This is a genomic window from Cohaesibacter intestini (genome assembly GCF_003324485.1).
GTDB lineage: Bacteria > Pseudomonadota > Alphaproteobacteria > Rhizobiales > Cohaesibacteraceae > Cohaesibacter > Cohaesibacter intestini.
The window spans coordinates 1-115,343 of record NZ_QODK01000007.1 but is presented as its reverse complement, the minus strand read 5'-3'; the positions used below and the strand labels follow the sequence as shown (position 1 = coordinate 115,343).

The window sequence follows — 115,343 nt, the reverse complement described above, 5'->3', positions numbered from 1 at the left end:
TGCCTTGGCTTCATCTGGATCTGCCTTGTCACCTTCGGGCAGGTCTCGCCAGGTGGTCGAGCGCCGGTTAAGCAGCACCTCCCAGCCAACGGCCCCGAGCCAGCGATCAAGGTCATCCTCTGAGAAACCATCAGCACGAAGGTCGACAAAGGTGACGGGCTTGCCCGCTGCTTCGAAGGATTTCAGCGCCTTGCGGCAGGTGTCACAGCTTTTGAGGCCATAGAGTTTCATGGAGCAACTCGCATTGGAAGGGATTCGGATGTGTGAGACAGGCTATCCGATCCCCCGAACCATGCAAAGCCGCACCTGACACAGAGCAGGGTGTATTTTACTTCATGATGCCTTTATGCGCCTTCTCACCCCATACCCGCTCGATGCGTTCATCACGGGCGACAAGATAGGCCTGCCCAAGGCAGAAAGCCTATCGACAGGAATAAGCTTGCGCCCGTCTGCGCTACTTCATGATGCCTTTGTGCGCCTGTTCGCCCCATACCCGCTCGATGCGTTCATCACGGGCGCAAGCATAGCGGTAATATTTGTAGCGGATTGGATTTTTCTTGTAATAATCCTGATGATAATCTTCCGCCGCAAAGAAAGGCATGGCCGGGGCGATTTCGGTCTGGATCGGGTCACTGAGGATCTTATCGGCTTCCAGTTTGGCTTTGGAGGCAGCCGCCAGCTTGGCCTGTTCGTCATTCAGCGTATAGATGGCGGTGGTGTAGCTGTGACCCCGATCACAGAATTGGCCGCCCCCATCGGTTGGATCGACCGAGCGCCAGAAAATATCGAGCAACTGATCATAGCTGACCTTGCTGCTGTCATAGGTGATTTTGACCACCTCGCGATGCTTGTCGGCGCTGTGATTTTTATAGGTGACATTTTCGTTCGTGTTGCCACCAGAATAGCCCGAAATGGTCTCGACCACGCCCTTCACATGGTCAAAATCCTTCTCGACGCACCAGAAACAGCCGCCAGCAAAGATGGCGGTTTTCAAATTGTCGTTGGCAGAGCTGGCATTGGCAGAAGCCGCAATGAGCGATGCTGCCATCAGGGCTGAGGCGAAAAAGTGAGACATATTTCTCTCCCGATTAGAAGTCATGTCTCATTTGTGGCCTTCCAATGTGGCAAAGTCTCGCCCAATCTGGCGCTCTCACGCGAGAGTGATGGGATGTGATGGTGACCGGTTCGCAATTTGGTCAATGCGCGGGGCCGGACTCACCCATAATCTTGCTCTCAGCGATCCCGGTCGAGGCGGTATCCGCCTCATACAGCGTCGATACACCTTGTGTGGTGGTGGCCTGCAGCACAGTACTCGCATTCTGTTGGGCGCTTGTCGCGTTATGCGCAGCGTTGCTGAGCGCTTGTGCGCTGGCCTGATAGAGATTGCCTGTCGCCACTGCCGGGGCATCGCCCAGCACCTTCACATTGGTCTGCGTAACCGCATCCGTGATTTGCGGATTAACAATGTCCGCAGCAAGCGCGCCGGTTGAAACTGCTGTGCCAACCAGAATGGTTGCGATGATCACTTTACAAGAATTGGTCATGTCTATCCCCTCTAATATGGGGAGGCAGTTTAGATGAGGCACTTAAAGGGGACGTGAAAAACACAATTACAATTGTAGGGAATGCCTGCCTCAGCCCATCCATTCTTCGATGACATCAATGAAGTGATCGGCAAATTTCTTCTGCTTTGAGCTGCCCACCCCGTGAATATGCAGAAAATCGGGGCGGGTGGTCGGTTTCTGGATCGCCATATCATGCAGGGTCTTGTCGGAAAAGACCACATAGGCGGGCACCTTGAGCTCGCGCGCCAACTCGGATCGGGCATTGCGCAATGCCTCGAACAAGTCCTTGTCCGCCGGGTCCAGATCGGGCAGGGCGCTTTTGGCGCGTTTCGGACGATAGAGATCGCTCGGCCCCATCACGTCGGTGCGATAGGCAAAGCGAATGTCGCCCGCGCGCAAGGCATCCGACTTGGCGGTCAGCTTCAGCGCCCCGTGATTTTGGATGTCGAGACGCAGGAAATTGCCCGCTACCATCTGCCTGAGGATCGCTCGCCAATCTTCCTTGGAGGTGGCCTTGCCCACCCCGTGGCACTCCAGCTTGTCATGGCGATATTTCTTGATCTTCTCATGGCTCATGCCGCGCAGAATGTCGATCAGATGCACCGTGCCGAAGGTTTCGCCCGTCGCCTCAACCACATCAATCAGACGTAGGGCTTCGACATTGCCGTCTTTCAGCTCCGGCGGATCAAGGCAAATATCGCAATTGCCGCAAGGCTTGATGTCCTCGCCGAAATAGCTGAGCAAGGCCTGACGGCGACAGGATGGTGCCTCGCAATAGGCCAATAACGCATCAAGGCGTTTATGCTCGCGGGCGAGATGATCCTCGTCGCCGCCCTCATTGTCGATGAAGCTGCGCCGCATGCGGATATCATCAAGGCCATAGAGCATCATGGCTTCTGATGGCGCGCCATCGCGGCCCGCACGGCCAATTTCCTGCGCATAGGCTTCCATATTGGCGGGCAGATTGGTGTGAAAGACATAGCGCACATCAGGCTTGTCGATCCCCATCCCGAACGCAATGGTCGCCACCATCACGGTGCCCGCTTCACGCATGAAAAGCGACTGATGGGCAGCCCGAATGCTGGCATCCATCCCCGCATGATAGGCAAAGGCTTTCACCCCATGCCCCTTGAGGAAATCGGCCACTTCTTCGGTCTTGCGGCGCGAAAGGCAATAGACAATGCCTGACTGGTCCCGCCGCGCATCGACAAAATCGAGCAGCTGCTTTTTCCAGTCGCGTCTTTGCGCAACAGTGAGGCGGATATTGGGACGGTCAAAGCCCGACACCATCACATTGCCAAGGCGTTTGCCAAACGCATCGCGCGGAAACAACTTGTCGGCAATATCCTGCCGGGTGGCTTCATCCGCCGTCGCTGTCAGTGCTGCCACCGGCGCATTGGGGAAGAAATCACTCAGCCGCGTCAGACCCTCATAATCGGGCCGGAAGCTCGGCCCCCAGCGCGAAATGCAATGCGCTTCGTCAATCGCGATCAGCCGCACCGGCAATTTGGCAAGCGCTGCCAGCATCCGTTCGGTCATCAGCCGTTCCGGCGCGATGTAAAGCAGCGAAATCTCTCCAGCTGCCACCCGGCGCCAGACCGCGACATTTTCCTCGCGCGAGCGGGAGCTGTTGAGCGTTTCTGCCGCCACACCGGCGAGCTTCAATGCCATCACCTGATCTTCCATCAGGGCCACCAAGGGCGAGACGACCAAAGTCAGGCCACCAAAGATCATCGAGGGGATCTGGAAGCAAATGCTCTTGCCCATGCCGGTCGGCATCACGGCAAGGGTGCTGTGGCCATTGAGCAGACTTTCAATCACCTCCGCCTGACTGCCACGAAACTGGTCATAGCCATAGACCCGTTTGAGGATCTGTAAGGCCTGCTCGGCAGGGGGTGAATCAGGATCAAAGGCCGTATCAATACGTCCCTCCTGCTCCAACACCGCATCGTCGATCTGGGCAGGCACGGCAGAAGGGTGGGCGACAGGCGTCATGAAACGGCATTCTCTCAAAGGGCGGGAATCTGCTGCGAGCCTATCTGATTTGCTCGATCAGCGTAAACCAACAAAAAGCACGGAGACCCATTTCTGTGAAGAGTGCAAAAGGCGGCGCGAGAAAGTCTCAAGCCGCCGCCTTCACAAAGTCGGCTTATGCACTCAACAGCCGGGCCATCCATGGCAGGGTCTGGTCCATCCGATAGTCGATCGAGGAATGATTGTCAGAGAACTCCTCATAGACATGGGGCACATCGGCGGCTTCCAGTTTCTTGTGCAGACGCCGGGCCCCATAGACCAGATTATATTGGTCGACATCACCACATTCGAGCCACAGGCCCTTGAGCGATTTCAGATTGTCAATCACTTCCGCCCGCTCGACCATCACCACCGGGTCCCATTTCAGCCAATTGGCCCAGCGTTCCTCGATCAGGCTGCAGGTCTCCAGATCCACCGGCAACCGCACCCCGCAAAAGGCATCCGGGTCCGGATCATAAGTCGCGGCCATCGCCAGTGACATCAGCACATGCATGTCCTTGCCGGAAAATTTCGGCCCCTTTTCAAAGTCGGTCAGGAAGGCCTCTATCGAATGGTCTTTGGCCGCCAACGCCCGCAAGGCGGTCGGCATGTCGGGCAAATAGCAAAGCTCAAACGCCATATCGCCGGAATGGCAGGCAGCCGCCGACCAGACATCCGCATGCAACATGGCATGGACCATTGAGCCATAGCCGCCCGATGACTTGCCAAAGACGCCGCGCTTGCCCACACCGCCACAGCCAAACTGGCCTTCAATCGCAGGCAGCATTTCCTTGATCAGGAAATCCTCCCACGCCCCGAGGGCGACCGAATTGATATATTGGTTGCCTCCCAGCCGGGTGAAGCAATCCGGAAAGGCAATGACCGCGGGGTCCATGTCGCCGGACGCAATCAGCCGGTCGACCCGCTCGGGGACATTCTCGCCAAAATTCTTCCAGTTGACATGCGCTGGCCCACCGGCGGTGAAGCCGACCAGATCCACCAGCAATGGCAAACCCTGTCCATCATGGCCATGGGGAACATAGACCACCACCTCTCGCTCGGTCGGATCACCCAGCAGGTTGGATTGGAGGCAATCGGATTGGATGGACAGGTTGTGCAACGTGCCCTTGGGGTGATCGTGACTGGAACGCATGAAAATCTCGCTGGTTGGTGTCGGCAATGCCATGGCCTCCCGTCATCGGGCAAAGACCAAACATGACGTTGATTATGCAGCGCTTGGCACCCCTTGTCAGCACCACAAGAGGTTTGGTGAAAAAAGTTTGAACCGATTGGTCGGGCACTGCGACAAATTGACATAGCAAGCAGCAAGAGAAAGCAGACAGCCAACCCAGACAGTTCACTCAGACACCCAATGGAGAGACACCATGTTCAAGACACCCACCAAATCCATCATGATCGCCCTGATCCTGTCCATCACCTCAGCGGCAACCACCGCGACAACCTCGGTCCATGCAGGTGAGTTCCGCCACCACCGGTCGCATGGCAATGATATGGGCAACGCTGCCGCCATCGGGGCTGCTGGTTTCCTGATTGGTAGCTTGATTGGCGCCACCCTGCACAAGCGGGACGGCGGTGAGGTGTCCAGCCATTATCCCCGTGTTGGCCCTCGCAACACCCACGTTTATGTCGAGCGAGATCGCCATGGTCGGGTTCTGAAGCGCAAAATCATTCGCAAGAAAAAGATCCGCTACAAAACCAAGCAGCGCCCGACCTTCGCCAGCTCCTACGATCCGCGCACCAATATCCGCACCACCGCCTACCGGGATGCCCGTGGTCAGCGCGTCGTGATCCGCACCCGTGGCCGTGGCCTGCCACCGCAAGTGCGCTAAACCACACCCAGCAAGTCTTGGGGCTATGCTTGATGCGCCAGTCTGACAAGGGGCCTGATTTTCAATCGGGTCCCTTTTCGCAGGTCAGAACGCCAAGCGGACTTGCGCTGTCCAGCGATGGTCGATCCAGTGACAGCCCATGCTCGGTCTTTTCCCAATGATGCGGGTTATCAAGCAGTTGAACCAGCGCGCGCCAGGCGGCCGGTGTCATCATCAGCCAATAGACCGGCATCGCCAATATTGTTGCCAGACCATAGCCATAGCGTTGCCGCGCCTTGCGATAACCCAAACTCATTGCGCCCCCATAACCCAGCAGCAGATTGACCGAATTGGCGATCACCAAACTCCAGAATAGCGAGGAAGCCTCGTTTGCCGGGATCTGCAGGGCCAGAAAGGTCAGCGCGAAGGACAGAATATAGACCGGATGGATGAGGGCGGAAATCAACATACCGCCAATGATGCTCTGAAAGGTGAGAAAGGACGCCGTCCCAAGGGAGCGCCACAAAGCCAGCGGATTGCGCATATGCACCAGCCATGTCTGCATCCAGCCCTTGAACCACCGTGTCCTCTGACGAACCCATTGAGGATAGCTTTCCGGCGCTTCCTCCCAGGTTTCGGTTTGCAGCACCTCGATGCGATAGCCCAGACGCGTCAGACGCAGGCCGAGATCGGCATCTTCCGTGACATTGTAAGGATCCCAGCCTCCAACAGCCTTCAGAATATCGGTGCGGAAATGGTTGGAAGTGCCACCAAGGGGCAGGGGCAGCCCCTTGTCCGCAAGATAGGGCAGGAAGCCGTCAAACAAGGCCGCATATTCCACGGCGAACTGACGACTGAGAAAGCGTGAATTGCCATTGTCGATGGCCAATCGTCCCTGCAGGCAGGCGAGGGTTTCACCGCCCGCTCGCATCCGCATCGCAGCTTCTTTCAATTGCAGCGGGTTGGGGCGGTCCTCGGCATCATAAATCACCACCAACTCTGACTTGACGAAGGCGAGTGCATAATTCAGCGCCTTGGGCTTGGTGCGCGGCCCATGAATAGGGACGGACACCACCGTGAAGGCGGGTGGCAGCTTCATCCCGGCCAGCGCCTGCCATGTCTCATGGTCGTCCGCCTCGACCAGCAACTGGATGCTCAATTTGTCACGCGGATAATCAAGCTGGGTGAGACAGCAAATCAGATCGCCCAGAATGGAGGCTTCTTTGTAGAGCGGCACCAGCACCGTGTAGCTGGGCCATTCCTCTTCGACAATCGGGCTGGCAAACAGTTGCTCAAAACAAAGTGCCTGCGCCTGCTCCAGACGCTTGGCAGCCAGTATGGCAGCAATTCGTAGCCCGGCAATGGACAGAAAGACCATGATTGACAGGATATTGAAGGCAATCGCTATGGGTGGAAACAGAAATGCCAATGCGATCGCAGCAAACACCAAAGACACAAGCACGAAGCGGTTGAAATGACCAATCCGTTTATGGGCAGACAAGTCTGGCTGCTTTTGCTTGAGCTGATAGACACGCGTGGTGAGCGCCCGCTCCTTCGCTGCGGCCCTCTGGGCAGCCTGCAGAACAGAGGGAACCGTCAGGCAAATGCGTTGCCGCAGATCGGGCATATCCTGCAATGAGTGTTCCAGCCGATCAAGCGCCTCACCCTTAGGGGCGCAGAGCAATTGGCTTCTCTGGTTTGCCTCCTGTCCGTCCGGTCCTTCAGGTGGCCACATCATCACCCAATCAAGATCATGGATGCCTTCGAGCAGCACCTCGTCGGGGAAGGGATGCAAAGCCGCAACGGGCACATGGCACAGAAACGGCACCCCCAGGCGGCGGGCGGCTTCGGCAAAATAGCGCATTTCGTCTATCTGACCGGACGCTAGGAGATCATGGGTTAGGGAGTTGTCAGACCTCAGTGCATAGGTGTCGATCAAATGCCACAGCCAGTCCGCCTTGTCTGCGATCACCGTCAGGACAGAGAGATGGAAGGGAAGAATGGGGCGGTCGTTCGTCGCCTCTTCTGCGTGAAAGAACGGAGGCGGAGGAGGAGATCCATCCTCCGTCTGAGCCAGCAGGGCCGAGGCAATCGGGCCCGGATCAGGCTTTTTCAATTCCTTGTTTAAAAAGGCCATGACAAGGCTCGGTAAATGCCGCTATACCAACACAGTAAATCAACAAGGGTCCGCGCGTGATGCGCTGAAATGTGCGGAGCAAATTCATTTTGGTGTCAGTGATCAAACGATTAAATTAAGGTCTAAAGTCAGCTTTGCTTGCTCTTGGCAGATGAATATTGGACAAGAGCAACACTACCTGAAAGAGTGGCATAGGGGTTTCGCAATTTCAATGAAGGATACGCAACTTCATACAACACAGGGTGGTATTATTCACGATATTCTTGCATTTTTCGAAGAATATCGTCAGAAGTTGCGGTCCCGACGCGCAATTTCGCGCTCAGGCGCCCGTGTCTCTCTTCTTTTTGTGCTCTGCCTCGCGACAGCAAGTCTGGGATCCATACAGGCAAATGCCCAGCAGGAGGAGCCGGAAGATCCGACTGTCAACGCGCTGGATGAAGAGCAGGACGAGGGGGGCAATGAAACCACCAACATTCTGAGCCGCCGTGGCCGCAATCAGCAGATTGATGGTCCCATTGGATCACACCAATGGGTCAATGCCGGCTTCACCAGCTTCATTGATGTGCGAGAGCGTCCGAAACAGCCTGATCAGGACCTGCTCGATCAGGGGTTGCGTTTGTTGACCACCGATGACTTCCCACCCTTCAATTATCGAGGGGAGGAGGATCTGCCTCAGGGCTATCATGTCGAGCTGGTGCGCGCACTCTGTGAGGAGCTGAACATTGCTTGCACCCTCAAGCTGGTCGCCTTCGAGGAAATCCCGACCCTGATTTCCGATGGTCGCGCCGACGCAGCGATTGCCGGCATCGCCAATCAGCAGGCGGTTCAGGACAAACTGGCTTTCACCAAGGTCTATCTCAAGCGACCGGGGCGCTTTGTTCGCAAAACCGGCACACTCTTGAAACTCGACAAGACAGGGATGGATGCTGTCCCGGTGGCCGTGCGCGGCGGGTCTGCCCATGAGGCTTACTTGCGCACCTACTTCCCCAAGGTCAATCGGGTGCCCGTTACCGATATGGCGGTCGCGCGTCAATTGCTGGAAGAGGGCAAGGTTCAGTCGATCTTCGGCGATGCGTTCCAGCTGTTGCCTCTCGTCACGGATGAACAAGACGGCATCGCTTTCGCTGGCAAGCCCTATTATGACGCCCACTTCTTCGGCGAAGGCATGTCGATTGCCTATGGCCGGGATCGGACCGGCATTCGTACCTTGCTGAATTATGGGCTGTTGCGCCTCGCCCAGAAGGGCCGGTTGGCAGAACTTTATGCCAGCCACTTCGCAGTCGATATCTACGCCGCCAAGGACTGAGCCTTGCCGTCTTTCCGGGTTACCGATTGCGGAAGGGCAACAGGATCGACCAGATGAACTGTCCCGGCTTGTCGCTCTGATAGGGATTGAGACCAATCACCATGGCATCATGCCCGGCTTGTGGCTGGGCAATATAGGTGCCGAACAGCCGATCCCAGATCGAGAGATTGAAACCGTAATTTGAGTTGGTCTCTTGCGGTACCACCGAATGATGCACCCGATGCATGTCCGGCGTCACCACCACCAGTCGCAACAGGCGATCCAGCCCGACAGGCAGCTTCACATTGGCATGATTGAACAAAGCGGCCGCATTCAGCACCGCTTCGAACAAAAACACGGCCAAAGCCGGAGCGCCCAGCAACAGCACCCAGCCAAATTTCCAGACCAGCGACAGCAGGATTTCAATCGGATGAAATCTCAGCGCCGTCGAGACGTCGATGTCCCGATCCGCATGATGCACCTGATGCAGCCGCCAGAAAATCGGCACCACATGGGAAATCAGATGCTGTAGCCAGATGGCGAAATCGAGCACAACAAAAGCAATCAGAATGCTGAGCCAGCCCGGAATGGTCAGCCAGTTGAGCAATCCCCACCCCTGTTCACCGGCATAAAGCGCCACCCCGATGGGCAGGATCGGCATCACCAGCCGCACCAAGACACTGTCGAGGATCACAATGCCCCAATTGGTTAGCCAGCGGCGCCCCGTCGGCAGAGCCTTGTCACGTTTTGGCAAAACCCACTCCAACAGCGCCATAACAAGGAAGGTGCCAAGGAAAATGGCCAGCCGCATCTGGTTGTCATCAAGACCGAAGGCGACGAACAAGGTATCCTGCATGGGAAAGGCTCACTTTTGACTGCCAAGGCAGTATTGATAAATTCAACTTTATGCATCTATAGGGACCCCAATCCCTTTGGGCAAATGGCATTTATGGGGCATTGCGTCACATTGTCGTGACACTGTCGACCCCTTCCTGCGCATATGAACGTGCAAAAGGCTTGGACTTTGCCTTTGAAACTGATAGGAAGGCGCCCACCCTACCGATCTCAAGCGAGCGCAATGCCATGACCGAGTCTGACCAGTCCACCGATGCACAGGCCTCCACTCCCCAGGCCTCCAATCCCCAGACCTCCAATCCAAGCCCCATCACTGCCGATAGCCCCTTTGATTTCCTGATCACCGAGCCGGAAGGAAAGCCAAAGGCCGTGCTGATGCTGGCCCATGGGTCAGGTGCTCCGATGGATTCTTCCTTCATGGAACGCATCGCCGCCATGCTCAATGACAATGGCATTGTCGTCGTTCGCTTCGAATTTTCCTATATGGCGCGCCGCCGTGTCGATGGCAAAAGGCGTCCTTCGGGCCGCGCCGAGCGCTGGACCCACCATTATTTCCGTGCCGTGGACGAGTTGCTTGAGGGCGAAAACTGGAACAAGGACTGGGATGAGCTGCCGCTGCTGATTGGTGGCAAGAGCATGGGTGGCCGGGTTGCCGCGATGTTGGCCAACGAAGAAGACCTCAATCTGGCGGTCAAGGGTGTTGTGGTGTTCGGCTATCCATTCCATCCGATTGGCAAGTCCGAGCCAGAGCATTGGCGTCTGGAGCCGCTGGAGAAAAGCCTGCTGCCGATCCTTATCTGTCAGGGTGAGCGCGATGATTTTGGCTGGTGGGACGAGATCGACGCCATCGATCTGCCGCAGCAGGTGACGCTGGAATGGATCACCAATGGCAGCCACGATCTGGGCCCGACCGGTAAATCCGAAGCCACCATGAAAAGCAACATGCTCCATGCGGCTGAGCTGGCCGCTGGCTTTGCTGCCAATCCACCGGTCCTGACTTTCGAGTTCGACAAGCCAGAAGATGACGAAGACGAGGATCTGGACGAGGCGTAAGCCTCGAGGGATCGGTTTGGCGCATCATGTTGTGATAAGGGATCAGTGGCCGGGAGCCAGTCCGTTTACGGGGGTCAGACCATAACGGTCCCAGTCGTCGCGTGGCACGATGACCCCGATCTGGAAGGCGAAATCGACGATGCTTTTGCCATCGTCGGACAATTCGCATTCAAACTTGACCCGATGCCATTTTTCGTTGCTAAAGAAGGCTGCACCATTGGCAATCATCCGCTTGCCTTCATAGACCACCGGGCGGATGGCAAAGGCATTCATCCAAAGTGGCACATGGCCTTTTCCCAGAGCCTTGATCTGTTCGAGCACTTCGAGATTGCAAAGCTGGTCGCGCTGTTCGCCGCCGGTCATGCTGTCATAGGCTGCCCGCCCTTCGGCATTTTCCGGCGCATCCAATAGCGAGCGAGACAATAGCTGCTCCGGCCTGATCATGCCATCGCCTGACTGGAAACGCCTTGCTGCGTCCGCCGCCGGATCGCGTGGCTGATCGAGAGGATCCAGCGGTGGAATGCCGCTCGGTTTGGGTAGGGCACTCGGCGGGATGATCTCCACCTCGATCTCGTCAATCGTCACCACATCTTCGAGCAGCTTTGGCATGATCGAAAGCAAAACCAGCCCTGCCAGCCCATGCAGTAGCAGCGAGACGCACAGGCTCAGATGGCCCGTCCTGAGATACCATATCTTCAGGCGAACCGTCTCCTGGCGGTCGATGGTCAAGGTCGGTCGGTTCAAAGGCTCGGGCCGCATGCAGCTCTGCCAACGCCGCTGCGTCAGCAATGGGGATCAGGGTTTCCAAATGTTATAGACGGATTGCGGCACAAACGGGATAGGGACAAGTCAAAGGACAGTGGGGATAATATGTCGCAGGGTGTGCCCTGCGAGGCCGTGTCATTCAGGGCGGGCAACATCTAGAGATTGAACTTGCCTTGTGGGTCGGAGCGGTCCTTGTCTCCCAGATCCTTCTCGGCCCAATGCTTGCGACAGAGCGAGACATAGGCCTCTTCGCCGCCGATCACCACCTGTTCGCCTTCTTCAATCACCTTGCCATTGCCGTCGATCCGCACCACCATCGAGGCCTTCTTGCCACACCAGCAGATGGTACGGGCCTCGCGCAGCTCATCGGCCAAAGCCAGCAAATGCTGCGAGCCGGGAAACAGCTTGCCCTGAAAATCCGTGCGCAGCCCATAACACATGACCGGAATTTTCAATTCGTCCGCCACCCGACACAGATGCCAGACTTGATCTTCTGTCAGAAATTGCGCTTCATCAAAAAACAGACAGTCGGGCTTTCCCTTGCCACTCTCAACGTCAAATTGCCCGGTAACATGGTCGAACAGGTTGGTTTCTTCGCCAAAGATGAAGGCTTCCGCCTTCAGGCCGATCCGCGAAGAGATTTCACCGACGCGCGTCCGGTTGTCCAAGGCTGCCGTGTAAAGCAGCGTCCGCATGCCCCGTTCCACATAGTTGTAGGATGCCTGCAACAGCAAGGTCGATTTGCCTGCATTCATCGCAGAATAGGTGAAATAGAGTTTGGCCATGACAGGCTCCAACAGACACAGGTCGAAGACGAAGTGATCTCTTGCTAAAGGCGCAAGGCAGATAAGGCAAGATGGAACCGCCGCCAGATGGCAAATCATCTGCCCGAATGTGGATGCCCGCAACGACACGCATGCCGGAAAGAGGCAGCGTCCGAGTGTCGGCAGGCATAAGGCAGGCAAAGAAAAAGGGCCCAGAGGGCCCCCAGCAATGTCAATCTGATTGGTTTACGCAAACGATAGAATATGGCCATAATTGTAGCCTATATTGTCTATTTTGACAAGGAATGCGCAACCAAAGCCTCTGACAGGGTTAATGTGCCAGAGATTGGCGATCGTTGATCATCTCTTACGGTAGCGAACCCGCGCGCTGTGTTCAATCGCCCCCACATGCAGGCGATCAAGCTCCAGCTCGTCGCGCAGCAGAAGCAGGAACTGCAACTCGTCCTGATCGACCTGAAAATCGGCGGCAGCCACTTCCACGGCAAGCGCGTAAGCGGTTTCGCGCAGACGTTCCGGCAGGCTGGCGCGAACGATCTGCAAGACCAGATCGATGCCACCTTCGGCCAGCAATTCCGAACAATCGCGGGACACCTGAATGAGGCGGCTATCTTCAAATTCCTTGAAAACCGGCAGTGTCTGGACTTCTTCCCCGATTTTCAAAAGCTCTGAATCGGTCATGGTCCGGTCTGCAGCCGATGTGGAAACCATCACATAGATGAGGGCTTCTTCGGGAGAAACGGTTTTGGTCATTGCATTTTCCTGTAGGTGCGCCCGGCAAAAAAAGGGTTCCGGACCAAAATTACTCAGCTCCGAATTTAGGCACCACATCGCACGGGATCAAGCGGCCAGTCAGGATTTTTGCCACTATTCATGGCAATTTCCAAGAAGAGCCTGTCTTTCCAAGAAGTGTGAACCCCGGCGAAGATGCAAACCGCTTGCACAGAACGGCAATTCTGGCAAAATGACGGAAATACGGAAAAGTTCATATGCCTCTATTCATTCACGGATCATTCCAATGTCTGTTGCCACCACCAAGATTGCCCTTGTCACGTCGCTGTTGAGCCTTTTGCCGGCGCTGGCCCATGCCGATAACTGTTTGGATCGCTTCAAAATGTTGCTTGTGAAAGGCAATGGAGACGGGCCTGTCAAAATTCATGTTGAGCAGGAAATTGTCGGTGGCATGACATCGACAAACTATTTCTATCAGGCCGAACCGGGCCATTGGATGTCAGAAATGATCGAACCGGCCAACATGCAATGGACGCTGACCTATAACAACGGGATGTATAGTTCCAAAGACAAGGGGCAAAGCTGGGACAAGGTGCGAGATGTCGACAGTGTTGCCAATGCCAAGGCAGCCAAAGAGCAAATGCAGGCCAATCTGCAAACCGCGCGCGATGCAAGCTGTGGTGAGCAAGAGCTTGACGGCGTGATGCACGAGACTGTGGCTGGCACCTATAGTGCATCTGGCAGTTTCAAAACCGAAAACCACCACAAATACTGGGTCAATTCGGATACGGGCTTCATCGCCAAGGCCTTCTATCACATGAAGGCGGACAATTTCGAAAGCAAGACCACCCAAATGATCGAAGCCGCGCCCGATCTCGATTTGCCCAAACCCCAGTGAAGCTGTCACTGATTCCATTGTGATTTGGGGGTGCGGGGGTGGAATGGACCGCAAATTGGCCTTTCCTTGTCGGGTTCAATCAGCTAGAACAGCCCTTGCCGTCTGCCGGTCGGGCAGGCGGTTTGTTCTTTCAAGACGATTATGAATCCCATTATGACGGCGTTGCATTGATGGCTGCGCCAACCGGGACTTTTCAGGGAAATAGAAAATGACTTCGCAGACTGCCCTTCCGCTCGCGCTGACCGATGCTCTCGTCGATGCAGCCACAACGTCCAAAGCCTGGCCGTTTGAAGAGGCACGAAAGCTGGTCAAACGCTACCAGAAGTCGGGCATGCCGGATGAAGTGCTGTTCGAAACCGGCTATGGCCCGTCCGGCCTGCCGCATATCGGCACCTTTGGCGAAGTGGCCCGCACCTCGATGGTCCGCACTGCCTTCCGCGCCCTGACCCGCGATGAGGTGAAAACCCGTCTGCTTTGCTTCTCCGACGATATGGACGGCTTCCGCAAGGTGCCGTCCAACGTGCCGCAACAGGAGATGCTGGCCAACTATCTCGACATGCCGCTGACCCGTGTGCCCGATCCGTTCGGCACCCATGTAGGCTTTGCCCAGCATAACAATGCCCGGCTTTGCGCCTTCCTCGATCAGTTCGGCTTCGATTATGAATTTGCCTCTTCGACCGACTATTACACCTCGGGCAAGTTTGACGAGACCCTGCTGCGGATGCTCGACGTCTATGACAAGATCATGGGCATCATCCTGCCGACCCTTGGCGCGGAACGTCAGGCGACCTATTCGCCCTTCCTGCCGGTCTGCCCGCGCACCGGCAAGGTGCTGCAGGTGCCGATGATTGAACGCAACGTGTCGGAAGGCACTGTGGTCTATGTCGATCCGGAAACCAATGAGAAGGTCAAGGTTCCGGTTACCGGCGGGGCGGTGAAGTGCCAGTGGAAGGCCGACTGGGCGATGCGCTGGGCAGCCCTTGATGTGGCTTATGAGATGAGCGGCAAGGACCTGATTGATAGTGTGAAACTGTCGACCAAAATCTGTCGCGCCATTGGCAAGCCACAGCCCGAGAGCCTGTCCTACGAGCTGTTCCTCGATGACAAGGGTGCCAAAATTTCCAAATCGAAAGGCAACGGCCTGACGATCGAGGAATGGCTGACCTATGCCTCACCGGAAAGCCTGTCGCTCTATATGTATCAAAAACCAAAAACCGCGAAGAAGCTCTATTTCGATGTGATCCCGAAAGCGGTTGACGAATATTTCACTTTCCTCGGCAATATCGAGAAGGAAGAGCTCGATAAGCAGCTTAACAATCCAAGCTGGCACATCCATTCCGGCGTGCCGCCAAAAGCCAACATGCCTTTGTCTTTTGCCCTGTTGCTCAATCTGGTGAGCGCGGCCAATGCCCATGACAAGGACGTGCTCTGGGGCTTCATCTCCCGTTATGCACCGGGTGCGAGTGCAGAGACCCATCCAAAGCTTGATGAGATGGTCGGTTATGCGATCCGTTACTTTGAGGATTTCGTCAAGCCCAAGAAGGTCTTCCGTGCTGCCACCCCAGAGGAAGCCGCTGCGATGACCGATCTCGCGGCCCGTCTGGCTGACGTCGACGAAAGCCACGATGCCGAGGCCCTGCAGACCATCGTCTTTGCGGTGGGCAAGGATCATGGCTTCGAAAATCTGCGTGACTGGTTCAAAGCGCTCTATCAGGTCTTGCTGGGTCAGGATCAGGGCCCGCGCTTTGGCTCCTTTGTCGCGCTCTATGGGGTCGACAACACCCGAGCGCTGATCGAGAAAGGCGTCGCGGGCGACTTGCTGACCAACTGATCAGCCTTTCGCTGACCAAAGCCGGGAATAGAAATGATGAAAGCCGACAGGATCAAGATAGTCTTCAAGCACCTGTCGGCTTTTCTGTTGCTGGGTGCCTGTCTGCTTTGGGGGCTGCAAAGCCCTGTGCAGGCGGAAGACAGCCACACCCCGCTTGAACCGATCGACTGCCCTGGCGAGCGCATTGAAGGGGAGCATGCTGCCTGCTTCATTCTCCATGTGCCAGCCGATTGGAATGACATTTCCAATCGCACCATGGAATTGCCGGTGATGCGCTTTGCGCCGCTCGGTGCGGCGGCGACCAAGCCCCCCTTGCTGGTGCTGGCTGGCGGGCCCGGCCAATCGGCCATCTTTCTGGAAAAACAATTATCCAGCAATCTCAAGGCCTTTCGGCAGGATCGGGAACTGATCCTGATGGATCAGCGCGGCACCGGTCCGCTGGCCGATCAATTGAGATGCAAGGATGCCTTGAGGGATGAGCAGCAGATCCTCATTCCCGAACTGGCTGCATGCGTCAAGCAAGCCGAACTGGATGGCCACCTGCGCTCTGACTATAGCACAGCCTTTGCCGTTCAGGACTATCGCGCCTTGCGCTATGCGCTCAAAATCGATAAATGGGCCATTCTTGCCACCTCCTATGGGGCTCGGGTGGCGCAGGGCCTGATCGACAAGGACGAGAAGGGCATCGACAGGATCTTGTTCAACGGTCCGCTCTTTGTCGGCACGGTTTTTCTCGATTGGAATCCTTACAGCCGGGTCGAAGCGGCACTGGACCTGTGCAACGAACAGGATGGCTGTCGCACCCACTTCCCCAATCTTTATTGGGACATGGAGCGCATTCCCTTCGCCATCCACAATGTCAAACTGCCTCAGGATGACCCCCTGCCTGCCAGCATCCATGCCAATCTTTATCGCAAACGGCTGCAAGCATTGCTGGCCCGCCATCGTGTTGGCGAAGTGCCTTCCGACATTGAAAAGACCCTCGCGAGCCTTGATGAGGCGCAGGAAAAAGACGCAGTCTGGACGCCACCATCGCCTTTGCCGCAAAATATGAAAGGCATTGGCTTGATGGTGCATTTCAGCATTCTTTGCGCCGAGGAAATCGACAGGCTTGCCGATCAGGCACCTCAGGATCTGGCCCAGCCCTTGCGTGTCCTGTTCTATCGCGCGGCTTGCAAGGAATTGGATGCGGTCAGTGACCATGGCATCTCGCTGGCCAAGAACTGGGACAAGGCCAAGCCAACGAAGAAGCCGATCCTGATTTTCAATGGCGCGCTTGATACCATTGTCAATCCCGATGCGGTTAAGAAGACTGAGGCGCTTTATGCCAATGCGTCCCGCTTTACCGTGCCCTATGCGGGCCACGACATTCTGTCGCGCGTCCCTTGCGCGCGCGAAATGATGGCCCAGTTCCTCGATGGCACCAAACCCTCGGACGTCAAGGACCTGTGCACAACGCGCCCGCCCATCGCCTTTGAAGGGCCAACAGCCCCTGCCAGCAACTAATCCCGCCGGTGTTCACTGCGAAGGCGGAGCGGGTTACCTTGCGGGCCATCCGCGCCTCGTCCTGCCAACGGGTTCTATTTCGCACGTCTCCAAGGTCGCGCCCATCAATCATGGCAGCACCGGCACGGAAACCTGATCCGGAGCAAGCACGTCCCCGGAAAACAGCGACAAATCTTGCTCGTCTTCCTTGGCTGTTTCACCTTGCTTGACGGTCGCCGCGGCCGAAGTGTCAATTTCCAGCGCCAAGGCCTCGCTTTCTGCCTGTTGCTGCCGTAGGGCTTCCATTTCATCGGCGGTCGGGGCAGGGGCATAAAGGCCCCGTTTCAGCCGCTTGGCATCGGCCAATTCTTCCTGATACTGACCGTCGTCCGGCACGACCCAGCCATAGCGCACCATCCAGGCAGCCAGATCGGTGACTCGCGCCTGCTCATCCCCTGTCAGACGGCTTTTCAATCCGCTGCCTAGGAAGCATTGCGCGGTCTGTGATCCGGCCTTGGCAGTGCGCTCCTGCACATCCTGCAAGCCGATACATCCAACCGCTCGCCCTCGAATGAAACGGCTGAGCGCCGTCTTGCCCATCTTGTAGCAGGGCACCTTGCGGCCACCAAAGGAACAAAGCGCCTTGGGATCCGGGATCGTGACATGCGACAGGGTCACGCTTTGGGAGCGCTGCTTGGTGATCAGAACCAGCCTGTTCGGACCCAGAATGCCAACTTTGCGGAAGATCAGCGGCAAAGGGGGCAGCTTGGGTGGTGGTGGCAAGGCCTTGCCAACGGCACGGGTCAAGGGTTTGGCCTGATGCAGCGGCGACAATTGAAAATTCGGGGTCACATTGCGTGAAGGCGGGGCAACGATCTGCCCGGCATCCGGGCCCTGTAGCTTGGGGACAGGTGGGGCTTCTGCTTGCGCGTTTTCGGTCTCGGCCTCGGTCTGGCTCGGGGCGTCATGTCTGATTGCCGATTGTTCAATCTCGGCTGGTTTGACGGGGGAATTGGCCGATCCTGCCGTATCCGAGGCATCCGTGGGACCAAATGCCAGATTCAGCAACCAGAAGACCAGCCCCGACAACAGCAGAGTGAAGGTAAAAAAGGCCATGCCCCGCACCAGTTTGCTGCGCGCCTGCCAGCCCTTGGATTTGGGCAGGGACGGTGCAAAGGCTGCATAAGGATCGGTATCGTCTCGACGGGGCATCGTTTGGGTCTGTTTCGGTTCCAGAGGGGTGTGGGGTGGGCTGAGGCCCCATTATTGGCTGGCCCAGAGAATTCTTGCAACCCAATCCACCGATCCTGCGCTGAAAGTTCGAACGCGCCCACTATCCTGCATCATGCTCAGACTGAAGGAGCGTGACCGTGTCTGGCTGACATCGCCAAGCAACAGATCATCCGAGTTGGTCTTGACCATCAACCGATCCCCGACATCAAACACGTCGCCTTTCAGGATCAGCAATTGTGCGCCATCCTTGTAGAAGGGATAAAATTCACCCCCCGACACTTCCCACAAGGTTGTATCCTGCGGCAAGGGCATCAAGGATGACAACTCAGCCGCCTCACTGTGCGAGGCGGGATCATGCGACCGATGCGCCACCTCCAGCTCACTGCCGGTGAAGAATTGCTCGACACTGGTGTCGGTGGCAGCCAGCACCTTGGAAATCGACTCGGTCGAGGGCCAGCGTGGTCGGCCATCCGGCTTGAACCGCTTGGACGGATTGAATGATGTGGCGTCCAGCCCTGCAAGGCGTGCAAGACCGGAGGCCGTCAGGCTGTTTTCAGAAGCGAGCCTGTCAATTGCGCTCCATATAGTTGTATGAGATAGCATCACGACATCCTGCGCTCGATGCTTGAGAGTATAAAATGAATATGCACGCGTAAGAAGAGTTTGTTTTGATTGCAACCTTAAGAGGAGTTCATCCTATTTGCAATCTTAATCCAAAATGTTCACAGACGCAAAAATTACCATCTCGTTGACCAGAATGGCTGCCTTGCGCCGCATTGTCCCTTGGCTCGATCCCCCGTCGCATATGCGCGTATTCCTTGCAAAACAGGGTCTTTGGGCCCAAGCCATGGCTCCTTTGTCGAGATCTGAACGCATGGAGAGGGATGCGTCAAAAAATGTCTTTGCGCAACCGGCTCAGGTGTCGTAGGGACAAAGACAGGCAAACACAACAAAATCAGGATTGGGCTCAGGCGGATGACGAAGTGGATTTACAAGTTGGCAACCGAGGCGCAATGGGAAGCTGCGCTAAATGCGGGCCAGTTTGAAGGCGCACCGGTGGATGTCGAGGATGGTTATATTCATTTCTCGACCGCCGCGCAGGTAGAGGAAACCGCCCACAAATATTTCCGCAACACCGAAAAGCTGCTGCTGTTGGTCGTGCAGGTCGAACTGCTTGAGGAAATCGCCGAACCGGTAAAATGGGAACCGGCCCGCAAAGGGGATTTGTTCCCACACCTATATGCGCCCTTGCCGTTGGACGCCGTGATTGAACTTTTCTCTCTTCCGATGGATGAAGAGGGCTATCATGAAATTCCACCACTGCCTCAAGAATAAGAACAAGGAGGAGACCCTGTCATGTCCTATTCCACACGTGACAAACTGACACGCAAGGCTCTGTTTCTGCTTGATCCGGAGGCTGCCCACGGCATGGCGATCAAGGCGCTGCGGTTTGGTCTGGTGCGCGGTGTAGATCTGCCGCCCGATCCGGCCCTCGAGGTGAAATTGTGGGATTTGACCTTCCCAAACCCGCTTGGCATGGCGGCAGGTTTTGACAAGAATGCCGAAGTGGCCGATGCCTTGCTCGGCCTGGGCTTCGGGGCTGTCGAAGTGGGCACCATCACCCCGCTCGCCCAACCGGGCAACCAGAAGCCGCGGATGTTCCGCCTGATCGATGACGAAGCGGTGATCAATCGTCTTGGTTTCAACAATCAGGGCCATGAAGCCGCCTATCGTCGTTTGTCCGCCCGCAAAGGCAAGGCTGGCATCGTCGGGGTCAATATCGGTGCGAACAAGGACAGCGAAGATCGCACGGAAGATTACGTCAAGGGTGTGGCCGCCTTTGCCGACGTGGCCTCCTATCTGACTGTCAATATTTCCTCGCCCAACACACCGGGGCTGCGCGATTTGCAAGGTCGCGAGGCGCTCGACGAACTGCTCGCCCGTGTGCTGGGTGAGCGGGACAAGCAGATCGAGAAGGCTGGCCGCAAGGTGCCAGTGCTGGTCAAAATCGCACCCGATGTCGATGAGTTCGGTCTCGATGACATCTGTTCCATCGCCGTGGGCCGGGGCATCGATGGCATGATCGTCTCCAACACGACCCTTGATCGTCCTGATCGGCTCAAATCCAGAAAGCAGATTGATGAAGCCGGTGGTCTGTCCGGTGCGCCTTTGTTCAACAAGGCAACCATCGCTTTGGCCAAAACCCGCGAGCGGGTTGGCAAGGCCATGCCGCTGGTTGGTGTCGGTGGTGTCACCGATGCGGTGACCGCCCTTGAAAAGATCCGCGCCGGAGCCAACCTCGTTCAATTCTATTCCGGCATGGTCTATGGCGGTGCATCCATGCCCGCTGCAATGCTGGTGGAAATGTCGGCCGAACTGAAAGAGCGAGGCATCACCAGCCTTGAGGACATCCGGGGCGAAACAGTCAGTGACTGGGCCTCTCGCCCGATGGATCAATAAAAGCTGGCAAGCAACAAGGCGGGCAGGCGGGGTTGCTGCTGCTCGCTGTTTCTTCTGGGGAACAGGATATCATGACCCTTACCATCTGGCACAATCCACGCTGCTCCAAATCCCGTCAGACACTCGCTCTCGTCGAGGAACAGGGGACCGCTCCAATCATTCGGACCTATCTTGAGGACGCCCCCAGCGCCGATGAGCTGCGCGCCGTGCTTGCCATGCTGGGCATTGAACCACGGGCTCTGATGCGCACCAAGGAAGCACTCTACAAGGAGCTGGAACTGGCAAAGGTGACGGACGATGACGCGCTCATCGAGGCGATGGCAGCGCATCCAAAGCTGATTGAACGCCCGGTTGTCATCAAGGATGGCAAGGCAGCGCTTGGCCGTCCACCAGAGGCCGTGCTGGCAATCCTCTAGAGCTTTTTGCCCTCAGAAAACTCAGCTTTACGGGCTTGGGGGACTTGCAGTCGCAAAGCTCCCTTCACGGCAGGAGGGCAACAAGGCCCACAGCCCGGCGCCTCTTGCCGCCAGAAAAGCCAACAGGGCCAGCCACAGGCCGTGATTGCCAAACAACTCCATCATCCCGAATGCCCCGGCAATGAAGATTGTCGTTGCCACCAGCATCACATTGCGCATGGTGCCTGACCAGGTCGCCCCGATATAGATGCCGTCCATCTGGAAGGCCAGCGTTGCCACAAAGGGGGTCAGCGCAGCCCAAAGCAGATAGTCCCGCGATACAAGCCGGACATCCGGGGCCGTTGTCAGGAAATCGATAAACACGTCGCCAGAGAGCCACATCAGGGCGCTCAGGCCCGCGCCTAGCCAGAAGCCCCAGATCAGCGTTAACCGGACTGTCTTGTCAAAGGCCGGCCGATAACGCGCTCCAATGGCCCGTCCCCCCAACTGCTCGGCGGCAATCGCGATGCCATCAAGGAAAAAGCCACCAAACATGAAATAATGCAGCAGCAGTTCATTGGCGGCCAGTGTGGTATCGCCCTGACGGGCACTCAGCGCAGTGAACAGAGTAAAGGTCACCAGCATGACCATCGACCGGATGAAAATATCCCGGTTGAGCGCCATGAAACGCAGGAAAGCATCTTTGTTGAGCAGCCGTGGCAAAGACACCCGCCAGTCGTCGCGCAACATATAGGCCATCACCCCCAGCCCCATCACAACGGCGGCCACTTCGCCCGCCACGGTGCCGAGTGCAGCCCCGGACACACTCATGCCAAGGCCCAGCACGAACCAGACGGTCAGCAGGATGTTGACGCTATTGAGCAGGATCAGCAGCACCATCCCGGTGCGCGACTTGCCCAAACCGAACAGCCAGCCGAAGATCGCATAATTGGCCAGCGAGAAAGGCATCGCATAAAGCCGGATCAGCAGATAGGTGTGAGCGGCGGCCTTCACCTCATCCGAACCGCCCATGGCGGCCAGTGCCCAAGGGATGAGGAGCGGTCCTATCAGGATCACCAGAATGCCGATCAGCACGGCCAGCATCAGCGCACGATAGGCCACCGCACGCTGGGACACCGGGTCCTGTGCTCCAACGGCCTGTGCGGTCAGCCCTGTTGTTCCCATCCGCAAGAAATTGAACGACACCGCAACGATGTCGAACAACAAGGCACCAATCGCGATGCCCCCCATAAGCGCCGCGTCGCCCAACTGACCGATCACCGCCATGTCGACAATCCCCACCAGCGGCACGGTCACCAGCCCAAGGGTCATCGGCACCGCAATGGCAAGCACCATGCGATGAGTGACGTCAAAGGCAAAGCGCGGGTCGTTGGCAGCGTGCGTCATGTTGAATCCGGTCAAAAAGAGGCAAAAAGGGCGGTGGCATACGGGGGAATTGTTCGGGTGAATGAGATGAGACAGGGCAGGCTGGTGTGCGACAGGTTGGCTTTTGGCAAAGCAATGTCAGCCCACCATGGCCAAGCGGCCAAAAAGAGCGCTCATCTGTAACATGGTAAAAGGCCGTATGGGAATATGAAAAAGCATGGCCCCAAAACAAATCGACCGCCATACGGGACCAAGCGTATGGCGGTCGATTTATTTGCGCGGGGACCCTTTTGACCCTGATGGCTCAGAGGGAGAGGGCTTGACGCTTGAGAGGGCTGCCGGACCGGTTGGCTGCGTCTCTCGGTTGACCGCTGGGCTCCTTCCGGTCTCCCGGCAGGCTTCCTGTGCCCCTTGGTCTTTGCTGTTGATCTGACTATCGCTCAGTCCCGCGCCAAAGTCATCTTAAACATCGGTAACCTGCCGGTCAGGAAACGGAAAGGAAAGCCCGCGTGATGCCGGGGCAGCGGTCAGCAAAGCGCCTTTAGACGCAAAAAAAAACGGGCTTATTCCGGCTCGTCGCGGCCCATTTTCAGCACCCGCATTACCAGCCAGATCGGAATGACGATCAGGGCGCCAAGCAGGAAATACTCAATCGCCCAATGGACCGCATCAAAGCCCATATAATAAATATGCTCGACCATCGCGACGAGGTGATTGAGCACCTGGCGGGGATGTAGATCCAGCGCACTGAGGACGATGCCGACCACCACCGACAGGCCAATCAGGCGCAATATGACCGGGCCGGGTGAGCCGCCGAAAAAACGGGACAGAGTCGAGTTGGTCATGTCAAGTAGCTCCTAATATCGGTCGCACGCAGGGTGAATAAAGTCTTTAAATGAGCCGAAAGCGTGGTCGGGCCGGGTTCATAATGATCCATGTAATCAAGTTGAATGAAGGCTTCAACCTTTCATTAAGAGCAAGGTTAGAACTCTTCTGCGATGACAGTCAATTTCGCTCCCCTGCGGGTGACAGTCAGGCGAATCTCTGTTTCTTGTATCCCACTGTCGAGCCACGAGGCTCATTAATCGAATGAAATTTTCCAAGTCACGCGTTCATATCAGCCGTCGGGGGACAACGTGAATACGCATCGCGAAACAATATTGGAATCATTTTATCACCGCTTGGGGAAAGTCGAGACGTCCGGTCAGGCTCTGCTGGTTTCCGGTCTCATTGCAACCACGTGCAGTCTGGTGTCGAGTGCCGGTGCCTTCTGGGCCTATCGCACGGTGGATACGCCCTTCCTGTCCTTGGCCATTCTCATGATTACTTTGGTGCCATTCTTTTTCATTCTGGCCTCCAGTTTCCTGCTGTTGCGCGGGTTTCAGATCCTTGAGCGGAACAATAAGAAGCTCAGCGAAGAGGTCGAGCGGGACAATCTTACCCGTCTCGCCAACCGCTATGGATTTGTGCGTCACGGTCGCAACATGCTTGTGCAGGCCGGGCTTCAGAAAGCGCCCTTGTCGCTGATCCTGCTTGATGCGGATCACTTCAAGAATATCAATGACAGTCATGGTCATCTGGCTGGCGATCTGGCGTTGCAGCATCTGGCCAAAATCTTGCGCCAGGCATGCCGCGAGAGCGATCTGGTTGCCAGATGGGGAGGCGAAGAGTTTGCCATCCTGCTTCGCGCAGCGGATCTGTCTGGTGCCCATGGCTTTGCCGAGCGTCTGCGGGAACGGATTGCCGAATCTCCTTTCTCGTGGAATGGCAAACAGGTGGAACTGACGATGAGTGCGGGTGTGACAGAATGGCAGCATAATGATGACGACTTGCACAATATGATCATTCGGGCCGATGAAGCGCTCTATGTGGCCAAATCGAAAGGGCGCAATCAGGTTCAGGTGTCTCATCAACAGATCGATCAGGTGGAGGGGTTCGAGCTGGATGTGGAATTTTGTGACGCTGCCGCCTGATCCGAAACTCTCTTCTTCTTTGCGGCCGTCATGCATTGTGTGATTTTGCGCCGCCCGGCAACTCCTTCCGTGACAAGCCGGTTTCCTTGACCCATAGTCCGGGGCATGACTCAGTCTGCCAACACCCCTGCCAGCAATGTAGCTAGCCCCGGCACCAACGACCTGACCGACCTGTCAGAAGCAGGGCCGGACGGGCTCGCCATGCGCATTGCCATGGGCGAAGAGACCCCACATTTGCCCGAGGTCTTTGCCCATTGGCTTGCGGGTCGTAGCTGGCGGCTGCGCCCGCATCAGGCAGCGATGCTGACAGCGGCGGAAGCATCGCTGCCTACCCTTTTGATTGCCCCCACTGGAGCGGGCAAGACCCTGTCGGGTTTCCTGCCCTCGCTTGTTGACCTGCACCAGTCCGATGAGGACTGGCACGGGCGCCTCCACACCTTGTATATCTCTCCCCTGAAAGCGCTGGCGGTTGATATTGCCCGCAATCTCGAGCAACCGATTGCCGAAATGCAGCTTGATGTGAGCGTTGAAACCCGCACCGGTGACACCTCCGCCCACAAACGCCAGCGGCAGAAGAGAGTGCCGCCCAATTGCCTTTTGACAACACCGGAACAATTGGCGCTGCTGCTTGCCTCCCGCGAGGCCGAGACCCTGTTCGCGTCCCTTCAGACCATCATTTTCGACGAGCTGCATGCCTTGGTTACCTCCAAGCGGGGGGAGTTGCTCAGCCTTGGCCTTTCGCGTCTGAGGCAGCTTGCCCCTGACGTGCGCCCGGTGGGCCTGTCGGCGACAGTCTCCAATCCGATCGAGTTGGCCGATTGGCTCGTTCCCCACGCACACGGCCTGCCGACGGCAATAGCCCAGATCCTCCGCCTTCAGGGGGGCAGCAAGCCGGATATTTCGGTGTTGGCATCCGAAGAGCGCATTCCATGGGCCGGACACAGTGCCCGCTATGCGCTCCCCGATCTCTATCAGGCCATCAAGGCCCACAAGACGACCCTGTTGTTCGTCAATACCCGCTCGCAGGCCGAATATCTGTTCCAGAGCCTCTGGTCGATCAATGACGACACCCTGCCAATCGCCCTGCATCATGGCTCCCTCGATGCCAGTCAGAGGCGCAAGGTTGAGGCGGCAATGGCCGCGGGCAGCCTTCGGGCTGTGGTTTGCACCTCGACCCTTGATCTCGGCATCGACTGGGGGGACGTCGATCTGGTGATGCATATCGGCGCCCCAAAGGGGGCAAGTCGCCTTGCTCAGCGGATTGGTCGGGCCAACCACCGGCTCGACGAACCATCGCGTGCCATCCTCGTGCCCTCCAATTGTTTCGAACTGCTCGAATGCCGCGCTGCGCTTGACGCCAACTATCTTGGTGATCAGGACACCCCACCGATCCGTCGTGGGGGGCTGGATGTGCTGGCCCAGCACATTCTGGGCCGGGCCTGTGCTGGTCCCTTTGCGGCTGAAGACTTCTACGAGGAAGTGAAGGCTGCCTATCCATACAGAGATTTGCCTTGGGAGCAATTTGAACAAGCCATCGATTTTGTTGCCACTGGTGGCTATGCGATGCGGGCCTATGAGCAATTTGCCAAGCTCAAACCAATGAAGGACAAGGAGACGGGGCGAACCCTTTGGCGCCTGTCCCACCCCTCACGGGCCCAGCAATATAGGCTGAATATCGGCACCATCGTTGAAGAGCCGATGATCAAGGTGCGGCTGACCTCTTGGAAGGGCGGCAGCGGTCAGCCCAAACGGCTGGGGCGCGGAGGGCGAACGCTTGGTGAGGTGGAGGAAAGCTTCATCGATGGACTTACCCCCGGTGACAGTTTCCTGTTTGCCGGTCAGGTGCTGCGCTTTGAGACCTTGGAGGAAAATTCCGCCTTCGTCACCAAAACCCACCATCGCGAACCCAAGGTGCCGAGCTATTGGGGCGGCAAATTCCCGCTCTCCACCTATCTCGCCTCCCGCGTTCGGGCCATGCTGGCCAATCCAGACAGTTGGGCCAATCTGCCAGAGCAAGTGCGCGACTGGCTGACCCGCCAGCAGGAACAGTCGATCATTCCGGGTGCAGATCAGCTGCTGGTCGAAACTTTTCCCCGTGCAGGCAAATATTATCTCACGCTTTATGCCTTTGAGGGGCGGCTGGCTCTGCAGACGCTGGGCATGCTCCTCACCCGCAGGCTGGAGCGGGCTGGCGCTCGGCCCTTGGGCTTTGTCGCTTCCGACTATGCCCTGTCGATCTGGGGGCTGAAAGATCTCGCCAAGCTCGAAAGCGAGCAGGGCTGGAGCTTTGACCGTTTGTTTGACGAAGACATGCTCGGCGATGATCTGGAAGCCTGGCTGGCTGAAAGCGCCATGCTCAAGCGCAGCTTCCGCACCTGCGCCCTGATTTCGGGCATGATCGAGCGCCGCCATCCGGGCAAAGAAAAATCAGGCCGCCAGATCACCATGTCCTCGGATCTGATCTACAATGTCCTGCGTGAGCATGAGCCGGACCATCTGTTGCTGAAAGCCACATGGGATGATGCAGCCGCTGGTCTGTTGGATATCCAGCGGCTCGGCGATATGCTCAAACGGATCAGGGGACGAATCGTCCATTCCGCCCTTGAGGAACCCTCGCCGCTTTCCATTCCGGTTCTGCTGGAGATTGGCAAGGAGCCGATTTTCGGCGCGGCAGAAGACGATTTGCTGATGGAAGCCGCCGCCCAGTTCGGCCTTGAGACATGATCAGACCCCAACGCACCACAGAAGGATTGTGCCGGTGTTTCAAACCAGTGAGTCCGGGCAGGACAAGCCCAACGCATCCCGGTCCACAGACAAGGAGCTCGACGCACCCGTGAGCCATCGCTTTGCCTTTGCTGGCGAGACATTCCTCGCGCTTCGCTCCGGGGCCTTGCTCCACCCGGACCAAGGCCTGCTGCTGGTGGCTGATTTGCATCTGGAGAAAGGTTCCGCCTTTGCCCGCACCGGCCAGTTTCTACCTCCCTATGACAGCCAGATGACCTTGGCCCTGCTGGAAGCGGATATAGCCGCACACCAGCCGCAAACGGTGATCTGTCTTGGGGATTCATTTCACGACGTGGACGGCCCCAATCGTCTGGATGAGGCGGTAAGAAGCCGTCTGCGCGCCCTGACGCAGCGTTTGGCCTGGCACTGGATCACCGGCAATCATGACCCTCACTTGCCCGAGAGCCTTGGTGGCAAGGTTGCCGAAAACGGGATATTGGAAGGTGCCGAAGGCGGGATTTTTCTATGCCACGAACCGGGGGAAGGGAACAGTGAAGTTGAACCGGAAAAGCAAACCCGGCACAGAGCCGAGATATGTGGCCATTTGCACCCCGTGGTCTCCATTCCTTCACGTGGTCGCACCCTCAGGCGCAAGTGCTTTCTGGTCAGTCCCGAGCGGATCGTCATGCCTGCCTATGGAGCCTATACCGGCGGCTTGAATATTCATGAACCGGCCTTGGCCGCGCTGGCCTCACCATCCAGCCGTCTGCTGGTGATCGGGCGGCAAGTCATCACCGAGCATCCTTACGCTGGCATCCGGCGACCAAAACGCTGATGATCAGTTCTAATTCTTGCGGAAGACGACGCCGGCAAACCACCCGGTAAAGACAGCCAGCAGCACGCATAACAGCCCATAGATGAAGCTCTGCTTCTGGGCCAGATTGTAGGTGACCTGCTCAAAGCCTGACTTGGCGACATTCAAGGGCTGGGTCTGGGAATGCAGCAGCGCCCCACCGCGGAACAAATAGACCGTGACATCATAGCGGCCGACTTCCACATTGGCCGGAATGTCCACCGTGCTACGAAACATGGAGTCATTGAGGAACGTGATGGAGGACAGGTCATCGCGATAAAGCCCCTTTTGCCGCTTCAATCGCAGGGCTGCCTCGCGAAACGGATCATAGGTGGAGAACTGACTGCTATCGATCCCGGTTGGTGGCAGCAACAGATAATCGGAGCCAATCTGCAGCTTCGACAAGAGGGCAGGATGGGCGATGTCTTCCAGTTTGCGGTTGGTTGCCATCACATAGAAATTGGGAGCATTGGCATAGGCGCGCTTCTTGGTGTTGACCCAGACGCCAACCACCCGCTCCTTGCGGCGCGAAACCAGATTCTGATCCCATCCCCGCACAACGATCACCAGATCATAGGGTGCGCCGCGCGACACGGTGTTGGCATCGCGCTCGATCATGCCGAACACCACGATCTGGGATCCGGTAAAGTTCGAGTTGATCCGGATCACCCGGTCCGACATGTCCGAAACAATGCTTTCCGCATGCAGCACATGGCGGTTTGATCCCAGAAGAACGAAACAGGCAGCAAGCAAAGTCAGCAGAAAACGGGCCATCACTGCGTCTCCCTGACTTCGATGCTGTATAGTTCCCGAGGCTCGATCACCAGATCGACAGCAAAACGCATACCGACCATCAACACCAACAGGCCCAACAAAGCCCGCAATTGTTCGCCCTTCATCTTCTGCCCGAACTGCGCGCCAAATTGTGCGCCGATCGTGCCGCCGACCATCAGGATCAGTGCCAGCACGATGTCGACCGACTGGGTTGTGGTCGCATGCAGGATCGTCGCCACGGCCATTGTCACCAGAATCTGGAACAAGGATGTGCCGATCACCACCGCCGTTGGCACATGCAGCAGATAGATCAGCGCCGGGACCAGCATGAAACCGCCGCCAATGCCGAGCACCGTACCCAGAAAACCGATGGTGCCGCCAATCGCCATTACAGGCAACACGCTGATATAGAGCTTCGATTTCTTGAAGCGCATCTTGAAGGGGAGGCGGTGGATCCAGTTATGTTGACCCGGTTTACGCATCGCAACCGGCCCGTTACGGCGGCTGCGAACGATCGAGCGCACGCTTTCCATCACCATCAGGGACCCGATCGCCCCCAAAAAGGTGACGTAAGAGACGGAAATGATCAGATCGAGCTGGCCAAGGGTTCTGAGGATGGCGAAGACCTCCACGCCAATGAAGGACCCTATGATACCGGCACTGAACAGCACGCAGCCGAGCTTTAAATCGAGATTGCCCGTGCGCAGATAGGCCAGCGATCCCGTCGTCGAGGAGGCCGTAATCTGCGCGGTCACCGAGGCAACGGCCACTGCGGGCGGAATACCGTAGAAGATCAACAAAGGCGTGAGGAGAAAACCGCCACCAACACCGAAAATGCCAGACAGAAAGCCCACCGTGCCACCCATCGCAAGAATGACAAAGATGTTTACGGGCAGTTCTGCGATGGGGAGATAGAGCTCCACGCGCTCACTCCTGTCACGGGATGTGCCTCGATGGCGGTTTCAAACAGGGTGTGGACCAAGCCCCCATTCGAGACACTTGGTCGCACTGCGATCAATGATAGCGACAAGCTGCCAATAATCGCAAGACAGACCTTCAATCCGGCGAATAAAGGTTCGAAATCGGGCCAGAAAACCTGTCGCATCCATCCCATATCGCGGGGCAGAAAGTCAACGAAACATAGCGCATTTCGATGCAAAAATCCGAAATGACACAAGCGGATCACAACTCTCTCAACCAGCCGTTGGATAAGTAAAGCCCAAGCCGCCAACAGTGCCCCCATATTGGGCATCCTGAGGCAGCCTTGCCTTTGACGTCTTGAAGGCGGATCGACCGTTTTTCGTTCTACAACACACGCAAGACCGAAACAAAGTGGGTTGGGACCCACCGCGGCGATGGTCCCAGCTCATGCTTGAATTTGATCGGTCTCGTCTTGCTTTAGATGATACGCATGGACAGAGCTTCAATCAATGCCTTGTCAACTTTGCCCGTCACCGGCATGCCAGCAACTTCCTGGAAGTTGCGGATGGCCGTCCGGGTCATCGGCCCCATCTGTCCATCAGCGGGCCCTGCATTATAGCCAAGCGCGCCGAGCATCGACTGTGTCTTGGCAATCGTCGCCTGATTGACAACAAAGCCTTGCGGACCGCTCTGCATACCAGTCACCACCGCCGGAGCCTTGTTTCTCCAGGCATCGGGAATGGAGGCCAGTTTGTTGGCAGATGGTTTGGCCACTTTCGGCACCCACGTTTCAACCAGCGTTTTTGCGGCTTTCTGCTGGGTCGGGTTGAGCACAGCAAAGACCTCGTCGCGTTTCGCGTTTGCTCCTTGGTCGCCATTTTGGGCGGCAATGGCAAACCACTTGTAGCTCTGCAGCAAATCCTGCTTCATCCCCATGCCACGGGCATAGAGAATGGCCAGATTATACTGGCTGTCCTTGAGCCCGTGATCAGCCGCAGCGATGAACCATTTGGAGGCCTGATTGAAGTCCGGCTTGCCCAGTCCACCTTCTGCATAGAGCACGGCGAGATTGTGCATAGCCTTGACATTGCCTGCTTCCGCAGCGCGTTGATACCAAAGGCGGGCGACCTGATAGTCGCGTTTCACGCCCTTGCCCTTCTCATAAAGATTGGCGAGGCTGTATTGGGCCTGCGGCATTGACTGGGCGGCGGCTTTCTCGAACCATGTGGCCGCTTCCTGCAAATCGGCGCTCACCCCTTCGCCAAGGGTTAACCGTCGGCCCATCTCGAACTGGGCGAGCGCATCCCCGCCCTTTGCTGCCGTCAGCAAAGGCGAAGTGGAAATGCCCGGTGCCAGTATTTTGTTCATATCGACCGCTGCCTGAATCGATGACAAGGCCGGGTCGACCTCATCGTCACCCGCAGCAGTCGGTGCGTCTGCCGGTTTCGGTGGCATCGGTTGGGTGGCTGCATCGGCTTGCAACGCACTAACATCCGCAGCCACCTTGCTCGGGATCGAGCTGGTTGGGGTCAGATCGACACCATCCGCTTCACCGGGCACGATACCGGGCACCTGCCCGCTTTGCTGCGGCATGAAGGTGGCTATGCCTTCCGATGCGGCTGTGGTCGGCTTTTGCGGCAGGCGCGGCCCTGCCAACGAGGCTTCCACTCCGGACGGTTGCGAGAAGGTTATGGCGCGGCTCGCATCCTTCCCTTTCATCGGAGGCATCACATTGCCCGATGCAGGGGCGAGACTGGATTGCGGTCCCGGAGCCTGCGGTTCTGCCTCTGTATCTGAAGCAGGGGCTTGATCCAGAGACGTAGGGGCGGCCTCCTGTTCGGCAGTCAGTTTGTTGAACAGGCCATGCAGGCTGGAATTCGGATTTTGAACCAGCTGCAGCGTCGTGATGGCGAGCAGAATTGCCGCTGCTGCCATCAGCAACGGGCGGCTGTGGCGCGACACAGCAGAACCGATTTTGCCCAACAGGCTGGTGCGGATTTCGTCATCCTCCAGCATGTCTGCAACAAGCGCGGCATTGGGGTTGCTATTCAGCTTCTCGGCAATCGCATCAGGATCGAGATTTTTCAGTTGTTTGGCATTGCGTGTGGCCTCGGCCATCGCGGCACGACGGTCCTTCCGATTTTGACCGTCCTTGCCTCTGGCCGTATCTTGACCATCTTTCATGCCACGCGCGGCGAGCATGTCTGCTGCGCTTGAAGCCTGCGTTTCTGCTTTGCCCTTCTTGCTGCCTTTGAACCGGGAGAGGAAGCCTTGCTTTTCGCTGTCTTCTTTCTCCACCCGTTCGCTTTCCTGCGCAGCGGCCTGAGCGGCTCGGCGAGCGGCAGCAATGAAATCGGCTTTCGAGGTGCCACCACTGGTCTCGCTGCGGGCTGGGCCTTGTGCGTTGCCATCAACAATCTGAGCGGTGCGACGCTGGGTCTCTGGGCTCTGCTCAGGCTCTGCTTTCAACGCCACATTGCCCTGAACCGTGGGGCGTGCCTGTGGTTGCATCTGACCCGGTGCGCGAGCTTGTGGTTGGCTGGCACTGGCGGCAGATGCACTGACAGCGCGACCGGAAATCGAAATACGTGGCTGCCGATCGCCCGCATCTTGAGACTGGGCTTCAACGGCCTGTCCCGAAGAGCGGCCCTGCGATGGTGCCGGGCTGGAAACTGTCGGCGCTGCACCCGAACGTGGCGTGCGCTGAGGTCTGTTGGCAAGCAGGTCGGCGGCGCTCATCTGTTGCGCATTCTCGATCACCTGCGGTTCAGTATCTCGGGCAGAGGACGCATCGGCAGGTTTTGAAGATTTCTTGCCGCGCCGCAACAGGCGGCTAAGGCCACGCGGTTCATCGTCCGCGTTGCTTTCAACAGACATGCCCTTGACAGAAGCGGCAGGGTGGGCAGAAGCGGCAGGGTGGGTCTCACTCGAGCGGACTTCCTCTTCCAACACGCTCAACCGATCAGCAATGCCTTTGAGCATGCCGCTGACACTGGTCAGGCTTTCCTTGGTGCTGGATTCGTTGCTCTCGGCCAGACGGCGCAGGCCGCTTAGGTCATCTTTGAGCCCATCCATGATGGCCTCAAGCGCATTATCCATTGGACCGGCGGACAGAGGACCAATTTTCTGCAAAGCCTTGACCGCAGCGGCTTCCGCCATCTTGGCTTCATTCATTGGCGCTTTCGGGGCAGCCGAAGCCAGTTGCTGGATATCCTTGCCGATCCGGTCGACCGCGTCAAAGCGGGTCTGCGATTTGGCGAACTGATCAGCAAGACTGTCAAGCCGACTGGTCAGGCTCTCGAAGAACTGCTGATCACCACCGGTTTTGTTCTGCGAGGCGTCATCGAGCCGGTCGGCAAGATCTGCAATCATGCCTTCCAGCCGTGACAGGCCTTCCATATCCGTTGGTTCGGACTGGACCGGACGGGCTCGCAGAGCCGCTTCCTGCGCTTCCATGCGATCAGCCAGTCGCGACAGGCCGGTTTCGATCCCGGACAGGTCCGTGCTGCCCATCCTCTGGGCGAGCAGATCGTCAATGCGTGCGAGGGTGCGCTCTACATGATCAAAGCGTTGCTCCGCAGCACCAAGGCCTATATTGGCCATGTTGGCATGCAGCCGCTCGTCAAGATCGCCAATCCGGGTTGCCAATTGCTCAAGCGCCGAACGCTGGGCAGTCGGATCCTGCCTGTCGATCATCGTGACAAGGCTTTCCATCTGACGGGCCAGAACTTCGATTGGCTCGGTCACACCGCTTTGATCCTGATTGCTTTCCAGCCGGTCGGCAAGGGCTGAAAACTGATCTTCCAACCGCATCAGTCGTTCGCTGGGGTCCAGCCGCTCGATCTGATCCTGCAGACCGGCAAGGCGATTGCCCAATTGCTGCGACAATGCATCAACCGGCGCTGTGCTTACGCTATGGCGAACGCTGTCTTCCAGTCGACCCAACCGGTCGACAATCATCCCCATTTGACCGGACATGTCGGTGATGTGCTGCATCCGCGGTGAAGTGGATAGCAGGTCTCGCAACTGATCCAGCTGACCGGACAGGCGCTCGAAATCTTTGAAATGATCCGCCACAGGCAGATTGTCGAGTTTACTCAGGATACGTTCGAAATGGGCATCCAGAGCAGGATCCTGCGCCGGACGATCCAGAAGAGCCCGGATGTCGTGAATGGCGTCGATCAGCATCGGATCATGATGGGTCTGGGTCACCATTTCAGACAGGGCTTCAATGCGCCCGGACATGGCAGCAATCTCGGTCAGCAATCGTTCTGACACACCGTCATAATTGGCGCGATCAAGGAGATCCCGTAGAGCGGCGACGTCCTCGCGCAGACAGTTGATTTTGTCGTCCTGATGCTGCAGCTGGGTGGCATTGCCCTCCACCTTCGGTGCCATGGTCTCAACCCGCTCCATAATTTGCCGCAGGGCTTGATCAACACCGGTATTGGCAACTGGGTTGGTTACAGGCCGTGGCGCAACGGACGCGTCCTGTGCAGGAGACATCGGGCGCTCTTGGCGCGGCCGCATGCTCCGCGGCATCGCAGGCATGGCTTTGCTTTTGTTGCGTCCAAGGGCCTGATCGACGCGCTGCAATTGTGCTTCGATCCGGTCGAGGGCCCCGCGATAGTTGGCCTCACGGTTGTGATCATGTCCGGCTTCAGGGCGGGGGCGGTTGGTTCGGGTGCGTTGGTAGTTGGAATATGGTGCCGGATCAGTCTCAACGCCAGCACCGGACAGAGCCTGCAACTGAGTCTCCATGTCACGGATCATTGCCAACAACTCGGCATTCTGCCCTGAAGGTTGGTCACCCTGTGGCTGGGTGGAATCATAGCGGGCTTGGCTGCCCCGTCGGCGTCTGCGGGACGAGGCACGCAAGCCCTCTATGAATTCACCTACTTCGCGATCCGTATGGAAAGATTCATCTCTCATGATGCAGACTCAACTGGTTGTCGGTTCGGCCACCCGGACATGGATTTAGGACGGCATAACTAACCCGTCACCGACGGAATTCCTCATGAGCACTTTCCGAATTTAGGGTAAAGAAGCCGTTAATGGGAAACGCGAATTGCGAAAATTACCTATTCTGTTAACCCTTTGCTCACCATAAATCTGGCGAACTCTACGCAATTTCTGGTATATGAAATGCCCGAAAATACAGGCCTTGCTGGTGCAGCATGCTGCCCTCACCTCCCTTGGGGGCGGGCAGGGTGGAAAGGCACCGGGGCGCAATGCAGCGATCCCGCATTTGGTACACAAAATCCAACCTGTCGCATTGACAGCGACCGCGAACGGTGGTTTACCATTAGGTAAACTGGCGAGATTTTGTATCGTCACAAAGATGCGATTTCAGCGAGGGAGTTTAGGGTCGTGAATGAAGAACAACAAACCATGCGTGCGCCGGATGAAGGCAAGGATGTCCTGACCGCCTCGACCAACGACACCGGCCCGCTCTCCTACACCATTGGCGACCTCGCCAAGGAATTCGGTGTCACCTTGCGCACCTTGCGCTTTTATGAAGACAAGAATTTGCTCAATCCACGCCGCGAGGGCATGTCGCGGATCTATTCTCGCCGCGACCGTGCCCGTCTGAAGCTGGTCCTGATGGGTAAGAAGGTCGGTTTCTCCCTGACTGAAATCAAGGATATGCTCGATCTGTATGATCTGCGGGACGGGCAAGTGACGCAACTGCGCGTGGCTCTGGACCGCTTCACCCAGCAAATCAACGTGCTGCGTCAGCAACGCGAGGATGTCGATCAGGCCATCGCCGATCTCGAACGCACCGTTGCCGTGGTCTCCGGCATGCTGCGGGAGAAAGAAAAGAGCGAAGCCTGACAAGCGGAGGTGACATGGTCCGAATGCAAGGGTGATTTGCTTTCAAGGCGTGCCGAAGGTCGGTGCGCCTTTTCGCTTTTTGGCCAGGAAAGAAGGTTTGTTTGCAGCGGATCTTGGCGTGATCCGGGTTTTTCCAGAGAAGACAGGTATGGTTGCCTTTTGCACCTTTGGGCTGCAAGGTCAACGCTCCCCTACGTCATTTGGCGACAGTCGCACAGATGTGACTTGTCGCGGGCAGACTTTGGTCGGTGAGCGTGCTTTCTGCCCTTGAATAGAGGCAGGCTTCGCGTTATATCTAGCCTAACGCTTACGCGAACGTAAGGTTGATCCAATCGGAGGAAAATGCTCCCGGATCAACGAGGGAATCGATCTGAAACCGCCACATGGGCTACCAATAGGGGGCACCTATGACGGCCTGTCGCTGTAAATTGGCGCGGATCAAATGAGGGAGACACACCATGCCAAATCTGACCATCCCGGTGGAAGAAAGCCTTTTCCTGCTGAAAGACGTTTTCGGCCTTGAGGCGCTCAACACTTTGCCCGGCTATGAAGAAGCGACCGAGGATCTGGTGGAAGCCATCCTCAATGAAGGTGGCAAATTCGCCTCCGAAGTGCTTCAGCCGCTCAATATGTCCGGCGATGTCGAGGGCTGTCAGTTGCATGAAGACGGGCGCGTCACCACGCCGACCGGCTTCAAGGCAGCATGGGATCAGTTTGTCGAAGGCGGCTGGATGGGTCTGTCTGCCGACCCGGATTATGGCGGGCAGGGTCTGCCAACCACCCTCAATGTGATCATCAACGAGTATCTTGGCACCGCCAATCTGTCCTTCTCCATGTATCCGGGCCTGACCCAAGGGGCCTATGCGGCAATGGATGTCCATGCCAGCGACGAGATCAAGCAGCGCTTCCTGCCCAAAATGGTCGAAGGCAATTGGACCGGCACCATGAACCTGACCGAGCCTCATTGCGGCACCGATCTGGGTCTGCTGCGCACCAAGGCGGTGCCGCAGGATGATGGCAGCTACAAGATTTCCGGCACCAAGATCTTCATTTCCGCCGGCGACCATGACCTGTCGGAAAATGTCATCCATCTGGTCCTCGCCCGCATCGAAGGCGCACCCGCTGGCACCAAGGGCATCTCGCTGTTTGTCGTGCCGAAATTCGTGCCAGATGCCGACAACAATCCCGGCGAGGCCAACCATGTCTCGGTCGGCAAGATCGAAGAGAAAATGGGCATCCATGCCAATTCCACCTGCGTGATGAATTTTGACGGCTCGCAGGGCTGGCTTGTCGGTGAGGAAAATAAAGGCCTCAAGGCGATGTTCGTGATGATGAATGAAGCCCGCCTCGGCGTGGCCATTCAGGGCCTGACCCAGTCGGAGGCCGCCTATCAGCATGCCCGCGACTATGCCAAGGATCGCTTGCAGGGCCGTGCCCTGACCGGCACCAAAAATCCTGACGGCCCAGCCGATCCGTTGATCGTCCATCCTGACATTCGCCGGATGCTGCTGGCCATGCGCAGCTTCAACGAAGCCGCCCGTGCCTTCTGCCTTTATGCATCGATCCAGTCTGACATCGCTCACAAGCATCCGGACGAGAAAGTCCGCCAGATTGCCGATGATCGCCTCAGCCTGTTGACGCCGGTCCTCAAGGGCTACCTCACCGATATGGGCTTTGAAAATGCCGTGCTCGGCCAGCAGGTCTTTGGTGGCCATGGTTTCATCGAGGAAACCGGCGCGTCCCAGTTTGTTCGCGATGCCCGCATCACCATGATCTATGAGGGGGCCAATGGCATTCAGGCGCTCGACCTCGTTGGCCGCAAGCTGATGGCCAATGGCGGACGTGGCATCATGGCTTTGTTCCAGGAGCTGGGCGCTTATGCCGAGAAGCATGCCAGCGACGAAGCCATGGCACCCTTCGTGCTGCCGCTGAAAGCCGGGGCCGAGGATCTGCAGAAAGCCACCATGTGGTTCGGCAACAATGCCCTTGGCAACCCGGATCATGCGGGCGCAGGCTCGGTCGATTATATGCATCTCTTCGGCACGGTGATGCTCGGCTATATGTGGAGCCAGATCGTTGAAGTTGCGCTCAAAAATACCGATGAGAGCCGCAAGAGCTTCTTTGACACCAAGCTGGCTTTGGCCAAATTCTACATGGAACGCACCATGCCAACCACCGCCATGCGCCGCGATCGCATCATGGTTGGGGCCGACAGTGTGATGGCGCTGCCTGCGGAAAGCTTCTAAGATCAAACAAACACCATGACCTGCCGCCTTTGGCTTGACACCAAGGCGGCAGGAAATCGTTTTGAACAAAGAGAGGGAAGGGGCCTTAACGGGCCGGGAGCCTTCCCCCGGGGAGACAATTCATGGCAGACGCTTTTATCTATGATCATGTGCGCACGCCACGCGGGCGTGGCAAGGCCGACGGGGCTTTGCATGAAGTACCGGCAGTGCAGTTGGCCGCCAGCACTTTGAAAGCCCTTCGCGATCGCAACGGTCTGGACACCAAACTGGTCGACGATATCGTGCTGGGCTGTGTTGATCCGATCGGCGAAGCGGGTGGTGTCATTCCGCGCGCGGCCGCCTTTGCCGCCAATTATGACCAGTCCGTGCCGGGCATGCAGATCAATCGCTTCTGCGCCTCTGGCCTTGATGCCATCAATATGGCCGCCAGTCAGGTGATGGCAGGCGCGCATGATATGACCATCGGTGGCGGCGTTGAAGCCATGTCGCGCCTCGGGCTTGGCTCATCGGGCGGCGCTTGGTTCATGGATCCGGGCGTCAATGTGCCGTCTTACTTCATGCCGCAAGGGGTCTCCGCCGACCTGATCGCCACCAAATATGGCTTCAGCCGCGAACAGGCCGATGCCCTGTCGGTGGAAAGCCAGAAACGCGCCGCCCATGCATGGGACAATGGCTATTTCGACAAATCCGTCGTCCCGGTGACCGACATCAACGGCGCGCTGATCCTCGACAAGGATGAGCATATGCGCCCCGGCACCACCAGTGATGACCTCGCCAAGCTCAATCCCTCCTTCGGTATGATCGGCGAAATGGGCGGCTTCAATGCGGTGGCAATGGAACGCTATCCAGAGATCGAAGCGATCAACCATATCCACCATGCGGGCAACTCGTCCGGCATCGTCGATGGGGCCGCTGCCATCCTGATTGGCAATGAAGAGGCGGGCAAAGCCGCAGGCCTCAAGCCGCGTGCCCGCATCCGCGCCTTTGCCAATATTGGCTCCGAGCCAGCCCTGATGCTGACCGGCCCGACCGATGTCACCGACAAGGTTCTCAAACGCGCTGGCATGTCCTTCTCCGACATCGATCTGATCGAGGTCAACGAAGCCTTCGCCTCGGTGGTGTTGCGCTTCATGCAGTATTTTCAGGCCGATCCTGCCACGGTCAACGTCAATGGCGGTGCGATTGCCATGGGGCACCCTTTAGGGGCGACTGGCGCGATGATTATGGGCACCGTGCTCGATGAGCTTGAACGCCGTGATCAGAATATTGCGCTCGTGACCCTGTGCATCGGCGCAGGCATGGGCACCGCGACCATCATTGAGCGCGTATAAGGGAGGCCAGAGACATGTCTGACTATATCAATTTTAAAACCGACATTGACGCCGACGGCATCGCGCTCCTGACTTGGGACATGCCCGACCGCTCGATGAATGTCTTCACCGGAGAGGTGATCCTTGAGCTTGACAAGGTGATTGACGACATGACCGCCAATGAGGCGGTGAAAGCGGTCGTTGTCACCTCTGGCAAGAGCCAGTTTTCCGGTGGTGCCGATCTCACCATGCTGCAGGGGCTGCTGGGCCAATATCAAAAGGCCATTGCTGAAAAAGGCCAGACCGCAGCGGCAACCGAATTGTTCGAGGAAAGCCGCCGCCTGACCCTGACCTTCCGCAAGCTCGAGACTTCCGGCAAGCCTTGGGTCGCCGCCTTGAATGGCACCGCTGCGGGCGGCGCCTGTGAGTTGGCGCTCGCCTGCCATGGCCGGGTGATGGTCGACAAGGACAGCGCCAAGATCGGCCTGCCAGAGGTCAAGGTTGGTCTCTTCCCCGGCGCCGGTGGCACCACCCGTATCCTGCGGATGATGGACACGCAGCAAGGCCTGCAATTCCTGATGAAAGGCTCCATGCTGGCCCCGAAACGGGCGCTTGCGTCGAAAATCATCGACAAGGTGGTGCCTGCGGATGAGCTGATCGAAGCCGCCAAGCAAATGATCCGCGATGGCCTCAAAGCCGTCAAACCATGGGATCAAAAGGGCTTCAAGCTGCCATCGGGTCGGGTTTACAGCCCAGCCGGTTTTCAGGTTTGGCCAGCGGTCGGCGCGATTTATCGCCGCGAGACCCACGACAATTACCCGGCCATCCGCTACATGATCCGCGCAGCCTATGAAGGCCTGTTGATGGATATGGACACGGCGCTGAAAATCGAGAGCCGCTATTTCGCCAAGACCGTCGCCACCCCGGAAGCGGCCAATATGATCCGCTCCCTGTTCCTCAATATGCAAGAGTTGGGCAAAGGGGCCCGTCGTCCCACTGGCGTGCCGAAGAGTGACCTGAAGAAAGTCGCCGTCATCGGCGCTGGCTTCATGGGGGCAGGCATTGCCCATGTCTCGGCCAAGGCCGGGCTTGACGTGGTGCTGGTGGATCGTGACCAAGACAGCGCCGACAAGGGCAAGGGCCATATCGAAGAGACCCTGACCAAGGCGCTGAAAAAAGGCCGCACGACGCAGGATAAGGTCGAAGCGATCCTCTCCCGCGTCACCCCGACCAACGATTATGCCCAGCTTGCGGATTGCGATCTGGTGATCGAAGCGGTGTTTGAAGATCCCGAATTGAAAGCTTCGATTTTCCAGAAAATCGAAGCCGTGGTTGGCAAGGGCTGCACCATCGCCTCCAACACCTCCACCCTGCCAATCACCGGTCTGGCAAAAGCCGTGTCCAATCCGGCAGGCTTCATTGGCATCCACTTCTTCTCGCCGGTTGATAAGATGATGCTGGTCGAAGTGATCAAGGGCAAGGAAACCGGCGATGAAGCCATCGCCAAGGCGCTCGATTTCGTCGCTCTGATCAAGAAGACCCCGATCCTCGTCAATGATGGCCGTGGCTTCTTTGCCAATCGCTCGGTGCTGGCCTATGTCCGCGAAGGCCACTTGATGCTGACCGAAGGCGTCCCGGCAGCAATGGTCGAAAATCTCGCCAAACAGGCGGGCATGCCGGTCGGTCCTTTGTCTTTGAATGACGAGGTGGCTTTGGAATTGGCCTGGAACATCCTTCAGACCACCAAAAAGCAATTGGGCGAAGGCTCGGTCGACCCTGCTCAGGAAGCCTTGCTGAAAAAGCTGGTGGTGGATGAGGGTCGTCTTGGCCGCAAAAACGGCAAGGGCTTCTATGATTATGAAGGCCGCAACAAACGCCTCTGGCCGGGCCTCAAAGACCTCGCGCCGCAGCTGGATGCCGACAGCATCGACCATGCCGAGATCAAGGATCGCCTGCTGGTCGCCCAAGCGGTGGAAGCCGTGCGGGTGTTTGAAGATGGCGTGCTGGAAGATGTCCGCGAGGCTGATGTCGGCTCGATCCTCGGCTTCGGCTTTGCCCCTTTCACCGGCGGTGTTTTCTCCTATATCGACACGATGGGGACGCCTGCCTTCCTTGCCAAATGCAAGGCGCTGGAAGCCAAATTCGGCGAGCGCTTTAAGGCACCGAGCTTGCTTGAAGACATGGCGGCCAACAAGGATCGCTTCTATGTCCGCTTCAACCCGGAAAGCAGCAAGGTCGCCGCTGAATAAGCCGACAAGACCATGAAATCAAAAGGCCGGGACGCATCCGCTCCCGGCCTTTTTTTGTGATCACCACCACGAAGATCACCCCGCCATCATCCGCCAATAACCAAGGGCCGACAGGGTCACCGAATCCGGGATCTCACCGCTCTTGATCATGGCCAGTACTTCCTCATAGGTGAAGGCGGCGGTTTCCATGCCCGCTTCGGTCTCCTCCCGGTTCATCACCCCTTCGCTCAAGCCACGGGCGACGAACAAATGGCAGGTCTGATTGAGAAAGCCATAGGAATTGTAGAACTGGCCGAGCTTTTCCCATTCCGTCGCCCGATAGCCGGTTTCCTCTTCCAGCTCGCCTGCTGCCAGGGCAAAGGGATCAACATCGGGGCTGTCTTCCCATGCCCCCTGCGGCACTTCCCAAAAGCGCCCGCCGACGGGATAGCGATATTGCTGCACCAGCTGGATTCGCCCATCATCATGAATGGGAATGATCGCAGCAAAGTCGGGCTTGTCGACGACGCTGTAAATGCCCTCAAAGCCACCGGAAAAGCGCACCTCATCCTCGCGTAGAGACATCCAGCGATTTTCATAGACCAGTTTTGAGGAAAGCTGTTTGATCGTCATGGCGCGAGATCCTTTCAGAGCTGGGCACCCGTCCCGGCAAGTGCCCTCGAATGGCAAATGTCTGCATGCTGCGACCATTCCCCACGATTGTGTCTTCTTTTGCAGCAATCGAGAATATCTATGCTGTTTGCTGGAAAATAATAAATAAAATATTGATTTAATTTGCTTTATTAGAGAATGGCCATGTCTGGCCTTGTGGATGAATCGCCGCTTCACGACATCGTGCATGGAATAATCAGCGGCACCAAAATTTAATTTAGACTAATCGGTAAAAATTAATGTAAGGTCCGGAAATCGACTACGTGTTTTCTGGATCAACCCTTGGACAAACAAGATGACTGACATCAAGACCGGTGCATCGGTGGACTATTATTTCACCACCATCTCCTCCTTTGCCTATATCGGCCATCAGGCCTTTCTGGACATGGCCTCACGGCTTCAACTCAATGTCACTTATCGGCCGATCCAGCTTGGCAAGGTCTTCGCAGCCTCCGGCGGTCTTGCCCTTGGCGACCGCAATCCGGCCCGCAACCGCAATCGGATGCTGGAATTGCAGCGCTGGCGCGCCCACCACGGCCTTGAGATGAACCTGCAGCCGAAATACTTCCCCACAAATCCCGCTTTGGCCGACTCTGCTGTCATCGCTGTGATTGAAGAGGGACGCGACCCCGCAGCCCTAATGACTGCGATCATGCGCAAGGTCTGGGTGGAGGAGGCCAACATTGCAGAACGGGACGTAGTCGCCGCTTGTTTGAGCGCGGTTGGTGAAGATGCTGACGCGGTGTTGCAAAAGGCTGAAAGCGACACGGTCGCCGCCATTTATGAAGCCAACACCGAACGCGGCATTGCGCACGACATTATCGGATCCCCCTGTGTGGTCTATCAGGATGAACCCTTCTGGGGACAGGATCGCTTTCATCTGGTTGAGGAAGCCATTCAGTCCGGTCGCCCGGCTTTCTCCAGCACGCCCTAGTCCACCATCACATCGAAAATCAGCAGATGGACGGTGCGTTTCCCCATAACGCGATCAGGGCTTGGCAGCAGGTCAGCTTTCGAGCTGGCCTGTTTTTGTGTCCAAATGCCAGTGGCCGCCAACAAAACGGGTTTGGTTTTCTGCAATTATCAAGAGTATTAACACTTCTTTTCGCCTGGATAGGAAGACTTTAAGTATTCCTCGTAAGACTTCTTAAGGTTTATTGGATAAACTGGATCAATTATAAGATGCTGTTGTGAATTCAGCCGGGAGTGGAGTAGGCCATGGGGGCGCAAATCAGTCAGACATTGGAATCGCTAGCGCGGGAAACCGATCCCGAAGCGCGTTCCTTGCTGGTCCGCAAGGTGACTGCGGAATATGTCCGCCGCATCAGCCACACACCGACCCATCTCGAACGCAATCTGTTTTCCGCCTTGGTGATGGATCTCTATGACCATATCAGTCTTTCCGTCAGGCGAGACATCATTACCTTGCTGGCACAGACCGCCTATATCACAACGGAACTGGCTGAGAAGCTGTCGCAGGAAGCTGACGAGCATGTGATTCCCTTGTTCGAGCATTCGCCATTGCTCAGCGTCGATAAGCTGATTGCAGCCTCCCGTCAGCGCAACGAAGAGGTTCTGAAGGCCATTGCCCGGCGCACTGAAGTGCCGGAATGCCTTGTGGATGCACTCATGGCCCGTGCCTTTGTCGGGGTGGTCGAGGAGTTGGTGCGCAATATCGGAGCTGACTTCTCCCAACAAGCTATGACCTTCTGTTCGATTGTTGGCCAATCCTCGCCACGATTGCAGGCACTGATCGCCGAACGTTGTCTGAAGGACCAGACCTTTCATGATAGCATTCTGCACAGTCTTGCCGATGGCTGCCCCTTCGTTCCCATGTCGATTGTCAAGGCAAGCGAGGAAGGCTCCCTTGATGAGGTGGCCTTTGGGGTGGGCGGCAAAGCCAAAATGAAACCGGCCAATGATCTCTCAGACGGCCCGGTCAATCGCGAAGAAGCGACCCTGCAGATCAATCTTGGTGAACTCACCTATGACGAGCTGCTGCAGGCCCTGTTACGGGCTGAGCGCAAGGATGATATTCTTTGGCTGCTCAGCGACCGCCCGGGTCTGTCGACCAAGGCCATGGAACATCTGCTGTCCACCGAAGGCAACCGGACCTTGCTGCGCATTCTCGTTGAGCAGGATGTCAGCATGAAGACCTTCGAGGCGCTGATGAAATGGCGTGTCGAGCATTTCAGGTTCCTCCAGCGCAACGTCTATCGTGAGGTAGAACAGTTCCGCCAGGGGCTGCGCCAGAAGCATTCTGCCTAGGCACTGGGACAGGCCCGCGGTCTGTTCCGTCTCCTTTATCCGCTCATTTCCCTTTGCATGCCCGGAAGCGATTAGTCGAGAGCCTTGGCTCTGATGCGTGGAATCTGTTAGATTGACCCTCTGGCAACCCGACGGGTGCGACCGCAGAGAGGACCAAGCCATGATCAGTACGAAGAGGCGAACTCCACCGCATTTCGAACGACCAGCCATGTTGTTGGTGGCCGGATTGCTGGTATCTGGAATGACGTTGCCAACGGCTGCTCAAACTGCAAGCCCATCGGGTGGAGCCAAACCGTCTCTGTCGCAAAATCAGCAGGAGGAACAGGATTGGCGCGAGCCGCTGCTGGCAGAATTGGCACGACTGGCGACAGCCTTGGAGCAGGAGCAGAAATTCAATCAGCTACTCCGGAATCGCCTCGACATTCTTGATCATCGGATTGACCTGCTGGAAGAGCAAAATAGTGCCCTTTCAGACCAGCTCGGTGCCATGGAAGATGCCCCGCGGTCCGGCGGGGCCGCACAAACCCAGCCAAGCGACACATCAAAGGACAAGGGGCCAACCGCCTCTGGCCCGATGGAGCTGGGCAAGAGCAAACAAACCGACCAGAATCCACCATCGGGCGGAGACGCACAGGCCAAGGATCCGGTCGAGAAACAGCCCCCCAAGGCAGACAAAGACGATGAGAGCGGCCTGCCTGACAATTTCGAGCAGTTTCTCGATATGGGCGAAGCCATGATGCGCCGTTTCTTCGGGGTGGTGAAGGAGTTCCGCAAGGAGTTTGACGAAAACCGCGTCTAGGGTTTTGATCCCTGAAGCTCTGATCAGCTTGCGCCAAGCATCGTTGCGACCTTCGCACGGGTGAAGTCCGGCAAGGGCTCGGACTTGCGTGTGGTGTGATTGAGAAGCATCACCGCAGCCTCCAGGATCGCCAGATGGGCACCGTCCCGCATGTCGAAAAAGTCATAGCGTTTGGTCAATGCGCGGGCTTGAAGGCCCGTATAGCCCAATTGCATTTGATAGGCTGTTCCCACTTTCATGGGGCTGAGAATATGCAGCCGCATTTCTACCGCCATGCGGCCAAATCCTTGTGACTCCAGCCATTTGACATCCAGACCGACCCGCTCCCAAGCATGAGAGGCCGCATCGGACACAGCTGAGATATAGGCCTGATCCCGTGCCAGCATGTCACCATCACAAAGCCCCGGATGCAAGATGCCGCGGGCAATGATAAGGCCATCCTCTTGTGGCGGTTGTCTGGGGGTGAGATCGGCAGGATCCTTCAAACCACGCGGCATCACCGCCGTGTTGGCCTCATCACAAAGGGCGTCAGACAGAGGCGGCAAGCTCCCCCGATGCCAGTCTAGCGCTGTCGCTGCAATCCGACCGGTTGTGGTCTCACGCATCACATGCTGGATGAAACATCCTTCGCCCGGAGCGATCAGGTCGCCAAAGGCGACAATCACCGACGAGGTGATCTGGATCTGGGCGCCACCACGCAGTTCGCAATGATAGCGCACATGGCGATTGATCAGGGGTCCCAATTGATCATCCAGCTTGTGGCACATGGCAAACAATTGGGCCGCATCCTGAAATTTGGCGAAATAGAACTGGACATTCATGTGATCGTTTTCGTCACATTCCCATAGATTGACAAACTGGTTGAGCGAAACGAAACGGGTCATCACACAAGTCCTGAGAGAAACAAAAGGCGGGCTTGATGACACCACAAAGCAGGCCAAAAGGAAAGACCCACAGCCGCCAATCGGTGCCAAGACCGCCTCAAGAAACGGGGCACGAAAACAGGATGAGCGACAAGACAAAATGGCCCCGCGGTGGGGACTACCGCGAGGCCGGGGTCGGTCTTTGAATGTCTGGTTTCAGGACGACCGACCTCTCTGAGCCTGCACATGCACAGGCCCGAAGTCCGACGTCTGCAGGGAAATCAAATCATCCTTTCCTTGATGGCTTCTTTGGCAAAGTCCGGCAAATGGTTCGAGCGTCTTGTTGCGACACTGAACACCATGGCAGCGGTGTCAACAAAGGCGATATGGCGTCCATCGCGGATATCGAAGAAGTCATAGCGCATCGTGAACATGTTGGGCTGCAGGCTTGTGAAGGCTACATGGATGCTAAATTGATCCCCGGCTTTCATGCCTTCCAGCACACAGAGCCGCATTTCGATCGATACACGACCAAAGCCGTTGACCTTCAGCCAGTTGCTGTTCATTCCAACCTGCGCCCATGCATGGGACCCGACATCCGACGCGGCGCTGATATAGGCCTGATCGCGGGCATGACCGGTGGCATCACACATGGCGGGATGGACGATGCCGCGACCAATCAGGGTTTCGCCGAAATCCTCCGGTGATTTCAGGGAGAAATCCGCGTCATGCTTGAGGGCGCGTGGCATGACATTGTCGTCGATCTTGTCTTGATGGTTGGCATGGCTTGGCCAGGCGGTTCCCTCATAAAGATCGAGCGCTGAAGCCGCGACCAGCCCGTTGGTGATATTTTCCATCACATGCTGAACGAAGCAGCCACTTTCCGGCATGCCATCGTCGGTTTCCGGCGTCACCAGCGAGGTCAGAATGCGCACTTGCGATCCACTTCTCAATTCCGAATGGAACCGGACATGGCGACTGATGCGCTTGGAGAATGCATCTTCCATCTTGTTGCAGGAAGCAAACAGCTTGCTCGCATCATCGAACATCGAGAAATAGAACTGAACGTTCATATGATCATTTTCGTCGCATTCCCATGTATTGATATATTGGTTCAGCGTGACAAAACGTGTCATGACGATCCTCCTTTTCAGAAAGCACGAACTAACTTTGAATTGTTTTAAGTAAATTATATCGCGAAAACGATTTTGGAACTAGTATTCGATTTGCTTAGGTGTTTCTGACGACAGGAATTTTTGGCATTTATTGTTTGGAAAAAGTAACGACTTCAAGTGGAATGGGTGGCGTCACCAAAGTCGGGATCCTGATCCGTCCGAACTTGATCGAAAGTGCCCAGAATAACATCATGATCCGAAAGTGCCTTGCCGCTCATATCCAGCCCCGGCACGATCCGTGCCCCTCTTGGCGCAAAGCCGCGCGTGCAAAACCAGTCCTGATGCTTGCGGGCTTTAAGCCCGACCGAGCGACCGTTGGGGCGCGTGGTGGTGCCGGTGGCGTTATTCTCCCAGCTATAACCATGCCGTTGGGCTGTGCGAAAAAGTGGTTCCAGATCCTTGTCCAGACCATGCAGATCCGACAGGGTGCCGAAATCACCACCAATGAGGATCGGAAGATCGGTGGCAAACATGTCCAGAGCGGCGATGAGGCGCTCCAGCATGGCGAGGCGCAGGATCGGCGCGTGGGTGCTGGCGAGGCGGGTGGAAACGGCGCAAAATGGGCCATGTGCGGTCGAGAAAGTGGCGGCAACCGCGCAAGAACCGCCAATGCGACAGCCCTCCATCTCCTCCGACGCAGCATCGTGGGTTGCTGTAAAATTTGCACCATTGGCATCCAAACGGATCAGGGCCACGCGGTCCGGGTCCACCCGTGACAGGATGGCATTGCCATGCCAGCCTTTGTCGTTGCGGCTGTCAGCCGCCAAGCGTCTTTCGACCGCATTGCCCAATCCGGCCTCGAAATATTCAAGGCCAAAGCAATAGCGCATGCCAAGGCTGTCAGCCAATGCCTTGGCGGTGTGGCGCTGATGGGTGCGGGCCATGCCGATATCCATTTGCGAGACCAACACCAGATCGGCTTCCAGTGCGCGCAGCAGATCTGCGGATTGTTCGGGAAAGAAGCAGCGCTGCATGGTCCAAGCGGCCACGGTCAGGCGGGTCGGCAATGGTCCATTGGTGATCAGCTCGCCGCCAATCTCGACCTGATGCAGAGCTGGCATGGTCCGCATCAATGCCCGATGGGCCTCAACGCTGCGGGCCGTCATGTCGATGGCGTAACGCAACTCCGGGTCGATGTCGGGCAAGCATGTACAGCTCGCTGTCTCAAAGAGGTGCATCGCCTTTGCCTCGGTCCCACATTGGCCCCATCTGCGGACAGATACCGCCGCAAGGCATGGGCGCTCTCAGCCACCGGTTGGGCCCCAAAAGCGCGAACCATGTCCTGTCGCGCCAGAGCCTATTGCTGAAATATAACGATCAGATGTCCGAAACCACAGCTTGCAAGCGGCATGGGATCGGACAATGCTGCAGAAGCGAGAAAGAGGGAAATGGCTTGAAGTCAAACAGCGATTCTTTCCGGTTCAACTGCCACAGGCTTGTTATGGTTAACAAACTTGGCGCTCATCGCAAGGATTTCCCCAAAGGAAGCGACTGCGCGACATTTTTTTCAAGTGAATTGCCGTATCCGCTCAACGAATTTGCGAATATGTCAATGCTACGTCTTGCCAAGACAGCGGCAACCGCCCATAGTTTGCTCGAACTCTTCATGTTTTCTTTGGCAAATTTGCCAATCAGGGGTGGCAAAGCGCCTTCACGGCAGACATCCCGAAGCGGCACACCTCCAAGTGAGGTGGAACTTCAAGGCAGCATGAGGAGCGTGTCCGACCGGTGAAAATCGGCAAGGACAGGAAGTGGGTGGCCGGTTGGCGTTTCTGCCTGGCCACGAAGTGAGTTTGACGTGAGGGGTGGTCTAGTCCGATCCGCCAGATCTGACAGACACATTCCACCCATCTGATTGGGGGAGGACCGAAAGTGCATCAGGCATCTCTGAATATTATTATTGCCGATGATCATCCACTGTTCCGGGGCGCGCTGCGCCAGACACTGGAAACGATCTTCGATCAGATTGCCATTCATGAGGCCGGGACCCTGGAGCAGGTGGGCGAAAGGCTCGAAGTTTCTGAAGACATTGATCTTGTGCTGCTCGATCTGTCCATGCCGGGCGTCCGTGGCTTCTCTGGCCTGCTCTATCTTCGGGCGCAATATCCGGCCATTCCGGTGGTCATTGTATCAGCCAGCGAAGACGTTCCAACCATCCGCCGTTGTATGGAATTTGGGGCATCGGGCTTCATTCCGAAGTCCATGTCCATCGATGCCATTGCTCAGGGCATTCGCGCCGTGCTGAACGGTGAGACTTGGGTGCCGGAAAGCATCGATCTCAACGCCCCATACAGCGATGAAATCACCGAATTGGTGGAACGCCTCAACACTCTGACACCACAGCAGGTGCGTGTGTTGATGATGCTGTCGGAAGGCTTGCTCAACAAGCAGATTGCCTATGAGCTGAATGTCTCCGAAGCCACGGTGAAAGCCCACGTTTCGGCGATCCTGCAAAAGCTCAATGTCGACAGCCGCACACAGGCCGTCATCGCCGCCGCCAAGATCGAAGCCGGTCAATGGCAGGCCATAGGCGCAAAAAGCTGATCACATCCGACACTTTGTGAAATCAAAAACCCGCATGCATCGAATGCGGGTTTTTTTGTCTGGCTCATCCATCGGGCAAAAGCATCTCACTGATTGCGCTTGCGCATCGCGGTCATGTTCCATGTGTTGAGCAGGGCGCGCAGCTGGGCGGGTTTGACCGGCTTGTTGAGGATTGCCATATCTTTGCTGCGGGCCTCTTCGCGCACCTCTGCGGTGCGGTCGGCGGTGATCAGGCTGGCCATGATGTCAGTGCCGAATTGTGCTCTCAATTCAGTGCAGGCATCGGTGCCCAGCATATTGTCGAGATGATAATCGATCAGAATGCCGTCCGGTTTGACGTCGGATTCCAGCAAGGTTGCCTCGGCTTCCTCGATGCCGCCAGCGGTCAGAACCGTGCAGCCCCAGCCCTCCAGCATGGCCCGCATGCCTTCCATGATCTTGGGTTCATTGTCGATGCACAGGATCGACAGATGACTGAGCGGCTGGTTGGCCATCGAGGCAGGGGCCTCGGCCCGGCGGGCGCTGTGCAGCAGCCGGAAGGCAGGCAGTTTCACCGCAAAGGCCGACCCCTTGCCCACAGCCGACATCAGCCGGATCGGATGGTCGAGCACCTTGGCGATGCGGTCGACAATCGACAGGCCAAGGCCCAGTCCGCCAGCAATCCGTGCCCCTTCGTCAAGACGCTGGAATTCAAGGAAGATTTCTTCGCGCTGGGCTTCCGGGATCCCGACTCCGGTATCATGGACCTGAAATTCAATCGCTCCTTCCAGACGCCGGCAGCCGACCAGAACTCGGCCTTCTGGCGTATATTTGATGGCGTTGGAAATAAGATTTTGCAACAAACGGCGTAGCAAATGCTTGTCCGAGCGCACATGCAGACCACACGGTATGATCCGCAATTCCAGCCCCTTTTCCTTGGCCATCGGCTCGAAATCGATCCGCATCCGCTCCAGCAATTCATCAATCGGGAAGGCCGACAGTTGGGCTTTCATTGCGCCGGAATCCAGCCGGGCAATGTCGAGCAAAGCCCCGATAATATCCTCAACCGCCTCGAGCGAGCTGTCGATATTGCCCGCCATGACGGCGCATTCGGCCACCTTGGCGTCTTCGCTTGCCTCTGCCATGCCTTCAAGCCGGTTGACCAAGGCGGTGGTATAGAGCCTTGCGGCATTCATCGGCTGCATGATGTCGTGTCCGGCGGCGGCCAGAAAGCGCGTCTTGGAGACGTTGGCCGCTTCCGCATCCTGCTTGGCGGTGCGCAAGGCATCATTCAGATGCATCAATTCGCGGGTTCGGTCACGCACCCGGCGTTCAAGCGTTTCATTGGCGCTTTCCAAGGCCCGTTCGGCCCGCACCCGCTCGGACACGTCGGCAAAGGTGATGACAATGCCACCATCGGGCATCGCATCGGCGCGAATGGACAGGGTCCGCCCCGAGCCACCCATCTGCTCCTGATAGGGTGCTTGCTGGACGACGATCAGATCGATCCGGTCATTGACCAGCTGTTCACTTTGGCCTTCGCCAAAGTCCCCCCGATCAGCAATATGATGCAGGATCGATTGCAGGGGCGTGCCGACCTGACCAAATTCCGGCGGGATATTGAGCAGGCTGCGGAACGGCTTGTTCCAGAGAGTGAGACGCAAATCGGTGTCGAACACCGCAATGCCCTGTCGCACATGGTTGAGCGCGGTCTGCAGCAGATCACGGTTATATTGCAGCGCTTCGGAGGCATCGTCGAGCAGCTTCATCGTCCCCTTGGGCGAGGCTTCCTGTCGTTTTAATAGCAGGCTCATCAGCAGCCGCGAGGAGGCCGAGCCAATGGCGCTGGCCAGCAATTGCTCGGCAAAGCGCAGGAATTGCGGATCCACATCCAGATTGCGCTCATAGGGCATGCTGCGCTCTTTGGCGTGAGCGCGAAAACTACGCAAGGTGCGTTCGGCTCCCAGATAACGCGCCACCATATCTTCCAGGTCCCCCGCCGTCAGCATGGTGCGGAACAGACGTCGGGTCTGTGGCGGGCGCAATTCGTCCGGTACGAAAATGTTGGCCTGCAGCCGCTCGATCATTTCCGGCTGTCGCGACACCGACCCTGCCGTATAGGCGATCAGGTTGAACAAAAGGCTCCAGAAAACTCCGTGCAGAAGCGAGGGGAGATCGGTGCCGAACAAGGCCTGTGGCTTAAGGAAGGTGATGCCGAACGGCCCGTCAGCCAGGAAGTCCACCGGGATCAGGCCGGACTGGGCAAACATCGGCAGCAACAGGGTATAGGCCCAGACAAAGAAGCCAACCAGCAGGGAGGCAATCGCGCCACGTGCATTGGCCCGTTTCCAGATCAGGCCGCCAATCAACGCAGGCAGGAACTGGGCCATCGCCGCAAAGGCGATCAGCCCGATCTGTGCGAGTGCGGTATTGTTGACCGCCGTGCGATAGAAGGCATAGGCAAGTGTGAACAATGCCAGAATGGCCAGCCGCCGCACATTCAGCAGGGTCCGGCCCATATCTGGCGAGCTGATCGCCTGATCCGCATGGCGGCGCAGGATCAAGGGGATGACCAGATCGTTTGAAATCATGATCGACAGGGCCACGGATGAGACAATGACCATGGCGGTTGCCGCCGACAGCCCGCCAAGAAAGGCGATCAGCGTCATGGTTTCCGCCCCATGGGCCATCGGCAGGGTCAGCACATAGCTGTCTGCATCCACCTGACTGCCGAGCAACAATTGCCCCGCCAACGCAATCGGAATGACGAACAGATTGATCAGGATCAGATAGAGCGGGAACATCCATGTCGCCCGACGCAGAGACCGCTCGGAGGTATTCTCCACCACCGCGACATGGAACTGGCGCGGCAACAAAAGAGCCGCTCCGGTCGACAGGGTGATCATCACGATCCAGTTGATGGCATCCGGCCCGCCCTGTGGCCCGAGGAAGGAAATGCCTGCATCCGAAGCCTGACTGAACAGATCGCCGGGGCCATCGAAAATCCAGAAGGTGATGAACATGCCCACCGTGAGAAAGGCGAACAGCTTGACCACACTTTCCGTCGCCACCGCGAGAATGAGGCCATCCTGATGCTCGGTTGCGTCCGCGTGGCGGGTGCCGAACAGGATGGCAAACACCGCCATGGCGATTGCCACGAAAAAGGCAATATCGGCCAACACCGGCAGGTTGCCATTCGGGAAGGCGATATTGAGATGCTCCATCAGAGTGGCGACCGAGGTGGCCACCGCTTTGAGCTGCAACGCGATATAGGGCATCGTGCCAACCACCGTGATGACGGTCGCCACCGCTGCGACAAGCTGGTTCTTGCCATAGCGGGCACCCAGAAAGTCGGCAACCGAGGTGATGCGCTCGGCCTTCGAGAGGCGAATGATCCGCCAGACGAGCGGGATGCCAAGGGTGAACAGGATGATCGGGCCAATATAGACGGTGATGAAATCAAGGCCACTCGACTTGGCGAGGCCAACGGAGCCGAAAAAGGTCCAGCTGGTGCAATAGACCGCCAGCGACAGGGCATAGAGATTGGGATTGCGTTCCCGGCCGGGATTGCGCCGTGCGCGATAATCCCCATAGGAGGCGATCGCAAACAACAGACCGATATATAACAGGGTCGTCAGCACGACCATCCAGCCTTGCAGCATAAAAGGCGATTCCTCCTACATCATTAAAGCAGATATAGCATAAGATTTTTCAAGGATTCCAGACATGAGACGAAACCGGCTCCTTCACCTGTGCTGTTTTTAACCGGAGAATCAGCCGGACAAGCCGTCACCGCTTTTCTGCGTAGGGGCAACATCAGCGCAATGAACCCGACATCCGCGTCCAAATCGGGCAATAAAGCACCCCAACACCCATTCTTTGGGCGAGGACTGGACCTTCTGGCTAAGTATCACCCCTTGCACATGGGAAAAAATGGGCGCAAGGATGATAAGCGCAAACAACACCCTCTTTAATTGAATGCCTTTATGTGCAAACTGCTAGGGTAAACTACGCATTTAATTCAGAAGGTCCAACAAATGCAGTCCAGCATCATGTCGAGTTTGCGTGCAGAGGCGATTGACGCGCCGGCCAGTCAGATTATCGAAATCATCAAATATGCAGACGGCAAGGACGATATCACCCCCTTGTGGGCCGGACAGGGCGTTCTGCCAACTCCCGATTTCATCTGCGATGCAGCCACCCGCTCCCTTGCGGCGGGCGAGACCTTCTACACCTATCAGCGTGGCATCTCCGAATTGCGCGAGGCCATTGCCCGCTATCACGAGCGCCTTTATGGCCGCCCCTTCGATCCAGAACGCTTCTTTGTGGTTGGCTCGGGCATGCAGGCCATCCAGATGGCGGTGCGCATGGTGGCCGGTCCTGGTGACGAGATCGTCTTGCCAACGCCTGCCTGGCCAAACCTGTCTGCGGCGGTCGGCATTGCCAGTGCCAAAGCGGTTGAAGTGCCGATGCAGTTTCGGCCTGAAGGTTGGCATCTCGATCTCGATGCGCTGTTCGGTGCTTGCACCGAGCGGACCAAGGCGATTTTCATCAATAGCCCAAGCAATCCGACCGGCTGGGTTGCCGATGAGGCCGAACTTCGTGCGATCCTCGCTTTTGCCCGCGAAAAGGGCATCTGGATCATTGCCGACGAGATCTATACCCGCTTCTATTACGGTGAAGGGCGCGACACGGCCCCGTCCTTCTATGAGATCATGGACGAGGATGACCGCATTCTCTTCGTCAACAGTTTCTCGAAAAACTGGGCCATGACCGGCTGGCGTGTGGGCTGGATATCTGCCCCGCCGGCAATGGGCGACATCATCGAGAATCTCATTCAATATTCCACGTCCGGTGTTGCCGTCTTCATGCAGCGCGCAGCCATTGCAGCGCTCGAGGATGGCGAAGCATTTGTGGCCAAGCAGATCGAGCAGGCGCGGGTGGGCCGCTCCAAGCTGCTGGAGGCTTTTGAGGGCAACAACCAGTTGCGCTTTGCCGCCCCCAAAGGCAGCTTCTATTTCTTCTTCGGGCTGGCCGATGAGCCCGATGCATGGCCTTTGACCAAACAGCTGGTCGATGAGGCGAAAGTGGGATTGGCACCGGGTTTTGCGTTTGGTCAAAGCGGGTGCGCATTTATGCGACTATGTTTCGCAACAACTTCCGAGCAGATGGATCGTGCGGTAATGCGTTTGAATCGTTGGCTTTCGGCCAGAGACGCAATGCCGGAACGGGTTTTGGATTTGGAACAGGCGTAAGAGATCACCTGATATGGACGCAACGGTAACCATCAACGGTCCCAAGCGAATGGACGAAACCTCGCCTAAAAGACAGGCCGTGCCATTTCGTCCGCTTGAACAGATCGACGCCCGCCTGATGTCATTGCTCGACATGGCGGCTGACAGCATCTGCCTGATGGATGCCCATTCGCGCATTCTCCTCTTCAATAAGGCATCGGAAAAGCTGTTTGGCTATACCGCCGAGGAAGTGGTTGGCCAGAGCGTCGATATCCTGATGCCGATGAAATATGCCCGTCACCATGATGCATGGGTCGATCGCTACTTGCGCACCGGGGAGCATTCGATCATTGGCATCGGTCGTGAGGTGCAGGGCCGCCACAAGGATGGCAGCACGTTTCCATTCGACCTGTCGGTCGGCGTGACCGAAACCGAGGACGGCAAGCAGTTCATCGGTGTGCTGCGTGATTTGCGCCCCCGCAAAGACGCCGAAGGGCGCCTGCGCAGCCTGCAGACCGAACTCAACCAGATGACGCGGATCAATGCGATGGACGAGATGGGGGCCACCGTTGCCCACGAGCTCAACCAGCCGCTGACCGCCATCATTCTTTATTTGCAGGCGATCGAGCGCAAACTGAACGCCAATCCCTGCGCCCAGCAACTTGACCAGGAAGATCTGGACAAGCTGACCGAGTTGTGTGGCAAGGCCCGTCAGGAAGCCCAGCGCTCCGCCTCCTTGCTACAACGCATTCGGTCGATCATAGAAAAGAAGGAGCCCGAGCGTAGCCATTGCAATATCGTTGATATCATTCAGCGTGCGCATCAACTGGCGCTCGTCGGCTTTGCTGCAACGGATGTGCATGTCAATCTGACGGCCACGGATGACATGCCTGCAGTTGCGGTCGATCCCGTTCAGATCGAGCAGATCTTCCTCAACCTGTTGCGCAACGCCTTTCAGGCCATGCGTGATCAGGATCAACGGGACATCAATATCACGGTTTCGGTGCCTTCCGAACAGGAGGATCTGCGAAAACGTGTTGTGGTTCACTTCAAGGACACCGGCCCGGGCATTCCCGATTCCCATCGGGATACATTGTTCAAGGCCTTTGACTCCGAACGGCGCAATGGCATGGGGCTGGGGCTCGCCATTGCACGGTCCATTGCCCAGAATCATGGTGGGAGCCTCGAATTGGCACCAACCGATATCAACCAGCCGGGGGCCTGTTTTATCCTGACCCTGCCCATCGTATCCCCTTTGTCGCAAGACCCATCGGACGATCCCGATGTGACCGACATTGACGATGATTGGCAGAGTGACAGTGCTCCGACGGCATCAAAAACGCCCGAATAAGCCAAGAGGCAACGAATGACAACTGATCTGCACCCTTCTATTCATATCGTCGATGATGATCCAGCCGTCCGGGACGCTTTGTCCGTTCTGTTCGAGCTGGAAGGCTATCAGGTTCAAACCTTCTCCAATGGGGAGGATTTCCTCTCCGGCCTGCGTGAATCCGTACCATCCATCATTTTGATGGATGTTCATATGCCCGGTCGCTCCGGCCTTGAGGTCATGGAAGAACTGGCTGCCCGCCACATCGCAGCCCCCGTTCTGATCATTTCTGGTCAGGGTGACATTCCGATGGCCGTAGCCGCCATCAAACAGGGCGCCCATGACTTTATCGAAAAGCCGTTTGACGGCACCGAAGTGGTCAATCGGATCGAGAAGATTCTGGCAACGGTCAACAAGACCCCGGATGCCGGTCAGTCGACCTTGGCAAACTGGAGTTTCCCACATGCGGAGAGCCTGACCCCACGTGAACGCGACGTTCTGTTGCAGATCACTCAGGGTGCCTCCAACAAGGAAGCGGGTCAGCATCTGGCAATTTCGCCGCGCACGATTGAAGTTCACCGTGCACGGATCATGGAAAAGCTCAAGGCCCGCAATACCGCAGATCTTGTTCGTATCGTGCTGACCGGTCGCTAAACCAGCGACCGGATTCTGCCGATCTGCGTGAATAATGATTTGCCGAGCGCGCGCGCATTTGGGCTTCGTGCGGGCTTCGAAAAGAAGATGTGTTTCAAGACTCATCGGACAAAAACCGGATTTCAATCCGGTTTTTTTGTATCTATCTGAAAGATATGTCTTTTTAATTTAATTATAGTTATCCAAAAAAATCTTTCGCACCTCGAAAACCATTGGAGACTTTTTTCCCTTTGGGACTAAGGGTAATTACGTGTAGTATCGTTTTTGAGCGCGACCAATTGCAGCACAAAGAAACATGTCGTATAGATTTTCACAATCCTCGAAGCGGGGGATGGGTTTCTTTGAGTGATCGCTTCAGGAACGGGAGTAGGGAAACATGTCGGAAGAGCGTATTCTTAAAATGTCGGGCCACCGCATGGCCAGCGGCAACGTGGCTTCTCGATCTTCCTATCCGGCGGAGACGGAAAACAAAGGAATCATGTCCAGCGATCAGAGCAGACACAAGACATTCCCGGCCCATGGCATCATTTTCTTTGAAGGCGACCCAGCCAACAACATTTATGAAGTCGCTGACGGTTCGGTCATGCTCTACAAACTGCTGCCCGATGGTCGCCGTCAGGTCGTCGAGATTCTCGGACCGGGCGATCTGTTTGGTGTTCCCGCTGGCGAAGTCTATGATACTTCAGCAGAAACTCTGACGGAAACGCTTGTTCACATGGTCTCCCGCAAGGAGGCTGAAAGCTCTTCGACCATTCAGGAGCATATGAAAACATGTCTCGTGTCACAGGTTCAGAGCCTGCATGAGCATGCGGTCCTGCTGGGGCGCAAGTCGGCGCATGAGCGGGTTGCTTCCTTCCTGATGCGCTTCGTGCCGCACCGGGGTGACTTTGCCTGCATCGGCCCTCAAGGCACCGACAGCGATGAAAGCGTCGTTACGCTGCACATGACCCGTCAGGAAATCGCCGACTATCTCGGCCTGACCATCGAAACCGTCAGCCGTGTTCTCTCGGACATGAAGCGTCGGAAAGTCATCACGATGGAGAAGCAAGACCGGATTCGGATCATGAATGTCTGCGGTCTGTGTCACCTCACGGGCAAGTATTGATAGTGATTCTACGTATTTTTATGCAATAATCGAATAATCGGTGTTTTACCTAGTCGTTAATATAGGTAAAGCTCCACGGACAAATTGTCGCAGTTCGATTTGTGTCAAAATTCTGTCTCAAAAAAAGCCGAGCGCCCCCGACATGGTGGCCTCGGCTTTTTCGATTTCCTACCGCGACAATTGGCTTTGATCACGCCTAGACCGCAACAGAATGACGCCCCTTGCCTGCCTGAAGATAAGCATCGAAAGCGGCAGCAACCAGTCGCACAAGCGGTCGGCCCGCGTGGGTTACCCGGACCAGATCGCCATCGCGATCTGCCACGCCATCGGCGATCAGTTCAGACAATTGCGGATAGCAGGCCCGTAGCGGTGCCAGAGCCACACCGAAGTCGTCGGCAATAGCGGCGACATCCACCTCGTAGGCCGTCATGATCGACATGATGATGGCAGCCCGTGCCCGGTCATCCGGATCCATTTCCAAGCCCCGAACGATCGGCAGGTCGCCGGCTTCGATCGCCCGCACCCAACCGGCAAAGTCGGGGCTGTTCTGAATGTAGCCCTGCGGCATCTTGCCGATAGAGGAGGCACCGATGCCGATCAGAATATCCGCCTCATCGGTGGTGTAGCCCTGAAAATTGCGCCGCATCCGACCTTCGCGTGCCGCAACGGCCAGCGGGTCGTCCGCTTTGGCGAAGTGATCAAGGCCGATCTTCTCGTAGCCATGATCGGCGAGCGCTTCGGTCGCATCGTCAAACAGGGCAATCCGTTCGGAGGCATCGGGCAGGAGATCTTCGGGGATCAGGCGCTGATGCTTCTTCATCCATGGCACATGGGCATACCCAAACAGGGCCAGACGGGTCGGATCAAGCTTGGCTGCCAGTTCCACCGTGTTGCGGATCGTTTCTCTGCTCTGGTGCGGCAGGCCATACATCAGATCCAGATTGATCTCCGCGATCCCGGCAGAGCGAAGCAGGGAAACCGCTTTTTCCACCTGCTCGAACGGCTGAACGCGACCGACGCTTTCCTGTACCTTGAGATCGAAATCCTGCACGCCGAGGCTGGACCGGTTGATCCCGGCTTCCTTCAGAGTGTTGACAAGGCTCTGTGTTACCGTGCGCGGGTCCAGTTCGATCGCATGCTCCATCCCTTCGGTGAAGGTGAAATGCCTGCGAAGCGCATCGACAACCCGCAAAAAGGCATCATGGGGCAGGATGGAGGGTGTGCCTCCGCCCCAATGGATGTGACTGACCGGCTGACCGTCGGGCAACTTGCTGGCCACCAGCTCCACCTCGCGTACCAGCATGTCTGCATAGTCCTGCAGAGGCTTTTCCTGCTTGGTGATCTTGGTGTAGCAGCCGCAATAATGGCACATGGACTGGCAGAAGGGCACGTGGAGATAGAGAGAGATCGGCGTTGCCGGATCGATCGTCTCAAGCCAGCACGCATAGACATTCCTGTCGACATCGGCCGAGAAATGCGGCGCGGTCGGATAGGATGTGTAGCGCGGCACAGCACGCGTGGCATATTTCAGGGTTACATTGGTCATGGCTGCATTTAGCTTTGAGGCTGTCATGGCAGCTTTGAGAAAAGTCAAAACTTACCGAATTGTCATATCACGCTTTGGTCTACAATGGATCGGCCAGATTGGCGTCAGTCGCGATCGAAAATGGCACTGGTGGTCCGCACCACCAGCGAAATAGGCAGCGTTGCCGTGCTGACAACCTTTTGTGAGACGCTCCTTTGCTCCCCCTGGTTGGTCAGCATGCCCCGTTGACCGGACTTCGTAAGGCCCTTGATCAGGGTAACGAGGCTGGGCGAGGTGACCGCCGTCATATGGTTGAACTCGTCCCCACCCTCGAAGTCTGTAACATCGATAACTTGAATGCCACCGCGCTTGATCTTCGACACGTCGATGGTGTTGCCCAGTCGGCCATGGTCTCCGGTCAGGAAACTCGACAAGGCCAACGCGTCATCCTTTTGCGACACGAAGATCACGAACTCCGGTGGCAAGGTCTTGATAGCAGCCAGCTGGCTGTTGAAGACATCCATGTCGAGATCCGGCGAGATCAGGATGACGGCCCCGATTTTCTTTGGCAAGTGACCATGGTTCGACAAGGCCAGCTGTCTCAGGCTCTCCATCAGCAGTTCGGTGCCAAGAGAATGGGCCACAAGGGTGAGCTGGTCGCTGTCAGAGCGGTTGAGCAAGCCGATCAGGTCCGCCAGATGATCCCGCGAGGCTTTCACGCTGTCCCGATCATACATATACAGTTCCGGCTTCCCGGCAGATGGCCAGCTATAGAGGGTCAGCGGGAAGGGCAGTTCGAAATCATGCTTCATCTGTGCCGCACGATAAAGCGCTTCGGAGAAATCGGTGTTGTAGCCATGGACGAACAGCATCGCTTCACGCTTTCCGTCTAACCCCCGCACGCCCGGCGCATTGAGACGGGCATTGAGGGCCTGACGGAAGGCCTCTTCACTCTGATAGAGCTGGCTTGCGGCAACGGCAAAATGGCGTTTTGGATCCGGGTCCCGTTGGGGCCATTCGATTTGACCGACCTTGTGTATGGGAGGCACGGAAACCGCATAGGAGGCGTAGCTGATCACCCTGTTGCGGCGTCCGTTGAAGTCCGACTTATCAGACGGCAGGCGAGACGTGGCGACCATGACCTGCGTCAGATCAGCGGGTTTGGAGGAGGCCGAGATGAACTTGACGCCCGTTGGCGCTGAACAACCGGTGAGCAACAGCCCCATAGCCAAAAGCAGGCCCAGCCCGAAGCGACGCGGGGTGTCGATCTTGCCATTCGATTGAGTGTGCAGGGGCGCTTCAAGCAAAGCTGCCAGTTGGTTGATCATCTCTCACCAATTCATCACATTCCAGCCTGTATCGACAGACCTTTGAGCTGTCATCTTTACCAGCTTTTCATAACAAGCAAAATGGCCTTGAGTGATTTGCGCTGTCCATGTTGCGCAATGGCAACGACGGTTGATGATGTCGCACCCATTCTTTGCCGGGATGTCAATCTTGTCAGATCAAGATAAGCATCATTTGCGGCCGATAAAGGGTCGTGATATGGAAAGAGACACCCTGCCTCGAAGTGCATCCAATCCAGTCGCTCCACACCATTCATAGCCAGTCTCGATCATCTTGGACAGGCTTGGACTTGCACCAACTACGCCTGTTTTGTCGCTATTTCTCGACGCGTGTTTCTCCGACCCTTGTTCTGTTCGATATGTTCCGCACCAAAAAAGGAAGCTTGCCAATGCCCGCACAAAGCCCACTTTATCCACCCATCAAGCCCTTTGATCACGGCATGTTGGATGTTGGCGATGGCCACGCGGTCTATTGGGAACGGGCAGGCACCAAAGGTGCCAAACCGGTTGTTTTCCTGCATGGCGGGCCGGGGGGCGGCTGTGCCGATGTTCATCGGCAGCTCTTTCATCCCGATCATTATGACATCCTGTTGTTCGATCAACGCGGCTGTGGTCGCTCATTGCCCCATGCCGACCTGACTGCCAACACCACATGGCATCTGGTCGAGGATATCGAACGGCTGCGCACTCTGATGGGCGTGGAAAAATGGATGGTGTTTGGCGGGTCGTGGGGATCGACCTTGGCGCTCGCCTATGCCGAGACCCATCCCGAGCATGTGTCCGAGCTGGTTTTGCGTGGCATCTTCACCCTGACTGAGGCCGAGCTTGACTGGTATTACAAATTCGGCGTCAATCAGATGTTTCCGGACAAATGGGAAGCCTTTGTCGCGCCAATCCCCCCCGAAGAACGCGGTGATCTGATTGCTGCTTTCAGAAAGCGCCTGACATCGGATGATGAGACGGTCCAGTTGGAAGCCGCCAAGGCGTGGAGCATTTGGGAAGGGGAAACCATCACCCTTCTGCCAGACCAGGCCAATAGCACCAGCTTTGCTGCCGACCATTTCGCGATTGCCTTTGCGCGGATCGAAAACCACTTCTTCTCCAACAAAGGATGGCTTGAAGAGGGGCAGTTGCTGCGGGATGCGCCCAAGCTGGTCGGCATTCCCGGTGCAATCGTCCATGGCCGCTATGACATGCCATGCTCGATGCACAATGCCTATGCCCTACACAAGGCGTGGCCCGATGCCGCATTCCATCTGATCGAGGGGGCAGGGCATGCCTTTAATGAACCGGGTATACTGGAAGCCCTGATCGCCACCACTGACGCCTTTGCCGGTGTGTGATCCAGCCACAAGCGGATCTCACCAAAAGCCAACAAAAGGACATTGAATGCGCCCATCGCTGCACACCATCAAACAGGTCAACTGGCTGAACTTGGTCGAGCTTTATGGCATCGCCTTCATCGGTGGCTGGCTGGCGCATCTGATCGATTTTCCAGCCTCCTGGCTCACCGGTTCGCTGGTGGCTGTCGCTGCCGCCATGTTTGCGGGGCGCACGTTGACCATGCCGGATTGGGTGCGGGATGCTGCGTTTGTCCTGATTGGGTTGGTGCTTGGCACAGGTTTCTCACCTGAAACCCTTGAAGCCATCGCCACCTGGCCTTTGAGCATCGCCATTTTGGTGGTCAATGTCTTTGCCATGACCTGGGGAGCCTATGCGGTCCTGCGTCATATCGGCAAATGGGATCATGCCTCCGCTCTGTTTGCCTCCTTGCCGGGGGCGCTTGGCTATGTGATGGCCATTGCAGAAGCCGCCAAGGCGGATATGCCTCGGGTGTCGATCGCTCAGTCGATCCGCCTGTTTGTTCTGCTCGCTGTGCTGCCGATCGCCCTGTCACCTTTTTCCAAAGGCGAAACCGCCGTAGGGATGAGTGCCGCAACGGGGGCGGTTGCTGCCCAGCCAGATCCGGTGGGACTTGAAACCTTGGGGCTTATGCTGCTGGCGGTCTTGCTTCTGGCCCCGATCGTCCAGCGTCTGAAGGTGCCCGCAGGGTTGCTGCTTGTCGGCATGTTTACCTCTGGCAGTCTGTATCTCACCGGCACCCTGACAAAACCGCTGCCGGACTGGTTCACCATCATCGGCTTCATCAGCATCGGCGCCCTCATCGGTGCTCGTTTTGGCAGTATCACGCTCCGAACTCTTCTGGATCTGACCCGCATCTCGCTGTTGTCGCTTGCGGCGTCTGTCCTGATGGCCGTCAGCACCGCATCGCTATGCGCCTGGTTGCTGGACTTTCCCTTCGCCCAGGTCTTTCTGGCCTTCTCTCCGGGTGGTTTCGAGGCAATGGTGTTGTTGGCCTTCCTGTTTGATATGAATCCTGCCTATGTTGCCGGACATCATCTGGTGCGCTATCTCGGCCTTGTTTTCTTCGCCCCGATTGTCACCGATCGCCTGACCCGATCGCAAAGGCGCAAGGAGCACGCTTGAGCGATCTGCGCAGGCGGCTAGCAGGGCTGGCTGGCTGAACTGGCGACTGGATTGCACAGGCGAACACCCCTCATGCAGAGCTGATTCCCTGTTCCACAGCCCGCCGATGCGCGAAGGGGCCTGCCGAAGTGAATGGAGACTTCGCTGTAATGGGAAAATATAAGGGAATCTACTTGTAGTGGCAACTAACCTGTCATATCGGAAAATTGCCCAATACATCTCGATGAGCGTGTATAAAGTGCATTCTCCCTGCATATTTTTTTCTACCACTTACGGATGAGAGAACTTATCCAGAACCTTAGCTGCATCATTATTAACATGCTGTAATATAAGGATTTAAAAACTGAATGCAAAATTCATGATTTTTAGGGGCTGTGACCACGAGTCGCAGGTGTGAAACTGGCTCCCCCATTTCGTTGATATGAGTCAAAGCGTATGAGTGAGGTGAACCATAGGGTTTTGCTACCCTTTGGGGGGAAGTGCGTTCCGAGATCAACTAGCGATCGAAATCAAGCATTCGTAAGCAACAAATGGTGATCGAATTTATATGCTGAACCGTGGCTGCCCTTCGGTAGACAAAAAGGTTCAGATGGGACTTAAAGATGGCTCACACGACTAAAAGACTCTCTGTTGAAGAAGGCCTTTTCGCAGTATTCCTGACTGTGCTGGCCTTCGCGTGTCTGACCATCGCTGCAAAAGCGGTTGATGGCGTCATGGCATTTCACGCGACCGTCGGGCTGATATTCTCAGCCCTCGGCGTATTTCTTATTTTCAATGCCTATTTCAAACGTCCAGCGGACGTCGATGAATCAGGCTACAACCTCGGCCCGATCAAGTTTGCAACGGTTGCATCCATGTTCTGGGGTATTGCCGGTTTCCTGGTTGGTGACATCATCGCCTGGCAGCTGACATTCCCGGTCCTGAACTTCGATCTGGAATGGATTAACTTCGGTCGCCTGCGTCCGCTGCACACCTCTGCAGTGATTTTTGCGTTTGGCGGTAACGTGTTGCTGGCATCCTCATTCTATGTGGTACAGCGCACCTCGCATGCGCGCCTTCCGGGTCGCGTGGCGCCTTGGTTCGTCATTCTGGGCTACAATGCATTCATCGTGATCGCCGGCACTGGCTATCTGTTGGGTGCAACACAGGGCAAAGAATATGCAGAGCCGGAATGGTATGCCGATCTGTGGCTGACCATTGTTTGGGTTGCCTATCTGCTGGTCTTTCTGGCCACCCTGTGGAAGCGCCGCGAACCACATATCTATGTGGCAAACTGGTTCTACCTCGCCTTCATCGTCACCATTGCGATGCTGCATCTGGGCAACAACCTGTCGATTCCGGTTTCCATTTTCGGTATCAAGTCCTATCAGGTTTTCTCTGGTGTGCAGGATGCGTTGGTTCAGTGGTGGTATGGCCATAACGCAGTGGGTTTCTTCCTCACCGCTGGCTTCCTTGCCATCATGTACTACTTCATCCCAAAACGCGCCGAGCGTCCGGTTTACTCCTACCGGCTGTCGATCGTGCACTTCTGGGCCCTGATCTTCATCTATATCTGGGCTGGACCGCACCATCTGCATTATACCGCTCTGCCGGATTGGGCGCAGACCCTCGGCATGACCTTCTCGGTCATTCTGTGGATGCCGTCCTGGGGTGGTATGATCAACGGCCTGATGACCCTGTCTGGCGCTTGGGACAAACTCCGCACTGACCCTGTCCTGCGCATGATGGTGGTTTCCGTCGCTTTCTACGGCATGTCGACCTTCGAAGGTCCTCTGATGTCGGTCAAAGCGGTGAACTCCCTGTCGCACTATACCGACTGGACCATCGGTCACGTTCACTCTGGTGCTCTTGGCTGGGTTGGCTACATCTCCTTCGGCGCGATCTACTGCCTCATTCCATGGCTGTGGAACAAGAAGGGCCTGTATTCCAACAAGTTGGTTGAATGGCATTTCTGGGTATCGACCTTGGGTATCGTTCTCTACATCACCTCGATGTGGGTTTCCGGTATCATGCAGGGCCTGATGTGGCGCGCTTACGACAAGCTCGGCTTCCTGGAATATTCCTTCATCGAGACTGTTGCAGCAATGCATCCGTTCTACATGATCCGTGCGATTGGCGGCTTGCTGTTCGTCCTCGGCGCCCTGATCATGGCCTATAACCTCTGGATGACCGTGAAGGTTGGTGAGAAGGCGGAAGTTGACGCCGCAGATCCAGCTTTGGTCCCTGCAGAATAAGGAACGGTATCCATGTCATTGATGAACAAACACGGCATTCTCGAACGCCATTCCATGCTCCTGCTCGTTGGCATCCTTATCGTGGTTGCCATCGGCGGTCTCGTCGAGATCGTTCCGCTTTTCTATCTGAAAAGCACCATCGAGAAGGTACAGGGCGTACGTCCCTACACCCCTCTCGAACTCGCCGGTCGTAACATCTATATCCGCGAAGGCTGCTATCTGTGTCACTCACAGATGATCCGCCCGATGCGCGACGAAATCGAACGTTACGGTCACTATTCTCTCGCTGCCGAGTCCATGTACGACCACCCCTTCCAATGGGGGTCCAAGCGTACTGGTCCGGACCTTGCTCGTGTAGGCGGCAAATATTCCGACCTCTGGCACGTTAATCACATGATCGATCCTCGGTCGGTGGTGCCTGAATCGGTCATGCCGGGCTATCCGTTCCTCGCCAAAAAGGAACTGACGATCAACGATATCTCCGCTGATCTGAAGGTCAACAAGATGGTCGGGGTGCCTTACACGGACGAGCAAATTGCCAATGCCAAAGCCGATATGCTGGCCCAGGCAAATCCCGATGATGACAATATCGATGGCTTCGAAGAACGCTATCCTGATATCACCTATCGTGATTTTGACGGCAATCCGGACAAGGTGACGGAAATGGATGCATTGGTTGCCTACCTGCAAATGCTGGGCACCATGGTCGATTTCTCGATCTATGACAAGAAGGCAGACCTTCGCTAAGGAGCGGGTTCATGTCAACCTATGAAACTTTAGCCAACTTCGCGCAGACCTGGGGCTTGCTCTATTTTGTGCTGATCTTTGCGGGCGTGCTGATCTACACCTTCTGGCCGTCCAACAAGGATAAGTTCGACGAAGCCGCCAATATGCCGCTGCGGGAGGACTGAGAATGAGTGATCACAACAAAGAAATCGACCACCTGTCCGGGGTAGAAACCACCGGTCACGAATGGGACGGTCTGAAAGAACTCAACAATCCGCTGCCCCGTTGGTGGCTGTGGACCTGGTATGTCACCATCATCTGGGGCATTGGGTACTGGATCGTCTATCCGGCATGGCCATTGCTGGAAACCCACACCAAGGGCGTGTTTGGTTATTCCAGCCGCGCCGAAGGTCAGGCCTCCTACGATGCGCTTGTTGCCAAGCGTCTCGAGCAGGGCGCTGGCCTGAAGGAAGCCTCTGTCGAGGATATCCTTGCCGACGACAAACTGCGCCAGTTCGCAGTGGCGCAGGGGTCTGCAGCATTTGGTGACAATTGTGCAGCCTGTCATGGCACGGGTGCCGCTGGCAACACCGGCTTCCCGAACCTGTTGGACGACGACTGGCTCTGGGGTGGCACGGTAGATGCCATCCACGAAACCCTGCGCGTCGGCATCCGGTCTGGCCATGAAGACGAGCGCATGGGCGACATGACGGCCTTTGGTCGCGATGAGATTCTTGAAAAAGAACAGATCGAAACCGTTGCCAGCTATGTCCAGTCCCTGTCTGGCGATGCGCCTGAAGGGGCAGATCTGGAAGCAGGCAAAGTGCTGTTCGAAGAAAATTGTTCATCCTGCCACGGCGAAGATGCCAAGGGTGACAAGGACTTCGGTGCTCCAAACCTGACCGACGCCATCTGGCTCTATGGTGGTGATCGTGCAACGATCATTGAAACCATAAACAATGGCCGTAAGGGCGTCATGCCAAGCTGGGAAGCGCGTCTGGATCCTGTGACCATCAAGTCTCTGGCCGTCTATGTCCACACCCGTGGTGGTGGCCAGTAAGCGATAAGATCCGGGGCGCGGATGCCGCGCCCCATTCAAAAAGAGGACCAGCGCATCATGTGCTGGTCCTTCATCATTCAGCTTCGGCTGCGGGTGAATAAGAGGCTTGTCCGGTTACCATTTTGTATGATCGACCGGAGCTTCTGCGATTGCCCACAATGTCAGTGGCTGATGCCAAATGGCTGCGTTCAAAGGCAGCCTATTTGCTATCAGCGACAATTTGCCTCGGTATTTTTCCAGATGATTTGCAGTAAGTCATATACCACTGGAATGTGGAAGCGCTAGAACAGAAATACAATACTGGTAGATTATATGCCATTTAATACTGGAGGTTCGTGTGCTTGGCAGGCAATTCGGGACACTGGATTGAAATCAAACACCTTCTTTCAGTATGGAGCACATGATCGTGAACTGAAATTTGCGACATTTGCTCTATGATCCGGACCAGACAACGGACGCCTCGACCAAGGCGCCCAGACCACAGTTACCAAGACCAAGACATGCGCAGGACACTGCTGCAAGGAGAGTAACAATGACGGTTGAAGCTCCAGAGACCAACACAGGCGATGGGTCGCTTTATGCCACGGCTAAGAAGATCTATCCGCAAAGCGTGAAGGGCCGTTATCGCAACTTCAAATGGGCCTTCATGGCCGTTTCGCTCGGGATCTATTACTTCTTGCCCTTCGTGCGGTGGGACCGTGGCCCGGGTGCTCCGGATCAGGCCGTCCTGATCGATTTTCCCGCGCGTCGCTTCTATTTCTTCTTCATCGAGATCTGGCCGCAGGAGGTTTACTATCTGACCGGTCTGTTGATCCTCGCCGCCCTGATCCTGTTCCTGATGAACGCTCTGGCTGGCCGTGTCTGGTGCGGTTACATGTGCTTCCAGACGGTCTGGACTGATCTCTTCATGCTAGTCGAACGCTGGGTTGAAGGGGATCGCCGCGAACGCATGCAGGCCGACAGGCAGTCGATGACCTCCAAGCGTGTTGGCAAAATGCTGTTCAAGCATTTTCTCTGGCTGATGATCGCCTGGTGGACGGGTGGTGCATGGGTGCTTTACTTTGCCGATGCTCCGACCCTCGTGACCGAGTTGGCATTCGGTCAGGCGCCAATGGTGGCCTATGTCTGGATCGGCATTCTCACCGCGACCACCTACATCATGGCCGGTCACATGCGCGAGCAGGTTTGCGTCTATATGTGCCCATGGCCCCGTATTCAGGCGGCCCTGACCGATGAATGGGCGCTCAATGTGACCTATCGCACTGATCGCGGGGAGCCACGTGGATCGCTGAAGAAAATGAAGGCCCGCGCAGCCGAAGGCCTTGATGCTGGCGATTGTGTTGATTGCGGCCAGTGTGTCGCGGTTTGCCCGACGGGCATTGATATCCGTGATGGGGCTCAGCTTGAATGCATCCAGTGTGGCCTCTGCATTGATGCCTGTGACAACATCATGGACAAGATCGGCAAACCACGCGGCCTGATTGACTATGACACGGACGTCAACATTCAGCGTCATCTGGAAGGCAAGGAAAGCATCTATCGCTTTGTCCGGCCCCGCACCATCATTTATGTCGGTATGATCACCTTGGTCTGTGGCCTGATGGTCTTCTCGCTGATCAATCGTCGTTTGGTGGACATGAATGTGCTGCATGATCGCAACCCGCTCTTTGTGTCCCTGTCTGATGGTTCCATCCGCAATGGTTACACGATCCGTCTGATCAACAAGGCTTCAACCGCCCGCGACTTCGAGCTTTCGCTGGTCGATGTACCTCAAGGCTTCACCATGAAGGCTGTGGGCATTGAAAGCCGCGATGAAACGTCGATGATCGTGCCGATCGATCAGGACATCACGAAGGAATTGCGCATTCAGGTCTTTGCGCCGCCAAAGACCCAGCTCGACAAGTCCCAGCCGGTGAGCTTCAGCGTCAGGGACGCGGAAACCGGTGAAGCGCAGATCGTGCAGGACTATTTCAAGGCGCCCTGAAGCGACCTTACCAAAAAGATAGAATTAGAGGCTTCCGGTTCCCGCCGAAAGCCTCTATCACTTTGTGAAACCGGAGACTTTGTCGCAGCGATCAAAGGCAGGGCCCGGCGCGAGGGAGCGACCAATGGCAGAGCAGACAAAACAAGGCGGAGAAAAGAAACTCACGGGCAGGCATGTCTTTATCTGGATTTGCGGCTTTTTCGGCGTGATGTTCATCGCCAATGGTTTCTTTGTTTATTACGCCCGCACAAGTTGGCCCGGCGTGGTTGAGAAAAGCCCTTACACGGCCAGTCAGAATTTCAACAAGACCCTGTCGGAAGCCGCCGCGCAGGACGCCCTTGGCTGGGCCATGAGCCTTGAATTCAAACGTCGTCAGAGTGAAGTCTATTTGGTGGTAAGCGCCAGAGACAAGCTTGGCAATGCGATTGACGATCTGACCATCGAGGCCAATGTCGGCCGCCCGGCAACCGAGAATTTTGATCATAACCTGACCCTGGAATCTACATCGGATGGCGTCTATCAGGCCAAGATCGGTGCACTCGATCCGGGCCGCTGGCGGGTCAAGTTCGAGGCCCTGCAGAAGGGGGAAGTCAAGTTCCAGTCCCTCGACACGATCTCGTTGAAATAAGGCCATTTCCTCCAGACGGACCCACAAATGAACGCTTCAGACACGGTAGAACGCGACTGGACCGCCTTTTCAGAGAGCCTGCCAGATGGCAAGTCGAAACTGGCACTGGCGGTGGAGGGCATCTATTGTCCCGCTTGCATGACGCGGATCGAAAAGGGCCTGATGGATTTAGACGGGGTCTCCAATGCCCGCGTCAATCTTAGCTCCCATCGTCTGGCCGTCACATGGGATCCCGAAGAGACCAACCCCGACATTCTACTCCAACGTCTGAACAGCCTTGGCTATGGCGCCCATCCGTTTGATCCTGGCCGGGTGAAAAGCGACGAGCAACGCGAAAACCAGCGCCTGCTGCGCGCGCTGGCCGTGGCTGGCTTTGCCTCGATGAATGTCATGCTGCTGTCGGTTTCGGTCTGGTCGGGCAATGTCTCTGACATCACCGATGAAACGCGCGATTTCTTCCATTGGCTCTCAGCCTTCATCACTTTGCCCGCGGCGGCCTATGCGGGCCAGCCCTTCTTCCGCTCCGCATGGCGGGTGTTGCGCAAGGGCCATGTGAATATGGATGTGCCGATTTCCATCGGTGTCATTCTGGCCCTCTTTCTCTCTGTCCTGCAAACCATCCAGAGTGAGAAGCACGCCTATTTCGAGAGCGCCCTGATGCTGCTCTTTTTCCTTTTGGTTGGGCGCTGGCTCGACCACATGATGCGGCTGAAAACCCGCTCTTTTGCCGAAAATTTGACCGCCTTGAAGGCGGAAACAGCGATGAAGCTGTTTGCGGACGGGGCCTTGCGCGAAGTGCCCCTGTCCAAGATCGAAAGCGGCGATAAAGTGCTGGTGCGCCCCGGCGAACGAGTCTCGGTCGATGGCACGGTCTTGTCCGGCAGCTCGCAAATCGACCAGAGCCTTGTTACCGGCGAGACCAAGCTGGTCGACGTGGCCGAAGGGGATGCGGTCTATGCAGGCACGCTGAATGGCGAACATGCTCTGACCATTTCGGTCACGGCTGCCGCCAAGGGCACCTTGCTCGATGAGGTCAACCGGCTGATCGATGATGCCATGGAAGCCCGATCCGGCTATCGCCAACTGGCCGACCGCGCCGCCGAGCTTTATGCCCCGATTGTCCATACGGCCTCGGCGCTGACCTTTGTCGCTTGGTGGCTCTATGGCATTGGCTGGCAGCCCTCACTGGTCATCGCCATTTCAGTGCTGATCATCACGTGCCCCTGTGCGCTCGGTTTGGCCATTCCTGCCGTTCAAGTGGTGGCGTCCGGCTCCCTGTTTCGCAATCAGGTTTTGCTCAACCGCTCTGACGCGCTGGAACGGATTTCCGATATCGACATGGTGGTGTTCGACAAGACAGGCACCTTGACCCGCCCGATTGCAGGCATCGTCAATGGTGAGGACTACGATCCCGAAAGCCTCAACCTTGCCATCGCGTTAGCCAAGGCGTCGAGCCATCCGCTGTCCGCCGCCCTTGCAGGCATGGATCGGCGCATCAGCCCGATGTCCGGTGTCACGGAAGAAAAGGGCAAGGGGCTGAGCGCCGAATGGAAGGGGGAGACATTAAGGCTCGGCTCTCCTCTTTTCTGTGGTGCTGAGAAGGAAGCCGAGACTGTTCGCGTCGCCCATCCGATGGCTTCGCTATTGGCCTTTGCCCGCGAGGGGCAAGCCCCGATGGTCTTTGCCCTTGAACAGCAATTGCGCACGGACGCCAAAGAGGTGATAGCCCAGCTGAAAGCCAGCGGCAAAAGCCTGTTGATCCTGTCCGGCGACCAGCCCCGTGCGGTGGAAGCGATCGCCACGGAACTCGGCATCGAACATTATGAGGCGGGCATTTCACCCACCGACAAGATCGCCCGCATCGAAGCGGAAAAAGCCAAAGGCCATAAGGTCATGATGGTCGGTGACGGGTTGAATGATGCCCCCGCTTTGGCCGCCGCCAACGTGTCCCTGTCGCCGGTCACCGCAGCCCATGTCAGTCAGGCAGCCTCGGATGCCCTGTTCTTGGGGGAAAAGCTGGCCCCGGTCCTCCATGCCCTTGATATCGGCAAGAAGGCGCGTCGGATCATGGAACAGAATTTGTGGCTTGCGACCCTTTACAACATTGTCGCCGTACCCATCGCCATTGCCGGATATGTCACCCCGCTGATCGCAGCCCTTGCCATGTCCGGTTCATCGCTGGTGGTTACCCTCAATGCCTTGCGGGCGCGGGCCAAAAGTGATCCTTGGTTCACCGACAATGTCGCCTTTGACGAAGCGCTGAATGATCAGGCACCGGGTGCAGATCGCCCCTAAGCCAGTCAGACTGTGTGAAAAGTCATTGGCTTCATTCGGACGCCATGATTTAACTGTACGAAATACCATCGCCGATCTGATGTGAAGACAAGAGGTAGGATCCGGACATGAATGCTCTGTTGTTTCTCATTCCCGTTGCGCTCATTCTGGGCGGTTTGGGCCTTGTCGGTTTCCTTTGGTCTTTAAAGTCCGACCAATATGAGGACATTCAGGGGGCAGCCTATCGCATCCTTGATGATGACGATCTTTCACCGGAAGAACAGGCCAAGATCAACGCCAAGTCAGAACCAACTGACAAAAAGGGCTGAGGGCAACGAAGGATCCCATAAGGCATGCTGAACGCTCTGCGCTATTTCTGGAAAGAGCAACCACTGGCTCTGTCAGCCTTCTTGCTGGCCATGGCTTTTCTGGTCTTCTTTGGCGCGCGTTTCGTACTTCATTTCATCTATTTTCATGATCCCGTTCATCGCAATCAGGCCTTGGAGCCTTGGATGTCGCCGAAATATGTCGGCATGAGCTATCAGCTGCCGCCTGAAATCATCCGCGAGGTGATGCAGCTGGATCGCTTTGAAGGCAAGCGTGTCACCATCAAAAAGGTGGCCGAAGGGCTCGACATCAGCCTTGAGGAGCTGGAGCGGCGTGTCCGCAATGCCCAGAGCAAGGTCAAGATCCTCCGGGACCAAAGAGGCCGCAAGATTTTCGCCCCCACCAAACCGCATTCACGCGATGGCGGGAGGTGAGAATCCATGACAGACACCATACTGGCGCTGATTCCGAGCTATGGCCTTTGGGTGATCTTCTTCACGGTTGCGTTGGCCTGTCTCGCCATTCCGTTGCCCGCCTCCATGCTGGTGGTGGCCTCCGGGTCTTTTGCGGCCTCTGGCGATATCGATCTTTACAGCGCCATGGCCGCGGCGCTTGTGGGTTATTTGATCGGCGATCAAACCGCTTTTCGAGCCGCCCGTCTGGCAGGCGTCCCTCTGATCGAACGCTTTCGTGCCTCTGCGCGCACGAGAAGGCTGATCGCGCGCACTGAAAGCCTTCTTGAAAAGCGCGGTATTCTCGCCATTCTGCTTTCCCGCACCATCCTGTCGCCACTCGGGCCATGGATGAGCTATCTGTGTGGGGCGATTGGCGTAAAATGGCATGCCTTCACCCTTGCCTCGCTTGCCGGTGCAACACTCTGGGTCGCGGCCTATTGTCTGATGGGGTATTATTTCGCGGACCGAATCTATGAATTGGCAACCTTGACCAGCAACGGCATTGGCTTCCTGTTGGCCTTTGCTACGGCCATCATGGCGGCCCTTTGGCTGCGGTCGAGCTGGCGGCGCTACAGCCTTCAGCAGACAGACAACGCTGAAATGCAGCCTGTCCACTCCTCTCAAGAAAGACCCAAAGACCATGCTGATCCCGTTTGACACCTTGCTTGTTTTCATCTCCGCTGTCATCGCGCTTGGGCTTGCTCCCGGTCCAGACAATATTTTCGTGCTGACCCAATCAGCGCTTTATGGTCGCAAGGCAGGGCTGGTGGTGACCTTGGGGCTGTGCACCGGGCTGCTGGTTCATACCGCGGCGGTGGCTTTCGGGGTGGCGGTGATTTTTCAAACCTCGGCACTGGCTTTCACTGCGCTCAAACTGGTCGGCGCTGCCTATTTGCTCTATCTGGCCTGGGGTGCGTTCCGGGCCGGCAGTAGCGCCATCCCGATGAAGGGTGGCGCGGGCAACGGACCAAGCCTGATGGCGCTCTATCGTCGCGGTATCGTGATGAATATCACCAATCCCAAGGTTGCGATTTTCTTCCTCGCCTTCCTGCCGCAATTTGCCGACCCGGCCAATGGGTCACTGACCGGGCAGTTGCTGCTGCTCGGGATGCTGTTTATCCCCTGCACCTTGCTGGTTTTCGGTGGCATCGCCTTTGGTGCAGGTTTCCTTGGGGGCTGGTTCAGCAATAATCCTAGGGCGCAAGTGATCATGAACCGCATGGCCGGTCTGGTCTTTGTCGCGCTGGCCGTCCGTCTGGCAACTTCCCAACGCTAGGCTAGGGACGGTCTCTGATCCATCTCCAGGAGCCACCCGGTGAAACACATATCCCTTCGCGATGTCGCCACCCATTGGGACCAGAATGCGGACCAGTGGGCGGAAGACGTGCGCAATGGCTACGACACCTATCGTGAACATTTCACATTGCCTGCCTTTCGTGCCTTCCTGCCAGACCTGCATGGGCTTGACGTGATCGACTTTGGCTGCGGGGAAGGGGGCAACAGCCGCCACTTTGCCCGGATGGGTGCACAGGTTACCGGCATTGATCTGTCCGAAGGCATGCTCTCCCATGCCAGATGTCAGGAAGCGGACCAGCCCCTTGGTATCCGCTATCTGCAAGGGTCTTTCTGTGACAAGACAGAGTTGGTTGACGGCTCCTTTGATGCGGTGCTGTCCACCATGGCGTTGATGGACGGGCCGAATTTGGACGGCGCCATGGGGGAAGCCTTCAGATTGCTGAAACCGGGCGGCTTTCTCGCCTTCTCGATCCTCCATCCCTGTTTCATCATTCCCGGTGTCCAGTGGAAACCGGCCAACGATCAACAGGAGGCGGTCGGCTTTGGTCAGGCGCGCTATTTTGCACGCGAAACCTTTGTCGAAAACTGGAAATTCGGCTGCCGCCCCAATCTTGATGCGGTTGCTTCCTTCGCCGTGCCGCGCTTTCCGCGCACTATGGCGGATTATGTCAACGCGGTCGCGGATGCTGGTTTCCGGCTGACCCGCATGGAAGAACCCCGCCCCAGCGACGAGGCCTGCGCCATCGTTCCCAGATTGGCCCGTTGGCGCGATCTGGTGGCCTTCCTGCTGCTCATTGAAGCCCGAAAACCCTGATAGTCAAAAGAACAACAGACATGGTCTGAAACACGCACAGAACAGCAAAAAGCCCGCCCAAAAACCCGCCCAAAAACTCGCGAAGGCGGGCTTTTCATGTATTTGCATCTTTACATTCGATCAGGCCGCGCGCACCTCTTCAAGAAACCGGGCCACCAGTCCATTGAGATTGACTGCCTGACTGGAGACCGCTTGCGAAGCAGAGAGCACCTGATTGGCTGATTGATTGGTCTCGGTTATCGAAGCGGTCACACCGCTCATGTTGAAGGCAACTTCGCTGGTGCCTTGTGCTGCCTGCTGTACATTGACACTGATCTCAGTTGTCGCGGCCCCTTGCTGTTCCACTGCCGTGGCAATCGAACTCGTATAGTCGTTGATCCGGTTCATCGTCTGGGCGATTTGGTCGATGGCATCGGCTGCCTCCTTGGTTGAGCCTTGAACCGAGGAAATCTGGGATGAAATTTCTTCGGTTGCGCGCGAGGTCTGATTGGCAAGTTCCTTCACCTCTGCGGCAACCACCGCGAAGCCCTTGCCCATTTCGCCAGCACGCGCCGCCTCGATGGTTGCATTGAGGGCGAGCAGATTGGTTTGCTCGGCGATGTCCTGAATGAGCCGGATGACATCACCGATCTTTTGCGAGGAGTCACTCAATGCCGATACTTTGACATTGGTTTCTGTCGCTGACAGAGTCCCCTCGGACACCACTTGTTTGGTTTGCTCCACCTGTCGACCGATCTCCTCGATCGAGGCGGCCAGTTCCTCTGCCGCAGCCGCAACGGTCTGAACATTCACCGAGGCCTGTTCGGAAGCCGCCGCAGCCGAGGTGGCACGTTGAGAGGTATCCGACGCGATGCCGGTCAAAACCTTGGCCGTGCCTTCCATTTCTGTTGTATTGCTGCCGACGGTTTCCAGCGCCTGCTTCACATCACTGTCAAAACTCTTGATCAGATACTCGACGGTCATTTGCCGTTGCTCGCGGGCCTTTTGCTCTGCTGCTGCGGCATCTGCAAGGCGCTGCCGCTCAATGGCATTGTCTCGGAAAACCGCGACGGCCTTGGTCATGTCTCCGATCTCGTCGCCTCGACTGGTGCTGAGCAGGGCCACATCGGTGTTGCCATCGGCAAGATCTGTCATTTCCGCGACCAGAGCGCTGATCGGTCTGGTGATCGAGCGGGAAGCCAGCACTCCGCCAATGCCCGAAATGGCGAGCAGGACGAGACCGATCAACATCATGCGATTGCGCATGGCAACAAGCGGTGCGTCGATTTCAGCGGTTGCCTGAGCCGCGATGATTGCCCATTTGTTGCCGTGATATTCGAGCGGAACCGCATAGGTCGTTAGTTCGGTGTCGCGATAGTCCGAGGTGATGGCCGGTTCCCAACGGCCCGCCAGAGCGGCAGCAATCACCGGGCTGTCGATCTTGGTCTTCAGCATGTCCTCGCCCGGCGTCTTGTCGCTTTCGTTCAGCATGGTGCCATCGCTGCGAACAATCAGATATTCCCCCGTTTTGCCCAGACCGGCACGATTGGTCAGCACCTTGTCGGCAATGTTTGGCAACTGAAAAGCCAGAACTCCGATTGTCTCGCCGGTCTCATCGGCGATCCGGGTGGAGACAAAACTGGCTGGCGCATCGTTGCTGGGGCCATAGGGGCGGAAATCGAAAAAGGCGACCTCTTCGTTGGTCATCTGGGCCGCAGCCCGGAAAGCATTGCCCAGATCGGTATCCCTCCAGCGTCCTTCATTCAGATTGGTAGCGAAGTCCTGCTCCTTGAATACCGAATAGAAAAGGTCACCTTCCTTGTTGAACAGGAAGACATCATAATAGCCATGTTCGCGCAGCAACTTGCGGAACCATGGATGAAATTTTGCATGGACCATATCATACTGGCTACCGGTGTCAGCGGCATCGAGATTGTCCTTCTTGCCGACATCATGCGGGTTGCCAGTGATATAGGCCTTTACCAAAGCCGCCTGCGGGTTCGTACCAACAGCCTTCCAGGCCGCTCCAAAGCTCTGAATGGCTTCTCTGGCAAGCGGGCTTGCGGCAACAATCCTCAAGTCTTTGTCGATCAGTTCAAGACTTTTTGCGATTTCGACTTTCCGCGACTTGAGAAGAGCCTGTATCTCTTCCTCATGCATTGTATGGATGTTGTCACGCGCAGTCATAAAACTGGCAAATCCAACTCCCAGAACGCAAAGAAAAGCACTCAGAACAACTAAGACGGGGAGCTTGCGGGAAATACGTAAGGACGATATGGCAAACATCTGGCAGTCCACTTATGTTGATTTATAGCTTCCACTTTAATTTTGAAATTTTAACTGGCTCAATATAAATATTTACTAAATAGAAATTATAATTTTGAAGATATTGGAAGGTAATTTTTTGACATATTTTGCTTTGTACTGTATTTATATAGGTGTGATTAAAATAAATGATTGGAAAAATTGCATTTTTCAAGAAAAAGTGAGAGTAGATGGTGTTTTTCAATAGAGACTTTTAGGTTTGTTGTGTAATAAAGTATTTCAGTAAACGAATGATGTGCAGTATTATTAGGCAATATTAAGTAAGAATTGCACAAAAAAAGAGCACCAAACCCATTGGGTTCGGTGCTCTTTTGTTCTCGTGCGCAGTCGGAGAAGCCAAGTCAAGTCGGCTCGTTCAGATGCAAATCAGCCGCCAGCAGCTTCGAACACTTCCTGTTCGGCTTCCGCGCTTAGATCATAAAAGGTACCCGGTGTGATATAGGGCAAATCAAGCTTGTCCCAGACATCAAGCAACGCAGCCGACAGACCATTGACCAGACCATCATCATGGAAAGGTGACGGGGTGATGCGCAGGCGCTCGGTGCCGCGCGGAACGGTCGGATAATTAATCGGCTGGATATAAATGCCATGCTGATCGAGCAGCATGTCGGACGCCTTCTTGCAAAGATCCGGGTCGCCGACAAACAGAGGCACAATGTGGGTTTCGGACTGCATCACCGGCAGCCCTGCATCGGACAGTGCCTTTTTGGTATAGGCGGCCTGACGCTGCTGACCGTCGCGTTCGACCTGACTGCTTTTCAGGTGGCGAACAGAGGTCCGCGCAGCTGCAGCGATGGCCGGAGGCATTGCCGTGGTGAAAATGAAGCCGGGTGCATAAGAGCGAATGGCGTCGATAACCGCAGCCTTGCCGGTAATATAGCCGCCAAGCGTACCAAAGGCCTTCGCCAAAGTGCCTTCGATGATGTCGATCCGGTCCATCAAGCCTTCGCGTTCGCAGATGCCTGCTCCCCGCTCGCCATACATGCCAACCGCATGGACCTCATCAATATAGGTCATTGCATTGTATTTCTCGGCCAGATCGATGATTTTTTCGATCGGCGCAACATCGCCATCCATCGAATAGACGGACTCGAACACAATCAACTTGGCGCGTTCCTTGCCAGCGGCAGCCAGCAGCTCTTCCAGATGCTCGACGTCATTGTGACGCCAGAGCTGTTTCTGAACGCCAGAGCTTTTCACCCCTGCGATCATCGAGGCATGGTTGAGCTGATCGGAGAGAATGAGACAGTCCGGCAACAATTTGGCAATGGTGGATATGGAGGCCTCGTTGGACACAAAACCTGAGGTGAAGACCAGAGCCGATTCCTTGTTGTGCAGATCCGCCAGCTCCATTTCCAGCTCGACCAGAGGCCGGTTCGTGCCGGAAATGTTGCGCGTGCCGCCTGCACCGGACCCCATCTTTTCGGCGGTCTCGGTCATTGCCGCGATCACGTCGGGATGTTGCCCCATACCCAGATAATCGTTCGAGCACCAGACCATAATCTCGCGTTCAAGACCATTGTCGGCGCGCCAGATCGCACGTGGAAATTTGCCCGCCTGTCGCTCCAGATCTGCAAAGATGCGGTAACGCTTCTCCTCTTTCAAAGAGGAGACGGCATTCTCAAAAAACTCTAGATACTTCATTTGAAGTGATATCCGCTTGTTTCTGGTCCAAATCTGCGAACCGGTCGGTCTCTCAATCCAATACAACCCCGTGCAGCATTGCGACACTGCAAACTTGTCTGTGGTCCTTGGGGAAGTTTGGCCCTCAATCTGTATGGTCACTTTGACCGACACTTTGACCAAGAGCCTTGAGGTTTGTCAATTATCACACCGGTTACAAATTTGTAAGGCAGTCGTAAGGCTACGGTTAGAATTTTGGAAAAGTGTTGCAAAATCAAACCCTACATCCGACCCATATGGCCAGAACCGGCTGGTTTCGGCGGGTTCTGTCCACCTGCACCCCAGCATATCTACGCAATCGACAGAATCGAAATGAGGGGTGACGGCGCTTGTTCGATCAATCGCGTGTATTCGGGCAATGATTTCAATGATCGTTATGGTCAGTATTGTGCGATATGATTGCCAGTTTTTTTAAGCACATTTCTTGTCCTGACACAGAATGTTTGCTTTACTGGTCTTACAAAATTTGACGTAAAATTACTTATTCCTGCTTTCTCATTTTTCTAGGACCGCCATCATGCCGTTTCACGTCGCCCTGATCACCCCATCGAGATATGATCGCGATGGTTACGTTCAGCAATGGAAGCATCCAACCATGGTCACGCAGGCGCAGGCAGCCGTAAAGGCCCTGCTGAAGGACTGCGATAGTCGTCAGCTGTTGGGGCCAGACGTCACGATCACCTGCGAAGATCATTATGAGATCTTTGGCCCGGTTCCGGTGGAAGGCATTATCGAGCGCATCAAGGAAGCTGGCAATGGCGCAGTATTTCTGACCGGTGTTTTGAGTGCCTTTTATCCGCGCGCAATGGATCTGGCGCAGATGTTCCGGGACGCAGGCATTCGTGTGGTCATCGGTGGTGTCCATATCAATGGTGTGATGGCTTTGTTCAAGGACAAGCCCTACGGCCTGCAGGACGCGATAGACATGGGGGTAACCCTGTTTGTTGGTCAGGCTGAGGGCCATATGGACGAACTGATGCGCGATCTGTATGGCGGTATTCACAAGGATGTCTATGACTATCTCAACGATCTGCCGGACTTGAAGTCTGCGCCGATGCCGGATTATCCGGTCGAGATGATCAAGCGCAGCAGTTCGGGCATGTTGCCCATCGAAACCAGTCGCGGTTGCCCGTTCAAATGCACCTTCTGCTGCATCCCCAACACCCAAGGGGTGAAGATGCAAATGCGCGACCCGCAGGACATTGCCGACTATGTCCGGGACTATTGCCAGAAGGGGGTCAAAAATTTCTTCCTGTCCGATGACAATATCGCCCGCAACAAGGAATGGGCACAGGTCTTTGATGCCCTAGCCGAAAGCAAGCGCGTTCACAATCTCAACTATCAGATGATCATCGAGGCCGATACGGTTGCCTACAAGATCCCCGGTTTCATCGAAAAGGCCCGGGCCGCTGGCGTTACCGACGTTTTTCTTGGCCTTGAATCGATCGATCCCGACACCATCAAGGCGGCTGGCAAAAAGCACAATCGGGCTGCCAATGTGCGGGACATGTTCGATGCTTGGTATCAGGCGGGCTGTGTCACCCTGTCCGGTTTCATCATCGGCTTTCCCGGCGATGATGCCGACAAGATCAGAAGAAATATCGACACGTTGGTTGAGGAATATGCAGGCGAAATCTTTACCTTGTCCGTCCTGACCCCGCTGCCCGGATCCGTCGATCACAAACGGCTGGCTGATGCGGGCACCTACATGGATCCGGACCTCAACAATTATGATCTCGGCCATGTTGTCTTTCATCATCAGGATCTGCCGCAAGCGGATTTCGATCGCATGAAACCCTCGATCCTGCGTCGGCTCTATTCCGTCAAGCGGGTCTGGTCCATCATGCTGCAAGGCCTGCGCAACCCGGCCGGTGCCGTGACCAACTATTCCTGGTCGCTGTTGTTGATGCTTGGCTATCGGGTCGAGGGCGGCGGTGTCTATGAAATGGGACTGGGGCGGTATCGCAATCGGCTTTTGCGCCGGCCCACCATGCCTATCGAGCCCGCCATCCTTTTCTATCCCAAATATGCCTTGAAGGATGCGCGCTTTCTGCTGCTGGGTGGCGCCACCATCCTGCTGCTGAAAGCCATACGCGCCCTGGCAAGACGCAAGGTGGCCAAGGAAAAGGCCAACGCAGTCACCCCACAACTGCAACCCGCTGAGTAGAGGGATGGATGGGGGAAGAGACCCCGCACCACAGGGTAAAGATTCATAAAGGCTTTTGCGATAATCTAATCCAAGCCTGACGTCTATTCGCTTGACGGCGGATGATATAGAGGTGCGGAGTTTTATATGTCAGTGACAGTCCTGTCAGCATTGAGGGTTTTGGTGATCGAGGATAGCGCCTATATGCGCACGATCATTCGAACCATTTTGCAAGGTCTTGGCGTGCGCGAGATTTTCGAGGCCGAGGATGGGGGCGTCGGACTGGAAAAGCTTGAGCAGCTCTCGCCCGATGTTGTGATCATTGACTGGGTTCTGCCAATTCTTGACGGACCAGAGCTCGTCCGCCTGGTGCGCAATCCCAACCATCCGATGGGCACCGTACCGATCATCATGATCTCGTCCTATGCCGAAAAACACCGCATCATGGAAGCCAAACAGCTGGGCGTGCATGAATTCCTGCGCAAGCCCTTCTCGGCCAAGGATGTCTATCTGCGAATGGTGGCTGCAACCTCCATGGAGCGTCCCTTCGTGCGGACCGACAATTATTACGGCCCGGCCCCGCGCGAGGCGGTCACCCGCCGTGCCGGCGACGGAACGCCAGAGCAAGGCCAGTCCGGGGTTGCCATGCCAACCGCCTTCGCCTGACCGCATCAGAATCAGACCGCCCTACAGTCAGAAAAGCTTCGATTAGCGGACGATTGTCAGCGTCTCCGCGGCCCGTGTGATGCCTGTATAGAGCCATCTGTGGCGGTGATCGCGGAAGGCCCAGCTTTCATCAAACAGCATCACGTCGTTCCATTGGGAACCTTGTGACTTATGCACGGTCAGCGCATAGCCATAATCAAATGAATCCCCTTGCTTGCGAACCGTCCAGGGAATTTCGCCCCCATGTTCCTCGAACAGCGCTTTGGGCACCTTCAGAGGAACCCTGCCGGACAATTCATGCCCGATTTCCGGACTGACCCGCATCTTGATATCCTTGCCGGTCCGGCTGGTCACCTTGTCGACCAGCCAGATGCCGCCATTCAACAGGCCCTTCTGGTGGTTGTTGCGCAGACAAACAAGCTTGTCGCCGACCTGAGGGTAGGGGCTGTCAAACGACTTCAGCTCTCGCAGGCGATTGTTATAGCGCTGCCGGGTGACATTGCGGCCAACCAACACCTGATCGGCTTGCAGAACCTTGTCCGTTTCCAGATCGCGGCGATGGATCACTTTTACCGTGTCATAGTCGCCATAATCCAGCGTGTTGCCTTCGCGCACATCCTGTGCCAGTCGAATGATCGGATTGTCCCGCGCCTGACGGTGAATTTCCGTCAGCATCATGTCCGGTTCGTCATCGGTGAAATAGCCACCGCCAGAAACGGGGGGCAACTGGGCGGGATCGCCTAGAACCAACACCGGCTTGCCAAAGGACAGCAAGTCGGAACCCAGCATTTCATCGACCATCGAGCATTCGTCAATGATGATCAGATCCGCGTCGTGAGCCGGGCTATCCCGATTGATGACAAAGGCAGGAACATCGCTTTCGGCCTCGTCATCGTCATCGCGACTGTCCGGCCGATAGATCATCGCATGGATCGTGCTGGCTCCCGGGCATCCCTTTTGCCGCAAGACCTGTGCCGCCTTGCCTGTAAAAGCGCCGAACAGGACTTCCCCATCGACCCCTTGCGCCAAATGCTTGGCAAGGGTGGTCTTGCCCGTGCCCGCATAGCCGAACAGGCGGAAAATCGGCGCATCACCCTTCTTTATCCATTGATTGACCGCATCCAAAGCGGCGGCCTGTTGATCGGACCATTCCACGACAGTCTTACCCTCGAACCGGAATCACACACGCTTCCTTCGTGGAATCGCAGTCCCGACACTGACCAAGCAGAGCCACAATTTCAAGCATCAGACGGGCTTTTCGAAGCCTTTCGGGCAAAAAGAGAACAAAATGTGAATATCTGCAATCGTTTCAGGCATCCGAAAGGCGGCCTGCATCTGAGGCAAAAAAAATGCGCGAACCGAAATTCGCGCATTCAGCAAACTGTCGCATCTTTGCCAGAAGAAGTTAGAGGAAATCACCGGAGATCAAGGGTCAGGCCTGCATCAATTCCTTGCTGTCTTCATGAACTCTTTCTTGCTCGGAAACCAACGCATCGGTGAAGTTCGGGGAAAGCCCGGAAAGCAAGTCAAGACCCATATTTGCGAGGCGTTGTTCTGTACAGTCGAGTTTCGAATAATGGCTCATACCAAGCAGGATCCCCATCATATGATCCAGACTCAACTTGGACTTGCCCTGATCCGAAGATTTTTCTCTATCAAGTCGTTCAAGGAGAACGGAAAGACCGCCGGTTAGCTGTACGTAATAGTCCTGATAAATTTCATAGCATTCGCCATCTTTGACCGTGAGTTCGCTCAAACCGTTCAACAACAGGCAGCCTCTTCCAGCGCCCTTCTGGGACAGGAAATAGCTAAAATCCAGGATCAGATCTATCGCCGCATGCTCTGGTTCCTTGGCTTCCATTTCGGTGCGCGCATTGATCAGTATATTGAGGGGATTTGCCTTTACATAGCGCTCAAGCACCAAACCCAAAATCCGCTCCTTGGATGCAAAGCTATTGTAAAAACTTGATCTTTGGATATGCATCGATTCAACAAGTGAACTGATGGATGTTCTGGCAACCCCGTCTGCCCAGAAAGTTTCCGTTGCTGCATCGAGCACGTTTTCATAATCGAATTCTTTTGGTCGGCCCATGACAATCCTCACAACGTCTACGTGGAGTAGTAATGAATATCTTATAACTAGAATCTAGCCATCTCCTTTGAAGGCTGCAATGCGAATGGTTAGAGGAGGAAAATTTTGTCTGATCTGTCCATTTTGTAGGAAAAAAATAACGCCTTGGTTGTAGCAAGGGTTGTGCATTTTTATGTCTATACATAACTAAATTAGGTATAATATATCGAGACATAACTTAATCGATAAATCACCAACAAAAATTTCCCCCCTGATAAATTCGAAACTACGCATATACTTGAAGTTTCAAGGAAATTGAACGTTGGATGCAGTATCCAATTGAAATAACGGGACCGATCTCTGGTTGTGCCAATCCTGGAATGCCCTGAAATATTTTACCGTGCAGCATAAAATAAATGCACTCTTTAATTGAATTTATTGCCTGTGGGTAAAGTCTTTCTTTTCCCGGACGGTTGATTGAGATTGTCTGTCAAGCCCCAGATAGAAAATAAAAGAGCCGCATTGGGATAACGTTTAACCATGGTGTTTAAGACGAATCACTCCCGAATGAGCTGGCAAACCTGTTCACCTCTTCGATTGTGGCAAGGCTGGATATAGGGAGGGTCAGTCAGGAAAGCGCTCTTCGTCATCCTCGTCTTCAAGGTCATGGGATGGGTCGACCGGATTGAGATAGCCGTCGACCGCATGGACTTGATCCCGAAAGCTTCTGAGATTGCTGACCACGCCGTCACCACCCAGCCGGGTGCATTCCGCAAGGATAAGCTCGCAAGCAGACGCTGCCGGGACCAGAGAGGGCAAAAGCTGCGGCCCGGTCATCGGCACGAACAATCCCATGTCAGCATAGGGCACAGCTGGTGAGGACATGGTATCGGTGATCGCGACGATCTTGCAGCCTCGCTTCTTGGCGACTGTTAGAAGCCGCCCGCCCTCTGATGCATAAGGGGCGAAGGTGAACAGGATGATCAGGTCTCTTGGTCCTGCCTGTCCCAGCATGTCAAAATGAGATCCGTCGGGGCTTTCCAGCAATTGGATCGAAGGCAGGGCAATTTTGCCAGCATAAGCGAGATAGTGCGCAAAGGCGAAGGACGAGCGATAGCCTGAGACGTAAACCCGGTCAGCCTCCAGAATGGCATTGGCGATCCGTTGTACTGATTTCAGGGTGTTGGGCTGAAACAAACTGGTCAGATTGCTCAGCGTAGCCTGTCCGATTTCGACAAAAGCATCCGAGCCTTCTCCCCATTTGCCGCCCTTTTGCAGAGCTGCGGCGCGCTCATCCAGCCGCACTTCCTGTACCTGCACACCTTCCTGAAAGACCGAGCGGAAGGGATCAAAAGTAGAAAAGCCAGCAACCTGAGCCAGCCGCACGATGGTGGAGGGGTGCACGTCGGCTGCTTTGGCCAGCTGTCGCACAGACTTGAAAGCGACATCGGCCGGATTGTCGAGCACATAGGAAGCCGCGACCTTCATCTGAGGGGAAAGGCCGGGATAGGCATCCCATAGCAATTGTCGCAAATCATCGAGTTTCATGTCTGTACTTTTGGTTCAAGCTATCGAATGCATTGGCAAACGGTGCCGTCCGCTTGTCTCAGCCCTTTCATACAAAAGTTGATCGGGTTTGGCAAAAGGTGAGGAGGCTATGCACTGGAAGGACCAATTGTATTTGCCACAGTTTGAGCCGCAACTGCCGGAAAAGTGCAGAAAATAGCCAAAAAGGAACACGCCTTCACCCGGCAAATGGGGAAAAATGCCAAAAATGCAACGATATGTTGCTCTTTGGAAAGATTCGCGTTTACCTCACGTGTGAAATGAATAGGATTGAATTCGTGTTTTGAATTAATTCTGTTTACCACTAGCCACGACGTTGAAATAACATGTTTTTCGGTATGCCCAAGCCCGTGGTTCTGTCCTATGCAGCCAATGGAATTCGCCGCTCCAAACGGGATTGTCTCGCCCTGCCCATCAAGCCTGATGAACTGGTTGCCAGCGCGCGCGCTGCAAAAGAGGCCGGTGCTTCTCTTTATTCCTTCTCTGTGCGCGACGACACGGGCATTGCAATGTCTCAACTGGACGCCTTGTTGCCGACGATCGCCATGATCAGGGATGCGACCGACGGTGGATTTGGACTTCAGTTGGAACTGGACATCAATCCGGCAACGGGCATCGACCTGACAGAAGTCGACCGGTTGCTGGCTGCTGAAACTGTGGATTCACTCCAAATCCGGCTCGATCAGATCCTGCCTCGTGATGGCGACGAAGCCGACGAAGACCGGGCGCGTCAATTCCTTGATCTTTGTAATGAAAGAGGAACGGGCGTTCAGTTTGCGCTGGATCGGGCCAGTGACATCGAATGGTTCTATGCCTTTCGCCAATATGGGATCATTCCCGAAAGCTGCCGAGCCTTGTTGTTCATCCTCGGCACGGACGGCGAGCAGCCGACCAGCAATGCCAATGAGTTGCGTCCCTTTTTGACCACGCTGGACAAGCTATACCTGACCGGCAAGGTGGCGTGGTCTGTGGCCGCTTTCGGTCCCTCGGAGCTGACGGCCCAGACAGCGGCGCTTGCGATGGGTGGGCATATGATGATGGGACCCGCCTATAATGCCCAGTCTGGGCAAGGAGAGGCTTTCAAAGGGCCCCAAGATCAGGTAAGTCCGTTGCAGCAAGTCGCCAATCTGCTTGGTCGCTCCATTGCTTCCGGCTTTGAGACCCGAACCCTGTTGTTCGGGCCACGCTGAACAAGCCTGAACGATCCCGAGCAGGCCGCCACATGCCCGCATGGGGGATTGGGGCGACTGGCTGGCAAATGATGCAACAGAAAGACAGACAGCCATGTCCGACCGGTTCCTGCCGCGCAAGGATCGCACCGACCCTGCCATCACTGAGAGTGAAATTCAGTATGATGGCTTTGTCACCCTCTCTAAATGCACGGTGCGCTACACAGACACATCCGGCACGGTTCATCATGTAACACGCGAAATTCATGACCATGGCAGTGCGATTGCCGTTCTACCAGTTGATCGCGCGCGCCGCGTGGCTTTGCTCGTGCGTCAATTGCGGATCGGCGCTTTGGCCAATGGGGAGAAAGACCCAATGCTGCTGGAAGTCGCTGCCGGTCTGGTCGATCCCGGAGAAAGCCCCGAAGGGGCCGTCCTGCGTGAGGCGGAAGAGGAGCTGGGCTTTGCCATTCACGAGCTGGAACATGTCACCCGTTTCTATGCCTCACCGGGCACCTTGACCGAAACCATTGATGCCTATCTTGCCTGCTACACGCTCGATGATCGGGTCCATGAAGGGGGCGGCCTTGACCATGAAGGCGAGGACATCATCGTCGAGGAAATCGCTCTTGACGAACTTGGCGAAGCGGCCCTGCAAGGCCAATTACGCGACGCCAAGACAATCCTGCTGATCCAGCATTTGATGCTTGCTGAGCCGGAATTGTTTTTCTGATCAGACCACCTGAAACTTTGAAAAGTCACCCTTGCTCTCGGCCTTGTCTCGGCGCACACTCTCCCCCAGCTGTCTGATGAGTAGGGAGGCAAAGATGACAGAAACGCTTGCAAAGAGAGCGGGCTCTATTGCCCAGGGCAAGGTCTGGGCCAACCTGATTGACGGAGAGGCCGTGCCTGCAGCCAGCGGCAAGCTGCTTGACCTCATCTGTCCGTCCGATGGTCAAGCCTTCTGCCAGATCGCCCGCTCCACCAAGCCCGACGTCGATGAAGCGGTTGCCGCCGCCCGCAAGGCCTTCGAGGGGCGGATATGGAGCCGCATGACGGCAACCCAGCGCGGACGTTGCCTCTCCCGCCTCGCACTGCTGGTGGACGAGCATCATGAGGAACTCGCCGCGCTGGAAAGTCGAGACACCGGCAAGCCACTGCGCCAGGCTGACGCCGATATCACCATGGCCGCTCGTTATTTCGAATTTTACGGTGGTGCGGCAGACAAGATCATGGGTGACACCATCCCGATGCTGGACGGGTTTACGGCGCTCACCCTGCGCGAACCCCATGGGGTGGTCGGCTCCATCGTGCCATGGAACTATCCCGCCCAGATCGGGGCTCGGGTCATTGGTGCGGCATTGGCGATGGGAAATTGTCTGGTTATCAAGCCTGCCGAGGAAGCGTGCCTGTCGATTCTGCGCATGGCTGAGTTGGCCGATGAAGCGGGCATTCCTCCGGGCGTTCTGAATGTGGTCACCGGCCATGGGGAAGAGGCAGGCAGTGCTCTGTCCGGTCATCCGGGGATCGATTTTCTCACCTTCACCGGTTCTCCCACGGTTGGCACTTTGGTCCAGAAGGCAGCCGCCGACAATCATGTCGGCACGACGCTGGAGTTGGGCGGTAAAAGCCCGCAAATCCTATTTGAAGATGCGGATTTGCAAGAGGCCATGCCGGTGGTGACCAACGCCATCATCCAGAATGCCGGCCAGACTTGTTCTGCCGGATCGCGCCTGTTGGTGCATCAAAGCCTGTGGGATGCGGTTGAGGAGCAATTGATCACCCGCTTCAATGCCCTGACAGCGGATCGGCACGACCGGGACGCGGATCTCGGACCTCTTATTTCCAGCGGTCAGGCCGATCGGATCGACAGTTTCATGCAGCTTGCCGCCGACCGGGACATTCCCGTGCTGGCTGCAGGCTCAGTCGCCTCTGATGCTCCTGATGGCGGCTTCTATGCAGCCCCCACCCTGTTTGGCCCTGTACCGAACAGTCACCCGCTGGCACAGGATGAGATTTTCGGGCCGGTCCTGTCGATGATCCCCTTCAGGGATGAGCAGGAAGCCATCGATCTGGCCAATGGCACCCCCTTCGGACTGGTTGCCGGTGTCTGGACACGGGATGCTGCCCGATCCATGCGCATGGCCCGTGCCGTGCGGGCCGGGCAAGTTTTCATCAATGGCTACGGGGCAGGGGGTGGCGTTGAGCTGCCATTTGGCGGTTTCAAAAAATCCGGCCATGGGCGCGAGAAGGGCATGGCGAGCCTGTTGGACATGTCTGCACTCAAGACAATCATCATGAAACACGGCTAAAGGCCTGATAACGGCCGAAAAACGGTCGAACACGATAGGAAAAGGTCCGGCAATAGCCGGATAATGGGAGGAAACAGAATGACAGCGGACAAAGGGTCCAAAAGACTGGAAGGCAAGGTTGCCATCGTCACGGGAGCTGCGTCTGGCTTTGGTGAAGGCATTGCGCGGCGCTTCGCTGCCGAAGGGGCCAAGGTCGTCGTCGCCGACCTTAATGGCGACGCAGCCCGAGAGGTCGCCGCCGATATTGGCGGTACCGCGATCGTGGCTGATGTGTCGCAAAAGGACGCTGTTGACCGCATGGTCAGCGCTGCGGAGGATTTCGGTGGCCCGGATATTCTGGTCAATAATGCAGGCTACACCCATTGCAACATGCCCTTCATGGATGTCGACGAAGCGATGTTTGATCGGATCTATGATGTCAATGTGAAGGCAATCTTTCTCGCCACACGGCGGGTGGTGCCCATCATGCGGGAAAAGGGCGGCGGGGTGATCATCAACACCGCTTCCACCGCGGGTTTGCGGCCGCGCCCCGGTTTGGTGGTCTATAACAGCTCGAAGGGGGCCGCCATTTCCCTGACCAAAAGCCTCGCCATCGAATTTGCTCCGGACAAGATCCGCGTCAATGCTCTCTGCCCGGTGGCTGGCGAAACCGGCATGCTGCATCTCTTCATGGGGGAAGATACGCCAGAGAAACGTGATCTATTCAAGAACTCGATCCCCATCGGCCGCCTGTCAACGCCAGAGGACATCGCCAATGCTGCGCTCTATCTGGCCTCGGACGAAGCCAATTTCATCACCGGCGTGGCGCTGGAGGTGGATGGGGGCCGCTGCATCTGAACGAGTCGTCAAATGAGAAAACACCTTTCGCCCGGTCTGGACGAAAGGTGCTCCCCCCACAGTGCTCACCGGGCCTGTTGGATCATGGGGAGCGCAGGGCCCTGCATCAATCCTGATCAACGGCTGGTTTTACGCCCGGTCAGCGGCCGTTCTTGGTCAGTAACCGCCTCAAACGGTCAGCTGGTCAAACCGTTGGCGTGTGACCGGACAGGACATCAGCCATCCAGTCGGAGTCGATATTCTGGCCTGACAGGACAACACCGACCTTCTTGCCCGCCATTTTGTCTTTCTCGATCATCAGGGCCGCCAGAGATGCAGCGCCCGCTCCTTCTGCCAGATTGTGGGTGGCACGATAGATCAACCGGATTGCCTTGGCGATGCTGTCATCATCGACCCGGACAATATGATCAGCCCCCTTCATCACGATATCAAGAGCGTCAGCATCGGGGCAGCGGACCGCCATGCCATCGGCAAAGGTGTCGCTGCGCTCGGCTTCGGTCAGCGTGCCGCATTCGAAGGAGCGGGCATAGCCATCGGCCCGGTCAGAGACCACCCCGACAATTTTGGTCTTGAGATTGAGGGCATTGCGCGCCTCGATCATGCCGCAGATGCCCGAGCCCTTGCCAATCGGCACATAGATCGCATCAAAATCCGCATGCTGGCGCATCATTTCATAGGCATAGGTGCCGACGCCTGCCACCAGATCCTCATGGAAAGAGGGCACCATGTGCAATCCATCCCGCTCTGCCATGCTTCGCGCACAGCCACAGGCCAGATCAAAGTCATCCCCTTCCTCGATCAGGGTTGCGCCAAAACTCTTCATGGCCGCATTCTTTTCTGCCGAATTGCCATGGGGCACGACGATGGTGGCATGCAGACCCTCAACGCGGGCGGCGAAGGCAAGGCTCTGACCGTGATTGCCGCGCGTGGCGGAAATCAACCCTTCGGCTTCAGGGAAACGGGCCTTGTAGCGATTGGCATAGACCAAACCGCCACGCACCTTGAAGGCGCCAGTCGGGGTGTGATTTTCATGCTTCATCCAGACATTGGCCCCCAACGCCTCGGCCAGCAGAGGCCAATTGTAACAAGGGGTTGGTTTCATGGCGCGGTAAACCAGTTCCTCGGCGCGTTCGAAATCCCGACAACTGAGCATGATGATGGTCCTTTTTTGGCGATGCTTTTATGGTGGACCTGCCCGGTGGCTTTTTTGCCCGCATGGCGATCCAACGCTCTTGCAAAAAGCATGACAAAGGATATTGTATGGGACAACTTATATATTGTATGGGATGCAATGATTATTGTCTGCCATACAATCAAAGCGACGATCTGGAAAGGTGAGACAGGTGTGCCCATGAAGGACAAGCAGGCCAAATGGTGCCCGGAGCTGGGCGATTTCGCCGGGCCGAAATATCGCGCCATTGTTGCCGCCATGCAGCGCGACATCCAGAGTGGCGCCTTGCCGCCGGGCACGCGTCTGCCCACCCAGCGGGATCTTGCCTGGTCACTTCAGGTCAACCTCTCAACGGTCACCGAGGCGTTTCGCGAAGCAACCCGCCTGCGCTTGATCACCGGGGAAGTGGGGCGTGGCACCTATGTGCTGCCGGGCAATGATGCGGTCCAGCTCTATGCCATCGACAAAGGCGGCAATCACGACACGATCGATCTGTCGACCATTGTTCCGGCACGGGCTTTTTCCAGCGAGGATTTGCGCCAGAGCTTTGCCACCCTGCTGGCGCGGGATAATCTGTCCGACATCATGGACTATCCTACCCCGGACCTGATGCAACGATGCCGCAGTGCCATTGGCCAATTCTATCAGCCGCGTGGCTTTCACCCACGCCAAAGCGACATGTTCCCCTGTGCCGGGGCGCAAGCGGCTTTGTTTGCCGCTCTGCAATGGATCGCCAAGCCCGACCTGCCGGTGTTGGTCGAGGAATTGACCTTTCCGGGCATGAAGATCGCCGCCCGTCAGATGGGCCTGCGGCTGGTGCCGGTTGCCATGGATGAGAAGGGCATTCTTCCCGCCGATCTTGACCGTGCCGCGCGGGCCAGTGGGGCGCGAACTTTGGTCATCAGCCCGATCCTGCAAAATCCCACTGGTGCGACCATGGATGCCGACCGCCGGGCCGCCATTGTCGCATTGGCCGAAAAGCTCGACCTCTTGGTGATCGAGGAAGATGTCTATGGTGGCTTCACCAAGGAACCGCCGCTCAGCCTGCAATTGGCGGGGCGCTCAATATTGGTCGGGGGGCTGTCGAAACTGGTGGCTCCGGGGCCACGCTTCGGCTTTGTCATTCCGATGCTTGAGGGCAATGAGGCGCGGCTACCGGAGCAGAATTTCGCCATCGATGAACTGGTCCATGTTACCAGTTGGATGGCCGCTCCGATCATGCTGGAGCTTTGCTGCCACTGGATCGAAAGCGGTGAGATCAACCGGCATATGGAGTGGCAACGGCAGGAGGCAAGGACGCGGCAAAGCCTTGTCAGACGCAAGCTCGGTTTGCCGCCCTTAGGGCGCAAGCCCGCCGCCCCCCATCTCTGGATCGGAGCGGGACAAGACAGCCCTTTTGCCGGCTTGAGCGGTGATCAGGCTGCCGCCAAGGCGCGTGCTGCTGGTGTTGAAATCGTGCCTGCCTCGACCTTCTGTGCTGGCCGCATGTTGTCTGACGGTATTCGCCTGTGCGCTACATCCCCTCGAGATCGGGCCGACGTGACAGAAGCCTGCAAGCGACTGCGTAAGGCCTGGTCCTAGGCAGGTTTGTTTTCGTTGTATAAGGGACCGGAGCCGAGCTTAGTCCTGCGGCTCCACCACGCGCTCTGCCGGGAAGCTGACTTCGACCAGTGTGCCTTCACCCGGCTTGCTTTTCAGGGTCAGACATCCGCGATTGGCCTCTACTAACGCCTTGGTCAATGGTAGGCCGAGCCCAGTGCCTTGAGCGGAATCGCGCACGGAGGAAACCTGCCGGAATGGCTCAAGCGCCGTCACCAGATCCTTCTCGCTCATGCCGATACCGGTGTCGCGGATTCGCAGCACCACATCGCCATTCTCCTCATGCACCGTCGACAGGATCACCTGCCCGCCAGCATGGGTAAATTTCACGGCGTTCGATAGTAGATTGAGCACGATCTGGCGCAGGGAACGCTGGTCGCCTGCAATCTGGGGCAACTCTGAGGCCAGCGACGTCCGGATGATGATGTGCTGTCGGTTTGCCTGTTGCTGCATCAGGCTGACAGTCTCTGCCACAAGCCGATTGAGATGCGTCGCCTCGAACTGCAAGTCCATCTTGCCTGCTTCCACCTTGGACAAGTCCAGAAGGTCATTGATCAGGCTCATGATGTGATTGCCGGAGGTCTTGATGTCTCTGAGATAATCCTTGTAGCGTTCACTGCCAACAGGGCCGAAGCGTTCCTCCATCATTACCTCTGCAAAGCCGATAATGGCATTGAGCGGTGTGCGGATTTCGTGGCTGACCTTGGCAAGGAAGGTCGATTTCTGCTTGTTGGCATTCTCGGCGAGGATTTTCCCCGTCAACAGTTCCTCTTCCGAGCGCTTGTGCTGGCTATTGTCGCGCAGCACCGCGCAGAAGCGCTCGGTGCCTGGAATATTCACCCGGCCCATGGTGACGTGAAGCGGAATGAGGCCGCCCGATGCAATCACGCCGATCACATCGCGTCCGTCATTCAAAACGCTAGCAAGGCCATTCTTGCTCAGACTGTTGAGATAATCGATTGCGGTCTTGTGACTTTCCTCAGCCAGCAAGCCAAGGAAGCTGCCACCCGCCACTTCATGGCGATCCACCTCGAACAGGGCTTCGGCGCTGTGGTTCATCCGCAACACATGTCCATCGCCATCCAGAACCACAACGCCGTCGGTGGCGGTGTCGAGAATGGCTTCCAGTTCGGCAATCTTTTCGTCTTCTTCCGAAATGCCCATCGCTTGGGGTTGATCGGGCGCTTCCTCGAAACTGAGCAACGCGGCCGGAATATCGCCCCAATTGATCGAAGAAATGGTGGCCAATGCCGAGAACGGTCGGGCACCTGCCCCACGCAGGGTGGTGCGGCCATTGGTTTTTGTCAGCCAGTCCCCCGGCCGACCGGAAAACAGACCTTCCATGCCTCCGGCCTCTTCCAATGCTGAAGCGCTGTCAAAGCCCAACAAGGACAGGGCCTTGCGCGAGGCAAACAGAATGCGATTGTCTGCGGAAACAATCATCGCAACCGACAGTTTGTTCAACAGATCGATGAGCGGCGAGGTCTTATCCGCGCGATCCCAGAGGCTGGCTCCGGCCATTGATGCAGCAGCCGTTGCCGCTGCCAAGGCCTGCGATGGTGCAGCTGAGGTGTCAGCCGTGTCACTGTCCGGCTCCTCTGTTTCCTCTACGATTGACACAGTGTCGGTGACACCATCAAGCAATTCCAGCTCGGCCAGCTCCAGATCCTGTTCTGCGGATGTGGCTTCGGGCAGATCGAGCGCCAATGCTTCGTCTTGGGGCTGATCCGCCAGTGCAGCGCCTACATCTTCTGTAGCTTCTGTATCCTCTCCAACCGCGACAGCCTCAGGCTCTTGAGATGCCGCAACCACGCCAATCTGTTCGGGACTATCGGGCCGCTCTTCAGGTGCTTTTGCGGCATGCAGATCCCCGCCATCGGCAAGGGCTTGCACCGCTTCAAGCAGTTTTTGATGTTCACGCGCCTGTTCGGTCTGGGCTGTTGCCGGCGACTTGGATTTATCAGCGGCCTGTGCCAGCCGCTCACGCATATGGCGGAAGGCTGGGTCCATCGCGAAAATCTCGCGGAAGGCTGAGCTGGCCGCAGATTTCAGGGTCGCATCCCCTTGAGAACGGGTCTGAAGCGCCTGCTGAAGTCGTGCCTGATCAATATCTGGATTGTCCGCGATTTTGTCGGTTGCCTTGGCGGTCAAGCGGTCCATTGACGGCAGGTCGCCAGCCTTGTCATCTGTATCGTCATCCATTGTGGCAATTGGATCGTCGAACTCTTCGTAGTCCTCGTCGATTTCCTCTTCCGGCAGGCTGTGATCGAACTCAGACCCGCCCAGAGCCGCGGCAATTTCGTCGAACGCATCCTTTTCGCCATCGCTCAGGGCCTGACCGTCTTTTGCAGGAGGCTCTGGCATTTGTGGTTTCGTTGGTTCGAAAGCCTTCACCCCATGCGCGGACTCGGTCAACAAATCGCGCACCCGGTGATAGGGGTCAGGACCTTGACCCTTGCTTGCTTGATCGTCCGAAGGTGAGGCAGGGCCGCCGGTGTTCGTATCGTCGCCGCCGCTCGATGCGTGAATCTGCGACGCGCCAAGGCCCGAAGGGGCAAAATTTTGCTCGTTGCCTCCAGTCTCAATCTGGTCATCAGACATGGCGCGGTCTCCATTCGGATCCGAATGTGGCGTCAGCGCCTCTTTGTTGCTGCCCACATCTGGCGAAATCAGGGACTCAGCTGCAGCGACGGCGTCGTTGACCGCGCGCAGCAATTCTTCTGACATTATTTCTCGATTGTCGTGAAACTGTGGCAACGTTGTGTCGCTCTGATGGCGGTTTGTGTCGCTTTGTAACGGCGCATCAGCAGGTCCTTCGTTGCGCCCGTCGCTGCGTTTGAGCTTGGTATTGCACATGCCAAAGCCACGAAACCCCTTGAAGCCGTGATACCGCCCGAAGATCGGCAAGCCGGTCAACTCAACCTCGACCCTTGTTGCTAGTCCAGCGACGGGCCATTGGACGGTCAGCCCCACCCAGGTGTCGCGGCTCTCGAAGGCACGCGAGATGGTCCCTTCCATATCCATTTCCAGGCCGTCGGCCAGTTCCTGCCATGTCTTGCCAATGATGGCCGCATTGTCCGGGCCGACCGCTTTGGCCAGATCCTTTGAGACATAACTGAAGCGGCCCACTTCATCGCTTTCCCACACGAAATGATAGATGCCACCCTTGTCCAGCGCATCGGCCAGCGACTGCGCATCCGCTTCAGGTGGCGCCTTGCGCTCCGGACCTGTCCCGCCAGAGGGCTCGATATCCGGTTTCTGTTTTGCGGCCCCTCGATCAGCTGCGCGCGGCAAAGTGTAGATGTTTGACCCTATGGCCGGATCGGGGGAGGGGGGCACCGGTTTGTCCGCCGAGCCATCCTCATGGAACGGGGTCAGATCGCTGTCCCTGGCCTTGTCTACCTTTTCCAGCTCGGCCTTCAAATGCTCCATGCCTCGGGCCACATCATGCATGCCGAAGGTAGAGGCAAAAACATCGGCGCCCTGATCAATGGCTGATTGCTCGGATTCGGCTTCGGCGCTATCGCCAAGTTCCGCCATCAGCAGAGCATGGTCTTCGGCCCGGCGATCCGCTTCGCTCTGGCCTTGATAGTGGACCAGCAAATAGCGTGTATGCTCTGCGTCGCCGATGCGCACGAGTGTCGTCACCGGGCTTGCTTCCTCCTCACCCAGCGGTTTCGAGACGAGGCGCAAAGGCGTGTTGGCTCCGGATGCCAACCCCTTGATGATGTCCTGATCGGACAGAATGGCATCAATCGCCCCGGACTTGGCCAGCGGGGCGAGCTGGTCATCAAGGCAGGCCGCCGCAATGTCCTGTTCAGCGGATAAAGCCTCAAGCAGGGCCTGACCACGCTCCACGTCATCGTTGCCAAGCGCCGGATAATCGGTGGCAATCACCAGCAAAACCCCTTCACCCTCGACCTCTAGTCGTTTGCAAAGGCAATTGCAGGTGATGGCCTCGGCGCCGAGGAAAAAGCGCAATCGATCAAGCATCGGTGCATTGGACCGGGCGTTGCGGACCAGCCGCGCCAGATGGCGTCTTGCCGGGTGTACGTCACCGAAGCTGCGGTTCAGCATGGCGTCCATGCTGACCTCACCAAAGAAGGCCAGACCAGCCGCATTGGCCCACAGAATCCGGTTGCCCTCGCCATTCCACACCCAGGCAGGGCGCGAATCGAGCAGAACCGCTCCGATGGTCGGATGCGCGGTCAGCGTCAGATAAGGCATGGCCAAACTGGCCGGGCGAGTAAATTCCATGGATGCAGGTCTTTGTCTTCAGTCAGTGTTCAGCGTCTCGCCGATCAGCAGCAGGCGCGGTGGCAATAGATTAATAATATGTAAATACAGTCTCTTTTGGGTCAGGTCCAACAAATCCCTGTGAAAGGGGCGCGAAACCGACTGGGATGGTTAATCTCCCCGTTTGCGGTCGGCTTGCAGTCAATTCTAGTATAAGTTCAACCCAAATCCTATGCACGTTATTTGGGATGAATGCGCGTCCTTTCGTTGCATGTGCGAAGAAAGTGCGGCAAGCTTCATCGCAACGCAACAATCACTTGCATAGAATGTTCCTTGTTTGACGCAGCGGCGAAGCCGAAAAGATCCCAAGAAATTTTCTTGTTGCAGTGCACAATTTATTCTGATATATTGCGCTGCACAATGAGATTTCAGGTCACTCACTCAGATCAGGAGATAGACACATGATGAAGACCCCAGAAAATTTTGAAGTTCCGGCACAGGTTCGTGAAATGGCAGAAAAAGGCGTCGAGCAGGCTCGCAAGGCTTATGACGAGTTTGCCTCTGCAGCCAGCGAAGCGGCATCCAAGGCTGAAACCTCTGCCGAAAGCATGCGCAATGGCGCTGTTGACCTCAACAAGAAAGCACTGGCTGCGACCGAAGAGAGCATGAATGCCTCCTTCGATCTGGCAACCAATCTGGTAAAAGCCAAAGACATTCAAGAAGTTCTGGAACTGCAGACCAAATATGTCCAGTCCCAGATGCAGCGCTTCGGTGAAGTGGCACGCGAACTTGGCGAAGCCGCAACCAAAACCGCAGTCGACGCGACCAAAAAAGACTGATTCCGGCGAAAGCCTGATCGGAGATGAGCGACCGGTTGTTGTGCAGGGCTATCTTCAATGGCGCTGCACAATAGCATCCTGATCTGACAAAAGCGCGCGAATGCGTCGCTCTTGAAGGGCGGTCAGGAGAGAGGATGTGGGTTGCTGCAGCTTGATATGCGGAACAATCTGGCACAGCACTTTGCAGCTTTGCAAAGAATGGCGTTTGCGAGCTTGTCGACCCAGTCAGCTTTAAGCAAGGAACCGGTCGAAGGATCCTGCGCCAGATCTGAATTTCCAAGCACAGACTTTGGAGACTGAGTCGCAGAGGCTTATGTCCCGGAATTCCACAAAGACCACCTGACTCCATTCGAAGCCTCCCGTTGCGTGTATTGGCTTCAGTGTTCCATGCAGAGCGTGCGCTTGCATGCCTTAAGAGTGTGCAACAACAATGCGCTGAACCTGCACAAACGGAGATGATCCATGACCACCGCCGCCAAGAAAGCGCCCGTTCGTAAAAAGGCCCCGGCCAAGGCTGCTGCCGCGGCCACTTCGTCCAAGGATGTCAAGGCTGCTGCCGCGGCTAGTCCCGCCGAGGAAGCCAAGACGCCAGCCGCCGAACCCAAGGCCGCAGCTCCAAAGGCGCGCAAAACTGCTGGGGAAGCACCCGCTGTTGCCGCCGGTCTGTTTGCGATGCCATCCTTTGACATGCCAACGTCGCTTGCATCCCATGAGATGACAGATCTCGCTGAGAAATCCATCGCCAATGCCCGTGATCTCTATGAACAGGCAAAATCCAGCTTCGAAGATCAGACCAGTGCTGTCGAGAAAAGCTTTGAACTGGCGACCGAAAGCTCCCGTGATATCCAAGGCAAGATGGTGGATGCAGCCAGAGCCAATATGGATGCCGGCTTTTCTTTCCTCAATGGCCTGATCGCCGCCAAGAGCATCAGCGAAGCCATTGAGCTACAGACCAGCTTTGCAGCCAAGCAGTTCGAAACCCTGTCTGCGCAAGGAAAAGATATTCAGGACGGCCTGACCAAGAGCATGGAAGAAGCAACCGTTCCCATGAAAGCGGCTGCTGGCAAGGCCATGGAAAGCCTGAAAATCGCTGGCTGATAACCCATGCTGATAGAGTGTTTCTTGCCTTATGCGAGGATGAGCCTGCTGCCCGAGACAGAATCTGTGGTGAGCATATACTGGGCGCGCTTCTTCTCGAGACCATGAGAGACCTCTTCACCAACAGGCGGATCAACCTATGAGTCAGGAAAGGCGCGTCAAGACATGATGCGCCTTTCTCGCTTTTGGAACGGGCATAGTCTTTGGAAAAGCCTGCCTATAGTGACATTTTTTTGACAAGCTGTGGGCAGAGATCAAATCAGCCCTTGCATTTGCTTCGCAGCCCGCCTAATAAACCCACCACATTCAGGTGTTGTGCAGTCGTAGCTCAGTTGGTTAGAGCGTCGGATTGTGGCTCCGAAGGTCGGTGGTTCAAATCCACCCGACTGTACCATTTCCCTGATATTGATATGCTAAATTTTCCATAAAAATCAACTTGATAGCCGGTAGGCTTGCCTGGACAGTTGTGGTGTGTGCGATTTTGTGTAACAATTTGTGTAACGAATTGTGTAACATGGGTCTCCAGATGCGCAAAGAAGATCGCTACCTGCAAGAACGTGGGAGGCGCTGGCATTATGTACGGCGCGTTCCTGTTGATGTTGCTAAACACTATGATGAAGCCATGATTCGCAGATCTCTCGATACGGATCATTTGGGCACGGCGCGCTTGCGCCGCGATGCAACTGAGAAGGCAGACGATGATTACTGGACCGAATTGCGAATGGAAGGGCAAACAACACCTGTGGCCGTTCGTCGTTATGAAGCAGCGATCTCGCGCGCCAAGGCTATGCGTTTCGACTACATCCCCTCTGATAAACTTGCCCTGCCCGAGAACGTTGAGGAGCTTGTCAGGCGCATTGAAAAGCTAACCGAGAATGGTAAGCCAAGATCGAATGAAGTCTCGGCCTTGTTGGGACGGGTTGGGGAGCCTGATGTTTATCTGGAAGATGTCCTAAAACACGTAATGGAAACGGTTGAGGCGCAAAAGCTTGCAGCAAAAGATCAGGAAGGCCGGGATGATTGGCGGAAGCAAAGGCTGGCGTCTATTGATCTATTTCATGAGGTGGTCGGCCGTGCTCCTATCCATCTGATCGGTCAGGACGAGGGCCTCCAGTTTTATGACTACTTGGTTCAGCGGGTAACAGGACAGCATCCAACAGAAAGCCAGATTGGCGGAAACTATGCCAACCGACATATTGGCAACATTCGCAAACCGCTCAATCAGTATCATGCGCATTTGAAAATCAAGGGATATGAGAATCCACTAGAGGGTTTTTCCTTCGATAACGACCAGGAAGGAACCAAGGAACCATTCTTGGTCGAGGAGATTCAAGCGGCTTTTCTGACAGCTGGAAAGCATGAGGGGATGCATGTCGAGGTGCGCTTGCTGGCCTATCTATTGGTAGAGACTGGTGCTCGCATGGCTGAACTGTTGACCATGCGCGCCAAGGATATCGAGCTAGATCATGAAATCCCGCATCTCAAGATCTTCAAGCGATCCGGCAAGACGGTTAAAAATCACAATTCAGAGCGCATAATTCCTTTGGTGGGGGTTGCGCTTGCAGCTGCCAAAAAGATCAAAGAAAATGACGGCTTCCCGCATTACAGGGTTAAGCGCAAAACGCTTTCGTCGAATGCTAACAAGCTCTTTCGAGTGCGCGGGTTGTTTGGCGAGGGTCAATCGCTGGGTAGCTTGCGACACAGCTTTGAAGATCGGTTGAAAGAAGCGCATGTAGATGAGGAAATGCGCAAATACCTGATGGGACACGATATTGATCGCGAAATATACGGTAAATTTGGTAGCTTGAAGCTGAAACAGGAGGCTGTGAAATCTATTCAGTTGGAGTTTGATGCGGATCTGCTTGACGATATTTAGTAAACGGGTCTTGGCGGCACAATATGGAAAGTTCTTGTTCAAGTGCTTCCAGTAGTTTGTAGTCAGACTCATGCGGACATGTATCATGGATCAATAAGAGGCCATCAATGGCCTTTCTGACACGTTCTGCAGTAATTGTTTTCTCAAGACGCATCAATCTCGATCCGTGAAGTTTGCGGCCGACAAAGAGAGCGCCCGGCCGTCGATTGGACGAGAAAGCCAAATGGGTTTCTTTTCGAGGATGGAGAAAACGTTAATACACCATCCTCAATCATCGAATGGACGATGGTCTTGGAACATTGCCAGCGTTCTGCAAGCTGTTCAGGGGTAAATGGTTGGTCTTCCATTTGGCGGCCCTTCCGGGAGGCGTTTCGATAAGAGTTCGTTCGTGCTTGTCTCGGAAAATTGGTTCATTCTCATGCATGAAAAGCGAATTTATGGAATTATTTTCTAAAATAAGATCTGCATTTTGACTAATATTAGAATATGTTTCCAATTTGCCCCTGATGCTTCGGCTTCGGCAATTGCTATGCTTGTTTGCGACGACGCTCGGACCGATAATTCGCTGCGATATCAACCTCGGCCCGAATGCGGGCGCGCAGTTTGCTGAAACGGGCTCGTTCTATTCCGGTCAGTTTCCCGATAACGGGTGAGCCATCCGCAGCGAGCATAAAGCCCTTGTTGTGCAGGGAAACCGTGAGGCGGTGTTGACCAACGAACCGCGTAGGGGTTTCCAATCCTGCCCTGACCAATGCTACCGGCCTGGAAACCAAAGTTTCGTAGGTGCTTGGTGGGGTGGTGTCTGCATCGATGCCATATGCCAACGTGGCAAAACGATCTTCGGCAAAATCGTCGATGTCGAGGATGAGGCAGGGCAGGGCTTTCGAGAGCTGCCTTGTCCTGCCGAGCGATAGGGGAAACCGAAACATGGCTATGTCTCCCCAGCTCAGTGTGCATTTCCAGCTATCGGGTTGATTGGGGATAGAGTGATCGGTCTTGATGAGCATCTGTCATTATTCCTTGTTCTTGTGGGAAAGTCCGGGACCGCTCTGCTCCTTGATAGAAGTGGGTTGGGCTTTTGCCCGGCGTCGATTCCGCTGCCGGGCAAAAGCCCAGTACCTACATGCGCTCCTGCCATTCGCTATGCGCTGGCGAAGTGGCGGCTTGAGCGCTCGCAGCCCATCGGCGGGGCAGATGTGAGGGAAAGGTTTTCGTCGTCGACGTTGCCGGTTTGGGGCACCGATGGCGTTCGGTCATGTACATTGACGGTGTGACTGCCGCCGTTGAACGAAGGGCATGTATCTGTCGGTAACACCCGTGCCCAGCCTTTGGTGGAGGGACCCGCGGGGCGGTTGAGCCCCCTGGTGAGGATCAAATGAATAGTCGAGGGTAACGAATGGCCTAGATCGCCTGTCTGGCAGCGAGGAGATTTGTACGCCGTCAGGTTGCCTTAGGAACTGATGGAAGCTTGTATGTTGCGATTTCGTGTTGCGCCCTGTCCTGGGGTTCAACCGGCATGTCGACAATGGTTTCCAGAAGCGCCGTGGCAACGTGATGGAATGCCTTATCAGGCATCGCGCAGTTCTCGACCATGCCCTCGAAACGCTCGGTTTGGGCAATAATCCTATCGGACGTCTTGTCTGTCTGCTTGGTGACTTTGTAGGTGATTTCACCCACCTCGTAGGCCATCATCATCGCTAAGGCCTGGGTTTCGTCAGCCCGAGCGATCTCGGCCTGGTCGTATTTCACGGTGTGGTACAGGCTCAAGGAGCTGTTGTTGAAAGAATGGTGGTGGTTGGTCATTAGCTTTCTCCTAAGGGAAACAAGGTTGGTCGGAAGCGAGGGATGAATTGTCCGGCCCTCGTGACAAAGGGCCGGAAAGACATCGCCTAGATCTCGGCTGATGGTTGGGGCTGCTCTGGCAGGGAGTAGGGAGCCGGGGCGATCACCTTGCGACGGGCATCGGAGATGCTGCGCCTGCGAGGTAGAAAATGTTTCATGGCCCACTTGCACGATTGCAGATTTGCTTCGATCCGTTCTGGCGTCCGGAAGGCTTGGAGCTGAGCTTGCTCTGCACTCGCTAATTTGCCGGTTACGGCTGTGCCGTCTGTCTGCAGGCAATATCCCTCGTGGTCATCGACCACGATGATACGGTGATGCAGGTTGAAGGAGGTCGGCGAGGAAAGGCCTGCAGCTCGTATCGCAAACGCTCGATTGACATAGATGTCAAAGGGGCAACGTGCGGAGGATTGGAAAGGGGATTCCGCAGCCAAGATGACAAATCTGTTGTTCTTGAGGTTGTGTAGATCAAATACGAGGAATGGGCAGGGTTCTGGCGGCTGCTCCGCATCCCTGAAGGGCGAGGGCTCGTCAAACAGGACGACATCGCCGGGAGTCAGATTGTCGAGCCCACTGATTGCCGAAGGTCTTTGAATATCCAGCATTGGATAATCTCCATGGTTGGGTTGTTTCTGACGCTGGCCAAATCCTTCTCTATCTGAATATCGCGAACCGGATCGAGCGCGGCGTCGTCCCGCTGCCGCGCTTGATCTGGTTTGCTGTGCACTTAAATGGACCTCTAAAAACAAACGGCCCGTCACTGTTGTTGTGACAGGCCATTTCCAAGGGGGCGAAATTGTGAAACAGAACCCATGCTAAGTTCGGCGAGGAGTTCTCGATTCTCTGAACGTTAATCAATCAATGGTTGGCCATGTGCAGTTGGCAGGCAACTGTATTCGCGGCCTTTGGGGGACAGGTCATTTCGCTTCGTTGGGGCTTGCTCTAATGTCTTGGGACAAGTAACTGCTACGCCCTTGCAGTTCCCGGACAAGGGAAACTTACCAAATGTGACAACGCCCAAAGTTGGCAGCTGCCAACTTTGGGCGTCGTCGACAATGATTTCGCAAGAATCATAAATTTATGAGGATATGTCGGAAACCGCTACCAACACACCGGCTTCCACCATTCCCGCCAAACCGAAACAGACAGGTTTATTGGTAAATCGCCCACCGATGTTTTGATCAAGCGCTTTGTTGCGCCTTACGCTTGTTTTCGTTTTCATAATCTGAATACAGTTCTTGCCATTGGTCACGTAAGTAATCGGCAAAGCCACTGTCCATACGGATGTTTGTCCACTCCCCGGTACGCACATAGTGACCCACAGCATCATTCCCATCTATCAAGGGTTTGCGTTCACCTTTTTCTCGTTTCTTGTTTTTGAGACGCTCAAAAAGGAAAATGAACCGCTTGTCGGAGGTTGATTGCTCTTTGAAATCCCCTTCTTCGATAATTTCCTTAGCTTGGAGGAGCTTCTGTTCATTTTTCAGCAAACTGGCGAATTCTTCCCAACGAGGGCGTCCTATTGACGGTGCGGGCCCTATTGCATGGATGAAAACATTTGCGGAGTCGTAAACACGTTTGAGTTTGGAGGCTTCGGTATCATCGACGCCAAGAGCGGACATCACGTTTGCTGTTTCTTGGTGCCCAACACTTGCTTTTCGAACTCGCTCGGCAAACACTGCCTTTTCAATGAAAGTTAAATTTTTCCGGTGACAGTTCTCATTGCCCTGTGCAATGAGAACCTCTAAGTCAGTATCTTCTTTTACAATGGCATATATGAGGTTGTCGTCGAGTCCGTGAATAGCTTCATGGCGCCGTGCTCCATAGACAAGTTGATATTGGTCATCATCAGCCTTGCGGTCAGGATGTGGCCGGACGACAATTGGCACTTCCTGGCCATTTTCCAGAATTGACTTTCGTAAGGCTTCTATTTCATCCTCCTCGCCTGCTTCGCGGAGGCGAGGAGTAAATGCAGTTGAGGCATCGATGTCAGAGGTGGAGATTTGGACCATCTTGAGATCGCGTGGTAGATTTTCAATTGCATAATCTATAAAGGCAAGTACGCCATTGAAATATTTTATTGTGGCCTCATCAAGAAATTCGGTTTCCATGATTTTGGAAAGCATATCGCGAAGGGCTTCCAAACTTGTCGCACTAAAATCTTTGGGTCTGGCGAGAGCTTCTGCACTATTTGCTTTCAGTAAACGGGCGTTAGTAAGGCCGTCCATAATGTGCAGCTTAGATTCTCTATGGGATAGCAATAGCAATGCTAAAACAAGCAGCCAAGCAGAAAGAATTTTTCCTCTCTCCAGGCAGCGACTCTTTTTATTTCCACTGAGTTTATCATTAACTGGTCTCTGTACGACAAATGCTGAAATTGGATACTGGAGCTCATGCTTATTGTCATGCAAAGCTTGAAGGATTTTAGCTTTTTCTTCGGGGCTTATCCTGTTGGTACTGACCGGGCTGTCCCCAATGTAAGAAGACAGGATTTTTACAGCCTTACTCTTCAGCTCCAAGTCCTTAAGGCACTTTTCTTTGAGAAGGCTTTGTGCCATTCCAGCGATTTCTGCCATGTGTCCATCATCGATGGGACCGAACAAAGATTGAATATCGGGCATTTTTCTAACTCTGCTATATTTCAACGAACCTGTCGATGTTGGTTCAGAGGGTGGTTATAGAATTTGCGAAAACCTTGCGACGGTTGTTTGTCGCCAATTTCCGGCAGTACGCACGATGAAATGAGGCAGAATTTTACACCAAGATCATATGATTCCTGGGTTCAATTTCTGCTTTTTGTCTATTTCCACGTGTATACTGCTATTGTTAATAGTGGACAAAAGCATGCTCATGATTGTGTTTCATGGTTGCTGAAGCCCTAACAAGGAAAGGGGGATGATGAGCAACAATTTTTGGGCATTTCTCAGCCATAATTTGAAAACCTGAACTGGTAGGCGAATGGGCAGCGGGCTGATTGAGCCCGCTGGTCAATGCTATGCACCTTTGGTATCGCGGATGGCCTGTGTTGCCTTGTCGGCAGCAAATAAGCACATCAGCCGCCTTGTCCCAAAGACAATCGAGCGGAGCAGCTCTATGACACAATCTCGGTCATCCCTGTCTTCGGGTTTGACCCGGGTCGCGAGAATGGCGTCGTGCAATGCTGTACCGACAGACTGGAAATCCGTGCCCAACATGTTGCATTCGAGAATATGGGGCTTGAACTGTGCCAAACAGGTGTCAACGATACGGGCATCTCCGGGATCGATGAAGGCCATGTCGTTGACAATGTCGATAACATCGTATGCCTTGGTCATTGCGCTAGCCAAAGTTTCGTCGGCTTGATCAATCTCGCGGCGCTCTTGTTGAAGCGTGAGCGAAATATCGAGTGGACGGCGGAAGGAATGCTGGATATCCGTCATGGGATTTCTCCTATATCCTGAAAATGGAAGGGATCGAGGGAGGGATTGTCCTGCCCCCGATTGAGAGGGCAGGAAAGACCGCACCTAGATCTCTGTTGAAGACTGGGCCATTTCGGAGACGGCATAGGGAATGGGGATAATCCATTTCCGCCTGGCAGCCAGGTCTGAGGGGTCACGAGGGAACAGATGTTGAGCGGCCCATTGGCAGGATTGCAAATTGGTCTGAATCCTGCCCTGTGTCCGATATGCTTGGAGGCGGGTGAGTTGCTCGCCTATCAACTTGCCAATTACGGCGGAGCCGGTCGGCTGCAGGCAATATCCCTCGTGGGCCCCGCAAACGATTACGCGGTGGTTAAGGTTGAACGATATTGGCGATGTAAGCCCGGCGGCTTTTATCGTCTGAGTCCGTGCGACGTGAATCTCAATCGACCGTTGTTCGCGTGATCCGATCTCGGCCCCGGCGGTGAGAACAACAAAGGTGTTGTCTTCGACCATGTGGCGGCTGAAAACGAGGTGTGGGGACGGCTCCGGAAGCTCGTTGGAATTCCCATATCGCGGGTAATCGGCAAACAACACGACATCGCCGGGCATCACATCATCAAGCCAATTTGGGGCCAGTTGGCCGCTGGTCTTGGTGGCATCATCATCAAACATGCATGATCTCCATGGTTGGGGTTGATTTCGACGCCTGGTCTGACCAAGTCCTTCACTGTTTGAATCTTGCGGACCGGATTGATCGCGGCGTCGTCCCGCTGCCGCGATCAAGCTGGATCGCCATGTTTGCAAAATTTGCTGGAAGATTGGGGAGTTTACCCGATAGAGTTCTATGCCAGGCCGTTGGGGGAGATATTGGCTAGCAACCATTCTTGGCGGAGTTTGGAGTCTTATCGGATCGGGAAAGCTTATCGTTTCTGTGCTCGTATAAAGCTAAACCGCCCCTTTCGGTTGTGGCCGAAAGGGGCGGTTTCAGTTTAGATCGTGATCTTCCAATTAGAAAAAGTGACTATGATGATGATGTGTGTTTCATCTCATCATATGCGCGTCATTCTTCCTCCTCCGACGAGTCGAGGTCGAGGATCGCTTCTGCGATCATGTCGTCCATCATGTCCTGGGATTGCGAGACCATGGCAGCGTCTACGGCTTCTGCCTGATAATGCAACCGGGTTTTGAAACTGGTCTGAGCGCAAAGGGCTAGCGCCCTGTTCATACCAGCCTCCCCTTGCTTGCCAAGTTCAGTATGCGCCTTGGTCCGGGCGATATGAGCGCCGGTGCCGAAATGCTTGTTCCATGTTCGAGAAGGGAATTTCTTATGAAGCATTTTTCCTTCTAAAGTTCTGAACACCGGCATCTCATTCTTGACCAGTTTCTCTCTTTCTAGAGCAAGTTGTGCTGGTCCAAGATCATGACTGAGTTCCCCCAAAATGAGTGCGTCAAAGAATTGGTCAATCTTGGGATGCAGCCTTACCATGATCCGCTTGCCAGTCTTGTTGGTCGAGACATCAATGCAATAGCGGCCACCACGAAAATCTATGTCGGATCCCCAGCGTAGTTGCCCGTCAGTGAGGCGAAGAGGCATGAACATCCAGAGCGCAATGACGGCTGCTTCATTGCGCAACGTGCATCTGCTTTTTCGGTGCCTGACCTTAGAGCTTTCGAGAAGGAGGGTACATGCACATCTGTAGATAGTTCTATAGTCTGGTACACCCCCAAGACGCCCATATTTGAGGGATTCCTCGCCCTCAGCCGCCTTTTCAAGAAATTTTTCGTGAATGCGAAAATTGTCCAGAATAGCCGGATCAATGCCGAGCTCGGTGCCAAACTGGATCAGACGCCTCGTTGCAGTCCTGAAGGTTTCAGCACGTTTCCCCTGATTCATATAGGCCGCTTCTTCGTCCTTGGGGGCCCGTTCCTTCCTTGCCTCCTCATAGGCTTTCAGGTTCTCCACATTGATTTCTATGGGTAAGCCCGCATTGGTGAGGGCCCAAACATACCCACTCAATACTTCTTGTATGATTTGAAGCGTGGATTCGGCAAAAGGCTTATGGCCTGAAGGACATTGACGGCTTTGCATTTGGTGCCAAACAGCCTGCCAGTTTGCAGGCCAACCGGCTATGTCGATACTATATTGGGCAGGTTTTCTTCGCTTCTTCTGGCGGGGCGCACGATGATTGGCCTCATATATGCGCGTCTTCTCAAGAATTGCTTCGTTAAGATCAAAGACGATCATAGGATGTCCGGGAAACAGAATCTGGAAGACCTCACGCAAACGTATCAACATGCCCGCTGGCTCGCGGTCAATGGAAAAATCCAGGAAATCTTGTTTGGTTGGCGTTTTAATATTCCGCACATGGGCGAAATGCAGGAATTTGAGCAGGCGGTTTTGATGAATTTCAGTCAGCTGATCGAAGGTCAGTATGGACTTGTAGGGGGCCAATAAATCGGCGTCCGAAGGAACGCCCCCCCTCTTGTCCCGAGAGGGGTTTTTGCCATGCTGTTGGTTGGTGACAGGTTTATTCATCAGTCATCTCCGCGATCATCATCTGGCCTTCCTCGATCAGGCGGACCTCGTCAATCCAACCGTAGTAGTCAAACATTGTCTTGAGGGTGTCACCGATCCGGTGGGCAATGATTAGAATCCGCTCGGGATACCTTTGGAGCAGTAGCGAGACCTGTCCGTGGCGCATCTGGTGAGGGGTCATGGGCAGTCCGAGAACAGAACGAGTATACTTTGCGAACTGTTCGCAAAAGTAACCCTCACTCATGGACTTGGAGGCACTTTTAGGAGCCGGGAAGAAATAAGGGTTTGAATCGGCATGCTCGAACATCGGTCTTATGACATCGACATACCAAGTGAGGACTTCGAGATACCCATTTGTGTGAGGTTTGAGCTCGAAACGGATGGGTTTCTTATTTTTAACCAATCCCTTCGGAACCCGAATCTTTGCTTCCTTCTTGTTGCGCTGCAATATTTTGATCTGCGCATCGACGCCATGCATCGTCAGACCCATGGCATTTTCGATACGAATGGGCATGCCACCAAGCTCCAAGGCACAAAAGGCAGCACAGGTGCCGAGCCAGCGCACCTTAATTCGCTCATAGCAGCTGAGTTCACGACCTTGTGACGCTACGTCATTCATCATTTGAACAGCCTCCTCGAAGAACACCCTGTACGAGGTGAGAAAGCGCGTTTTCAGTTTTTTATCGTCGAAGAGGCTCTGACAGAACTTGATGTTTTCCGGCGTCATCTTCGAATCAGCCTCTTTGCCTTCCTGAAGAATCTCATTGTTTTTCAGGATCTGGGTAAGCTCTTGCAGACCGAAAGAATCTGGTGCGAACTCGTGGAGGACCCGGGCGAGTTTGGAAAGGTATTTGCGGGCAGTCCGAGGTGCGATTTTGTCTTCGGCCCCTTTGGGCAACTTGCAGCGGTCGATCATCGCTGTTGCCAGAGCATTGATATTGCTGCGGAAAGAGCACAGATTGATCCAATCCTTGTCCCGATTGATATGAGGGTGAGCCTTGAGATAGGTACGGGCAAGCCCTCGCATAGCTGCGCGGAAGAATGTCTTGGTTTCCGGGCTGAGAGCTGTGATTTCCTGGGTCACCGGGTCGACATTGTGCTCGTTCATCATCGCAAATATCAACTCAAACTCTGCCTCCCAATGGGCCGGCAATGAGTTCTGCTGTTGACGGAGGCGCGAAGCTGAGAAGCCGATTTTGTCGTAGGGAAGGTAGGGAGCGGCAAACTCATAATCGCGCAGTCGATCAAAGAGCTTCAAGCCCTTTGAAACGGTTTCTCGTTTGCCGGACGGCGCCGCACGATAGATCACACCGGCAACTTCTGCGTCCATGTCATGGGGCTGAATGCCTTCCCTCCGGGCAATGTCAGCCAGCAGTTTCAAACTCGGAAACTTCGATCTGTGAAAGCCCATCAATTCTGGGATGCCTGCAGATTGATCAAGGCAGGCGTCAATCAGGTAGGACCAGCCGTCTTGTTGAGCACGAGCCTGCTGTAACGCTTCTCGCACGCCAAGATAATCCCGCAATGGAGCCTGGAGTCGTCGCCGGAACAGACGATAGGCCCTCTCCGTAGTCCACCAAACGGGATCGTAGCCATCGCGCGGGAAAGTCACCTCGACAAGGTCCAGAGACGCCGGAATCATCGCCAAGGGCTGGTTGCGGATGACCGAAACCCGCTCGATCGCATGGACGTATCGTTCTTTCGTGACGTCAGCGAGGTCGGGATTGGACTCTACGTGGACCTTGAGATCTTCGAGGGTTGGCGTCGCGTCCACGCAAATCGTTGACGCTACTATTGGCAGATTTGTATCAAACATACTGTTCATCAGTATCTCCATTCATTGGCTGAGAAAGGGACGGTTTCGAAAAGGCTCTTCGGTGAAGGAGAGCCTTTTCGGAACCATTCCGCCTCGGCCTAACCATTGGCTGCGATCGATCCGTTTTGGGCAGGGGACGGTCGCTAAAACGCACTTTTGGTCGCCCAATTGCGGCCCGGATACATGCACCTGTCGATTGACCCGAGCCGTAAATAGACGGGTGTATGTGTCCCGGTCGCTTAACGGTATGTCCGGTCGCTAGAGGGTTGATGTGTGTGTCCCACGGCATCATTCGGGCTCTCCTTCAATGGGAGCTGGCAGCGCAAACATGCCCGGGAGTTGATCGGGTGATGGCGCATTGGCATCAGAGATGAGGGAGGCCGAGGACAGTGCTGGCACATCGACGGCACCAGTCAGGCTGCGATATTCAGGCATGGGCTTGCTGCAATCCCACGCCAAGATCTCGGCTTTGCGCCAGCGCTGACCCGGCCTCTTGGTTTTTGGTTGAGGATGAGCACTGAGCAAAATTGGTTTGGGGAATGGGGGCATGCCCGCAGGCTGTTGACCCTTGGCCCAACGGTAGATAATAGAGGTGCTGACCCCACCGAGCAGCTTTGCCACCTGTTTGGCGGTCATCAAGGGCTGGGTCAGTACGTCCCAGTGCTCCGCAGACTGGTCAACAGCAAGTCCGAGGGCCCCAAATATGACTGACCAACGGGTGCCGCTGGCACGCGGCACGATGCCGATGTCGCGTAAAACGCCCGATAGGCTGCGTGTCGGTACGGCAAAATGCTCGGCAATCTGGGCGCGGGTGATGTGTTTGTCCTGGGTCATATTTGGCAAATAGGGAAAAGGTAAAACCCAACCCAAATTATTTTTGAAAAAAATGCGGGGAAAGCTCAACAAAACCCTATGTATCTGAATTAACGTGGAAATTCATCAAGTTAAATGGAGGGGCGTGCGACCCGTGGGACGCCTTTAGATTGTATCGAATACTTATCAAGGACATCATGGCCCGATATCGCCTTTCCAAGGCGTCGCTCTACCGATGCCTGGGCAAAGGCCTTTCGGAGCGCCATCCTTCGGGCGACGCCCCGAAATAACCGAACCGGAATTCGGCCGTCGAACAATTGGAAACATTCGGCTCGATCCGTACTCCACAAATTATGCTTTTAGGGAGTACCTCCCTTCGGGTCCCTTGGCACCGACCGAATTATCCGGACATCTGGAAACGACCTGTCCCACTATCAACACCCTTTACTTCCCAACGCGGGCGCAATATCCTTACCGTACAAACAATTATTGGTACGGTAAGATCATGGTATCCTATCACTCCCCCACCGGCGTCGCCGCATGGACCGATCTCAAACGGTCCCTCAAGGACGATTCCCTGCCCGATTACCTTGGGGCGCCTTACGTCAAGACCATAAATGGCCGGAAATACTGGTACGACCAATACCGCATCGGCAACGACAGGATCCATCGCTATGTCGGCGAGGACGGCCCGGAAATGCGGGATCGCCTATCCCGGCACGAGGCCATTTCGCGCAACAGGGAGCAATCCCGCAAGAACAGGTCCCGCCTCATGCGGATCCTGCGCGCCGAGGACTACCTCGTCTCCGACGTCGCCAACGGACAGGCCGTGTCCGCCATGGCCAAGGTCGGCGTCTTCCGCCTCGGGGGAACGCTCGTCGGCACCCAGGCCTTCAGGTGTTACGAGGGCGAATTGGGCGTACGCCTACCCCTCGACCAGGCCGCCATGACCCTGGACATCGACATTGCCAGCTTCGAGCGCCTCTCGATCGCCCTCGACGATGTCGTCGACCGTCCCCTCGACGAGGTGTTCCGGGACCTCGAATTCGAACCGGTTCCCACCCTCGATCCCGGCAAGACGTGGAAATGGCGCCAAACCACCAGGGAAACACTCGTCGAATTCCTGACGCCTTCTTTCGAGGAGGCGGAGGAAATCCGTTCTCTTCCCGCCCTGGGCGTCTCCGCCCAGAGCCTGCATTTCCTGAACTACCTGATCGCCGAGCCGATCCAGGTCCCGTTCCTTTACCGTTCCGGCGTCCTCGTCCAGGTTCCCCGCCCCGAACGCTACGCGATCCACAAGCTCATCGTCGCCGACCGCCGACGGAACCGGGACCTCAAATCCGCAAAGGACCTCGCCCAGGCCGAATACCTGATCGGCATCCTTTTGCGGGACCGCCCGGACGATCTTCGGGAAGCGTACGAGACCGCCATGGACGCCGGACCCGCCTGGCGCAGGCACATCGCGTCCAGCCTGGACAAAATCCCGTCCGTCCGCGAGATTTTACACCTGACGGAAAGCTCCTCGAAATGACAATGCCGGAGCGTCAATGAACCGGACCGAACTTCAATCGATAATCACCGGCCATTGGGTCCATCTGTATAAAGGAACGTGAAGTCCCACAGGCTGAGGCGTGAATATCCAGGGCCTGTTGCGGTAAGGGGCGAAATGACACTAGGAAATTTGAACAATCGTTTCACTAAGGTACAGCAGCCATTCGCTGCGGTCCGTACAAATACACACTGAGCGGGATAAAGCGCTATTTTGCAGCAGAGCAGTGATTTCAGCTCCACCGGATTGGCCAGACGTCGGATCGGGTGAATGGTGTTGAAAAAGTCGCTCTTGAAGTAATTGCTTGGTCCTGATTCAATCGTTTTAAGAGAAGGAGGGATTTGCAAATGCTGGGGCCAAGGCAAGTTGCGCAGGCAGCGCTCTTTTACGAGTTTTCGATTGAAGATCACGTTCCTGCGGATCACTTTCTCAGAGCCTGACCGAAAAGTAGTTGAGTGATATCAGTGGTTTGTGATTCACCGTCTTTGCGAAGAGATGGAGGATCAAATGACCTGGACAGATATCACCCGTCAGGAGCGTAGCCGAAAATCGGATCGGTATCCAAGCGATTTGACGGACGCGGAGTGGGCACTGCTGGAGCCATTGTTGCCGCCTGCCAAGTCAGGCGGTCGTCCCAGAAGAACGAGTTTGCGAGATGTCGCCAACGCCATTTTGTATATCGCCAGTTCCGGCTGCCAATGGCGCATGTTGCCCAAGGACTTTCCGCCGATGACGACCGTGCAGGGCTATTTCTATGATTGGCGGGATCGAGGCTTGTTGCAATCCATCAACCACCTCCTGATAATGAGTGCCCGGGACTTGGAAGGGCGAGAAGTTACTCCAACAGCCGGGGTCATTGATAGCCAAAGCGTCAAGACCACGGAAAGCGGCGGGATTTCCGGCTATGATGCAGGGAAAAAGATCAAGGGGCGCAAGCGGCATATCATAACCGATACCATTGGCTTGATGCTGTATATCGTTATTCATGCCGCTGACATTCAGGATCGAGATGGAGCGCCTGATGTGCTCAAAGGCATTCGGGGGCGTTTCCCATGGCTACGTCATGTCTTCGCCGATGGCGGATATGCGGGAGAGAAATTGAGGGCTGCGTTGAAGGGGCAAGGCGATTGGACCATTGAAATCATCAAACGTTCCGACACGGCCAAGGGCTTTGAGGTCTTGCCCAGGAGATGGGTGGTTGAGCGCACCTTCGCGTGGCTCGGGCGATGTCGCCGCCTCGCCTAGGATTGGGAGCAGAGCATCGAAAGCTCAACCGCCTGGGCATTGGTAGCCAGTATCAGGTTCCTTACCCGTAGGCTTGCAAGATACTGTTATCTCAATTGAACTTTTGAGTCAGACTCTGAGAGCCGGATTTAAAAGTAGTTGAGCGATATCAATAGGTTGTGATTCAACCGTCTTTGATGAGAAGATGGAGGATCAGATGCCTTGGGATGATATCGCTCGGGTTCAATATAACCGGGATAAGCTTCGCTATCCAACAGATTTGACTGACAAGGAGTGGGAAATAATAGCACCACTCTTGCCGCCAGCGCGGTCAGGCGGGCGACCGCGCTCCACAAACATGCGCGATGTGATTGATGCAATTCTGTATGTTGGTGGCAGCGGTTGCCAATGGCGGATGATGCCGAAGGATTTTCCACCCGTTGACCTGCGCCCCCAAACCTCCTCCAGAATTTGGTAGAGTCCGTCCCACGTAACGGAGACGGATAATGAATCGTTGTGTGGGATAGTCCGGTCGCGCTAGCCATCGAACGGATCGACCAATGGGTTGCATCTTTGGGGGTGGTCTCAAGTGTCTGCTTGATGACTTCGGCAACCTGCGCGTCCGAAACAGTGCGGGGGCGACCAGCGCGATATTCATCTGTGAGGCCTTCAATCCGATCCTGAACAAAACGTCTGCGCCATTTTCCAACAGTATGTTCATGTACACCCAACTGGGAAGCGACAGTTTTACTGGGCAAACCTTCGGCACAGAGCAAAATAATACGGCACCGGTCAGAGAGAGACCGCGAGACTTTGTGACGACGGACCTGTCCTTCAAGGAAGCTCCGTTCCTCATCACTCAAGAAAATCGGCGCTGCCACACGCCCCTGCATCATGACCTCCTGAAACAGATATCAAAAAATGATATCAATTTCAGTTGCACATGACTAGTACCTGATCTCATTATTTTCCAGAATCGAGTTTGAATTTCTGGCGGGCGTCATTTCTGGAGAATTTCCAGTTGATTCCGGCAGCCTGTTGGTTGCGCTGGCTCACCCGGGCGGCGACATGTTTTTGCATCTCTTCCATCATCGCAAGAGCCAGATAATTGCCACCTCGGAGCCCTCTGAGAAACGGAATGATTTCGGGTAATTTTGATTGTTGGTTGCTATAGTGCCCATTATTGGAGGAGGCGTTCAGAATGGGCATCAAGAACTTTAATCAACTTGGCTTTGCGGAGCAATT

The 115,343-nt window shown here is 55.8% G+C and carries 90 protein-coding genes, 1 tRNA gene and 3 pseudogenes (1 of these 94 running past the window's edge); 52 read left to right on the top strand and 42 right to left on the bottom strand.

Annotated elements, in window-relative coordinates; all coding sequences use genetic code 11:
* The 5 genes from DSD30_RS19445 to DSD30_RS19425 all read right to left on the bottom strand — a co-directional run.
* A protein-coding gene (locus DSD30_RS19445; RefSeq protein ID WP_114011415.1) for an ArsC/Spx/MgsR family protein crosses the window boundary here: on the bottom strand, positions 1–231 show its 5' portion. Its footprint begins 111 nt before the window's first position; only the first 231 of its 342 coding nucleotides appear in the window; its start codon is at positions 229–231; the stop codon falls past the left edge of the window.
* A 223-nt stretch (positions 232–454) separates the two neighbouring features.
* On the bottom strand, positions 455–1,075 hold the full coding sequence (gene msrA / locus DSD30_RS19440) for a peptide-methionine (S)-S-oxide reductase MsrA (protein ID WP_114011414.1): 621 nt from the start codon (positions 1,073–1,075) through the stop codon (positions 455–457).
* A 121-nt stretch (positions 1,076–1,196) separates the two neighbouring features.
* Positions 1,197–1,544: a RebB family R body protein gene (locus DSD30_RS19435; RefSeq protein ID WP_114011413.1), complete on the bottom strand. Its 348-nt coding sequence runs from the start codon at positions 1,542–1,544 to the stop codon at positions 1,197–1,199.
* A gap of 90 nt (positions 1,545–1,634) precedes the next feature.
* Positions 1,635–3,560 (bottom strand): DNA helicase RecQ, encoded by a 1,926-nt coding sequence (gene recQ, locus DSD30_RS19430; protein ID WP_114011412.1) that lies wholly within the window; start codon positions 3,558–3,560, stop codon positions 1,635–1,637.
* 154 nt (positions 3,561–3,714) lie between these two features.
* Positions 3,715–4,764: an alpha/beta hydrolase gene (locus DSD30_RS19425; protein ID WP_245418550.1), complete on the bottom strand. Its 1,050-nt coding sequence runs from the start codon at positions 4,762–4,764 to the stop codon at positions 3,715–3,717.
* A gap of 199 nt (positions 4,765–4,963) precedes the next feature.
* On the opposite strand from DSD30_RS19425, the gene DSD30_RS19420 reads away from it, so the two are divergent.
* Positions 4,964–5,428, top strand: a complete 465-nt coding sequence (locus DSD30_RS19420; RefSeq protein WP_114011410.1) for a hypothetical protein — start codon at positions 4,964–4,966, stop codon at positions 5,426–5,428.
* 61 nt (positions 5,429–5,489) lie between these two features.
* Here the strand turns inward: DSD30_RS19420 and DSD30_RS19415 are convergent, their stop codons facing one another.
* Entirely contained in the window at positions 5,490–7,544 is a 2,055-nt protein-coding gene (locus DSD30_RS19415; protein WP_114011409.1) for a glycosyltransferase family 2 protein, read from the bottom strand.
* A 211-nt stretch (positions 7,545–7,755) separates the two neighbouring features.
* Between DSD30_RS19415 and DSD30_RS19410 the strand changes: the two genes are divergently transcribed.
* Positions 7,756–8,850 carry a transporter substrate-binding domain-containing protein gene (locus DSD30_RS19410; protein ID WP_157967783.1) on the top strand — a complete coding sequence of 365 codons (1,095 nt, stop codon included), beginning with the start codon at positions 7,756–7,758 and terminating at the stop codon, positions 8,848–8,850.
* A gap of 19 nt (positions 8,851–8,869) precedes the next feature.
* Here DSD30_RS19410 and DSD30_RS19405 read toward each other — a convergent pair whose 3' ends face one another.
* The gene (locus DSD30_RS19405) at positions 8,870–9,685 is read right to left on the bottom strand and encodes a sterol desaturase family protein (RefSeq protein WP_198663062.1); all 816 of its coding nucleotides are present in this window, start codon (positions 9,683–9,685) and stop codon (positions 8,870–8,872) included.
* Positions 9,686–9,912: 227 nt separating this feature from the next.
* On the opposite strand from DSD30_RS19405, the gene DSD30_RS19400 reads away from it, so the two are divergent.
* Positions 9,913–10,737: an alpha/beta family hydrolase gene (locus DSD30_RS19400; RefSeq protein ID WP_198663061.1), complete on the top strand. Its 825-nt coding sequence runs from the start codon at positions 9,913–9,915 to the stop codon at positions 10,735–10,737.
* A 42-nt stretch (positions 10,738–10,779) separates the two neighbouring features.
* Here the strand turns inward: DSD30_RS19400 and DSD30_RS19395 are convergent, their stop codons facing one another.
* From DSD30_RS19395 to DSD30_RS19385, 3 genes are all read right to left on the bottom strand, one after another.
* The gene (locus DSD30_RS19395) at positions 10,780–11,496 is read right to left on the bottom strand and encodes a DUF930 domain-containing protein (RefSeq protein WP_114011407.1); all 717 of its coding nucleotides are present in this window, start codon (positions 11,494–11,496) and stop codon (positions 10,780–10,782) included.
* A 161-nt stretch (positions 11,497–11,657) separates the two neighbouring features.
* Positions 11,658–12,287 (bottom strand): thymidine kinase, encoded by a 630-nt coding sequence (locus tag DSD30_RS19390; RefSeq protein ID WP_114011406.1) that lies wholly within the window; start codon positions 12,285–12,287, stop codon positions 11,658–11,660.
* Positions 12,288–12,626: 339 nt separating this feature from the next.
* Entirely contained in the window at positions 12,627–13,037 is a 411-nt protein-coding gene (locus DSD30_RS19385; protein ID WP_114011405.1) for a tellurite resistance TerB family protein, read from the bottom strand.
* A 265-nt stretch (positions 13,038–13,302) separates the two neighbouring features.
* Between DSD30_RS19385 and DSD30_RS19380 the strand changes: the two genes are divergently transcribed.
* The 3 genes from DSD30_RS19380 (at position 13,303) to DSD30_RS19370 (ending at position 17,251) form a co-directional block, all read left to right on the top strand.
* Entirely contained in the window at positions 13,303–13,914 is a 612-nt protein-coding gene (locus DSD30_RS19380) for a hypothetical protein (RefSeq protein ID WP_114011404.1), read from the top strand.
* Positions 13,915–14,122: 208 nt separating this feature from the next.
* Positions 14,123–15,745 (top strand): lysine--tRNA ligase, encoded by a 1,623-nt coding sequence (locus tag DSD30_RS19375; RefSeq protein ID WP_114011403.1) that lies wholly within the window; start codon positions 14,123–14,125, stop codon positions 15,743–15,745.
* Positions 15,746–15,778: 33 nt separating this feature from the next.
* Positions 15,779–17,251 (top strand): alpha/beta hydrolase, encoded by a 1,473-nt coding sequence (locus DSD30_RS19370; RefSeq protein ID WP_114011402.1) that lies wholly within the window; start codon positions 15,779–15,781, stop codon positions 17,249–17,251.
* A gap of 108 nt (positions 17,252–17,359) precedes the next feature.
* Here DSD30_RS19370 and DSD30_RS19365 read toward each other — a convergent pair whose 3' ends face one another.
* Together DSD30_RS19365 and DSD30_RS21925 are read right to left on the bottom strand one after the other, a co-directional pair.
* The gene (locus DSD30_RS19365; protein ID WP_114011401.1) at positions 17,360–18,442 is read right to left on the bottom strand and encodes a thermonuclease family protein; all 1,083 of its coding nucleotides are present in this window, start codon (positions 18,440–18,442) and stop codon (positions 17,360–17,362) included.
* Positions 18,443–18,493: 51 nt separating this feature from the next.
* Positions 18,494–19,066 (bottom strand): helix-turn-helix transcriptional regulator, encoded by a 573-nt coding sequence (locus tag DSD30_RS21925; protein WP_245418549.1) that lies wholly within the window; start codon positions 19,064–19,066, stop codon positions 18,494–18,496.
* A gap of 372 nt (positions 19,067–19,438) precedes the next feature.
* Here DSD30_RS21925 and DSD30_RS19350 point away from each other — a divergent pair, with 372 nt between their 5' ends.
* The 3 genes from DSD30_RS19350 to arsC all read left to right on the top strand — a co-directional run bounded on the left by DSD30_RS19350 (position 19,439) and on the right by arsC (position 21,339).
* Positions 19,439–19,798 (top strand): DUF952 domain-containing protein, encoded by a 360-nt coding sequence (locus DSD30_RS19350; protein WP_114011399.1) that lies wholly within the window; start codon positions 19,439–19,441, stop codon positions 19,796–19,798.
* A 21-nt stretch (positions 19,799–19,819) separates the two neighbouring features.
* A complete protein-coding gene (locus DSD30_RS19345) occupies positions 19,820–20,923 on the top strand; it encodes a quinone-dependent dihydroorotate dehydrogenase (RefSeq protein WP_114011398.1) in 1,104 nt (367 codons plus the stop codon).
* Positions 20,924–20,994: 71 nt separating this feature from the next.
* Positions 20,995–21,339 carry an arsenate reductase (glutaredoxin) gene (arsC, locus tag DSD30_RS19340; protein WP_114011473.1) on the top strand — a complete coding sequence of 115 codons (345 nt, stop codon included), beginning with the start codon at positions 20,995–20,997 and terminating at the stop codon, positions 21,337–21,339.
* A 27-nt stretch (positions 21,340–21,366) separates the two neighbouring features.
* Here arsC and DSD30_RS19335 read toward each other — a convergent pair whose 3' ends face one another.
* The gene (locus DSD30_RS19335) at positions 21,367–22,725 is read right to left on the bottom strand and encodes an MATE family efflux transporter (RefSeq protein ID WP_114011397.1); all 1,359 of its coding nucleotides are present in this window, start codon (positions 22,723–22,725) and stop codon (positions 21,367–21,369) included.
* A 542-nt stretch (positions 22,726–23,267) separates the two neighbouring features.
* Positions 23,268–23,549 carry a DUF6460 domain-containing protein gene (locus DSD30_RS19330; protein WP_114011396.1) on the bottom strand — a complete coding sequence of 94 codons (282 nt, stop codon included), beginning with the start codon at positions 23,547–23,549 and terminating at the stop codon, positions 23,268–23,270.
* A gap of 315 nt (positions 23,550–23,864) precedes the next feature.
* Between DSD30_RS19330 and DSD30_RS19325 the strand changes: the two genes are divergently transcribed.
* From DSD30_RS19325 to pdeM, 3 genes are all read left to right on the top strand, one after another.
* Positions 23,865–24,677 (top strand): GGDEF domain-containing protein, encoded by an 813-nt coding sequence (locus DSD30_RS19325; RefSeq protein WP_157967782.1) that lies wholly within the window; start codon positions 23,865–23,867, stop codon positions 24,675–24,677.
* Between the two features lie 201 nt (positions 24,678–24,878).
* Complete coding sequence (locus tag DSD30_RS19320) at positions 24,879–27,401, top strand: ligase-associated DNA damage response DEXH box helicase (protein WP_114011472.1); 2,523 nt, start codon at positions 24,879–24,881, stop codon at positions 27,399–27,401.
* A gap of 34 nt (positions 27,402–27,435) precedes the next feature.
* A complete protein-coding gene (pdeM, locus tag DSD30_RS19315) occupies positions 27,436–28,236 on the top strand; it encodes a ligase-associated DNA damage response endonuclease PdeM (RefSeq protein ID WP_245418548.1) in 801 nt (266 codons plus the stop codon).
* 9 nt (positions 28,237–28,245) lie between these two features.
* Here pdeM and DSD30_RS19310 read toward each other — a convergent pair whose 3' ends face one another.
* The 3 genes from DSD30_RS19310 to DSD30_RS19300 all read right to left on the bottom strand — a co-directional run bounded on the left by DSD30_RS19310 (position 28,246) and on the right by DSD30_RS19300 (position 34,881).
* On the bottom strand, positions 28,246–29,028 hold the full coding sequence (locus DSD30_RS19310; RefSeq protein ID WP_114011394.1) for a TIGR02186 family protein: 783 nt from the start codon (positions 29,026–29,028) through the stop codon (positions 28,246–28,248).
* Positions 29,028–29,951: a sulfite exporter TauE/SafE family protein gene (locus tag DSD30_RS19305; RefSeq protein WP_114011393.1), complete on the bottom strand. Its 924-nt coding sequence runs from the start codon at positions 29,949–29,951 to the stop codon at positions 29,028–29,030. Before DSD30_RS19305 ends, DSD30_RS19310 begins: the two co-directional genes overlap by 1 nt.
* Positions 29,952–30,426: 475 nt before the next feature.
* Positions 30,427–34,881 (bottom strand): peptidoglycan-binding protein, encoded by a 4,455-nt coding sequence (locus DSD30_RS19300; protein ID WP_114011392.1) that lies wholly within the window; start codon positions 34,879–34,881, stop codon positions 30,427–30,429.
* Positions 34,882–35,340: 459 nt separating this feature from the next.
* On the opposite strand from DSD30_RS19300, the gene DSD30_RS19295 reads away from it, so the two are divergent.
* The 4 genes from DSD30_RS19295 to DSD30_RS19275 all read left to right on the top strand — a co-directional run bounded on the left by DSD30_RS19295 (position 35,341) and on the right by DSD30_RS19275 (position 41,589).
* Positions 35,341–35,784, top strand: coding sequence for a MerR family transcriptional regulator (locus DSD30_RS19295; RefSeq protein ID WP_114011391.1), 444 nt, complete (start codon positions 35,341–35,343; stop codon positions 35,782–35,784).
* A 458-nt stretch (positions 35,785–36,242) separates the two neighbouring features.
* Positions 36,243–38,030, top strand: coding sequence for an acyl-CoA dehydrogenase C-terminal domain-containing protein (locus tag DSD30_RS19285; RefSeq protein ID WP_114011389.1), 1,788 nt, complete (start codon positions 36,243–36,245; stop codon positions 38,028–38,030).
* A 122-nt stretch (positions 38,031–38,152) separates the two neighbouring features.
* Positions 38,153–39,361 (top strand): acetyl-CoA C-acetyltransferase, encoded by a 1,209-nt coding sequence (locus tag DSD30_RS19280; protein WP_114011388.1) that lies wholly within the window; start codon positions 38,153–38,155, stop codon positions 39,359–39,361.
* 14 nt (positions 39,362–39,375) lie between these two features.
* Positions 39,376–41,589: an FAD-dependent oxidoreductase gene (locus tag DSD30_RS19275; protein WP_114011387.1), complete on the top strand. Its 2,214-nt coding sequence runs from the start codon at positions 39,376–39,378 to the stop codon at positions 41,587–41,589.
* A 75-nt stretch (positions 41,590–41,664) separates the two neighbouring features.
* Here the strand turns inward: DSD30_RS19275 and DSD30_RS19270 are convergent, their stop codons facing one another.
* A complete protein-coding gene (locus DSD30_RS19270; protein WP_245418546.1) occupies positions 41,665–42,201 on the bottom strand; it encodes an NUDIX domain-containing protein in 537 nt (178 codons plus the stop codon).
* 334 nt (positions 42,202–42,535) lie between these two features.
* Between DSD30_RS19270 and DSD30_RS19265 the strand changes: the two genes are divergently transcribed.
* From DSD30_RS19265 to DSD30_RS19255, 3 genes are all read left to right on the top strand, one after another.
* Complete coding sequence (locus DSD30_RS19265; RefSeq protein ID WP_114011386.1) at positions 42,536–43,174, top strand: 2-hydroxychromene-2-carboxylate isomerase; 639 nt, start codon at positions 42,536–42,538, stop codon at positions 43,172–43,174.
* Positions 43,175–43,458: 284 nt separating this feature from the next.
* Positions 43,459–44,508, top strand: coding sequence for a DUF2336 domain-containing protein (locus DSD30_RS19260; protein ID WP_114011385.1), 1,050 nt, complete (start codon positions 43,459–43,461; stop codon positions 44,506–44,508).
* Between the two features lie 160 nt (positions 44,509–44,668).
* A complete protein-coding gene (locus tag DSD30_RS19255; protein WP_157967781.1) occupies positions 44,669–45,307 on the top strand; it encodes a hypothetical protein in 639 nt (212 codons plus the stop codon).
* Positions 45,308–45,330: 23 nt separating this feature from the next.
* Here DSD30_RS19255 and DSD30_RS19250 read toward each other — a convergent pair whose 3' ends face one another.
* The 3 genes from DSD30_RS19250 to DSD30_RS19240 all read right to left on the bottom strand — a co-directional run bounded on the left by DSD30_RS19250 (position 45,331) and on the right by DSD30_RS19240 (position 48,490).
* Positions 45,331–46,191, bottom strand: coding sequence for a thioesterase family protein (locus DSD30_RS19250; RefSeq protein WP_114011383.1), 861 nt, complete (start codon positions 46,189–46,191; stop codon positions 45,331–45,333).
* Between the two features lie 260 nt (positions 46,192–46,451).
* A complete protein-coding gene (locus tag DSD30_RS19245; RefSeq protein ID WP_114011382.1) occupies positions 46,452–47,306 on the bottom strand; it encodes a thioesterase family protein in 855 nt (284 codons plus the stop codon).
* A 152-nt stretch (positions 47,307–47,458) separates the two neighbouring features.
* Positions 47,459–48,490 carry an endonuclease/exonuclease/phosphatase family protein gene (locus DSD30_RS19240; RefSeq protein ID WP_114011381.1) on the bottom strand — a complete coding sequence of 344 codons (1,032 nt, stop codon included), beginning with the start codon at positions 48,488–48,490 and terminating at the stop codon, positions 47,459–47,461.
* Positions 48,491–49,217: 727 nt separating this feature from the next.
* Between DSD30_RS19240 and DSD30_RS19230 the strand changes: the two genes are divergently transcribed.
* Complete coding sequence (locus DSD30_RS19230; protein WP_114011379.1) at positions 49,218–49,889, top strand: response regulator transcription factor; 672 nt, start codon at positions 49,218–49,220, stop codon at positions 49,887–49,889.
* An 86-nt stretch (positions 49,890–49,975) separates the two neighbouring features.
* Here the strand turns inward: DSD30_RS19230 and DSD30_RS19225 are convergent, their stop codons facing one another.
* Complete coding sequence (locus tag DSD30_RS19225; RefSeq protein ID WP_114011378.1) at positions 49,976–53,530, bottom strand: PAS domain-containing hybrid sensor histidine kinase/response regulator; 3,555 nt, start codon at positions 53,528–53,530, stop codon at positions 49,976–49,978.
* A 375-nt stretch (positions 53,531–53,905) separates the two neighbouring features.
* On the opposite strand from DSD30_RS19225, the gene DSD30_RS19220 reads away from it, so the two are divergent.
* The 4 genes from DSD30_RS19220 to DSD30_RS19205 all read left to right on the top strand — a co-directional run bounded on the left by DSD30_RS19220 (position 53,906) and on the right by DSD30_RS19205 (position 58,191).
* Positions 53,906–55,123: a pyridoxal phosphate-dependent aminotransferase gene (locus tag DSD30_RS19220; RefSeq protein WP_114011377.1), complete on the top strand. Its 1,218-nt coding sequence runs from the start codon at positions 53,906–53,908 to the stop codon at positions 55,121–55,123.
* A gap of 13 nt (positions 55,124–55,136) precedes the next feature.
* Entirely contained in the window at positions 55,137–56,453 is a 1,317-nt protein-coding gene (locus tag DSD30_RS19215) for a two-component system sensor histidine kinase NtrB (protein ID WP_245418545.1), read from the top strand.
* A gap of 15 nt (positions 56,454–56,468) precedes the next feature.
* Positions 56,469–57,086: a response regulator transcription factor gene (locus DSD30_RS19210; RefSeq protein WP_114011376.1), complete on the top strand. Its 618-nt coding sequence runs from the start codon at positions 56,469–56,471 to the stop codon at positions 57,084–57,086.
* Between the two features lie 376 nt (positions 57,087–57,462).
* Complete coding sequence (locus DSD30_RS19205) at positions 57,463–58,191, top strand: Crp/Fnr family transcriptional regulator (RefSeq protein ID WP_198663060.1); 729 nt, start codon at positions 57,463–57,465, stop codon at positions 58,189–58,191.
* Between the two features lie 196 nt (positions 58,192–58,387).
* Here the strand turns inward: DSD30_RS19205 and hemN are convergent, their stop codons facing one another.
* Positions 58,388–59,737 (bottom strand): oxygen-independent coproporphyrinogen III oxidase, encoded by a 1,350-nt coding sequence (gene hemN, locus DSD30_RS19200; RefSeq protein ID WP_114011467.1) that lies wholly within the window; start codon positions 59,735–59,737, stop codon positions 58,388–58,390.
* A 104-nt stretch (positions 59,738–59,841) separates the two neighbouring features.
* Entirely contained in the window at positions 59,842–61,044 is a 1,203-nt protein-coding gene (locus DSD30_RS19195; RefSeq protein ID WP_114011375.1) for an alpha/beta hydrolase, read from the bottom strand.
* 407 nt (positions 61,045–61,451) lie between these two features.
* Between DSD30_RS19195 and pip the strand changes: the two genes are divergently transcribed.
* From pip to DSD30_RS19120, 14 genes are all read left to right on the top strand, one after another.
* Complete coding sequence (gene pip, locus DSD30_RS19185; RefSeq protein ID WP_114011373.1) at positions 61,452–62,405, top strand: prolyl aminopeptidase; 954 nt, start codon at positions 61,452–61,454, stop codon at positions 62,403–62,405.
* 46 nt (positions 62,406–62,451) lie between these two features.
* Complete coding sequence (locus DSD30_RS19180; RefSeq protein ID WP_114011372.1) at positions 62,452–63,549, top strand: AbrB family transcriptional regulator; 1,098 nt, start codon at positions 62,452–62,454, stop codon at positions 63,547–63,549.
* A gap of 602 nt (positions 63,550–64,151) precedes the next feature.
* A complete protein-coding gene (gene ccoN, locus DSD30_RS19175; protein WP_114011371.1) occupies positions 64,152–65,783 on the top strand; it encodes a cytochrome-c oxidase, cbb3-type subunit I in 1,632 nt (543 codons plus the stop codon).
* Positions 65,784–65,795: 12 nt separating this feature from the next.
* Positions 65,796–66,530 carry a cytochrome-c oxidase, cbb3-type subunit II gene (gene ccoO / locus DSD30_RS19170; protein ID WP_114011370.1) on the top strand — a complete coding sequence of 245 codons (735 nt, stop codon included), beginning with the start codon at positions 65,796–65,798 and terminating at the stop codon, positions 66,528–66,530.
* Between the two features lie 11 nt (positions 66,531–66,541).
* Positions 66,542–66,694 (top strand): cbb3-type cytochrome c oxidase subunit 3, encoded by a 153-nt coding sequence (locus DSD30_RS19165; protein ID WP_114011369.1) that lies wholly within the window; start codon positions 66,542–66,544, stop codon positions 66,692–66,694.
* Positions 66,695–66,696: 2 nt separating this feature from the next.
* A complete protein-coding gene (gene ccoP / locus DSD30_RS19160; protein WP_114011368.1) occupies positions 66,697–67,569 on the top strand; it encodes a cytochrome-c oxidase, cbb3-type subunit III in 873 nt (290 codons plus the stop codon).
* A gap of 532 nt (positions 67,570–68,101) precedes the next feature.
* Positions 68,102–69,553: a cytochrome c oxidase accessory protein CcoG gene (ccoG, locus tag DSD30_RS19155; RefSeq protein ID WP_114011367.1), complete on the top strand. Its 1,452-nt coding sequence runs from the start codon at positions 68,102–68,104 to the stop codon at positions 69,551–69,553.
* A 124-nt stretch (positions 69,554–69,677) separates the two neighbouring features.
* Complete coding sequence (locus DSD30_RS19150; RefSeq protein WP_114011366.1) at positions 69,678–70,181, top strand: FixH family protein; 504 nt, start codon at positions 69,678–69,680, stop codon at positions 70,179–70,181.
* Between the two features lie 27 nt (positions 70,182–70,208).
* Positions 70,209–72,476, top strand: a complete 2,268-nt coding sequence (locus DSD30_RS19145) for a heavy metal translocating P-type ATPase (RefSeq protein WP_114011365.1) — start codon at positions 70,209–70,211, stop codon at positions 72,474–72,476.
* Positions 72,477–72,583: 107 nt separating this feature from the next.
* The gene (gene ccoS, locus DSD30_RS19140; protein WP_114011364.1) at positions 72,584–72,784 is read left to right on the top strand and encodes a cbb3-type cytochrome oxidase assembly protein CcoS; all 201 of its coding nucleotides are present in this window, start codon (positions 72,584–72,586) and stop codon (positions 72,782–72,784) included.
* Positions 72,785–72,808: 24 nt separating this feature from the next.
* Positions 72,809–73,216, top strand: a complete 408-nt coding sequence (locus DSD30_RS19135; RefSeq protein WP_114011363.1) for a hypothetical protein — start codon at positions 72,809–72,811, stop codon at positions 73,214–73,216.
* 6 nt (positions 73,217–73,222) lie between these two features.
* Positions 73,223–73,894: a DedA family protein gene (locus DSD30_RS19130; RefSeq protein WP_114011362.1), complete on the top strand. Its 672-nt coding sequence runs from the start codon at positions 73,223–73,225 to the stop codon at positions 73,892–73,894.
* Positions 73,878–74,513: a LysE family translocator gene (locus DSD30_RS19125; protein WP_114011361.1), complete on the top strand. Its 636-nt coding sequence runs from the start codon at positions 73,878–73,880 to the stop codon at positions 74,511–74,513. The genes DSD30_RS19130 and DSD30_RS19125 overlap by 17 nt, the downstream gene beginning before the upstream one ends.
* A 39-nt stretch (positions 74,514–74,552) precedes the next feature.
* Positions 74,553–75,347 (top strand): class I SAM-dependent methyltransferase, encoded by a 795-nt coding sequence (locus DSD30_RS19120; protein ID WP_114011360.1) that lies wholly within the window; start codon positions 74,553–74,555, stop codon positions 75,345–75,347.
* Between the two features lie 120 nt (positions 75,348–75,467).
* On the opposite strand, the gene DSD30_RS19115 is transcribed toward DSD30_RS19120, so the two are convergent.
* Entirely contained in the window at positions 75,468–77,513 is a 2,046-nt protein-coding gene (locus DSD30_RS19115; protein WP_198663059.1) for a methyl-accepting chemotaxis protein, read from the bottom strand.
* Positions 77,514–78,017: 504 nt separating this feature from the next.
* Entirely contained in the window at positions 78,018–79,295 is a 1,278-nt protein-coding gene (gene hemA, locus DSD30_RS19110; protein WP_114011358.1) for a 5-aminolevulinate synthase, read from the bottom strand.
* A gap of 556 nt (positions 79,296–79,851) precedes the next feature.
* Here hemA and DSD30_RS19105 point away from each other — a divergent pair.
* Positions 79,852–81,501, top strand: coding sequence for a B12-binding domain-containing radical SAM protein (locus DSD30_RS19105; protein WP_114011357.1), 1,650 nt, complete (start codon positions 79,852–79,854; stop codon positions 81,499–81,501).
* A gap of 126 nt (positions 81,502–81,627) precedes the next feature.
* Positions 81,628–82,146, top strand: coding sequence for a response regulator transcription factor (locus DSD30_RS19100; protein ID WP_114011356.1), 519 nt, complete (start codon positions 81,628–81,630; stop codon positions 82,144–82,146).
* Between the two features lie 42 nt (positions 82,147–82,188).
* Here the strand turns inward: DSD30_RS19100 and DSD30_RS19095 are convergent, their stop codons facing one another.
* The 3 genes from DSD30_RS19095 to DSD30_RS19085 all read right to left on the bottom strand — a co-directional run bounded on the left by DSD30_RS19095 (position 82,189) and on the right by DSD30_RS19085 (position 85,765).
* Positions 82,189–83,301, bottom strand: a complete 1,113-nt coding sequence (locus tag DSD30_RS19095; RefSeq protein WP_114011355.1) for an ATP-dependent DNA helicase — start codon at positions 83,299–83,301, stop codon at positions 82,189–82,191.
* A gap of 277 nt (positions 83,302–83,578) precedes the next feature.
* Positions 83,579–84,238, bottom strand: a complete 660-nt coding sequence (locus DSD30_RS19090; protein ID WP_114011354.1) for a TetR/AcrR family transcriptional regulator — start codon at positions 84,236–84,238, stop codon at positions 83,579–83,581.
* A 603-nt stretch (positions 84,239–84,841) separates the two neighbouring features.
* Positions 84,842–85,765 (bottom strand): MurR/RpiR family transcriptional regulator, encoded by a 924-nt coding sequence (locus tag DSD30_RS19085; RefSeq protein WP_114011353.1) that lies wholly within the window; start codon positions 85,763–85,765, stop codon positions 84,842–84,844.
* A gap of 344 nt (positions 85,766–86,109) precedes the next feature.
* Between DSD30_RS19085 and DSD30_RS19080 the strand changes: the two genes are divergently transcribed.
* The 4 genes from DSD30_RS19080 (at position 86,110) to DSD30_RS19065 (ending at position 90,101) form a co-directional block, all read left to right on the top strand.
* Positions 86,110–86,973 carry a 3-keto-5-aminohexanoate cleavage protein gene (locus tag DSD30_RS19080; RefSeq protein WP_114011352.1) on the top strand — a complete coding sequence of 288 codons (864 nt, stop codon included), beginning with the start codon at positions 86,110–86,112 and terminating at the stop codon, positions 86,971–86,973.
* Between the two features lie 94 nt (positions 86,974–87,067).
* Complete coding sequence (locus tag DSD30_RS19075) at positions 87,068–87,685, top strand: NUDIX domain-containing protein (protein WP_157967780.1); 618 nt, start codon at positions 87,068–87,070, stop codon at positions 87,683–87,685.
* A gap of 76 nt (positions 87,686–87,761) precedes the next feature.
* A complete protein-coding gene (locus DSD30_RS19070; RefSeq protein WP_425359478.1) occupies positions 87,762–89,264 on the top strand; it encodes an aldehyde dehydrogenase family protein in 1,503 nt (500 codons plus the stop codon).
* A 78-nt stretch (positions 89,265–89,342) separates the two neighbouring features.
* Complete coding sequence (locus DSD30_RS19065) at positions 89,343–90,101, top strand: SDR family oxidoreductase (RefSeq protein WP_114011349.1); 759 nt, start codon at positions 89,343–89,345, stop codon at positions 90,099–90,101.
* 184 nt (positions 90,102–90,285) lie between these two features.
* Here the strand turns inward: DSD30_RS19065 and DSD30_RS19060 are convergent, their stop codons facing one another.
* Positions 90,286–91,254: a threonine dehydratase gene (locus DSD30_RS19060; RefSeq protein ID WP_114011348.1), complete on the bottom strand. Its 969-nt coding sequence runs from the start codon at positions 91,252–91,254 to the stop codon at positions 90,286–90,288.
* A gap of 198 nt (positions 91,255–91,452) precedes the next feature.
* Between DSD30_RS19060 and DSD30_RS19055 the strand changes: the two genes are divergently transcribed.
* Positions 91,453–92,853, top strand: a complete 1,401-nt coding sequence (locus DSD30_RS19055) for an aminotransferase-like domain-containing protein (protein WP_198663058.1) — start codon at positions 91,453–91,455, stop codon at positions 92,851–92,853.
* 39 nt (positions 92,854–92,892) lie between these two features.
* On the opposite strand, the gene DSD30_RS19050 is transcribed toward DSD30_RS19055, so the two are convergent.
* Positions 92,893–97,128, bottom strand: coding sequence for an ATP-binding protein (locus DSD30_RS19050; RefSeq protein WP_114011346.1), 4,236 nt, complete (start codon positions 97,126–97,128; stop codon positions 92,893–92,895).
* Between the two features lie 440 nt (positions 97,129–97,568).
* Between DSD30_RS19050 and DSD30_RS19045 the strand changes: the two genes are divergently transcribed.
* From DSD30_RS19045 to DSD30_RS19030, 4 genes are all read left to right on the top strand, one after another.
* Positions 97,569–97,946, top strand: coding sequence for a phasin family protein (locus DSD30_RS19045; RefSeq protein ID WP_114011345.1), 378 nt, complete (start codon positions 97,569–97,571; stop codon positions 97,944–97,946).
* 462 nt (positions 97,947–98,408) lie between these two features.
* Positions 98,409–99,044: a phasin family protein gene (locus DSD30_RS19040; protein WP_114011344.1), complete on the top strand. Its 636-nt coding sequence runs from the start codon at positions 98,409–98,411 to the stop codon at positions 99,042–99,044.
* Between the two features lie 317 nt (positions 99,045–99,361).
* Positions 99,362–99,438: transfer RNA gene (locus DSD30_RS19035), tRNA-His, on the top strand.
* Positions 99,439–99,570: 132 nt separating this feature from the next.
* Entirely contained in the window at positions 99,571–100,920 is a 1,350-nt protein-coding gene (locus DSD30_RS19030) for a DUF6538 domain-containing protein (protein WP_157967779.1), read from the top strand.
* Between the two features lie 527 nt (positions 100,921–101,447).
* Here DSD30_RS19030 and DSD30_RS19025 read toward each other — a convergent pair.
* The 9 genes from DSD30_RS19025 to DSD30_RS18980 all read right to left on the bottom strand — a co-directional run bounded on the left by DSD30_RS19025 (position 101,448) and on the right by DSD30_RS18980 (position 111,346).
* Positions 101,448–101,927 carry a hypothetical protein gene (locus DSD30_RS19025; protein WP_114011342.1) on the bottom strand — a complete coding sequence of 160 codons (480 nt, stop codon included), beginning with the start codon at positions 101,925–101,927 and terminating at the stop codon, positions 101,448–101,450.
* 433 nt (positions 101,928–102,360) lie between these two features.
* Positions 102,361–102,723, bottom strand: coding sequence for a hypothetical protein (locus tag DSD30_RS19020; protein WP_114011341.1), 363 nt, complete (start codon positions 102,721–102,723; stop codon positions 102,361–102,363).
* Between the two features lie 86 nt (positions 102,724–102,809).
* Positions 102,810–103,364 (bottom strand): hypothetical protein, encoded by a 555-nt coding sequence (locus DSD30_RS19015; protein ID WP_114011340.1) that lies wholly within the window; start codon positions 103,362–103,364, stop codon positions 102,810–102,812.
* A 576-nt stretch (positions 103,365–103,940) separates the two neighbouring features.
* A complete protein-coding gene (gene repB, locus DSD30_RS19010) occupies positions 103,941–105,380 on the bottom strand; it encodes a plasmid partitioning protein RepB (protein ID WP_114011339.1) in 1,440 nt (479 codons plus the stop codon).
* Positions 105,381–105,752: 372 nt separating this feature from the next.
* Complete coding sequence (locus DSD30_RS19005) at positions 105,753–106,178, bottom strand: hypothetical protein (protein WP_114011338.1); 426 nt, start codon at positions 106,176–106,178, stop codon at positions 105,753–105,755.
* Positions 106,179–106,262: 84 nt separating this feature from the next.
* Positions 106,263–106,832, bottom strand: coding sequence for a hypothetical protein (locus tag DSD30_RS19000; RefSeq protein WP_114011337.1), 570 nt, complete (start codon positions 106,830–106,832; stop codon positions 106,263–106,265).
* 388 nt (positions 106,833–107,220) lie between these two features.
* Positions 107,221–108,696, bottom strand: a complete 1,476-nt coding sequence (locus DSD30_RS18990; protein ID WP_114011335.1) for a hypothetical protein — start codon at positions 108,694–108,696, stop codon at positions 107,221–107,223.
* Positions 108,689–110,521 (bottom strand): hypothetical protein, encoded by a 1,833-nt coding sequence (locus DSD30_RS18985; RefSeq protein WP_157967778.1) that lies wholly within the window; start codon positions 110,519–110,521, stop codon positions 108,689–108,691. Before DSD30_RS18985 ends, DSD30_RS18990 begins: the two co-directional genes overlap by 8 nt.
* A gap of 279 nt (positions 110,522–110,800) precedes the next feature.
* Positions 110,801–111,346, bottom strand: a complete 546-nt coding sequence (locus tag DSD30_RS18980) for a helix-turn-helix transcriptional regulator (protein WP_157967777.1) — start codon at positions 111,344–111,346, stop codon at positions 110,801–110,803.
* A gap of 484 nt (positions 111,347–111,830) precedes the next feature.
* On the opposite strand from DSD30_RS18980, the gene DSD30_RS18975 reads away from it, so the two are divergent.
* The 3 genes and pseudogenes from DSD30_RS18975 to DSD30_RS18965 form a co-directional block, all read left to right on the top strand.
* The gene (locus DSD30_RS18975; protein ID WP_114011332.1) at positions 111,831–112,856 is read left to right on the top strand and encodes a nucleotidyltransferase family protein; all 1,026 of its coding nucleotides are present in this window, start codon (positions 111,831–111,833) and stop codon (positions 112,854–112,856) included.
* 525 nt (positions 112,857–113,381) lie between these two features.
* Positions 113,382–114,218 (top strand): annotated as a pseudogene (locus DSD30_RS18970) (IS5 family transposase).
* A 97-nt stretch (positions 114,219–114,315) separates the two neighbouring features.
* Positions 114,316–114,537: pseudogene (locus DSD30_RS18965) on the top strand (transposase); the annotation flags it as partial.
* A gap of 67 nt (positions 114,538–114,604) precedes the next feature.
* Here DSD30_RS18965 and DSD30_RS18960 read toward each other — a convergent pair.
* Both DSD30_RS18960 and DSD30_RS18955 read right to left on the bottom strand, forming a co-directional pair.
* Positions 114,605–114,991, bottom strand: a pseudogene (locus DSD30_RS18960) (helix-turn-helix domain-containing protein); the annotation flags it as partial.
* A gap of 70 nt (positions 114,992–115,061) precedes the next feature.
* Positions 115,062–115,307, bottom strand: a complete 246-nt coding sequence (locus tag DSD30_RS18955; RefSeq protein WP_114011330.1) for a hypothetical protein — start codon at positions 115,305–115,307, stop codon at positions 115,062–115,064.
* Between the last annotated feature and the right edge of the window lie 36 nt (positions 115,308–115,343).

Bases quoted from the DNA above. Each gene is read 5' to 3' on its own strand.
- hemA (WP_114011358.1), bottom strand. From the start codon at position 79,295: ATGAAGTATCTAGAGTTTTTTGAGAATGCCGTCTCCTCTTTGAAAGAG.
- DSD30_RS18975 (WP_114011332.1), top strand. From the start codon at position 111,831: ATGGTATCCTATCACTCCCCCACCGGCGTCGCCGCATGGACCGATCTC.
- DSD30_RS19385 (WP_114011405.1), bottom strand. From the start codon at position 13,037: ATGACCAAAACCGTTTCTCCCGAAGAAGCCCTCATCTATGTGATGGTT.
- DSD30_RS19375 (WP_114011403.1), top strand. From the start codon at position 14,123: ATGACTTCGCAGACTGCCCTTCCGCTCGCGCTGACCGATGCTCTCGTC.
- DSD30_RS19135 (WP_114011363.1), top strand. From the start codon at position 72,809: ATGCTGAACGCTCTGCGCTATTTCTGGAAAGAGCAACCACTGGCTCTG.
- DSD30_RS19050 (WP_114011346.1), bottom strand. From the start codon at position 97,128: ATGGAATTTACTCGCCCGGCCAGTTTGGCCATGCCTTATCTGACGCTG.
- DSD30_RS19350 (WP_114011399.1), top strand. From the start codon at position 19,439: ATGACGAAGTGGATTTACAAGTTGGCAACCGAGGCGCAATGGGAAGCT.
- DSD30_RS19420 (WP_114011410.1), top strand. From the start codon at position 4,964: ATGTTCAAGACACCCACCAAATCCATCATGATCGCCCTGATCCTGTCC.
- DSD30_RS19365 (WP_114011401.1), bottom strand. From the start codon at position 18,442: ATGCCCCGTCGAGACGATACCGATCCTTATGCAGCCTTTGCACCGTCC.
- DSD30_RS18985 (WP_157967778.1), bottom strand. From the start codon at position 110,521: ATGAACAGTATGTTTGATACAAATCTGCCAATAGTAGCGTCAACGATT.
- ccoG (WP_114011367.1), top strand. From the start codon at position 68,102: ATGACGGTTGAAGCTCCAGAGACCAACACAGGCGATGGGTCGCTTTAT.
- DSD30_RS19225 (WP_114011378.1), bottom strand. From the start codon at position 53,530: ATGCTGCAAGGCTGGATGGTCGTGCTGACGACCCTGTTATATATCGGT.
- DSD30_RS19255 (WP_157967781.1), top strand. From the start codon at position 44,669: ATGATCAGTACGAAGAGGCGAACTCCACCGCATTTCGAACGACCAGCC.
- DSD30_RS19370 (WP_114011402.1), top strand. From the start codon at position 15,779: ATGATGAAAGCCGACAGGATCAAGATAGTCTTCAAGCACCTGTCGGCT.
- DSD30_RS18955 (WP_114011330.1), bottom strand. From the start codon at position 115,307: ATGCCCATTCTGAACGCCTCCTCCAATAATGGGCACTATAGCAACCAA.
- DSD30_RS19195 (WP_114011375.1), bottom strand. From the start codon at position 61,044: ATGATCAACCAACTGGCAGCTTTGCTTGAAGCGCCCCTGCACACTCAA.
- DSD30_RS19270 (WP_245418546.1), bottom strand. From the start codon at position 42,201: ATGACGATCAAACAGCTTTCCTCAAAACTGGTCTATGAAAATCGCTGG.
- DSD30_RS19205 (WP_198663060.1), top strand. From the start codon at position 57,463: ATGTCGGAAGAGCGTATTCTTAAAATGTCGGGCCACCGCATGGCCAGC.
- DSD30_RS19100 (WP_114011356.1), top strand. From the start codon at position 81,628: ATGTCAGTGACAGTCCTGTCAGCATTGAGGGTTTTGGTGATCGAGGAT.
- ccoP (WP_114011368.1), top strand. From the start codon at position 66,697: ATGAGTGATCACAACAAAGAAATCGACCACCTGTCCGGGGTAGAAACC.
- DSD30_RS19400 (WP_198663061.1), top strand. From the start codon at position 9,913: ATGACCGAGTCTGACCAGTCCACCGATGCACAGGCCTCCACTCCCCAG.
- ccoS (WP_114011364.1), top strand. From the start codon at position 72,584: ATGAATGCTCTGTTGTTTCTCATTCCCGTTGCGCTCATTCTGGGCGGT.
- repB (WP_114011339.1), bottom strand. From the start codon at position 105,380: ATGCCCGATATTCAATCTTTGTTCGGTCCCATCGATGATGGACACATG.
- DSD30_RS19210 (WP_114011376.1), top strand. From the start codon at position 56,469: ATGACAACTGATCTGCACCCTTCTATTCATATCGTCGATGATGATCCA.
- DSD30_RS19295 (WP_114011391.1), top strand. From the start codon at position 35,341: ATGCGTGCGCCGGATGAAGGCAAGGATGTCCTGACCGCCTCGACCAAC.
- DSD30_RS19075 (WP_157967780.1), top strand. From the start codon at position 87,068: ATGTCCGACCGGTTCCTGCCGCGCAAGGATCGCACCGACCCTGCCATC.
- DSD30_RS19070 (WP_425359478.1), top strand. From the start codon at position 87,762: ATGAGTAGGGAGGCAAAGATGACAGAAACGCTTGCAAAGAGAGCGGGC.
- DSD30_RS19085 (WP_114011353.1), bottom strand. From the start codon at position 85,765: ATGAAACTCGATGATTTGCGACAATTGCTATGGGATGCCTATCCCGGC.
- DSD30_RS19395 (WP_114011407.1), bottom strand. From the start codon at position 11,496: ATGCGGCCCGAGCCTTTGAACCGACCGACCTTGACCATCGACCGCCAG.
- pip (WP_114011373.1), top strand. From the start codon at position 61,452: ATGCCCGCACAAAGCCCACTTTATCCACCCATCAAGCCCTTTGATCAC.
- DSD30_RS19435 (WP_114011413.1), bottom strand. From the start codon at position 1,544: ATGACCAATTCTTGTAAAGTGATCATCGCAACCATTCTGGTTGGCACA.
- DSD30_RS19045 (WP_114011345.1), top strand. From the start codon at position 97,569: ATGATGAAGACCCCAGAAAATTTTGAAGTTCCGGCACAGGTTCGTGAA.
- ccoN (WP_114011371.1), top strand. From the start codon at position 64,152: ATGGCTCACACGACTAAAAGACTCTCTGTTGAAGAAGGCCTTTTCGCA.
- DSD30_RS19145 (WP_114011365.1), top strand. From the start codon at position 70,209: ATGAACGCTTCAGACACGGTAGAACGCGACTGGACCGCCTTTTCAGAG.
- DSD30_RS19005 (WP_114011338.1), bottom strand. From the start codon at position 106,178: ATGACGGATATCCAGCATTCCTTCCGCCGTCCACTCGATATTTCGCTC.
- DSD30_RS19215 (WP_245418545.1), top strand. From the start codon at position 55,137: ATGGACGCAACGGTAACCATCAACGGTCCCAAGCGAATGGACGAAACC.
- DSD30_RS21925 (WP_245418549.1), bottom strand. From the start codon at position 19,066: ATGCTATCTCATACAACTATATGGAGCGCAATTGACAGGCTCGCTTCT.
- DSD30_RS19380 (WP_114011404.1), top strand. From the start codon at position 13,303: ATGTCTGTTGCCACCACCAAGATTGCCCTTGTCACGTCGCTGTTGAGC.
- DSD30_RS19000 (WP_114011337.1), bottom strand. From the start codon at position 106,832: ATGTTTGATGATGATGCCACCAAGACCAGCGGCCAACTGGCCCCAAAT.
- DSD30_RS19425 (WP_245418550.1), bottom strand. From the start codon at position 4,764: ATGGCATTGCCGACACCAACCAGCGAGATTTTCATGCGTTCCAGTCAC.
- DSD30_RS19265 (WP_114011386.1), top strand. From the start codon at position 42,536: ATGACTGACATCAAGACCGGTGCATCGGTGGACTATTATTTCACCACC.
- DSD30_RS19285 (WP_114011389.1), top strand. From the start codon at position 36,243: ATGCCAAATCTGACCATCCCGGTGGAAGAAAGCCTTTTCCTGCTGAAA.
- DSD30_RS19250 (WP_114011383.1), bottom strand. From the start codon at position 46,191: ATGACCCGTTTCGTTTCGCTCAACCAGTTTGTCAATCTATGGGAATGT.
- DSD30_RS19030 (WP_157967779.1), top strand. From the start codon at position 99,571: ATGCGCAAAGAAGATCGCTACCTGCAAGAACGTGGGAGGCGCTGGCAT.
- arsC (WP_114011473.1), top strand. From the start codon at position 20,995: ATGACCCTTACCATCTGGCACAATCCACGCTGCTCCAAATCCCGTCAG.
- DSD30_RS19220 (WP_114011377.1), top strand. From the start codon at position 53,906: ATGCAGTCCAGCATCATGTCGAGTTTGCGTGCAGAGGCGATTGACGCG.
- DSD30_RS19165 (WP_114011369.1), top strand. From the start codon at position 66,542: ATGTCAACCTATGAAACTTTAGCCAACTTCGCGCAGACCTGGGGCTTG.
- DSD30_RS19060 (WP_114011348.1), bottom strand. From the start codon at position 91,254: ATGCTCAGTTGTCGGGATTTCGAACGCGCCGAGGAACTGGTTTACCGC.
- DSD30_RS19390 (WP_114011406.1), bottom strand. From the start codon at position 12,287: ATGGCCAAACTCTATTTCACCTATTCTGCGATGAATGCAGGCAAATCG.
- DSD30_RS19115 (WP_198663059.1), bottom strand. From the start codon at position 77,513: ATGACTGCGCGTGACAACATCCATACAATGCATGAGGAAGAGATACAG.
- DSD30_RS19245 (WP_114011382.1), bottom strand. From the start codon at position 47,306: ATGACACGTTTTGTCACGCTGAACCAATATATCAATACATGGGAATGC.
- DSD30_RS19410 (WP_157967783.1), top strand. From the start codon at position 7,756: ATGAAGGATACGCAACTTCATACAACACAGGGTGGTATTATTCACGAT.
- DSD30_RS19300 (WP_114011392.1), bottom strand. From the start codon at position 34,881: ATGAGAGATGAATCTTTCCATACGGATCGCGAAGTAGGTGAATTCATA.
- hemN (WP_114011467.1), bottom strand. From the start codon at position 59,737: ATGACCAATGTAACCCTGAAATATGCCACGCGTGCTGTGCCGCGCTAC.
- DSD30_RS19180 (WP_114011372.1), top strand. From the start codon at position 62,452: ATGCGCCCATCGCTGCACACCATCAAACAGGTCAACTGGCTGAACTTG.
- DSD30_RS19280 (WP_114011388.1), top strand. From the start codon at position 38,153: ATGGCAGACGCTTTTATCTATGATCATGTGCGCACGCCACGCGGGCGT.
- ccoO (WP_114011370.1), top strand. From the start codon at position 65,796: ATGTCATTGATGAACAAACACGGCATTCTCGAACGCCATTCCATGCTC.
- DSD30_RS19345 (WP_114011398.1), top strand. From the start codon at position 19,820: ATGTCCTATTCCACACGTGACAAACTGACACGCAAGGCTCTGTTTCTG.
- DSD30_RS19415 (WP_114011409.1), bottom strand. From the start codon at position 7,544: ATGGCCTTTTTAAACAAGGAATTGAAAAAGCCTGATCCGGGCCCGATT.
- DSD30_RS19090 (WP_114011354.1), bottom strand. From the start codon at position 84,238: ATGGGCCGACCAAAAGAATTCGATTATGAAAACGTGCTCGATGCAGCA.
- DSD30_RS19405 (WP_198663062.1), bottom strand. From the start codon at position 9,685: ATGCAGGATACCTTGTTCGTCGCCTTCGGTCTTGATGACAACCAGATG.
- recQ (WP_114011412.1), bottom strand. From the start codon at position 3,560: ATGACGCCTGTCGCCCACCCTTCTGCCGTGCCTGCCCAGATCGACGAT.
- DSD30_RS19020 (WP_114011341.1), bottom strand. From the start codon at position 102,723: ATGACCAACCACCACCATTCTTTCAACAACAGCTCCTTGAGCCTGTAC.
- DSD30_RS18990 (WP_114011335.1), bottom strand. From the start codon at position 108,696: ATGAATAAACCTGTCACCAACCAACAGCATGGCAAAAACCCCTCTCGG.
- DSD30_RS19125 (WP_114011361.1), top strand. From the start codon at position 73,878: ATGCTGATCCCGTTTGACACCTTGCTTGTTTTCATCTCCGCTGTCATC.
- DSD30_RS19330 (WP_114011396.1), bottom strand. From the start codon at position 23,549: ATGACCAACTCGACTCTGTCCCGTTTTTTCGGCGGCTCACCCGGCCCG.
- DSD30_RS19320 (WP_114011472.1), top strand. From the start codon at position 24,879: ATGCGCATTGCCATGGGCGAAGAGACCCCACATTTGCCCGAGGTCTTT.
- DSD30_RS19105 (WP_114011357.1), top strand. From the start codon at position 79,852: ATGCCGTTTCACGTCGCCCTGATCACCCCATCGAGATATGATCGCGAT.
- DSD30_RS19150 (WP_114011366.1), top strand. From the start codon at position 69,678: ATGGCAGAGCAGACAAAACAAGGCGGAGAAAAGAAACTCACGGGCAGG.
- DSD30_RS19275 (WP_114011387.1), top strand. From the start codon at position 39,376: ATGTCTGACTATATCAATTTTAAAACCGACATTGACGCCGACGGCATC.
- DSD30_RS19310 (WP_114011394.1), bottom strand. From the start codon at position 29,028: ATGGCCCGTTTTCTGCTGACTTTGCTTGCTGCCTGTTTCGTTCTTCTG.
- DSD30_RS19080 (WP_114011352.1), top strand. From the start codon at position 86,110: ATGTTTTTCGGTATGCCCAAGCCCGTGGTTCTGTCCTATGCAGCCAAT.
- DSD30_RS19055 (WP_198663058.1), top strand. From the start codon at position 91,453: ATGAAGGACAAGCAGGCCAAATGGTGCCCGGAGCTGGGCGATTTCGCC.
- DSD30_RS19025 (WP_114011342.1), bottom strand. From the start codon at position 101,927: ATGCTCATCAAGACCGATCACTCTATCCCCAATCAACCCGATAGCTGG.
- msrA (WP_114011414.1), bottom strand. From the start codon at position 1,075: ATGTCTCACTTTTTCGCCTCAGCCCTGATGGCAGCATCGCTCATTGCG.
- DSD30_RS19130 (WP_114011362.1), top strand. From the start codon at position 73,223: ATGACAGACACCATACTGGCGCTGATTCCGAGCTATGGCCTTTGGGTG.
- DSD30_RS19260 (WP_114011385.1), top strand. From the start codon at position 43,459: ATGGGGGCGCAAATCAGTCAGACATTGGAATCGCTAGCGCGGGAAACC.
- DSD30_RS19015 (WP_114011340.1), bottom strand. From the start codon at position 103,364: ATGCTGGATATTCAAAGACCTTCGGCAATCAGTGGGCTCGACAATCTG.
- DSD30_RS18980 (WP_157967777.1), bottom strand. From the start codon at position 111,346: ATGACCCAGGACAAACACATCACCCGCGCCCAGATTGCCGAGCATTTT.
- DSD30_RS19040 (WP_114011344.1), top strand. From the start codon at position 98,409: ATGACCACCGCCGCCAAGAAAGCGCCCGTTCGTAAAAAGGCCCCGGCC.
- DSD30_RS19065 (WP_114011349.1), top strand. From the start codon at position 89,343: ATGACAGCGGACAAAGGGTCCAAAAGACTGGAAGGCAAGGTTGCCATC.
- DSD30_RS19335 (WP_114011397.1), bottom strand. From the start codon at position 22,725: ATGACGCACGCTGCCAACGACCCGCGCTTTGCCTTTGACGTCACTCAT.